The sequence below is a fragment of the Nocardia fodinahabitans genome (assembly GCF_052983615.1).
In genome coordinates this window covers 749,730-859,233 of record NZ_JBRJJC010000001.1, presented here as the reverse complement: position 1 = coordinate 859,233, position 109,504 = coordinate 749,730, and the positions used below count along the sequence as shown (strand labels likewise).

The window sequence follows — 109,504 nt, the reverse complement described above, 5'->3', positions numbered from 1 at the left end:
GCCATCGACATCATCGTCATCGACTCCGTGGCGGCCCTCGTGCCGCGTGCCGAGATCGAGGGCGAGATGGGCGACAGCCACGTCGGCCTGCAGGCCCGCCTGATGAGCCAGGCACTGCGCAAGATGACCGGCGCGCTCAGCAACTCCAACACCACCGCCATCTTCATCAACCAGCTGCGCGAGAAGATCGGCGTCATGTTCGGTTCGCCGGAGACCACCACCGGTGGTAAGGCGCTGAAGTTCTACGCCTCGGTCCGCCTGGACGTGCGCCGCATCGAGACCCTCAAGGACGGCAGTGACGCGGTCGGCAACCGCACCCGCGTGAAGGTCGTCAAGAACAAGGTGAGCCCGCCGTTCAAGCAGGCCGAGTTCGACATCCTCTACGGCCAGGGCATCTCCAAGGAGGGCTCGCTCATCGACATGGGTGTCGAGCACGGCTTCATCCGCAAGTCGGGCTCCTGGTACACCTACGAGGGCGACCAGCTGGGCCAGGGCAAGGAGAACGCCCGCAAGTTCCTGCTGGAGAACACCGACGTGCGCGACGAGATCGAGAAGAAGATCAAGGAGAAGCTGGGCATCGGCGCCGACCTGACCGCCGAGGCCGACGCGCCCGCCGACTTCTAGCCGATGGACTCGCCGATCTCCGGCGGCCGAGCGCCCCGCGATCCGGTGGATCCGGTCGAGGACATGCGCAGGCAGCTGGCCCGCCTCGGCATCGAGGTGGCGCCGGAAGCGCCGCAGCGGCGAGACCGTCACCGCGACAGCGCGGACACCGAACTCGTCCGGTCGGCTCGGGCACACCGAGCCGAGCTGGACGCCAGGGGAATTCGGTCGGGTGCGGGCGATCCGCAGCGCGCGCACCCGACCGGATTCGCCGATGATGATCAACCACACGATTCCGCTGCGCGGACTGGGGATGATCATGAAGAGTGGGGGAGCGGGGCGCGGCCCCGTGGCGCCCGGCGCGGACGTAGGTCCGCCCGGCGCGAGAAAGACTCCCTGTCGACCGGCGTCGGTGGTGACGACGGGCGGCAGGTGGATCCGGTGGCGGCCGGATCCCAGCCGGGAGAGCCCGACAGGCGGGCCGGCACACGCCGGCTCGCCCCGGGCGACCGTCCGAAGGCGACCGTCGACCAGGCCAAGGACGCCTGCCTGAACCTGCTGGCCGTGCGCGCCCGCAGCCGGGCCGAGCTGGAGAAACGCCTCGGGGAGAAGGGTTTCCGGCGCGAGGTGACCGAGGCCGCGATCGACCGGCTCGCCGAGGTCGGCCTCGTCGACGACAGTTCCTTCGCCGAACAGTGGGTACACGAGCGCCACACGTACTCCGGCCGGGGCAAGCGGGCCCTGCAGCGTGAACTGCGCGACAAGGGCGTCGCGCCCGCCGATGCCGAGAACGCGCTGGCGGTCGTCACCGACGACGCCGAACGCGCCCGCGCCACCGACCTGGTCCGCCGCAAACTCACCACTCTGTCCCGGGAGATGGACCGCGACAAGGCGGTCCGCCGACTCGTCGGCATGCTGGCCCGCCGCGGCTACGACCAGTCGACCGCCTTCGCTGTCGTCACCGCGGAACTCGCCGCGGCCGGCTTCACCCAGGCCCCCGCTCAGCCGCGCCGGGCGAGCGGGTCCGAGCCGGACCTGGACGTGCAGTCCCACGATCTCCGGCGACCCGAACGACCGGGCGATCCGATGTCCCACGCCGACAGCGAGATCGAGGCGGGCCCGGACGGCCGAGACGAGAGGATCTCGCACCGAAACCGCTCCCGATGGTCACGCGCGGTCAGCGCGTCGGCCGACAGCGAAGGTCCCGGCGACACCGGCCCGGACCAGGCGCCCGACCGGCGCTCGCCGCGCCGCCCGGTCCCCGGCGACGAGCAGGCCGCCGCCGACCTGGTCCGCCGCAAACTCCGCAGCATGCCCACCGACCTCGACCGCGCCAAGGCCACCCGCCGCCTGGTCGACATGCTCGCCCGCCGCGGCTACAGCCCCGCCATCGCCTATCCGGTGGTGAAAGCCGAACTGGCCGAGGCCGATCGCTGAGCTGGGTGACGAACACCCGGAGCGCTGATCGACTTCGGTGGCGAGGCGTCGCCGCGAGGAGAGCGGTGCGGGGATCGGCGCTGACCGCGAGGCATGGCCGCGAGGCCGGTGGCGCGAACGGCTCCGTGCGCGAGGTGGGGCGCGTAGGATGACTTCGCGCCGGTGAAACATGGTTTCGCGCAGGCGGATTCGAGCGTCGCCTGCTGCGGCGGGGGTGTGGGAACGGGGTGTTTCACCCGAGGTCGGGGTGGGCATTCCGGGGAACAGGGCCTGGTGTGGCCGCCGAACTACGGGGAGGTGGACCCTGGACGCGTTGTGGTCGTTCGTGGTGAACCGGCGTGAGCAGTTGCTGGTCGATTCGTATCTGCATGTGTCGGCGGTGGTGCAGTCGCTGGTGCTGGCGACGATCGTCGCGGTGGTCGTGGGGGTGCTGGTGTACCGGAGCCCGCTCGGCTCGGCGGCGGCGACCGCCACGGCCGGGGCGATCCTCACGGTGCCGTCGTTCGCGCTGCTCGGGTTGCTGATTCCGTTCCTCGGGCTCGGTGTGGGACCGACGATCGTGGCGTTGGTGCTGTACGCGCTGCTGCCGATCCTGCGCAATACGGTGCTCGGCCTGTCATCGGTGGATCCGGCGGTGGTCGATGCCGCGCGCGGAGTCGGCATGAACCGGATGCGATTGCTGACCGCGATCGAACTGCCGCTGGCCTGGCCGTCGATTCTGGCCGGGATGCGGGTCAGCACCCAGATGATCATGGGCATCCTCGCCCTGGCCGCGTATGCGAAAGGCCCCGGCCTGGGCAACCTCATCTTCTCCGGGCTCTCGCGCCTCGGCAGCCCGAACGCGGTGCCGCAGGCGCTCACCGGCACGGTGCTCATCGTCGTGCTGGCACTCGCGCTCGACGGCGTGCTGTTGCTGCTCGGCCGGCTCACCATCTCGAGGGGAATTCGTGACTGACACCGAAACCAGCACCGCCGCCGCATCCGCGGTCTCCGGGGTCGAGATCGTCCTCGACCGGGTCACCAAGCGCTATCCCGACCAGCCCGATCCGGCGGTCGAGGAGGTCAGCATGACCATCCCGGCCGGGGAGATCGTGGTTCTGGTCGGGCCCTCGGGGTGCGGCAAGACCACCACCATGCGGATGATCAACCGGTTGATCGAACCCACCTCGGGCACCGTCACGATCGGCGGCCGCGACGCCGCCGCCATCGATGCCGACGAATTGCGCCGTGGCATCGGCTATTCCATCCAGCAGGCGGGCCTGTTCCCGCACCTGACCGTCGCGAAGAACATCGCCACGGTTCCCGGCCTGCTCGGCTGGGACCGCAAGCGCACCCAGGCCCGCGTCGACGAGATGCTCACCCTCGTCGGTCTCGACCCCGCCGTGTACCGCGGCCGCTACCCGCGCCAGCTCTCCGGCGGTCAGCAGCAGCGCGTCGGGGTGGCCAGGGCACTGGCGGCCGACCCGCCGGTGCTGCTGATGGACGAGCCGTTCGGCGCCGTCGACCCGATCACGCGCGCGCTGCTCCAGGACGAATTGCTGCGCCTGCAGGGCGAACTCGGCAAGACCATCGTCTTCGTCACCCACGATTTCGGCGAGGCCGTCAAACTCGGCGACCGGATCGCGGTCCTGGGTGACCGGTCGCGCATCCTCCAGTACGACACTCCGGCGGCGATCCTGGCCGCTCCCGCCGACGAGACGGTCGCCGGTTTCGTCGGCAACACCGCCACCATCGACCGCCTCGGCCTCGCCGTTCTCGCCGATCTCGACCTGGACCAGGGCATCGCCGTCACCGAGGACACCGCCCCGGCCGACCTCACCGACCGCCTGCACACCGCGCACCAGGACTGGGGCATCGTCCTCGCCGCCGACCGCAGGCCGGTGCGCCGGATCGCGGCAGGCGAACTCGCCCACGCGGATTCGCTGCGTGACCTCGGCGCACCGATCCAGACCACGCTCCCCACCGAAGCGACCCTCCAGGACGCCCTCGCGATCCTGCTGACCGAACGCACCGCCTCGGCGGTGGTCGTCGACAACACCGGCGCGTTCGCCGGAGTGGTCACCGTAGACACGCTGATCAGCCATCTGGCCGCCGCCGGTACCGCCGAGACGGTGCGGGCATGACCGCGGCGCGGATCCGGCCCCCGGTCGCGCCCCGGTGTGCGAGGCGGCCGGTCGACAGCGCGTGCGCTCAGCTGGTCCCTGACCGGCCGTGGTCCGGTGGGGTTGTCGACCACGGTGGCGGCGGGCAACGCCGGATCCCGGTCGGCGACGGGCTTGCTCGTCCGTTGGTCGCGCCCGGCGCGCTGCGGACTGCCGGTCGTGCGGAAAACACGGCCGCCGACGGCCCGGTGCTCGACCGGGTATTCGCGACCCACGGCGCCGGTGCCGCTGCCGACCCCGCACCGCGAGCTCGGAGGGCCGCAGCGTGACGATTTCCGCTTCCGTCCAGCCCGGTTCGATGGTGGACGTGCCTGCCGCACCCGCCGCGCAGCGGCGCGCCGAATTCCTGCGGCTGCTGGTCCAGCCCGTGATCGTGCTGATCCTGACCGTCGGCGTGCTGGTGTGGGCGTTCCGGCGCGACCTGACACTCACCCAGCAGGCGAGTATCAGCGTCGGCAATATCGCCGAGGTGACCTGGCAGCACATCCTGATCACCGCCGCGGTCGTGATCATCGTCGTGGCGGTGGCGGTGCCGCTGGGCACAGTGCTCACCCGGCCCGGATTCCGCAGGCTCGCACCGATCTTCGTCGGCATCGCCAATATCGGTGCCTCGGCGCCCGCCATCGGCCTGATCGTGCTGTGCTACCTGGTCACCCGCACCACCGGATTCTGGGTGGGGGTCGCGCCCATCGCCTTCTGCTCGCTGCTGCCGGTGCTGCGCAACACGATCCTGGGCTACCAGGAGGTCGATCCGACGCTGGTCGACGCTGGTCGCGGGCAGGGGATGTCGGCGGTGCAGGTGTTGCGGCGCATCGAGTTCCCGCTCGCGGTGCCCTACATCCTGGCCGGTCTGCGCACCTCGCTGGTGCTGGCCGTCGGCACCGCGACGCTGTCGTTCCTGGTGAGTGCGGGCGGGCTCGGCATTCTCATCGATACCGGCTACAAGCTGCGCGACACCGTCACCCTGACCGTGGGCGCGGTGCTCGCCGTCGCCCTGGCCTTGTTCGTCGACTGGCTGGGCGCGCTGGCCGAACAGTTCCTCGGACCGAGGGGGTTGCGGTGAGGATCACCCGATGGCTGCGCGGGCTCGCGCCCGTGGCCGGTGTGCTGCTGGTCGCGAGTTGCGGTCTGCAGTCGGGCAGTTCGGTGCCACTGCCGGTGGGACCGGGCAGCATCGTGGCCGTGCCCGCCCTCGACGGGGTCGCGGTCACGGTGGGCTCCAAGGACTTCACCGAGGCCAACATCCTCGGCTACCTGATCGAATTCGCGCTCACGGCGGCGGGCGCGAACGTGCGCGACCTGACCAATATCCAGGGCTCCAACAGCCTGCGGGACGCCCAGCTGCACGGTCAGGTCGACATCGCCTACGACTACACCGGCACCGGCTGGATCAACTACCTGGGCAACGAGACACCCGAGCCGGACGAGGTGCGCCAGTTCGAACTCGTCCGCGACGCCGATCGCGCCGAGCACGACATGGTGTGGGCCGCGATGGCACCGATGAACAACACCTACGCCCTGGTCGCGAGCAGGCGCACCGCCGAGGAGACCGGCGTACGCACGCTGTCGGACTACGCGGCCCTGATCGCGAAGGACCCGGCCGCGGCCGCCACCTGCGTGGGCACCGAGTTCAACGTCCGCCAGGACGGCTACCCGGGCATGGCCCGCAAATACGGCATCGACGTCGGGGCCGTGCAGAAACAGATCGTCCAGGACGCGCTCGTCTATCAGGCCACCGCCGATGCCAAGCAATGCCGGTTCGGTTCGGTCGCCGCCACCGACGGCCGCATCCCCGCACTGGATCTGGTGCTGCTCGACGACGATCGCGGCTTCTTCCCGAAGTACAACGCCGCGCTCGTCATGCACGGCCCGTTCGCCGACGCGCACCCCGAGGTCGCCGCGATCATGGCGCCCATCTCCGCGCGCCTGACCAACGCGGTGATCACCGAGCTCAATCGCCAGGTCGACATCGGCGGTCGCGAACCGGCTGAGGTCGCCCGCGACTGGATGGTCGCCGAGGGACTGATCACCGCCGGCTGACCCACCGCGGCGGTGTGCCGAACTGTTACCAGCATCTCGTCCGAGATGTCCGAAACGCGGGGGTCCTTCACACCACCCGCTCAGCTTTCCGGGCCATGATGGACGGCGGTGGTGACACCGGAAACCGAAACGCGGAGCGGCGTGGGGGTCCGCTTCCCGACTGGGAGGATGACGCATGACGATCGAATTCCGCAAGGTGACCGTCCTGGGGACGGGGGTGCTCGGATCCCAGATCGCGTTCCAGACCGCCTTCCACGGGTTCGACGTGACCGCCTACGACATCGACGACAAGGCGATCACCGCGGCGCGTGGCCGATTCGACGAGCTCGCCACGGTGTATCAGCAGGACGTCGCGGGTGCCGACGCGAGCAACACCGCGGCGACCGCCGCGGGGATCACGTTGACCACCGATCTGGCCGCCGCGGCGGCCGAGGCGGACCTGATCATCGAGGCGGTGCCCGAGGTACTCGAGATCAAGCGCGACCTCTACGGCAAGCTCGGCGCGCTGGCACCCGAACGCACCGTGTTCGCGACGAACTCCTCGACGCTGCTGCCCAGCGACATCGTCGACTACACCGGCCGCCCCGGCCGGTTCCTGGCGCTGCACTTCGCCAATCACGTCTGGAAGTTCAACACCGCCGAGGTCATGGGCACCGAGCAGACCGATCCGGCGGTATTCCAGGCCGTGGTCGCGTTCGCGAGGGCCATCGGCATGGTGCCGATCGAATTGCACAAGGAGAAGGCGGGTTACGTCCTCAACTCGCTGCTGGTGCCGTTCCTGAACTCGGGTATCGAGCTCGCCGCGGGCGGTTACGCCGAACCTGCCGCGGTCGACGAGACCTGGCGCATCGCCACCGGCGCCCCGATGGGCCCGTTCCAGATCCTCGACATCGTCGGCCTCACCACCCCGTACAACATCCTGGTCAACGGCAGCGACGCGCACAAGAAGCTCGCGGCCTGGCTCAAGGAGAACTACATCGACAAGGGCAAGCTCGGCGCCGCCACCGGGGAGGGGTTCTACCGCTACACCACGTAGTCCCGCTCGATCAGGAAAACACATCGCGGGGCCCGATCCGTCCGGACCGGGCCCCGCGATGTGTTCGACCGAGCTAGTTCTTGGTGATGTCCACGCCGGGAGCGGCGTCGGTGACGATCGAATCGGTGGCCAGCACGGCACCGCCGCCCTTCTTGCGCCGCGACCGCAGGCGCTTCTCCAGCGTCGTGGCCAGGAAGGTCAGCGCCAGGTTCAGCGAGATCATGATCAGCGCCACGACCATCAGCGCGGGGATGGTGTTCTGCTGCGAGGCACCCTCCTGCTGACCGGCGCGCACCAGTTCCACGTAGGTGATCTGGTAGCCCAACGCGGTGTCCTTCAGGACGACCACCATCTGCGACACCAGGGCGGGCAGCATCGCCGTGACCGCCTGCGGCAGCAGGATCAGGCGCATCAGCTGGGTCTTGCGCAGGCCCAGCGCCACCGCGGCCTCGGTCTGGCCCTTGGGCAGCGACCGGATACCCGCGCGCACGATCTCGGCGATGACCGAGGCGTTGTAGATGACCAGTGCGATGACGACCGCGGCCAGCGCCAGGTCGTCGGAGCGGAAGACCTTGTACTCGCCGAACACGGCGAACAGGAAGATCATCAGGATCAGCACGGGGATCGCCCTGGCCAGCTCGACGATCGCGCCCGCGGTCCAGCGGATCCACCTGTGATCCGACAACCGCAGGATGCCGAAGATCATGCCGAAGATCAGCGCGAACACGATCGAGATGACCGCCGCGGTCAAGGTGCCCCGCAGACCGGGCAGCAGGTAGGTCTCCCAGACGCCCGCTTCCAGGAACGGCTTCCACTTGGCCGCGGTGAACTGACCTTGTTCGGCGAACGCGTCGTAGAGCAGCCAGCCGAAAACGGCCAGCGCGAGGACGACCAGTACCGAGTAGAGGTGATGCCGGACGCGCGCGCGGGGGCCCGGCGCGTCGAAGAGGACCGAAGCTGCGCTCATCGGGCTACCTCGTATCGCTTGGCCAGCCAGCCGAAGAACAGGCCGGTCGGCAGGGTGAGAATGACGAAGCCGAGGGCGAAGATCGCACCGATCGCGAGCAGCGCGGCCTCGTTCTCGTTCATCTCGCTCATCAGGAACGCGGCCTCGCCGACGCCGATCACCGAGGCGATCGTCGAGTTCTTCGTCAGGGCGATCAGCACACTGCCCAGCGGGGCGATGACCGCGCGGAAGGCCTGCGGCAGCACCACCAGGCGCAGGTTCTGCGCGAAGCCGAAGCCGAGCGAGCGGCCCGCTTCGGACTGGCCCAGCGGCACCGTGTTGATGCCCGAGCGCAGCGACTCGCAGACGAAAGCCGCCGTGTAGACACTCAGGCCGACGATCGCCCAGCGATAGTTGTTGTCCGACAGCGAATCACCGGCCAGCTTCCAGCCCAGGGTGGTGTACAGGCCGAGCGAGCAGAACACGATGATCAGGGTCAGGGGAGTGTTGCGGAAGATCGAGACGTAGACGGAGCCGACCCAGCGCGCGACCGGGATGGGTGACACGCGCATGGCGGCGACGAGGGTGCCGAGGATCAGCGCGCCGATCGCGGAGAAGAATGTCAGCTTGATGGTCACCCAGAAGGCGTCGAGGATTTCGGAGTCGTACCTCGAGATCAGGTCGAACACGGACGCGCGTCCTCCGATCGATGTGTAAGGGCCAGCAGGACTTCAACCGCGATGGCGGCCCGGGAGTCCCGGGCCGCCATCGCGGAGGTGATCAGTAGCGGTCGACGGTCGGCGGCTGCGGGATCGCGAAACCGGTGCCCGCGAAGGACTTCTCCAGCGCGGCCTTCCACGAACCGTCGGCGATCATCGCCTCGATCGCGTCGTTGATCTTGGTGCGCGCCTCGGACTCGCCCTTCTTGATACCGATGCCGTACTTCTCGGTGGTGAAGGGCTTGTTGACCAGCTTGTAGGAGCCCGGCGACTGCGCGGCGTAACCGGCGAGGATGACGTTGTCGGTGGTCACCGCGTCCATCGCGCCGCCACGCAGCGCCTCGATGCACAGCGAGTACGTGTCGTAGGTCTGCAGCTGCGCCTGCGGGTACTTGTCCTTGATGTTCTGGGCCGGGGTGGAGCCCTTCACCGAGCACACCTTCTTGCCCGCCAGCGACTCCGGGCCGGTGATGTCGGTGTTGTCGGCGCGCACCAGCAGGTCCTGACCGGCGATGTAGTACGGGCCGGCGAAGTCGACCTTCTCCTTGCGCTTGTCGGTGATCGAGTAGGTCGCGACGACGTAGTCGACTTGACCGTTCTCGAGCAGCGTCTCGCGCTGCGCCGACGGCGACTCCTTGAAGGTGATGTTCTCCGGCTTCACGCCCAGCTTGTCGCCGACGTACTTGGCCACCTCGACGTCGAAGCCGCTGTAGGTGCCGTCGGTGTTGCGCAGGCCCAGGCCCGGCTGGTCGAACTTGATGCCGACGGTCAGCTTGCCGTCCTTGGCGTGGTCGAGCACCGACCCCTCGTCACCGCCGCCACAGCCCGCGGTGAGCGTGGCAGCCAATGCCAGTGCCGCGGCGCCGATTCCGACCCGCGTCGCACGATTGATCCTCATCGAGTGTCCTTCTCCTGGTGATGGGTGGATGGTCAGTGACTGAGAATTTTGCCGAGGAAGTCCTTGGCCCGGTCCGAGGAGGGCGCGGTGAAGAAGGTCTCGGGCGCGGTGTCCTCGACGATCTCGCCGTCGGCCATGAACAGCACGCGGTCGCCTGCCCGGCGGGCGAAGCCCATCTCGTGGGTCACGACGAGCATCGTCATGCCCTCCTTGGCGAGCGAGACCATCACCTCGAGCACTTCGTTGACCATCTCCGGGTCCAGCGCCGAGGTGGGCTCGTCGAAGAGCATCACCTTCGGGTCCATCGCCAGCGAGCGGGCGATGGCCACGCGCTGCTGCTGACCACCGGACAGCTGGGCGGGGTACTTGTCGGCCTGGTTGCCGATGCCGACCCGGTCGAGCAGGGCGAGCGCGTGCTTGCGCGCGTCGTCCTTCTTGATGCCGCGGACCTTCAGCGGCGCGAGCATGACGTTCTCGAGAATCGTCTTGTGCGCGAACAGATTGAACGACTGGAACACCATGCCGACCTCGGCGCGCAGCGCGGCCAGCGCCTTGCCTTCGGCGGGCAGGGCGACACCGTCGATGGCGATGTCGCCGGAGTCGATCGGTTCGAGGCGGTTGATGGTGCGGCACAGCGTGGACTTCCCCGAGCCCGAGGGGCCGAGGACGATCACGACCTGCCCGCGGGGGACTTCCAGGTTGATGTGGCGCAGAACGTGGAGTTCACCGAAGTGTTTGTCCACGTTGCGCATCGAGATCATCGGCGGCGCGCCAGCAGTGGCGGCGGCGTCGGCTTTCCCGGTCGCGGGTGCGGCGTCGTCGGTCATGGTCAGAAACCTTAGGCGTTCTTCGGAGATTTGCCCGGCTTTCCGTGACTCGCCGCTACGGCACGCCGAAACGACACCGGCCGGTAACCTGCCGGTACCACGGGCGACTCCCGGACGCGACGCAGACCACATCGGGTGCGGCCCGTACCCTGGACGGGTGGATTCGAACGGACAGAACGCGACGGAGCGCGCGCAGACGCAGGCGCGCAGTTACGAGGTCCGCACCTTCGGCTGCCAGATGAACGTACACGACTCCGAACGCTTGTCCGGCCTGCTCGAAGACGCGGGCTATGTGAAGGCCGCACCGTCGGACACCCCCGACCTGGTGGTGTTCAACACCTGCGCGGTGCGCGAGAACGCCGACAACAAGCTCTACGGCACCCTCGGCCACCTGGCGCCGGTGAAGCAGGGCAGGCCCGGCATGCAGATCGCCGTCGGCGGCTGCCTGGCGCAGAAGGACCGCGAGACCGTCGTGCGCAAGGCGCCGTGGGTCGACGTGGTCTTCGGCACGCACAACATCGGCTCGCTGCCGGTGCTGCTCGAGCGGGCCCGGCACAACGAGGAAGCCCAGGTCGAGATCCTCGAATCGCTCGAGGCGTTCCCCTCGACGCTGCCCGCCAAGCGGGAATCGGCCTATGCCGGCTGGGTGTCGATCTCGGTGGGCTGCAACAACACCTGCACCTTCTGCATCGTGCCCGCGCTGCGTGGCAAGGAAGTCGACCGCCGCCCCGGTGACGTGCTCGCCGAAGTGCAGGCGCTGGTCGACCAGGGCGTGCTCGAGGTGACGCTGCTCGGCCAGAACGTCAACTCCTACGGCGTGAACTTCGTCGACCCGGAACAGCCGCGCGATCGCGGGGCCTTCGCCCAGCTGCTGCGCGCGACCGGGCAGATCGAGGGCCTCGAGCGGGTGCGCTTCACCTCCCCACACCCGGCCGAGTTCACCGACGACGTCATCGAGGCGATGGCGCAGACCCCGACCGTCTGCCCGCAGCTGCACATGCCGCTGCAGTCCGGGTCGGACCGGGTGCTCAAGGCGATGCGCCGCTCCTACCGCAAGGAACGCTTCCTCGGCATCATCGACAAGGTGCGCGCCGCGATGCCGCACGCCTCGATCACCACCGACATCATCGTCGGCTTCCCCGGCGAGACCGAGGAGGACTTCCAGGAGACCCTGGACGTGGTCCGCCGGGCGCGGTTCACCAGCGCCTACACCTTCCAGTACTCCAAGCGGCCGGGAACACCCGCCGCCGAACTGCCCGACCAGCTGCCCAAGGCCGTCGTGCAGGAGCGCTACGACCGGCTGATCGCGCTGCAGGAGCAGGTCTCGCTGGAGGAGAACCAGGCGCTGATCGGCGCCGAGGTGGAACTGCTCGTCGCCGACGGCGCGGGCAAGAAGAACGCCGCCACCGCCCGGCTGAGCGGCCGCGCGCGCGACGGCAGGCTGGTGCACTTCCGGCCCGGCACCGACGCGGTGATCCGGCCGGGCGACATCGTCGTCGTCGACATCACCGAGGCCGCGCCGCACCACCTGATCGCCGACGGCGCGGTGAAGTCGCACCGGCGCACCAGGGCGGGCGACGCGCACGAGCGCGGCGTGACGCCGAAGACCGAACCGATCGGCGTCGGCCTCGGGCTGCCGCGGATCGGCGCGCCCGCGGTCGAGCCGGTCGCCGGCGGCTGCTCGACCGGCTGCTCATGATCTCCACGCCGGAGGAACCCGAACCTACTACCGGTCGTAGTGGGTCGGGTGCCGGCGGCGCGGACGGTGATGGCACAGTAGAGCCCGGCACGCACGAGACCAGCAACGATCAGCCTGCGGACAGGAGCGACAACGCGGTGAACCGGGTGGACGACAAGGAATTCGAACAGTTCCGCGGCGAACTCGACGCGGTGGAACGCCGCATCGCCGGTGAGATCGATCCCGGCGCGCGGGCGCTGGTCGTGGCGGGCGCGGTCTTCGCGCTGCTGATCTCGCTGGTCCTGCCGACCGCGGGTACCGCGCGCGGGTTCGACGTGCTGCTCAACACCGATGCCGCCGGCGTCGAGCACATCGGCCTGCCCTCGCGGATCTTCGTCTGGCTGGTCATCGTCTTCGGTGTCGGCTTGTCGCTGCTCGCGCTGACCACCCGCCGCTGGGTGCTGGCCTGGCTGGCCTGTGCCGGTTCGGCGGTCGGCAGCGTGTTCGGCGTGCTGTCGATCTGGCACCGGCAGACTCCCGGCCTGGGCAACTACGAGGGCGCCGGCCCCGGCATCGGCCTGATCCTGGGCACGATCGCGATCATGGTGCTCACCTTCCACTGGATTCGCGTCGTCTGGAGCCGCACCGCCGTGCAGCTCGCCGCCGAGGAGCAGCGCCGCACCGCCGCGCGCGAGGCCGAGGAGCGCGACCGCAAGCGCCTGACCGGCGAATAGACTCAACCGCCTCCCCGCGATTCTTGCCGGTCGTGGGGAGGCGGTTCGGTCGATCTCCGGTGAGTTACCGATGTCCTCGCCGGATCAGGTGGCCACGTCTACCGGTTGCTGACCGCGCCTTCGGCGGCCTCGGCCCACTCGCGCCACTGCTTGGCCTGCTCCAGCGCCTTCTCCGCGTCGCGCTTCTTGCCCGCCGCGGTGGCCTTGGCGGCCTGCTCCTCGAACTGGGCGACCCGCTCGCGGAACTGCGCGGCGCGCGCCACGGCCTCCGGATCGGTGCGGCGCCACTGCTGGTCGGCGGCGTCGCGCACGCGCTTCTCGATGGCGCGCAGCTTGCCTTCCAGCTCCTGCATGCGCTCGCGTGGCACCTTGCCGATGGCGTCCCACTTGTCCTGCAGTTCGCGCAGCGCGTTGCGGGCGGCGTCGAGCCCGGTGGCCGGGTCGATGTGCTCGTAGGCGCGCAGCAGTTCCTGCTTGGCGGTGGCGTTGTGCTCGAACTCGGCGTCGCGCTCGGACACGGCCGCGTTGCGGGCGGCGAAGAACACGTCCTGGGCGCTCTTGAACCGCCGCCACAGCGCCTCGTCTGCCTCGCGCGGGGCGCGGCCCGCCGCCTTCCACTCGGTGAGCAGATCGCGGAACACCGCGGCCGTGCCGGTCCAGTCGGTGGAGCCGGAGAGTTCCTCGGCGCGCACGCACAGCTCTTCCTTGCGCGTCTTGGCTGTGGCGCGTTCGCGGTCGAGCTCGGCGAAGTGCGCGCCGCGCCTGCGGTTGAACGCCTCGCGGGCCTTGGAGTAGCGCTTCCACAGGGCGTCGTCGACCTTGCGGTCGACCCCGCGGATGGACTTCCACTCGTCGAGGATCTCGCGCAGCCGGTCACCGGCGTGCTTCCACTGGGTGGACTCGGCGGCGATCTGCTCGGCCTCGGCGGCGAGGGCTTCCTTGCGCTCGGTGTGCTCGTGCCGGGCGCGCTCCTTCTCCTCCTTGGCGTGCGCGGCGGCTTCCTCGGAGTGCTCGGTGATCGCCTGCAGGCGCACGGCCAGGCCGTCGATATCACCGATGACGGCCGCGGTCGGCAGCGTCTCGGCGATCGCGAGGGCGGCGGCCTTGGTCTTGCGGGCATCGGCGCCCGCGGCCAGCCTGGCCTCGAGCAGCGCGACCTCGGTCGCCAGGTCGTCGAAGCGGCGGCCGAAGTGCTCGAGCCCCTCGGCGGCATCGCCCGCCTGCCAGGACCCGATGACCCGCTCGCCGTCGGCGGTCTTGACCCAGGCGGTGCCGTCCTCGTCGACGCGGCCCCACTTGCTGGGGTCGGTGACCGTCGGCACGACGACCGCGTGCGGATGCGGTTGGTCGGGGCCCGGCGCCGGTTTCACGGCGTGTGGCTTCGGCGGACGCGGAGACTTTCCGCCGGGCTTGGGGGTACCGGACGGTCGCGGGCCCGGACCGGGGGTGGGCTTCGCGGTTCCGTTGCTGTCGGTCATTGCTCTCCGTCCCTGCCGCGCGTCACGGCTGCCTGGTTACGCCCTAGCACATCCCATTGAACCCGGTCGGAGCCGAGGAAACCATCGATCCGAGCGATCGGATGCCGGATTTCCTGGGATTTCGTCCCGGACGACGTGGGTAGTCGCACCTGAAAACACTAGCAATCTCGGTGGGCATCACCGCGCCGGACACTCGCAGACGACTCCCCGGTCGCGGTGCGGCGGGTGCGGCCCCCTCCGCGCGGTACGGCTACGGTTACCGCGTGTTCTCGATAGCGGCCCTGGTCCCGTCGCCGCCGATGCTGGTGCCCGAACTGTGCGGGCGTCTCGTGGCAGCGGGCAGCGATCCCGACGACCCGACCGCGGTGCTGCGCGCCGCCGCCCTCGACGCCGCGGCCGCGCTCGCCGCGTCGGCCGACCGCTGGACGGTCCTCGGCGTCGGCGCGCGCGACCAGAACTTCGCCGCCACGACCAGAGGGACGTTCCGTGGTTTCGGCGCCGACGTCGTCGTCGGGCTCGGCCCGGCGGGCCGGGATCCGGGCCCAGCAGACCCCCAGCTTCCGCTGCCGGTGCTGGTCGCCGGGTGGTTGCGCGAGCAGGTCGCGCCCGGCATCTCGGTGACGGCGCGGCTGCTGGCCGCCGGCACCACGCCGGCGGACTGCGCGCGCGTCGGCGCCAGGCTGCGCGCCGAGCTCGACGCCGACCCCGCCCCGCACGCGGTGCTCGTCGTCGCCGACGGCGCGGCGACACTGACGGTTTCGGCACCCGGGTATCTGGACGAGCGCGCGGCCCCGGTGCAGGACGCGCTCGACGCCGCGCTGCGCGCCGGTTCCCGGGCCGGCCTGGCGGTGCTCGACCCCGCGCTGTGCGCCCAGCTGCTCCTCGACGGTCGCGCCGCCTACCAGGTACTCGGCGGGCTGTTCGCCGCCGATCCGGCCGATCCGCGGGTGCGTACCCTCTATCAGGGCGCACCCTATGGTGTCGGCTACGACGTGAGCGTGTGGGAACCCGGTGGACAGGAAGGTAGCGACGAGTGACGAGCTGGCCCGGGCGCCCCATCGCGGTCGTCGGCCCCACCGCCACCGGCAAGTCCGATCTCGCGCTCGACCTGGCCGAACGACTCGACGGCGAGATCGTCAACATCGACGCGATGCAGCTCTACCGCGGGATGGACGTCGGCACCGCGAAACTGCCGCCCGATCAGCGCCGCGGGATCCCGCACCATCTGCTCGACGTCCTCGACGTCACCGAGACCGCGACGGTCGCCGCCTATCAGCGCGACGCGAGCGCGATCGTCGAGGACATCATGGCGCGCGGGCGCACACCGGTCATCGTCGGCGGCTCGATGATGTACGTGCAGGCGCTGCTGGACCAGTGGGACTTCCCGGCCACCGACCCGGCGGTCCGCGCGCGGTGGGAGGCGCTGCTCGCCGAAGGCGGTGTGGTCGCCGTGCACGCCGCGCTGCGTGCGGCCGATCCGGTCGCGGCCGCCACCATCCTGCCCACCGACGGCAGGCGGATGGTGCGCGCGCTCGAGGTCGTCGAGCTGACCGGGCAGCCGTTCGCGGCCTCGGCGCCGACGATCGGCGTCCCACGCTGGGACACCGCCATCCTCGGCGTCGACCGCGAGACCGCCCTCCTGGACGCCCGGATCGAGACCCGGACCGCGCTCATGTTCGACACCGGTCTGGTCGAGGAGGTGCGCGGTCTGCTCGAGCTCGGCCTGCGCGAGGGCCAGACCGCCCGCCGCGCGATCGGCTACGCCCAGGTGCTGGCCCATCTCGACGGTGAGTACGACCTCGCCCACGCCCGCGAGCGCACCCTGATCGGCACCCGCCGGTATGTGCGCAGACAGCGGTCGTGGTTCCGCCGCGATCCCAGGGTGGCCTGGGTCGACGGCGCCGACCCCGAGCTCGCCGCGACCGCGACGACCCTGCTCTCCACGCACCGAACCGACCCGACAGGACGGACAGCGCAGTGACGCGACGAGTGAGTACCCGCAACGCCTCGGTGCAGGTGTGGCAGGCCTACCTCAACAACCGGACGAAACGTCATCGTGACGGCCGGTTCCTCGTGCAGGGCGTGCGTCCGATCACCCAGGCACTGGCCAACGACTGGCCGCTGGAGACGCTGCTCTACCGGCTGGGCAGCCCCGAGCTGTCCAGCTGGGCGCGCGAGGTGCTCGACACCGCCGACGTGCCGCAGGTCGGGCTGGTGCCCGAGCTGATGGCCGAGCTGGGCGAGAAGGCGGCGAGCGTGCCGGAGATCGTCGCGGTCGCGGTGTCGCGGCAGCCGGACCTGGCCGACTACGCGCCGGGCGAACCGGGGGAGGACGCGCCGGTCGTCGTGGTGTTCGACCGCCCGAACTCGCCGGGCAACCTGGGCACCCTGATCCGCTCGGCGGACGCCTTCGGCGCCTCGGGCGTGATCGTCACCGGCCACGGCGCCGACCAGTTCGACCCGCAGTCGGTGCGCGCGTCCACCGGCTCGCTGTTCGCGGTCCCGGTGCTGCGTGCGGCCGGCCCCGCACAGGTGCTCGAATTCCGCGACCGCCAGGTGGCCCGCGGCATTCCCACCCGCATCGTCGGCACCGACGAGGACGCGCCTAGCACCATCTACGACTACGACTTCACCGAGGCCACGATCCTGGTGGTCGGCAACGAGACCACCGGGATGAGCTCGGCCTGGGCCGAGGCGTGCGACGACCTGGTGACCATCCCGATGGGCGGCACCGCCAGCTCGCTGGGCGCGCCGTCGGCGGGCGCGATCAGCCTCTACGAGATCGCCCGCCAGCGGCGCACCTTCGCCCGGTAACGCGGCACCCGGCGGCGCAGAGGAGAATGACGAACGTGTCCGACATCGAATTCAGCAAAGGCCACGGCACCCAGAACGACTTCGTGGTGCTGCCCGATCCGCAGGTGCGGCTCGACCTGACCGCCGACCGGATCGCCGCGCTGTGCGATCGGCAGCGCGGCCTGGGCGCCGACGGCGTGCTGCGGGTGGCGAAGGCGGGCGCGCTCGTCGAAGCCGGTGTGCTCACCGCGCTGCCCGAGGGTGTCGGTGCCGAGGACTGGTTCATGGACTACCGCAACGCCGACGGCTCGATCGCCGAGATGTGCGGCAACGGTGTGCGGGTGTTCGCGCACTACCTCGCCGCGTCCGGGCTGGAATCGCGCACGGAGTTCGTCGTCGGCAGCCGTGCGGGCGCCCGGCCCGTCGTGGTGCACGCGGCCGGACCGGTCGACGGCGAGGTCACCGTCGACATGGGGGTGGTCCGCGAACTCGGGCCCTCCACCGCGACGCTGGGCGGCTGGGCGCTGCCGGGTATCGGCATCGATGTCGGCAATCCGCACCTGGCCTGCGTCGACCCCGGGCTCACCGCGGACGCGCTGGCCAAGCTGGATCTGGCCGTCTCGCCCGGCTTCGATCCCGATCTGTTCCCGCACGGGGTCAATGTCGAGATCCTCACCGCGCTCGGCCCCGACAACGCCGTCGACATGCGCGTCTACGAACGCGGCGTCGGCGAGACCCGGTCCTGTGGAACGGGCACCGTGGCCGCGGCGGCCGCCGCGCTGACCGCCGCCGGTGTCTCGGTGGGTACCGGATCCGGCGAGGTGACCGTGCGGGTACCCGGCGGTCAGGTGCGGGTCACCGTCGACCACGGCCGAGCTCGGCTGCGCGGACCGTCGGTGCTGGTGGCCACCGGCACGCTGTCGCGGGACTGGTGGGACGCGCAGTAGCGCGATAACCGGATGCGCGCTGTCACCGTGACGTGGCAGCATAGAGGGCGTATGACGAAACCAGAAACCCCCACAGACAACCACTCGGCCCAGCACACCACCGCGGCCGAGCCCGACGTGGCCGCCGATCGCGGTGACGTCGACGACGCGCTGGCCCGCCACGCGGCCCGCATGCGGCAGCCCGGCTGGTCCCCCGAACCCACCGTCGGCGAGATGCAGCTCGACGAGCGCTCCTCGCTGCGCCGGGTGGCCGGACTGTCCACCGAGCTCACCGACATCACCGAGGTCGAATACCGGCAGCTGCGCCTGGAACGGGTCGTGCTGGTCGGTGTGTGGACCACCGGCAGCTCCGCCCAGGCCGAGGCGAGCATGGTCGAGCTGGCCGCGCTCGCCGAGACCGCGGGCTCGGAGGTCCTCGAGGGCCTGATCCAGCGCCGCGACAAGCCCGACCCGGCCACCTACATCGGCTCCGGCAAGGCCGAGGAACTGCGCACCGTGGTCCTCGAGACCGGCGCCGACACCGTGATCTGCGACGGTGAGCTGACCCCGGCGCAGCTGACCGCGCTGGAGAAGGTCGTCAAGGTGAAGGTCATCGACCGCACCGCGCTGATCCTCGACATCTTCGCCCAGCACGCCACCTCCCGCGAGGGCAAGGCCCAGGTCGCGCTGGCGCAGATGGAATACATGCTGCCCCGCCTGCGCGGCTGGGGTGAGTCGATGTCGCGGCAGGCCGGTGGCCGCGCGGGCAGCAACGGCGGTGTGGGTCTGCGTGGTCCCGGTGAGACCAAGATCGAGACCGACCGTCGCCGCATCCGCGAGCGGATGGCCAAGCTGCGCCGCGAGATCCGGGAGATGAAGACCGCCCGCGACACCATGCGCGCGCGCCGCGCAGGCAGCGGCGTGCCCTCGATCGCCATCGTCGGCTACACCAACGCGGGCAAGTCGAGCCTGATGAACGCGCTGACCGGCGCGGGCCTGCTGGTGCAGGACGCGCTGTTCGCCACCCTCGATCCGACCACCCGCCGGGCCGCGCTCGACGACGGCCGCGAGATGGTGTTCACCGACACCGTCGGCTTCGTCCGGCACCTGCCCACCCAGCTGGTCGAGGCGTTCCGTTCGACGCTGGAGGAGGTCACCGGCGCCGACCTGCTGCTGCACGTCGTCGACGGTTCCGATCCGCTGCCGCTCGAGCAGATCAAGGCGGTCCGCGAGGTGATCACCGACGTGATCAAGGAGCAGGGCACCGCCGCCCCGCCGGAACTGCTGGTGGTCAACAAGATCGACGCGGCCGATCCCAACGAGCTCACCCGGCTGCGCGGGATGCTGCCCGACGCGGCGTTCGTCTCGGCGCAGACCGGCGCCGGGGTGGAGGAGCTGCGGGAGCGGCTCTCGGAGGTGCTCGGTGGCCTCGATGTCGACATCAGTGTGCTGCTGCCCTACAGCCGCGGCGATCTGCTGGCGCGCATCCACGCCGACGGCCGGATCGTCACCGCCGAGCACGAGGAAGGCGGCACCAGGGTCCGCGCGCGGGTACCGCACGCGCTGGCCGCCGCGCTGTCGGAATTCGCCCATTCGGGCCCGGCCGAGGCTGTGCCGAACTGATCCGACCAGCCGGGTTTGCCGCGGGATAGCGGCCAACGTCGATGCGACACAGTAATTTTCGGGCGTTATGGTCGATTGTCGACAGCAGGAGGGTGTTATGTCGAATGACCAGCGGGGTCCAGGAATAGTGAACGAGAACAGGGCGGGATCGGTCGAGCAGGGCGACCGGATCCTCTCCGACAACGCGCCGTTGAATCCGACGCCGAGCGAGTGGGAGATCCGCGCGTTCGAGGCGGTGTTCGCGCCGGTGCGCGCGTGGGCCAGTCCGCGGTTCTACGGGCTGGAGAACATCCCGTCCGAGGGGCCGGTGCTGATCGTGGCCAACCACAATCTGCTCGGCGGGATCGACGCGCCGCTGCTGATGCCGGAGATCCTGCGGCAGCGCGGGCGATTGGTGCGCGGCCTGGCCGAGCACGTGCTGATGGTGCCCGGCGTGCGGGAGATCCTGCATCGCTTCGGCGCCGTGCGCGGCACCCGCGGCAACTGCCTGGCGCTGCTGGAGCGGGGGGAGGCCGTGGTCGTGTTCCCCGGCGGCGGCCGGGAGGCGATCCGCCGCAAGGGCGAGAAGTACGCGCTCAAGTGGGAGGGCCGGACCGGCTTCGCGCGGATGGCGATCCAGGCGGGGGTGCCGATCGTGCCGATGGCGATGATCGGTGTCGACGACGCGTTCGACATCGTCTTCGACGGCCAGCACCCGGTGATGCGCCCGCTGCGCTGGACGTGCAGCCTGCTCGGCATCAACCCCGAGCTGAACCCGCCGATGGTCAAGGGCATCGGCCCGACGCCGCTGCCGCGACCGGAGCGGTTCTACTTCTCGGCGGGCGCGCCGATCGACCCGGCGCCCTGGCTCGGGGCCGACGATCTCGACGCCGCGGCCATCGATTTGCGCGATGTCGTGCGCAAGGGGCTCGAGGAAGAACTCCAGTTCCTGTTCAACGAGCGCGATCGCGATTCCGGTCGCACCCTGATCGGCCGCCTGCGCGGCGCCCTGCCCTTCTGAACCTCGCCGGTCGGCGTCGTGGAATGCCCGCGGCGCCGACCGCGTTACCCGCTATACGGACCCTAGTCCGGATGGTGGAAGGTGACGACGATGGCGACAGCGCAGGTTCAGGTGGTTCCGGGTGCGCAGCGCGCGCACTGGTGGAACGCCTGGCTCGACTCCCGGCAGTCCTTCCCGGTGACGGGCAACTTCGTGCTCGAGGACAACGCGCACGGGCTGCTGCTGGTGCACAACGAGGACACCGTCGGCCCTGGTGAAGGCTTCGACACCCATCAGCACCGCGACACCGAGATCCTCACCTGGGTCCTGGCGGGCACCGTCGTGCACCAGGATTCCGCCGGGAATTCGGGCGTGATCCACCCGGGCCTGGCGCAGCGGATGAGCGCGGGCACCGGCATCCGGCATTCCGAACGCAACGGCGCCGGCTACCGGGAACGCGAGCGCCTGCACGTCGTGCAGATGTGGATCCCGCCGGATACCCCTGGCGTCACACCGAGCTACCAGGAACTCGACATCGAGGACGAGCTGCGCCGCAACACCCTGCTGCCCGTCGCCTCCGGTATGCCACGCCACCGCGCCGACGCCGCGATCGGCATCGGCAACCGGCATGCCACCTTCCATGTGGCGCGCCTGGACCCGGGTCACTCGATCACCGTGCCGGACGCGCCCTACGGTCACGTCTTCGTCGCACGCGGCTCGGTCGACTACGAGGACCACGGCGCACTGGACCAGGGCGACGCAGTCCGCCTGACCGCCGCGGGCGGCCACCGCGTCACCGCGCTGACCGCCGCCGAACTGCTGATCTGGGAGATGGACGCCGCCGTGCGCGCCTGAGTGCGAGCCCGGCCGGCGCTCAGATCTTGCGGATGACGGTGACGACCTTGCCGAGAATTTGCGCGTCGTTGCCCGGAATCGGTTCGAAGTGCGGGTTGTGCGGCATCAACCACACGTCCTTGCCGGTGCGCTTGAACGTCTTCACCGTCGCCTCGCCGTCGATCATGGCGGCGACGATGTCGCCACCCTCGGCGACGTTCTGCTGCCGGACCACGACCCAGTCGCCGTCGCAGATGGCCGCGTCGACCATGGACTGGCCGACGACCTTGAGCAGGAACAGGGAGCCGTCACCGACGAGCTCGCGGGGGAGCGGGAAGACGTCCTCCACGGCCTGCTCGGCCAGGATCGGCCCACCGGCGGCGATCCGGCCCAGAACCGGAACGAAGGTCGGCGTCGGTCTGCTCGCGTCGGCCTCGTCGGCGGGCAGCGTCGTCACCGAGCGAACCGCCTCGTCGAGGCCGCGAACGTTCACCGCGCGCGGACGATTCGGGTCGCGGCGCAGATACCCCTTGCGCTCGAGCGCGCGCAGCTGATGCGCCACCGAGGAGGTGGAGGTGAGCCCGACCGCGTCACCGATCTCGCGGATGCTGGGCGGATAGCCGCGCTCGGTCACCGAGGTGCGGATGACGTCGAGGACCGTGCGTTGACGCACGGTGAGATCCGCACCGGATCCCGATGTGACGGTGCCGGTAGCGCTTTCGTCACCCGTGTCGTCTGTGTGGGTCACCGTGTCCCGCCCTTCCGCTGGTCGATTTCGCCTTTTCGAGGCTAGTCGTGCCACGCCGAAGTATCAAACATCTGTTCGAGCATGTCGGGCGTTTCGTGCTGACATCGCCTCCGCGGCGTGGTAGAAATCGAACATCAGTTCGTCGCACAGGTGTTCGAACAATGTGTGACACAGGGGCTTCACCAGCACTTCCTTCAGCAGCGGAGCACACCACCCCGGAGGTTCTTCCGATGAGCACAGCGACCAGCGCCCTGCGTTCCCTCGACCACGCCGCCTATCCCGAGCCGATCGTCCGCCGTCGCCGCGACGCCCGTGCGCGACGGCCGTTCTCGCTCGTGCGCGGCGTCGGTGCCGGCTCACTCGTCCGCCGTCCCGCGCCGGTGCCGCCGCCGGTGGCGGCGCGTCCCGAGGTCTCGCGCGGGCCCGCCTCGGAAGTGTTCGCCGCCTACGGGACCAACGGTCTGGCTGTCGCGCGCTCCGTGCTGGCCGCGGCGTCGGAGCGGCCCGCCGATGCCGAGCTCGACCTGGCTTTCGCCACGGTGCCGCAGACGGATTCGCCGCGTCGTACGCGCGAGCCCGCTCGGTCCGAGCGTGGGCCGCGGCAGGCCGGCCGTCGGACCGAGGCGGCGCTGTATGCCCGGGTTCCCGGCGCCAGGCGCGCCAGGGGAGTGCATCCGGTGCGCCGGGTCGAACAGGCGCAGATCGGTTTCGCCGCGCTGGCGGTGACGGCCTTGGTGACCGCGATCATCGTCGTGGCCTTCCTCGGTCTGGCGCACCTGCGCGCCGGAAGTTTCGGTGATCGGTTCGAGCCCGCGGATCCGGGGATTTCGCAGTCGGTGGACGCGGGGACGGGTGGACTGTCCGGGACAGTTCGCTGAGTCGAAAATGCCTGGCCAGAAATGGTTTTCAGGCAGTTTCGACGGCTCGGGCGATCGGCGGCGTCGTCGAAAGTCGCCCCTGAAGTAGAACGCGTTGCTACGGTGACGAGCATCCTGAACCGAGGCGGGTAGGGGCCTCGGCGTAACCGGATGCGAGGTCATGTGCGCCGCTACTCGATCGTTGTACTGCTCGGTCTGCTCCTCGGCGCGGTGCTGACGCCACCGGCCCACGCGACCCCCACGTACGCCGACTATCTCGATCTCCCCGCGCTCAACGCCGACGGCGAACTCGGCGGCGGTCTGCACCCGGCGCTGCCGCTGACCGAACCACCGCTGCGCGCCGCGCTGGCGGAGGCACGCGCCGACGGGATCGCGCCCGCGCGCTACGCCACTCTGCTGCACCAGTATTGGCTCGTCGTCGCGACCGGCAACGCGGCCATCGATCTGGCCACCTGGGAGCCCTCTCGTGGCGTCGCCGCCAACTCGGTGACCTTCAGCCAGGTCTACGTCAACTACTTCCGTATCGCCGCGGCCCGGCCCGACTTCTACTGGGCGGGCCTGGCCGGCATCGCGGGCGGCTCCTTCGCCTCCGGCTTCTTCGATGTCGGTGACATCGGCGCGGTGCTCTCGGTCGGCGGGATCCACGAACTCGGCACCGCCGTGGCCGAGCTGCTGCGTTCCACCCCGCCCGAACTCGTCGCCGAGGTGCCCGCCGACATCACCGGGCTGGCACTGCACGGTCCGCGCCTGAGCGCCGCCGACCTCGCCTGGTATCAGACCCGGCTGATGATCATGCAGAAGCACATCTTCACCGACCTGGTCCCGCAGCACGAGGTCTACCTGGCCGAGGGGATGGCGGGCATCGACGAGCTGTTCGCGGCGGGCGTGATCGACGACAGCATGCGCACCGCCTGGGCGGGTATCGACGGCGGCACGGCGGCAGGCCGCGCGGACTCGCTGGTCCGGATGACCGACCGTGAACAGAACCACATCGTCGCCGACCAGTGGGACGTCACCGCGGCCGGTCGCGACGGCATGGGCCGGGTCCTCACCTATGTCACCACGGTGGCGGGCAAGCCTGCCGTGCCCGGCGTCCGCGCACCCGGCGTCTATGCCCCGGTGACGGTGCGCGCGGGCGGACTCGGTCTGCGGATGCCGCTGCCCGACTTCAACTGGGCCGACCGCGACACGCGCTGGGCCTACATCACCGCCGACCTGGTGCCACGCCATCTCGACCTCACCGCCGACGCGGCCCGCGCGGTGACGGTGTTCGCCGAACCCTTCCCGGCCAAGCTCACCCGGGGCCGGATGCTTGCCCGGTTACCCGAGTTGATCGCGGACCTGACCACGCAGTGGCAGGTGGTGCAGTAGTGACAGGTATTCTGTCAAGTGCCATGGAGTGCGCCTCGACGAAGGAACCCTCGGATGCATTGCCCGTATTGCCGACACCCTGACTCGCGAGTCGTGGACTCGCGTGAAGTCGAGGAGGGTACGGCGATCCGCCGCCGGCGGTCGTGTCCGTCCTGCGGTCGCCGGTTCACCACCGTCGAGACCGCGATTCTGTCGGTGGTCAAGCGCAGCGGCGTCACCGAGCCGTTCAGTCGCGAGAAGGTGATCGTCGGTGTCCGGCGCGCCTGCCAGGGCCGCGAGGTCGACGACGACGCGCTCAACCTGCTGGCCCAGCAGGTCGAGGACGCGGTGCGCGCCAAGGGCTCTCCCGAGGTGCCCAGCCACGAGGTCGGCCTGGCCATCCTCGGCCCGCTGCGTGATCTGGACGAGGTCGCCTACCTGCGGTTCGCCTCGGTGTACCGATCCTTCACCAGCGCAGCCGATTTCGAGCGCGAGATCACCGAGATGCGCAAGGCGCGCGCGGCGGCCGTCGCCGCGACGACCGACTGACGTCCGATCAGCGCCGGATCGCGCCGATCGCCTTCTCGATCCGCTTGACCGACACCGGGTACGGCGTGCCGAGCTTCTGCGCGAACAGGCTCACCCGCAGTTCCTCGATCATCCACCAGATCTCGGTGACGTCGCGGGCGTGCTTGCGCCCCTCGGACAGGCCGCGTACCAGCTTGTCGTAAGCCGCCAGCATCCGGTCGACCTCGACCATGCCCTGGCGATCGCGCACGGCCGAGCCGGGCAGTGATTCCAGCCGCTGCGCCGCGGCGAGCAGGTAGCGGGGGAGTTCGCGGAGCCTGGCCCGCCCCCATTCGGCGACGAATCCGGGGAAGAGCAGGTCGTCGAGCTGCTGGCGGACATCGTCGGCGATATCGGCCTCGGTGGTGTCGGCCAGTGCCGCACGAGCCTGATGCGCGGCCGAGAGCACCGGCGCCACGGCCCGGATCAGCCCGGTGACCGCGCCCGCCAGTTGCGGCCGAACGGTGGCGACCAGCGCGTCGAACTCCTCGGGCGTCCGCACCGGTCCGCCCGCGGCGGCGATGAGCTCGTCGGCGGCGGCGACCCGGCAGTCCTCGACCAGCTTGTCCAGCGATCCGTCGGGGTTCTGGCTCAGCGCCAGCCGGTCGGCGGCGGGCAGCCCGGCGGTGACGGCCCGGGTGGAGGTCGGGATCGCGGCAAGGAGCAGGGTGCGCACCCCGGCGCGCATGGCGGCGGCCTGCTCGGCCGGGGAGCTGAGCACCCGCACGGCCACGCCCTCGCCCTCGGGGACCAGCGCCGGATATCCGGTGACGGTCTGCCCGGCCACCTCGCGGCGCACCGTCGGCGCCACCGAGCCCAGCGACTCCGAGGTCCACACCGTGGCGGGCGCCCGTTCGGCGCCTGCCGTGGCCCGCGCGACCGACGCCGACACCTGCGCGGCCAGCTGGGTTTTCAGCTGGGCGAGGTTCTTGGACTTGGCGAGCACGGTGCCCCGGCCGTCGACGGCGGCGAAGGTCATCCGGAGATGATCCGGGAGCGCGGTGGGCGAGAGGTCGTCGGCGGTGATGGTGACCGAACCCAGCCGCGAGAGCTCCCTGGCCAGCCCGGTGCGCAACGGCTCGGAGCGGGGGACCAGCTCGCGCAGCGCGGCGGCCGCGAAGTCGGGCGCGGGAACGACCTGGCGGCGCAAGGTCTTCGGCAGGGTCTTGATGAACGCGGCGGCCAGTTCCTCCCGCATACCCGGGACCAGCCAGTCGAAGCCGACCGCACGCACGTGCGCGAGCTGTTCGACCGGGATGCGCACGGTCACGCCGTCGTCGTCCTGGCCGGGCTCGAACTGGTAGGTCAGGGGGAAGCCGAGCTCGCCCTGACGCCAGGCGTCGGGGAAATCGGTCGGATCGAGCGTGGCGGTGCCCGCGTTGACCACGGTCTCGGTCGAGAAGTCGAGCAGGGCGGGATCGGTGCGTTCGGCCTTGCGCCACCAGCTGTCGAAGTGCCGGACCGAGACGATGTCGGCGGGAATGCGCTGGTCGTAGAACTCGAACAGCACCTCGTCGTCGACGAGGATGTCGCGGCGGCGGGCGCGGTGCTCGAGATCGGCGACATCGTCGATCAGGGCGCGGTTGCGCGCGAAGAAGCCGTGCCTGGTCTGCCATTCGCCCTGCACCAGGGCATGCCGGAGGAACAGTTCGCGCGACAGTTCCGGATCGATCCGGCCGTAGTCGACCGGACGGCCGGTGACCAGCGGCACGCCGTAGAGCGTGGCCCGCTCGTAGGCCCGCGCGGCGCCGCGCTTGGACGACCAATGGGGTTCGGAGTAGGTGCGTTTCACCAGATCGCCGGCGAGCCGCTCCGCCCACTCGGGTTCCACCTTGGCCGCGATCCGGCCCCACAGCCGCGAGGTCTCCACCAGCTCGGCCGCCATCACCCAGCGCGGCGGCTTCTTGGCCAGCGAGGACCCGGGGAAGATCATGAACTTCGCGTTGCGCGCGCCGAGGAACTCGCGCGACTCCGCCTCGCGCACACCGATATGCGAGAGCATGCCCGCCAGCAGCGACTGGTGGATCTGCGCGCTCGGCCACGGCATCGCCGCCTCGGCCTCCGCCGCCGCCGAATCCGCCGCTCCGCGACCGCCTTTCGCCGCAGCGGTACCGGCCGCCGAACGCCGCTCCGGCTGCGCCGCGTCCTTACCGCGCCCGCGTCGGGAAGCGCCGCCGTGCTGTCGCGCCGACGACCGCTCGCCCGACCCGGCCTCGGCGGCCGACGGCGGTAACTCGCGGTCGGTGCGTCCTCGACCGCGACGGCCCCGGTTCGGGCCCGCACCGTCCTCGATCGCCGCGTCGGAGGTCTCCCGGAATGCGCCTCCGGCGTTCCAGCCCAGCCCGCGGGTGATGGTGCGCAGCTGGCCGTGCAGGTCCTGCCACTCCCTGATCCGCAGGTAGTGCAGGAACTCCTCGCGGCACATCCGGCGGAACTGGTTGGACGACAGCGACTTGCGCTGCTCGGTCAGGTAGTCCCACAGGCGCAGGTAGGCCAGGAAATCCGAGCCGTCGACGGTGAATCGCGCGTGCTGGGTGTCGGCGGCCTGCTGATGCTCCACCGGCCGCTCGCGCACGTCCTGGATCGACAGCGCCGCCACGATCACCAGTACCTCGTCCAGGCACCCTTTGCGGTGCGCTTCGACGAGCATGCGCGCCATCCGGGGATCGACCGGCAGCTGCGACATCTCCCGGCCGATCGGGGTGAGCGTGAGATGACCGCCCGAATCCGCTGCGCCGTCCACCGCTTTCGCGCTGCCGTGGGCCAGCGCGCCCAGCTCTTCCAGCAGCGCGATGCCGTCGCGGATGGCGCGGCGATCGGGTGCCTCGACGAACGGGAAGCTCTCGATGTCACCCAGGCCCAGCGCCGTCATCTGCAGGATGACCGCGGCGAGGTTGGTGCGCAGGATCTCCGGCTCGGTGAACGCGGGCCGGGACTCGAAATCGTCCTCGGAGTACAGCCGGATACAGATGCCGTCGGCGACCCGGCCACAGCGACCGGAGCGCTGCCGCGCCGAGGCCTGCGAGACCGGTTCGATCGGCAGCCGCTGCACCTTCGTGCGCATCGAATAGCGGGAGATGCGGGCGGTGCCGGGGTCGACCACGTAGCGGATGCCCGGCACGGTCAGCGAGGTCTCGGCGACATTGGTCGCCAGCACCACCCGGCGGCCGGTATGCGGGGCGAACACCTTGTGCTGCTCGGCCGCCGACAGGCGCGCGTAGAGCGGCACGATCTCGGTGCGGGGAAGTTTCAAGTCGCGCAGGGCGTCGGCGGTGTCGCGGATCTCGCGTTCGCCGGACAGGAACACCAGCACGTCGCCGTCGCCCTCGGCGAACAATTCGGTGACCGCGTCGGCGATGGCGTCGGTCGGGTCGCGGTCGACGACCCGGGTGTCCTCGTCGTCGTCCTCGGCGCCGGGCAGCTCCAGCGACAGCGGGCGATAGCGCAGCTCGACCGGATACGACCGGCCCGACACCTCGACGATCGGCGCCGGCGTGCCTTGCGCGTCGGCGAAGTGGCGGGCGAACAGCTCGGGATCGATGGTCGCCGAGGTGATGATCACCTTGAGATCGGGGCGCTGGGGGAGCAGCTGTTTCAGGTATCCGAGCAGGAAGTCGATATTGAGGCTGCGTTCGTGCGCCTCGTCGATGATGATCGTGTCGTAGCGGCGCAGCAGCCGGTCGCGCTGGATCTCGGCGAGCAGGATGCCGTCGGTCATCAGCTTGACCAGCGTGCGGTCGGAGGCCTGGTCGGTGAAGCGGACGGTGTAGCCGATCACGTCACCCAGTTCGGTGCCCAGTTCCTCGGCGATGCGCTCGGCGACCGTGCGCGCGGCGAGCCGGCGCGGCTGGGTGTGGCCGATGGTGCCGCGGACGCCGCGGCCGAGCTCGAGGCAGATCTTCGGGATCTGGGTGGTCTTGCCCGATCCGGTCTCACCGGCCACGATCACGACCTGGTGCGCGGCGATGGCGGCGGCGATGTCGTCGCGGCGCGCGGACACCGGGAGTTGTTCGGGATAGGTGATCCGCGGAACCGCCGCGCGGCGATTCGCCACGCGGGTCTCGGCGGCGGCGATCTCCGCCTCGAGCGCGGGCAGGTTCTCGGGGCGCGACCGGTCGAGCTTGCGCCGGAGCCGGTGTTCGTCGCGCAGCGAGACCTCCGCCAGGCGGGTGCGCAGCGCGCGGGTACCGGTGCTAGCTGTCCTGGTCATTGCGCCTACCAGCCTAGCGAAGGCCGCCACCGGTTTTCCCGTCGCGCCGTCGATGGCCGGTGCGGCGGAGACCAACGACACACCGTCGGCGGGCGTCGTCGGCCCGCGCGTGTCCGGTCCGGTCGCGGTCGATGCGGCGACGCGACACCGTAGACGGGCGTTTTCGCGGTGGGTGCGTGCGATGATCCCGGCATGAGCGCAGCGGTGGGCACGGCGTGGTGGATCAGGGTTCTGCGGATCGGGTTCGGCATCCTCGGTGTGGTCGCGCTGCTGTGGATTCCGCTGCGCAACATCGATTCCGCGACGTTCTCGCTCGCCAACTACCTGAGCTACTTCACCATCGAATCGAACATCCTCGGCGTGATCGTGTTGCTCGTCGGCGGGCTGATCGCGCCGCAGAGTCGCGGTTGGCAGCTGTTCCGCGGCGCGGCCACCCTCTACATGCTCATCACGATGGTCGTGTACGCGGTGTTGCTGTCGCGGATCGACGTGATGCTCAACGACAAGTGGATCAACGACGTCATGCACCGGTATCTACCGTTGGTGCTGTTGCTGGACTGGCTGCTGGTCGCGATGCCGCAGCGGCTTCGGCCCAGCCCGCAGCTGATCGGGCAGTGGCTGATCTTCCCGCTGTTCTACGGCGTGTACAGCCTGATCCGCGGGCCGATCGTCGACTGGTATCCCTACCCGTTCCTCGATCCGCGCCAGCAGGGGTACCTGTCGATGACCATCGGCCTGGTCGTGCTGACGCTGGTCTTCGCGGCGCTGGCGGTTGCCATGGCGTCGCTGGGCGACCTGCCGGCGTGGTGGCGGGAGCGCCGGTCCGAGGACTGAGACATCGGTGAGTCCGGCGCGCGCTACCCGGCCGGGTCGGGTATGTGTGGAGCCATGAATGCGCTCTGGCATGGATTCGCCGATATGGGCGCCGTCACTCGTGACGGTGCGTTCGTCGTCGCCCGAGGCGACGGTGCCTACGTCTACGACACCGCGGGCAAGCGGTACCTCGACGCCACCGCTGGGCTCTGGTTCGCCAATGTCGGGCACGGTCGCGCCGAGATCGCCGACGCGGTCGCCGAGCAGTTGCGCACCATCGCGCACTACTCGAACTTCGGTGACCTCACCGAACCGCCGACCCAGGAGCTGGCCGAGAAGCTGTCGCAGATCGCGCCGGTGCCGGGCAGCAAGATCTTCTTCACCTCCGGCGGCTCGGACTCGGTGGAGACCGCCGCCAAGCTGGCCCGCCGGTACTGGCACGAGCTGGGCCGCGCCGACAAGAAGATCCTGGTCGGCCGCCGCCTCGCCTACCACGGCATGCACTACGCGGGCACCTCGATCGGTGGCCTGGCCGGCAACCGCGAGGGCTACGGCGAACTCGTCGCCGACACCCGCACCGTCGAATGGGACGACGCAAAATCGCTGCTCGCCCTGATCGAGGAGATCGGCGCCGAGCAGATCGCGGCGTTCTTCTGCGAGCCGATCATCGGCGCGGGCGGGGTCTACCTGCCGCCGCCGGGCTACCTGGCCGAGGTGCGGCAGATCTGCCGCGACCACGACATCCTGTTCGTCGCCGACGAGGTGGTCACCGGGTTCGGCCGGATCGGCGGTACCTGGTTCGCCTCCACCAAGTTCGGGCTCGAACCCGACCTGGTGACCACGGCCAAGGGCTTGACCTCGGGCTATCTGCCGATGGGCGCGGTCTTCATCGCACCGCACCTGGCCGAGCCGTTCTTCGCCGGTGGCGTCTGGTGGCGGCACGGCTACACCTACGGCGGGCACGCGGGTGCCGCGGCCGCGGCGCTGGCCAACCTCGCCATCGTCGAACGCGAAGGATTGCTGGCGGAGGCGGCCCGGCTGGAGCGCACGCTGCACACGCTGCTCGCGCCGCTGGCCGAGCACCCGCGCGTGGCCGAGGTGCGCAGTGGGCTGGGCGCGGTGGCCGCCGTGCAGTTGGTGGACCCGTCCGAGGGGCCCGGGCTGGTGAAATCCCTGCGCGAGCACGGCGTCTCGGGCCGCGCCGCCGGTCAGGGCGCGATGCAGATCTCGCCGTCGTTCGTGATGACCGACGCCCAGGTCGCCGAGCTGGTCGAGGGCTTCACCCGCGCCCTGGGCTGATCGTCGCGGCCGGCGCCCCGTCGGCTCAGCGATACCGATCCGGTGCTGTCGACATCGCGTGTCAGCCGAGCGCGAGGGTGAAGAACTGGCTGTGCGGATCGCGGACGTACTCGGCGAACGGCGCGCACTCGGTGAAACCGTGCCGCAGGTAGAGGCGGCGCGCGGGCGCGAAGAACTCGTTGGACCCGGTCTCGAGGCTCAGCCGTGTGTAGCCGCGCTGCCGTGCCTGAGCGACGATGGCGGCGAGCACGCTCGCGGCCACGCCACGGCCGGTGAACCCGTCGGCGGTACGCATGGACTTGATCTCGCCGTGGCGTGCGTCGAGTTCCTTGAGCGCACCGCATCCGGCCAGCTCGTCGCCCGCCCAGGCACTCCACACCGTGACCGCCCGATCGCGCAGGGCGGCCAGGTCGAGGGCGTGCATGCTGTCGGCGGGGGAGTTGGCCGCCATCTCGGTGTGGTGGCCGGTCAGCAGGTCGCGGATCGGGGTGCCGGAGAGGTCGTCGACCGTCACGCGCAATGCCTGCGCCGAGGCCACGGAGTGTGCGTCGGACATCGGTCCATGATCCGTCATCACTCGGCGATGATCTCACCTGGGGGCAAACGCGCCCGCGGGCACCGTGGTCGATGCGAGCATGGGAGCGCGGGTCTCGACTCGAAGGTGGTGGGGTGTGGCCGAATTCGTTGAGCACTATGCACTCGTGCGGTGGCCGGTGGTCGCCGCGTTCGTCCTCGCGACGATCATCGTCGCGCGGCGGCTGATCGGCCGGGTGGCACCCACCCATCGGGTCGACGCGGCGGCCGACAGCGCCCACCTGCTCATGTGCCTGATGATGCTGGCGATGCTGGTGTTCCCCGCCGCGACCCACCCGCTGGCCGTGCGCGGCGTGCTCACCGCGCTCACCGTCGCCTTCGCGATCCTGCTGGCCGAGCGCGTCGTGGGCTGGCGTACCGGCGCCACGGCGGGAGCGGAGGGCGTGCCGGCACTGGGCTACCACACCGTGGCGGCCGCGGCGATGCTCTACGCGATGGCCGGACACGGCAGCGAGCACGCGAGTGGTCCGGCGCGGGGGCCCGCGCTGGCCCTGGCCGCGCTGTTCGCGCTGGACGCTCTGCTCGCGCTCGGCACCGTCGGTCACGGCCCGCGCCCGCACCGGTTCGTCCACCCGGCCGGCGCCCATCCGCTGACCTCGGCGCTGATCCCCCATGTGGTGATGGATATCGGTACCAGCTTCATGCTGATCGCCGCGATCGGGCGGTGAATACCGATCCACAACCGCTCGCGCTGCGAATTGCCGTTGTGTGGACAGGAATTCGACGATGAACCGGCAGCGTAGTCCCGACCCGGCGGCCGGTGGCGTCGAGCGGTCCGTCCCCGACCTCCCCTCCGCGCCCGACGACCGCGACGCGCTGCGCACGCTCTTCCGGGCCACCGGTGCCGCGGCCTTCGGACTCGCGCTGCGGGTGCTGCACCGGCGGGGCGCGGCCGAAGACGTTGTCCGCGAGGGATATCGACGGCTACGCGCGACACCGTGGACGGTCGACGCCGAGACGCCGACGCCGCCGATCGACCTCGCGGACGACCCAACCCCCGGTCCCGATCTCGGGACACCGTGGGGCCGTTCGGCATTCGTCGGCGGGCAGCGGCGCGACACCGGTTTCGGCAGCGGCGCCGTCTACGGCAGCGACGGCTCCCGGGTCGGCGGCGACCGCCCGCCCGTACCCGAACCGGAAATCCTGGCCCCCTACCTGGGGCGCGGCGAACCGGAGTTCAGCGCCGAGCAGACCTGGCTGCTCGCCCAGGTCCACCGGCTCGCGGTCCAGCGGTTGCGGCTGGACCGCCACGACCGCGACGACATGCCCTGGCTCGCTGCCTCGGCCCGGCTCGGCTTCGCCGACCCGCTCGACAGTCACTGCGAGGTCTTCGTGCTCGCCTACTACGGCGGGCGCACCTATCGGGCGATCGGCCGCGAACTGGGCCTGCGGGTGCCCGCCGTCACCCGGCTGCTCGCCGAGAGCGTGGAGCGGCTGGGCGAGCAGCGGACCATCCGCGTCGGCACCGCGCGATCCTGGTGCCCACCGGGCTCGCTGCTCGCCCTCGCCGACGCCTACGCCCTCGACGCGGTCGCCGAACTCGAACACCATCACATCGAGAACAAGCTGGCCACCATGACCCCGGCCGGCCTCGCCCAGTTCGCCGATCGGGTCCGCGGCGTGCACGACGTGCTCGCGCGCCTGGCCGCCGACGACCAGCGCACCCCGCCCCGGCATCTGGAAACCCGGATCCTGGCCGACCTGACCAGCCCCGACACACCCCGGCGCGGGCAGTGGACCAGCCGGCCACCCTGGTTGCGCCGCTTCGGCGGGCCGCTCGGGAACTAGCTCAGAGCACCACGACGTGGTCCTCGGCGACCCGGCCGCCGAGGCGCACCCAGCCATCGGAATCCCATTCGGTATAGAGCTGGGAACCCTGTCCCTGGGTCACCACCAGACCGCGGCGCAGCTGCGCGGTGAGCGCGACCGCCGCCGCGCCGGTCGCCTCGTCCTCGGTGATCCCCATGGCGGGGGCGAACATTCGCGAGCGCAGGGCGCCGCGCGGCTCGTCGGTCCAGGTCCAGAAGTAGTGCTGGCCCGAGATGAAGTCATCGGGCCGCAGCAGCGCCAGCTCCTCGGTCGAGGCCAGCTCGTGGAAGGTGAAATCCGGTGCCCACTCGGCGCGGGCGGTGATCCAGGTCAGGCCGTCGGTCTGGGTGACGGCGACCGGTCCGGCCGGCACCTGCAGGGTATGTACCGGCGTGCGCTGCACGGCCAGCCACCACGCGGTGCCAACGCTCGGGTGCCCGGCGAACGGCAACTCCACGGTGGGCGTGTAGATCCGGACGTCGGCGACCCCGTTCACGGGGTCCTGCACGACGGTGGTCTCGCTGAAGCCCAGCCGTGCGGCCAGCTCCTGCTTGTCGAGCGCGACGACATCGCTTGCCCTGGCGATGCCGAGCGCGTTCCCGAGCTGCCCGGCGGGATCGGTGAACACTCGGACGACCTCGACCTGGATGTCCGGGGCATCGGGCACATCATGTGCGTTCATGATCGCGAGCCTACCGGCCGGTACGCGGGCCCGACGGGATCGTGCGGCCCGGTCGTGTCCTCGGGAAACGACCGCGGCCCCCGACCGGAAACCGGTCGGGGGCCGCGACGGCGCTCGCTCAGACGGCGGCCGGGGCCAGGGCCTCGGTGGACTGCACCGCCTGGCCGACACCGGCGACGATGGCCGCCGCGCGCAGCGACTCGAAGATCACCTCGCGCGACGCACCGGCCTCACGCAGCGTCTTCTCGTGCGCTTCCAGGCAGTGCGCGCAGCCGTTGATCGAGGAGACCGCGAACGACCACAGCTCGAAGTCGGCCTTGTCGACGCCCGGGTTGCCGATGATGTTCATCCGCAGACCGGCGCGCAGGTCGTCGTAGCGACCGTCCAGGAACGCCTTGCCGCGGTAGAACACGTTGTTCATGCCCATGATCGACGCGGCGCCCAGCGCGGCCTCGTAGGCCTCGGCGGACAGCACGTCGGCGGCTTCCTCGGCGATCTCGCGCAGCGTGGTCGCCGAGCGGGTCGCGGCGGCCGAGGCGAGCAGGGTGCCCCACAGCTGCTGCTCGCTGAGCACCGTGGTGCGCGCGATCGAGGACAGGTTGAGCTTGAGGTCCTTGGCGTACTCGGGGAGGGAGTTCTTCAGGTTCTCGATGCTCATGACAGTGGGGCTCCTCTGGGTTTTCGGTGGGAAAGGTGGATCAGACGCTGGCCGAGAGCAGCTCGCCCGCGTTGATGGTCGGATCGCCCTTCTTCCAGTTGCAGGCGCACAGCTCGTCGGACTGCAGGGCGTCGAGCACGCGCAGCACCTCGTCGACATTGCGGCCGACCGAACCCGCGGTCACCGAGACGAACTGCACCTCGTTGTTCGGGTCGACGATGAAGGTGGCGCGGTCGGCGACGCCGTCGGCGTTGAGAACGCCGGTGGCGGTGGCCAGTTCACGCTTGAGGTCCGACAGCATCGGGAAGGGGAGGGTCTTGAGATCCTCGTGCTGGGCCCGCCACTGGAAGTGCACGAACTCGTTGTCGACCGAGGCGCCGAGGACCTGGGTGTCGCGGTCGGCGAACTCGTCGTTCAGCTTGCCGAACGCCGCGATCTCGGTGGGGCACACGAAGGTGAAATCCTTGGGCCAGAAGAACACCACGCGCCACTTGCCCGCGTAGTCGTCACTGGTGATCTGGGTGAAGTAATCGTCGGGCTGCTGCGCGTCGACCTTCGACAGGTCACCTCCGATGACGGCCTTGAGGTTGTATGCCGGGAACTGGTCGCCGATGGTCAGCAGAGCCATTACGCGTCTCCTCATTCGTGGTGTTGGCGCTCATCGTGTGAGCTCGTGGTGATTCTTGCCGAAGCTTACTGAAAGGTAAAGCCGATCGCTCGTCGTACACTGATAGGCGTGACTGATCAGACTTATCAGCCAACCCTGTCGCAGCTGCGTGCGTTCGTCGCCGTGGCCGAATACCGGCATTTCGGTACCGCCGCAGCGCGTTTGACTGTGAGCCAACCCACGTTATCGCAGGCACTGGCATCACTGGAAAACGGACTCGGGCTGCAGCTGATCGAGCGCAGTACTCGCCGCGTACTGGTCACCGCGGCCGGGATGCGGTTGCTGCCGCAGGCGATGGCGACCCTGGAGGCGGCCGACCGCTTCGTCGCCTCGGCGACCGGCGACGGGCTCGGCGGGGTGCTGCGGATGGGCATCATCCCGACCGTCGCGCCCTACGTGCTGCCGGAGCTGCTGCCCGAGCTGCGCCGGAAAATGCCGACCCTGGTGCCCCAGGTGGTGGAGGACCAGACCGCCCGATTGCTCGACGGACTGCGCACGGGCGTGCTCGATGTCGCGCTGCTCGCGCTGCCCACCGAAGCGCCGGGTCTGGTCGAGATCCCGCTGTACTCCGAGGAATTCGTGCTTGTCACCCCGCGCGGGCACGAGCTGGCCGGGCGCGCCGATCTGGCCGTGCCAGCGCTGGCCGACCTGCCCCTGCTGCTGCTGGACGAGGGGCACTGCCTGCGTGACCAGACCCTCGAGCTGTGCCGCACCGCCGAGGTGCACCCCGGCGCGGTCGGCGACACCCGCGCCGCGTCGCTGACGACGGTGGTGCAGTGCGTCGCGGGCGGTCTCGGGGTGACCCTCATCCCGCAGATGGCCGTGGCCACCGAGACCGCGCGCGCCACCCTCGACATCGCGCGCTTCGCCGATCCCGTGCCGGGCCGCACGATCGGGCTCGCCTATCGGGGGTCATCCGCGCGGGCCGAGGATTACGAATACCTCGCAGCTGTGATCCGATCCAAGCGGCCCTTTTAGATCTCATCTGTTCGTACGACGATATTCCGGGCCGTCGGTGCTGTCCTTTAAAGGGTGGCGATTCCGTCATGGAGTCGGCACGACAAATGTGGGAGACAGTCTAAGGAATGGCCATGTACAAGATTCGTTCAACCGTCGCGGTGCTCGCGTGTGCACCGCTGATCGCTCTAGGTGCCGGTGTCGCCGGCGCAGCACCCGCGGCGGACCCCGCCCCCGTCGCACCGGTACCGGTTCAGGTCGAGCCCGTTGTGTTGTCACCGTTCATCACGATCCCCGGTGCCTTCCTCGCGTGCGGCATCGTCTTGATCACAGTTCCCATCTTGTTCCCGGTGTGCGTGGTCTGACACGCAGATGCCGAAAACAAGGAGCCATGAGGGCACTCCCGCACATCAGCGCGGGAGTGTCCCTTCGACATGGGGTCGGTGGTGGACTGCCGCCGCCGCACTGCTGCTGATCTGGGGCACCGGCGCGGTCGGGACGGCGCAGGGAGCTGCCCCGGTGACGCTCGGTGGCGGATCGGGCATCGTCCTCGACGACGGCTCGACCTGCACGCTCACGACGATCGGGTGGGATGGAGCCGGTCGGCTGGTCGGCTTCACCGCGGCGCACTGTGCCGCGGCAGGTGCGGGCATGGGAGTGGCCGCGGAGGCCGATCCCGAGGCGGGAAACGTCGGCACGATCGAGCTGGTGGGCAGCGATCTCGACTACGCGGTCATCGCCTTCGACGCGGGTTCGGTGATCCCGGTGAACCGGGTCGGTTCGACCACGATCACCGACGTCGGAGTGCCCGCGCAGTTCCCGGCTGTCGCGTGCAAGGAGGGACGAACAACAGGGCAGACCTGCGGTCTGGTCTATGGAGATGTCTTCGGTGGCGCCTCGTGGACATTGACGCAGATCTGCGTGATCGTCGGTGATTCCGGTGCGCCCGTCGTCGTCGGTACGACGCTCGTCGCCATCGTCAACGGCTATATCGGGCTGCCGTGTATCGGTCCCCAGGTCGGTGCGAACTTCTCGCTTGTTCTCGCCGACGTCGACGCGCAGGGCGGTATCGGTGCGGGATTTCATCCGATTTGATCCGCGAAATAGTTACTGCGCGGAAATGGCAGTGGTCAACAACAGCCGAACCAATTCGGCCTGCCGATGTGTTTTCGTCTTGGCGAAAATATGCTGCAGGTGTGTGCGGGCGGTGAATACCGAGACCGAGAGCTCATCGGCGACGGCGGGCAAGCCGTCGCCGCGCAGGACCCCCATCGCGACCATGGTCTCGGCATCGGTCAGGCCGTACAGATCGTGCAGTGCCGCCGGCGCCGGTTCCGGGTCGTGGTCCGGATCGGCGACCAGCAGGAGCACCGCGCGGTGCCACAGTCCGTCGCCGGCGATGCCGTCGAGCGGGGACACCCGCAGGACCAGCGGCTTGCGGCCGGAATCGCGCGCGACCGCCACGTTCCCGCTGCGGTAGTCCGGGCCCGCGGCCCGGTCGATGAGCTTGCGCAGCCGATTCTGCGTGGTGGGCGACGCCGCCCGCAGACAGCCGAAGGTATCCACCGACAGCCCGTCCGACTGCCGGGTGATCCGCTCGGCCATCGAGTTCGCGAACACCAGGGCCGCGTCGGTGGTCACGATCATGATTCCGTAGTGCGCCTGCTCCAGGGTCGCGAGCGCGAAGGCCCGCTCCCGCGACAGTTCGACCATTCTGGACTGTGTGCGCAGCGCCCCCCGCAGATGCGGCACGAGCACCCGCAGCAGCGCCAGGCCGGAGGGATGCCCGCTGATCGACTGGTGGTCGGGCATCGTCAGGCAGATCCACGACGACGGGCGGTCGTCGCTGAGCCGGGCCAGGAAGCTGTTCGACAGGCCGTTCGCGCTCATGGGGTCGGCGTGGGAGCTGTCGTGTCCTGGTCCGGCGAACAGGTCGTCGCTGGTGGCGGTGCGGCCGACCGGTAGCTGTTGCACCCGCTCGGCGACGTGCTCGAGCTGAGTCGGCAGGTCGGGCGGGCCGCCTGCCCCCGAGGTCTTGATCTCGAACCGGTCGACGGCCGGATCGGCGATGACGAGAAACCCGTGGACCGCGCCGAAGGTGTCGGTGATCTCCCCGATCACCGAGTCCCATCGGTCCGGGTCGTTGCCGGCGGCGTATATCGCGGCGATCAAGTTCGAAAAACGTTGTAGCGCAATCGACATGATGGCCCTTCCTCGGCTACAGGAGGTCGGCGCGTTGCCGTTGTGCGGCGAGCGCCGCCCGGGAAGTCCCAACCTTCGGATCGTAATCGATCTTCGGGCGGGGCGAAATGCTCGCCGCTCCCTTCCGGCTGCGCTCGCAGACGGCTCACCTGCTATCTTGAACATCGTTCAAGTCCATGGTGAAGGATGTCTGCTGTGCCCGATGTCGAGAAATCCCCTAAGCGGGCGGTCGGTTTTGCCGCGCGGGACCTGGCGCAGATCGCGGTGTTCGCCGCGCTGATCGCCGCCCTGGGGCTGCCGGGCGCGATCACCGTCGGGTTCAGCGGCGTGCCGATCACCCTGCAGACCCTCGGCGTGATCCTGACCGGCGCGATCCTCGGCGCACGCAAGGGCACGGCCGCGGTCGCGGTCTTCATCGCGCTGACCCTGATCGGTCTGCCGCTGCTCTCCGGCGGCCGCACCGGCCTGACCGCCCTGGCCTCGCCGACCGCGGGTTATCTGATCGGCTGGATTCCCGCCACGCTGGTGATCGGGTGGCTCACCGCCCTGATCCTGCCGAAGTATCCGATCGTGCTCGGTCTGGGCGTCAACGCGCTCGGCGGAATCCTGGTCATCTACCTGTTCGGCACCGCGGGCCTGCTGGTGCGCACCGACCTCGGGGTGTGGGCCGCGGTGTCGACCAACTTCGCGTTCGTGCCCGGCGACCTGGCCAAGGTCGTCATCGCCACGGTCGTGGCCAAGGGTGTGCACCGCGCCTACCCCGGACTGATCCGTGGCTGAGCGCGCGGCCGGGCGGCACGCGTGAGCGAGATCGTCCTCGACGCGGTGGGGCACCGGTTCGGTGAGCGGACCGTGCTGCGCGAGATCGACCTGCGGATCACCGAACGGCGGGTCGGTCTGATCGGCGCCAACGGCTCGGGGAAGTCGACGCTGGCGCGGATGCTCAACGGCCTGCTGACCCCGACATCGGGCACCGTCACCGTCGACGGGATCGACGCCGCCCGCAAGGGCGCGCAGGTGCGGCGCAAGGTCGGCTTCGTGTTCACCGATCCGGACACCCAGATCGTGATGCCGACCGTCGCCGAGGATCTGGCGTTCTCGCTGCGCCGCAGTGGTCTGGGCAAGTCCGAGATCGCCGCGAGGGTGACGCGGATGCTCGACCGATTCGGGCTGTCCGCGCACGCCGACCATCCGGCGCACTTGCTCTCCGGCGGGCAGAAGCAACTGCTCGCGATCGGCTCCGCGCTGATCCGCGAGCCCGAGGTGATCGTCGCCGACGAGCCGACCACCCTGCTCGACCTGCGCAATGCCCGCCGGGTGTCGGAGACGCTGAACTCCCTCGAGCAGCAGGTGATCGTGGTGACCCACCAGCTCGCCCTGCTCGACGGCTTCGATCGGGTCGTCGTGCTGGACAACGGGTCCGTCGCCTACGACGGCCCGCCCGCGCGGGCGGTCGACGCCTACCGGCGGCTCGTCGCGTGATCGGCCTCTACAGTCCGGGTGACTCCCTGCTGCACCGGATGCCCGCGTGGGTGAAGCTGGCGCTGCTGGTGGCCTCGATCGTCGCGATGACGCTGTTCGTGCGCGGTCTGCCCGGTGTCGGCGGTCTCGTCCTCGCGATCGCCTGCCTGTTCGCGCTCGCGCGGATCTCCTGGCGGGTGGCGCTGGCCCAGCTCCGCCCGGTGCTGTGGATGACCCTGATCATCGGGGTGTTCCAGCTGCTCACCACCTCGCCCACCCGGGCGGTGGTCGTCTGCGGTGTGCTGCTCGCCTCGGTCGCGCTCGCGGCGCTGGTCACCGTGACGACGCGGGTCACCGACATGCTCGACGCCCTCACCCGGGCCCTCGGCCCGCTGCGCCGGGTCGGGGTGGATCCCGAGCGGGTCGGACTGCTGCTGGCACTGGCCATTCGCTGCGTTCCGCTGCTGGCGCAGATCGTGCACGACGTCGCCGAGGCGCGCCGGGCTCGCGGGGTGTCCTGGTCGGCGACCGCCCTGGTCACGCCCGTGCTGGTGCGCGCCTTGCGGACCGCCGACGCGCTGGGGGAGGCGCTGGCGGCCCGGGGCGTCGACGACGACTGAGCGCCCGCTCTTGCCATTAGTAGACGACCGGTCGTATAGTTTCCCGCATGGCCCGGCCCCGGCGTAGCGACGACACGCGAGCACTCCTGATCGAGGAGGGCGCGGTCGGCCTGCTGTCCCACGGCTATCACGGCACCGGCATCAAGCAGGTGCTCGACAAGGTCGGCGTGCCGAAGGGGTCGTTCTACCACTACTTCGACAGCAAGGAGAGCTTCGCGCACGCGGTGATCGAGCATCATTCGCTTTGTGTGCAGCGCAACCTCGCCGACGCGTTCGTCGGCGCTCCCGACGCGCTGACCGGTCTGCGCCGTTTCTTCGCCGTGCTGACCGAGGATTTCGTCGCTCGCGACTTCACCGGCGGCTGCCTGATCGCCAACCTCGGCGGCGAGCTCGAGGGCAGCGAGATCCTGCGGACCGCCCTGTCGGCGGCCTGGGCAGCCTGGCGCGACGGCGTGGCCGCCGCCCTGCGGACCGCGCAGGCCGAGGGAACGGTGCGTGCCGACCTCGACGCCGTCGACCTGGCCGATCTGCTGCTCGAGTCGTGGGAGGGCGCGGTCATCCGGATGAAGATCGACCGCACCGTCGAACCGCTCGACAAGTGTCTGCGGCGCCTGCTGGACGACTACTTCCGGCCGTAACCACCACCATCCCGACTGTGTCGGTCCGAACCTTTCCGGTCGCCCATGCCGAGACGACCGGTCGTATCCGAACTCGAAAGGAACAGGCGATGCCGACTCCGAAGACGGTCGTGGTGACCGGGGCATCCAGTGGAATCGGGCGCGATGTCGCCCGCGCCTTCGTCGCCCGCGGCGACGCAGTGGTACTGGGCGGGCGCGACGCGGACAAGCTCGCCGACGTCGCCGCGGAACTGGCTGCGCCGGATCGCGTGGCCATCGTGGCCGGCGATATCGGTGCGCCCGCAACGGGTTCGGCGTACGTGCGCGCGGCCCTGGACCGGTTCGGCCGGGTCGACGCGCTGATCAACAGCGCGGGTGTCTTCGGCGCCACCCCGTTCGTCGACGTCACCGAGGCCGAGCTCGACCGCTACCTCGGTGGCAACCTCAAGGGCACCTACTTCACCACCCAGGCCGTGGTGCGCCGGCTGCTCGCCCAGGGCGACGGCGGCAGCATCGTCAATATCGGCACCGTGCTCATCGAGCACGCGATGACCGGGCTGCCCGCGTCGGCCGCGCTGATCAGCAAGGGCGGCGTCCACGCGCTGACCACCAGCCTGGCCGCCGAACTCGCGCCCGCGCGGATCCGGGTGAACGCGGTCGCGCCCGGGATCATCCGCACCCCGCTGTTCGGTGACGGCGACGAGCGCGCCGCCGCGAGCGCGGCCCTGCTCGGCCGGATCGGCGAGGTCGCCGACACCACCGCGGCCGTGCTGTACCTGACCGACGCCGAGTTCGTCACCGGCCACATCCTCCCCGTCGACGGCGGGTTCATCTCGGGTAGAGCGGCGTAGAAAGGAAACCAGCCATGCCGTATGTGAATATCAAAGTTATCTGTCAATAGGGGGTATTATCGCGGGCATGCATCTCGTTGACAACGACGCTGGTCAGAAGCGGTTCGTGCTATACGTGCGGAAGTCTGGCCCCGGCGACAAGAGCGTCGCCGACCAGGAGCGCGTCGGCCGGCGCGACATTGAGAGCATCGGCGGCGTGGTGGTCGACGTCTTCAAAGACAACCTGTCGGCGAGCGAGTATCGCCGGGTTCGGGATCGCCCCGGCTTCATCGCCACCAAACAGGCGATCCGCAACGGCCAGGCGGACGCACTGTGGACCTTCGCGAACAACAGGGCCCATCGCAACCTGGACGACTACACGGAGCTGCGCAGGCTGTGCCGCGAAACCAACACGCTGTGGCGGTACGGCGACCGGACGTACAACCTGTCGAAGGCGTCTGACCGCCGCGCCGCGAACGCTGACGCTGTGCGCGCCGAGGAGCAGTCCGACGACATCAGCGAGGCGGTGACCCGCGGCATCCAGCTGGCGCTCGAAGACGGCAAGGCGCACGGCAAGCTGCCGCACGGCTACACCATCATCCGGGATCCGCGGTCCGGCAAAGCGATCAGGAGAGAGCCGATCAAGGAGCAGGCCGAGGTGATCGCCTGGGCCGCCGAACGCATTGCCGAGAACGTGCCGATGAACTCGGTCTTCAAGGAGTTCAGGCCCCGCTGGCGGGAGGCTGGCGGCACCGGGCTGGACACATACACAGCGCTCCGGCAGCTGCTGCTCAATCCCACATACGCGGGGATCCGCACTTACCGCGGCGAGGCGTACACGCAGGGGACCTGGACGCCGATTATCGACCTCGAAACGCATCAGAAGGTGCGGGATATCCTCACCGATCCGAACCGGAAGACTCACCGTGGCACCGAGACTCGGCACCTGCTGTCCTACCTAGCGGACTGCGAGGTCTGTGGGGAGCCGAATATCAGCGCCCGGATGCCTACCAAGCGGGTGAAGGTGGCGAAATACCGCTGCACCCTGGGCCACGTCTCGCGCACCATCGAAGACGTCAACGACCACGTCGAGGAGTTGCTGATGCAGCTTCTCGAAGAGCCCACCACGGCGACAGCGCTGGCCGAGCGGGACGACGACGGGGAGGTGTCGGTCAGCGCGGATCTGGCCGAGATCGCCAGCCTGCGTGAGCAGGTCAGAAACTTCTCCAGGGATGCGGGCCGGCAGGGGCTGAGCGCCGAGGTGGTGGCGGCCTACTCGGTCGGTATGCAGGAATCGATCGACAAGGTTCAAGCGCGTATCGACGCGGCGACATCGTCTGTGCCCTCGGAGATCTGGCGTCTGATCGAGCACGGCCCGCGCGAGACGTGGCCGCTACTGACGATCGCGCAGCAACGGAACGTCATTCGGCACACGATGAAGGTCGTTATCCAGCCCATCCCCCGCAGCGAACGTAAGTCTCCAGCAAGGCTGTATGTGTCCGTCCATCCAGCGGGGCTGCTGAGTTAGGGCTGCCTGGCCTGCTTGAACCCCGGCGATCGTTGGGCAAACTTCACATCATGCAATATGCCGCATGAGATGTGTTCCCTGACACGCCGAGTCGGTCAAATCGTTGTCGCGGATTGCTGTGGATTATCACGGATTATCAAACGCTGTAAGTCTGAAACATTCGCGTAATAATCGCAGGTGAGAGCTGGGAATTTGCAGCTGGCTATTGGCGGTCGTGACGCTCTACGGTCGTGACATGAGGACCGTTGGCGAGAGCGCCACTCCCAATCGAAACCTTCTATCCAGTAACGATTTGGTAATACCGGACAGTGCTCCTCTGAAACCTGTTCACGGCCAACCATGCCCGCAGTTACGATCCTGTGACCCGTTCGTCCTATGGACCGGCAAACGTCCAGCAGGGGAGATCCACTCGCAAGCTCGTCCTGTTGACGCGGCCGGTAGAGTCGAACACATGTTCGAACGAGAGTGTGTCGGGGCTCTCGCGATGACCGGGTGGCGAACTACTCGCAAGAGGTGCGGCATGGGACAGATGGTTGGAGTTGGTGAGCGGGTCGAAGCGACCGCCGGCGAGTTGGTCGCGGAGGCGATCCATCGCGGGGTCCCGGCGTCGGAACTACTCGCGCTTCTCCGCCTGCCGCTGGGCCAGGTTGAGGAAGTCGCCCGGGTCCATCTCGAACGCTGCGGCGATACGGAGTAGCTGGCTAAGGCTCATGGTGGCCTTGTCCTGCTCGATCTTGCTCAACGTCGTGACGTGGATACCAGTGAGCTCCGCCAACGTGGTCTGGCGCATGTTCCTTCGGGCTCGCTCGGCTCGGAGCTGAGCCGCAACAGCCCGATTCGCCCGTTCCAACAGGTCGTCGGGCTCGCCGCTGTTATCCATGCGGCTAATTCTGACTGCCTAGCGGCCAATTTTGCAAGCGCGTGGGCTTTGTCATGCCCGCGATTGGGGTGAGCAAACACTTGGCGAGATGACCTTGCACTTGGTGAACCAGCGAGGTAGCTTGGCGATATGACCAATTCTCGCGCGGCGCATCTTGCTGCGGAGCTCCGCGCAGCGCGACGGCTTCGCAACCTCACCCAAGCGCAGCTCGCCGATGCGTCCGGCGTGAACGTCTACGCGATCAACAGAATCGAACGCGAGGTCGCCGGTCGCATCGAGGCCGGCCAGATCATCGCGCTGGCCGAGGCGCTCCGGATCGAGGCGAAAGACCTTGTGCCGAGCCTGGCCGAAGACGAGCTGGCATGAGTGTCCGGCGCCGCACTGTCACGCCGGAGATGCAGGCATGGATCGACGAGCAGAAGGCGCACTTCACGCCCGCGGACATGGAGCCTGCTGTGCGGCTGATTCGCCAGTACGCCCGTCAGATTCGCACTGCGAAGAAGGCGGCGGCATGACCACCTTCGCCATGTACGGCGCGATCGGCGTTGCGTGCGTGATCGTCGCCGCAGTGGTCGTCACCTTCACGTTCGCGCTGGTCGCGCACGCCATCACGTCCTCGCATCCAGTGCTCACCCCCGAGTGCGAGGAAGACCCTGCCGCAGGGGACGCGGCAGGGTCCACCAACTTCCCACCCCGATAACGAGTTCGGCCGCCGGGGGTCCATCCCGGCGGCCGTGCATCACATCTACTCAAGGAGCAGTCTACCCATGACGCACCCGCAGTATCCCACGAAGACCCGCCGCGAGATCGCCGCTCGGGTGGCTCAGTACCTGCAGGCCGCTGGCGACAACGCCGTCGAATTGCGCGCGACTCTCGCCTTCGCGTCGACCTCGCTGTTCATGCGGCGGTTCACCGACGACCGGGCATGGCTGCTCATCCACCGCGCACAGATCGACGAACAGGATGTGCAGGCCCTGCGCGCACTCGGGCGGCGGCTCGTCGACCGGCTCACCGTGGAGGGGGACGCGGTACCCGACATCACCGGTCGCACCCTCGACGCGCTGACGGCCGACGCGAAGCGGCACCTCGCTGTCTCCGGAAACCGACGCGACTTCGCTGCGGGGCTGGTCGCACACAACAGCGGGCAGACGATCGAGGAGCACCTCGAACAGCTCGCACTGCTGCTCACCGACGCGCTGCTCCGGCTTTCCGGATACGACGCGGTGATAGACGAGCTGCACCAACTGCGTGCCCAGGTCGAGATCGAGCAGGCCAAGGCTGAGCAGCCGTTCGCGCAGACCTCCTACTGCCCGAAGTGCTTCGGCCAGAACGGCCACCACGGTCTGGTCCATATCCGTAACGAGCAAGGCAGCGGCGGCTCCAACGTGCGCTGCCCGCTCGCGAGCGCCGAGGCGGTGCAGGCATGAGGCTCAACATCTTCGGGCGCCGCGCCCGCCACGACTTCGCCGAGAACCGCGAGACCGTCGAGCAGATGCTCGCCCGGATCGACGCCATGCCAGTCGATCCGGCGTATGCCCACGCCGTCGGGCCGGACGCATACGAGACGGCGAAGCTGCCGGTCTTCGCCCTGAGGCAGATCGAGCGCCAGCCCGACGGGAGCGTCCGGGTGCTCGTCGACGCCGGTCGCCTCGAGGGCGCGGTCGCGGCCATCGAGGCGCCGCAGGTCGACGGCGGCCGACCGATGCATGACCTGGACTACGCGCTGGTCATGGGCGGTGCGCGATGAACGCTGTCGCCCACATCATCCAGTGCGCCATCGTCGGCGGCACCCTGCTCGCCGTCCTCTACTTCTTCTACGCGCTGGTCCGTGCCGACCTGCGCGCCAACCCTCCGATGGCCGTTGTCGCGTGCGACGGGGAGGACGAGGACGGTGACGATCCCGGCGCCGACTGGGACCGCGGCCACGACCAGTGGGTCGACCGCGAGATCGGGGCGGCGTGATGGCGTGCACCTGCCAGGACTGCAAGGCGCACGACCGCCGCGAGGCGAACCTCGATCGTGTTCGCGCCGCCGCCGTCACCGTGATCTGCGGGCGCTGCGGTAACCCGACCGACACCACTGCCGGCCACGTCCTGGCCATGCGCGGCTCGGTCATCTGCTGCAAGAAGAAGCGGAGGTGAACGCCATGATCTGCAAGACGAACCCCGACATGTGGTTCGCACCCCGAGGTGACGCCCCGTACGCGGAGGCGAAGACCGCATGCGGCTGGTGCAAGATCCGCCGTCAGTGCGGAAAGGAAGCGCTGGAGCGGGGCGAGAAGCGGGGCATCTGGGCAGGATTCGACGTTGCCAGCGAGCGATCCGCGCTCGCCAGGTGGGTCGACCCCAACGCCACAGTCGACGGCGGTGAGCGGCAGGCCGTCTGCACCAAGTGCGCCGCGCCGTTCTACTACGCCGCCAGCCGCAAGGGCTCGGCCAACGTCTGCCCGATGTGCGCAAACGGCCTGGTCGATGCGTCGCACTGCTGGCCGATCCTCGACGCGCTGCTCGACTACGGCTTCACCAAGACCGAGCTCGCGGGCGTGATCGGCATCGCCCGCAACATCGTCCTTGAGCTGACCAAGCCGCAGGACCGCCAGCGGTATGCGCGGCCCACCACAGTCGAGGCGATCACCGCGATGCCGCTGCCGACCGCAGTCGCTGAAGTTCTGGGGGTGGCGGCATGACACTGACCGTGACCGATATGTTCTGCGGCGCTGGCGGTTCGACCACCGGGCTGACGATGGCCCGCGGATTCGAGATCATCGTGGCCGCGAATCACTGGCAGCTCGCGCTGGACTCGCACGGCGCCAACCATCCCACTGTCGACCACAAGCGCGCAGACATCCACGCTGTCGACCCACGAACCTTCCCCCGCACAGACGTGCTGTGGGCTTCGCCGGAATGCACGAACCACAGCCAGGCTCGCGGGCGCAAGCGCAACATCGACGCGACGCCGGACCTGTTCGGCGAAGTACTGCCGGATGAAGCGGCCGAGCGTAGCCGGGCGACCATGTGGGACGTGCCGCGGTTCGCCGAGCGGCACATGTACCGCGCGATCATCACCGAGAACGTCGTAGACGCGGCGAAATGGGTGATGTTCCCTGCCTGGATCCAAGCGATGAACTTGCTCGGCTACAAGCACCGCATCGTCTACAGCAATAGCATGCACGCCCAGGCTGGTGGTAACCCCGCGCCGCAGTCGCGTGACCGGATGTACGTGGTGTTCCACCGCGACGGGGACAAGGCGCCAGACCTGGACCGCTGGACTCGGCCGTTGGCGTACTGCCCGACATGCGACGAGACCGTGCAGGCGATCCAGTCGTGGAAGAAGCCGACGCCGTGGGGCCGGTACCGGGCGCAGTACAACTGGCGCTGCCCGCGAGTGTCGTGCCGCAACAGCATCATCGAGCCGGGCTGGTTGCCCGCCTCGGCGGCGATCGACTGGTCCATCGAGGGCGAGCGGATCGGGGACCGAGCGAAGCCGCTGGCGGCGAAGACCATCGCCCGGATCGAGGCAGGCCTGGAGAAGTTCTACGGCCCATTCACTGCGGAGGCTGCGGGAAACACATTCGAGCGGCATCCCGGCGTCCGCACTTGGTCGGTGGACGACGTGTTGCGAACGCTCCACACGACGCCGTCAAAGGCGCTGCTCGTCCCCGCTGGCGGAACCTGGCGCGAGGGCGCGACATCTATCGACGAGCCGATGCCGGCGCGCACCACGCGCGAGACCGACGCGTTGCTGATCCCGGTCGAGGGCCGCGACGGTAAGGAGCCCCGCTCGGCCGCCGAGCCAATGCGCACCATGACGACCCGCAACGAGACCGCGCTGCTCGTGCCGTACTACGGCACGGGAGTGGCTCGGCCCGCAGGCGAGCCGCACCGAACCATGACCGCCACCGATCGGTTCGCGTTCATCGTGCCGCTGCGCAACAACAACACGCCGAAGCCGGTGAGCGAACCGCTCGACACCTTCGCCGCTGCGGGCGTGCACCACTACCTCGCCGAGGCCGACACCCCAGCAATCGACGACTGCCTGTTCCGGATGCTCGAACCGCACGAGATCGCCGCGGGGATGGCCTTTCCGGCGGAGTACATCCTCCTCGGAAGCAAGCGCGCGCAGGTCCGCCAAGCGGGCAACGCCGTCTGTCCTCCGAACGCCCGCGACCTCGGCCACGCCGTGGCGGAGGCGTTGGGGGTGGCCGCATGATGCGCGAGTTCTGGGACGGCCGGTCCCGCACCGTCATCCGCACCGAGCCCGACGGCCGCGTCGCCATCGAGGGCTACGACGGCGAGCTCCTGGTGCACCGCACCACCTACAACACCGCGACCGCCGAGGCTCTCGGCCTGGCCGTCATCGACAGCGTGAAGGAGATCGTCGATGCCCGTCAATGACATCTGCCCGATCTCCGACCTCGACCGCGAGATCTGCCCACACTGCAACGCGACGCCGGTGCGCGCCGCCGCGCCGACCACTCCCGGCCTGTACCCCGACATTCCCGAGACGATCTACCACGGCGACCCGGACAGCCTGTCGAGCACCGGCGTTCGGACTCTCGTCGCCGCGGGCGGACCGGCCAAGTTCATCGGTGCCGAACGCGAGCACAACGACGACTTCGACATCGGCACCGCGGCGCACACGCTGCTGCTCGGCACCGGCGCTGGTCTGCATGTGGTCAATGAGAAGTCCTGGCAGACGACCAAGGCGAAGGCGGAGAAGGCCAAAGCCCGTGAGCTGGGCAAGGTCCCGCTGCTGGCCAAGCAGGCCGAGCGCGTGCGCACGATGGTCGATGTCGCGCTCGCTCATCCCGAGGTCGCCGCCCGCCTGGCCGTCGGCGTCTCGGAGCTGAGTGCCTACGCCCTCGACCCCATCTGGTGGGCAATGCTGCGCGCCCGCTTCGACCACATCTTCATCGACGAAGAAGCGAAGGAAGTCGAGGTCGACGACTACAAGACGACCCAGAACGCGAGCCCTCGCAAGTTCATCAAGTCGGCTTTCGACTTCGGCTACCACGTCCAGGAAGCCCACTACCGCAGGGTGATCGAGCTGCTGGGCTACAAGGTCCGGCGCTTCACCTTCATTGCCCAGGAGAAGGCCCCGCCCTACCTCGTGTGCTTGCACGAGTTCGACGCTGCCGCGGTCGCGGCCGGCGATCGGGTCGTCAGCGCAGGGATCGAGCTGTGGCAGTCCTGCCGACAGGCCAACGACTGGCCGGGTTACGGCGACCAGACCTACCAAATGAGCCTGCCCAGGTGGGCGCGAGGGGAGTGGTGAGCATGCCCGAGAACACTGATCAACTCAACCAGCTGGCGAAGCTGCGCGCGAAGTTCGAGCAGCACCAGATGGGCCTTCTGCCCAAGCCTTACAGCAAGGACTCGCCCAAGGCCGACTGCAAGGTGTGCGGCGGGTGGCATGGGCTGCCCGCGATGCACCTCGACTTCGTCGGGCACGCCGCGGTGACCGATCGACTGCTCGACGTCGACCCCTTCTGGAATTGGGCACCCCTCAGCCTCGATGACGCCGGTCTGCCCAAGGCCGACGGCAACGGCGGACTGTGGATCACGCTCACCATCGCGGGCGTGACGCGCCTGGGCTACGGCGACGCGCAGGGCAAGCGGGGTGGCGACGCCGTGAAGGAAGCCATCGGCGACGCCATCCGCAACGCGGCCATGCGATTCGGTGTGGCGCTGGATCTCTGGCACAAGGGCGACCTGCACATCGAAGAGGCCGACGAGCCCGAGGCCCCGGCCGACGAGGACCCGGTCGTCCGTGCGCGCCGCGACCTGAACGTGGCGATCACCGCCCGCAACATAGGCCCTGCCCGTGCGGCCGAGAAGTTCGCCGCCGATGGGAACGGTGCGCTCGGCGCCTCCACCAACATCACCGCAATCCGCGCGCTCACCGACTACTTCGCTGGCGGTGGCGAGTGACCGAACACAACCCTGTCGCGATCGAGGGCGCGATCCGCGACTGCGCCAACCGGATCGCCAAGGGCGTGGTCGTCTGCGACGAGCGATACGCGCAGTTCCTCACGGCCGACCGCGAGTACGACCAGGCCGTCGCCCGGGCGTACATGAGCCACGACGGCCCGGCCCACGAGAAGAAGTACGCCGCCGAGCTGGCGACCGCGGCAGAGCGCACCGCGCGCGACGTCGCCGACGCCGCCTACCGCCACGCCGACCGGCTGGCGAAGGCACTCACCGAGGAGCTGCGCTCGTGGCAGTCGGTGAGTGCCAGCGTGCGCGCCATGTACCAGGTCGCCGGCCGGGGTGAGGGCGCATGAGGCGGGGCAAGCCGCGGCGCAACACCGGCCCGGACCGCTCCGTCGTCGAGCTGGTGCGCGGCCGCGCCGGGGAGCGCTGCGAGCGGTGCGCCTGGATGCTCCACGGCGCCGGCCAGATCCATCACCGCGTCCCGCGGGGCATGGGCGGCAGCAAGGCGGCGTGGATCAATCGCCCGCCGAACTTGGTCCTGCTGTGCCTGCAGTGCCATTCGTGGGCCGAGAGCTACCGCGAGTCGGCGATGGATGCCGGGTGGCTGGTGCTTCGCCGCCGCGACCCGGCCATCGTGCCGGTGCACTCAGTCCTTCACGGCGTCGTCCTGCTCACCGATGACGGTCTGATCATCCCGGTGTCACATCCCGATTCGCAGTCCGTCACACCGGTCGTCACGCGTGACTCACCGAACCTGTTCCCGAAAGGTGTTGCGCAGTGACTTGGTTCAAGGTCGATGACGGCTTCTGGTCACACCCGAAGACCGTTGGGCTGTCCGATTCGGCTGTCGCCCTGTGGGTCCGCGCTGGCGCCTACGCCTGCCAGCACCTCACCGACGGCGCGATCGCCGCTCCGGTGCTGCGGATGGTGGGGGACAAGGCCGCCGCCGAGGAGCTCGTGGCTGCTGGGCTGTGGGATGAATCCGCAGGTGGATACACCTTTCACGACTGGGCTGAGTACCAAGAGACCAGCGAGTCGGTGAAGGAACGGCGGGCCGCGGCGAAGGAACGGCAGCGCCGATCGAGGGCCGCGAGGGAGGCCAAGAAGGCTGTCGCGGAGCCGGATTCGGGCGAACGTACCGAGCCTGTCACGCCGGATGTCACGCGTGACAACACGCGTGAGTATTCTACCCCCGACCCGACCCGACCCGACCAAGAAGTAACTACTGACGTAGTTACTTCTGAGAGTGCACCGCGCGAGCGCGCTGCCTCGCTCGCGAAGGGGCATCGGCTGCCGGAGGACTGGCAGCCGTCCGGCGCCGCGGTCTCCCAGATGCGCTCGGAGTTCCCGAGCATGGACTTCTGGCAGGAGAACGCGAAGTTCCGCGACTACTGGTCCGCCCAGCCCGGAGCGAAGGGCCGCAAGCTCGACTGGGACGCCACCTGGCGCAACTGGATTCGCCGCGCCTTCGAACAGGCGCACCGTCCTGCCTCCCAGCGGCCTGCCTCGCAGCCGACGACGGCGAGATCGGACCAGAAGGTCAACGACACTCTCGAAGCCGGTGCGCGGCTGCTGGCGCGCAATTCCGGCGGCGACTCCGCGAGGGGGCTCAGCGCATGATCACCGACAAGTACATCCAGATCGCGACCGAGGTGCTGGCCAAGTGCGGGACCAAGGACATCTGGTTTCCCAATGTCGGCGAGGCCGTGATCCTCGGCTGGGCCGAGAGCTTCGCCGAGTCCCGCCTCGAAGGCATCGACCTGCTGGCCGGCGTCGAGCGTGCCTACCGCAAGGAGCCCGACGGCTACCGGCCACTGCCCGCGAGCATCATCCGCCACGCTCAGGCCGCCTACTTCGAAGCGCTCAAGGAGCTGCCGGAGGAGCGGCGCGAGCTGATGGAGGAGGCGAACCACGCCCTGCAGGACATGGGGTACGCCCCGCCGGTGGCGCACCGCTACTCGCGGCAGATCGCCCTCGGCCGCGACCCGGGCATAGACCTCACCGACGAGCAGAAGGCGGCCCTGCGCGCGCGGCTGGAGCAGCGCAAGGCGTTGGCGGATGCGCCGCGTCGCAACGTCATCCCACTTGTCACGCGTTACGGACAGCGTGACGAGGGTGCGTCATGAGTCGTGACCGCACCGGTGACGAGGCCGACGACCACGAGTGCCGCGACGGCTGGCTGTCCGCTCCGGACGCCGACGTCGCCGTGGCCTGTCCCTGCCGGTGGCAGCGCACCGCCGCCGCCAACGTCAACAACGACTTCGCCGTCCGGACGCCGAGTCCGCGCGCGGCAGCAGCAATCCGAGCCGAGGAGAACCGATGACCCCGAAGAAGTTCCGCAAGAAGCCTGTCGAGATCGAGGCCGTGCAGCTCGAAGCCACGGTCGTTTCGGCCAACCGGATTCTGGGCTGGATCGGCGGCGGTGGCGCAGAAGCACGGCGCGCGCACTGCACTCGACCTGAGGAAGGGCTCATCATCTGCACGCTCGAAGGCGACATGTACGCGTTGCCTGGCGACTGGATCATCCGCGGCATCGCTGGCGAGTTCTACCCGTGCAAGGCGGACATCTTCGAGGCGACCTACGAGGCCGTGGAGGTGTCCGCATGACCGCCCCAACCCCCGAAGAGGTCACCGCCGCGCTGGCCATCCTGCGCCGGATTCCCGAGATCAACGAGCACGCCACGCTCGGTGCGATCGAGCGGACGAACACTCCGCTTCGATGGATGGCCCGCGAGCTCAACGAAATCTGGTCCGAGAATGGGCTCCCTGTGTGGCCGGGCAACATCGCGGCCGAGCTGGAGACCGTCGCCGCCCGCCATGGCCTGCGCATCGCCGCCGACCTCGGCGAGCCGATCGGCTACGCCATCGTCGAAAACGACAACACGGAAGTCGCGAGCTACCGCGTCTACAGCCGGGCCGACCTCGAAGAGGCCCGAGCGAACGCGGCCAAACGGCGCGGCGGTGTCGTCGTGGCCCTGCTCCCCGAAGGCGGCCAGGCATGAAACTCGACATCGACCCCGACGTCCTCCTCGACGCCCTCGCCGAGCACATCACCCAGCAGGCCCTCCGCATCACCCACCTCCGCGACGAACGTCGCGACGCCGACCAGCGCGCCATTGACGCCGAGGAGAAGCTCCACCAGTTGGAGCAGCAGCACGCCGCCGCCGTCGACGTGGTCGCCAACCTCCAGCTCGGTGCCCTCGCGACCGTCGGATGCCTCGACCGCCTCCCCGACGGCTCCATCGTGATCGACCAGCACGGCGTGGCCTGGCAGCGCTGGCCGTTCGAGGCCGCCGCCAGCGAGCGCCGGTGGTGGGCACACAGCCCCAACCTCGCCACGGCCGCTGGAGGCGGACGCTCGGAAGGGTCCGGCCGGTGGTCCTCCACCGCGCTGCTCGCCCAGCGTGGTCCGGTCCGCGTCATCTACGTCCCCGAAGGCGGCCAGGTATGAGCCGCGACCTGATCGCCGAAGCCCGCGCCGTCCCGCGCACACCACGCTCGGCACGCGGCGGCTCCTCACCCCTGGCTGAGCGCAGCCGGATGATCCACCTCCTGGCCGACGAGGTCGAAGCCCTGCGCGGCCAGCTCGCCGAGATCCGCACCCTCGCCACCGAGTGGGCGAACCAGCCCAACCCGCACCACATCGACACCCGCTTCCGGCAGATCGAGGACGGCCGCGCCCTGCTCGCGCTGATCGACGGCCACACCCTCCCCGAGGAGCCGTGATGGCCGACATGAAGCCGATGTCCCGCGACGAAGTCCTCCGCCGACGCCACCGCTACGCCGACCAGCCACCCACCTACCACCAGATCGCCGCCGACATCCGCCACGCCATGCTCACCGCCCCCGAGACCGGCGCCTGGCGCGCCCGGGAGCAGGACGGTCTGCTCGCGAACCGTGGACTGGCTGAGTACCACTCGTTCCACGAGCTGTGCGGGCGGCTGGAAATGATCGTCGACCACCTGGAATCCCACGGCGACGCCGACACCCCCGTCCCCGCCCCTTCCGAGGAGCCCCGCTGATGCCCACCTACACCTTCCCGCCGATCAGCGTGACCCGGAAGAAGTCCGGCAAGTGCCCGGTCTGTGGCAAGCGGGTGACCCGGTCCCGGACCTTCATGCAGACCGTCAACCCGTGGAACAAGAACACCGACGGCACCACCCGCACCCACACCGAGGTCGGTACAGCCGTCCGCGACGAAGCGAACGCCTGGGTGCCCGACTTCACCCACGGCGCATGCGCGGAGACGAGCAGCCCCGATGCCTTCGCCCGGTAGCCCCACCGCCTTCGCCCGCCGCGAGTGGATCGACGGCCGCCCGATCACCACCCTCCACCTCCCCGACCCCGAGGACACTCCTGTGAGCCACGCTGACGAGCCTCAGCCCCCGATCCCCGCCGACGATGCCCCGCACGCCTGGGTGGCCGTCCAGCGGTACCACAGCGTCCATGCCGACCGGCCGGAGTGGGCCGCTCAGGCTGTCGTTGTCCCCGAGTGGGATCACGACAGTCTCGCCGCCTTCCGCCGCCAGGGCCGCCATCTCCTGCCGATCGGCCCGAACGGGGACACCGGCACCCGCGCCATCACCACCGAGACGAGCGACCTCGCCGAAGAGGTCAAGGAACTCCGCGCGACCCTCGCCGCGATCAAGGCCGTCGACCCCGACCTGTTCGACCCGACCGGCGGTACCGACCGTGGCGCCGCGTACGAGACCTACGGGTCCGCCGGAGAAGAGCTGCGGGAGAAGTTCCTGGCCGCGATCGGCGTGAACGTGAACGACTACGACGAGGAGACCTGCCCCGCCTGTGACGAGCCTGTCGGGTCCGCTCGCATCGTCGATGAGGACACCGGCGAGAGCTGGCATGCCGAATGCTGGGCGAAGGAGGACGACCGCGATGACCAGTGACCGCGACACCCTGGCCGAGCTGATCACCCAGGAGCTCGACTTCCACTACTCGATCGACTCGGACAACTGCGAGCCGATCGAGGCCGGCATCAAGGCGGGCTGTACGGCCGCGATCGCCAAGGGCTGGCGTCCACCCGCCCGCGAGATCACCGACCCGGCCGTCCGCGAGGAGTTCCGCCACGGCTCCATCGCGATCGACCGTGACGGCGAGGTGTGGATCTCCATCGGCACCTGCACCGGTCCGCGCTGGCGGTGCCGTGGCGCGGGATCGAGCCACACGACCAGCGAAGTGGTAGGCGACTTCGGGCCGCTCACCATCGTGTACGTCCCCACCGAGGAGGCCGACTGCCCGCACGACAGTCGTAGCGGTACTACCGACGGCCGGTGGCGGTGCGATGAGTGCGGCGCCGACTGCGGACCAAACACCTACCACACCGAGGACGGTGCGGAGTGAGAGCGCACACCGGCCGGTCTTGGACCGGTCACGCCATCGAGGACGGATGCCCGTGCCCGCAGGAACCGTGCGGCCTGGTCGACCCCCAGAAAGCGCACCCCGAGTGCGAGCACCACCCGATGGCCCGCTCGAAGTCCATCCGGCAGGGCCACCCCGCCGACCGGTGCCCTGGTGCGCTGCACGTCCACGAGGAAGGACCCGTCCGATGACCACGGAAGACAACGAGCTTGCCTGGGCACTGCGCGGCCTGACCGCCAACACCGACCGCGTGGTAGCCGTCGTCCGCGAGCAAGGCTGGAGGCCACCGGCCCCGCCCCGCATCGGCCACGCCGGTGGCCCGCAGTACTGGTGCCCGAAGAACCTGCGCGAGCACCTGTGCGTCCAACAGCATTTCGCGCCCGACGACCACACCCGGAGCGAAATCCAACGCCTGATCAATCTGCTCGATGTACACCGGCCGCTCGGCTCGAACGGCAAGCACGGCGAGCGCCTGCACACCCCGACCTGTGGATGCGAGGACCGATGACCGACACCTGCACCTGCCCGCCCGACGACTGCCACGGCGGGCACACCATCGACGTCGGCCCGGTCGCCACGCTGCTCTCCCGCACTCAGGCATGGATGCTCGCCCACGACTGGACCGAGACCAGCGAAGGGCCTGCGGGCTGGCAATGGGAGCACACCACCGGCCGGAAGGTCGGGGTGCCCCGCAACATCAGCGATGACCGTGACCTGTGGGACGGGCTGCTCTACCGTCTCGCGCAAACTCATCAGCTCTCGTCGGCTGACATCGAGCGGGAGATTCGCGGCGATGAGCCGCCTGTCCCGCACCTGACCGACGAGCATCTGCGACGGATCGCCCAGTACGTCCACCCCGACGAGGCCACCGATTACGTGCGGCCGTGGCTGCATTCGATGGCCGCCGAGCTGCTGGCCCTGCGCGCCCGCGTCGCCGAGCTGGAGGCCGCCCAGCGGGAGCCGATCACCTCCGAGACCAGCGACGGCTACCACACCTTCGCAGAGCTCTACCACTGCCGGATGCTCTACAACGCCGCCCTGTTCAACGAATGGGCGGCGGCAGGGCTCTACGACGTACACAAGTCGGTCCGGCACTCCGACGGCGGGGTGTGCTTCGACGGCCGATGGTTCGTCGTCTACGCCCAGCTTCCGACCGGGCAGATCAGCAACCACTACGAGATCGCCGCCGACTGGTACAAGTTCCGCGTCCCGATCCGCAATACCGGCGCCGAGTGGGACGGGCACACTCCACAGCAGGCGGCGGAGCGCCTGGCCGCGCTGCTCGATTCGCCCGCCGCACAGCGGGAGCCGATCGGGTACACCGTCGTCCGCCGCCCCATCGCCGACGGAGACGCCGCGATCGTGTGGAGCACCATCGACCAGGCGCGCACCGCGGAAGGCATCGCCAGCAGCTACGCCATCCACCCGACCATCGCCGAGGCGATCTCATCGGTCGGTCGGTCTGATCAGCCCGCGGGTTCGGATCTGGTGCTGGTCGAGCTGCGGGAGGTGACCGAGCCGTGAGCAAGCTGACAGACCTCATCCAGGAGAACCGGCGCCTCCAGCGCCAGGTCGACTATCTGGCCGCTGAGACAAAGCGTGGCGAGGCGGCGATTCTGCGGCGTCGCATCGCCGAGCTGGAGGCCGCCCAGCGAGGCGCGCGTTGCCCGGCGACAACAGTCGACCCGAGCACTCCGGACCGGCCCAGCTGCGCGTGGTGCGTACTCCCGGCCGGCCACCAGGGCATGCACCGCGCCGAGCTGACCCAGGACTACTCCGCGCCCGCCACCCTCGAATGGCCCAGCGAGGTGACCGAGTGAGCGCGTGGATCACCTGCACGGGCTGCCAGGGCGATGAGGGCGAGATCGTCAACGGCGAATGGGTCGACTGCCAGTGCTGCCAGGGCGAGGGCGGCCACCCCGAGGACGAGAAGTGGCATTGCGACTGCGAGCCGCCGAAGGAGGAGGGCTGATGGGCTGGGCAGTCGGATACGACACCAACTGGCAGCGCGACATCGGGTACGGCGTGCCCGCCACCTGCGACCACCCCGATTGCGGCGAGGGGATCGACCGCGGTCTCTACTTCGTCTGCTGCGGCGAGGAGCCGCGCGGCGGTGAGCACGGCTGCGGCCTGTACTTCTGCGGACAGCACCTGCGCTACGGCGACGACGACCTGCCAGCGAGGTGTGAGCGGTGCCAGGCCGGTGCGGACCCCTTCGAGCCGACGCCTGATGTGCCGGAGTGGATCACGCACAAGCTGACCGACCCGTCGTGGCAGGGCTGGCGCGACGAGCACCCCGACGAGGTTGCCGCGCTGTTGGCCGGTCGAGCGGAGGTGCCCTGATGCCCTGGTTCGACACCTACGAGGCCGCCCCCGGCCGCCCGACCGGCCTGCACGTCCTCACGGGCGGCATGACCGTCATCCCCGAGCCCGCCGACGACCCCGAACCGGTCACGCCTGTTGTGCCCGGTCTGCTCGCTCTGCTCGTGTCCCTCATTGCCAGGAGGTAGCCCTGTGGCCGACACCGACATGTTCCTGTCCCGCGCCGACTGCAACGAGCTCGTCGCTGCTCTGCGCGAGATCCCCGACCTCCTCGAGCCCCTCGCCCTGGCAATCGTCCGCGGCGACCGGCAAGGCCTCGACGTCTCCACCTGCCGCCCAGCGCCGCAGTCCAAGCCCCCGATCGACGTCGCCGCCCAGCAGATGGCCGACGACCTGCACAACCTGCTCACCGGCTGGGTGCGGGTGGTGTGCGAGCAGCGCGCCATCGACCCGCCCGCTGTCGAGACGATTCCCGCTGCGGCGAAGTGGCTCGACCGCAACGTCATTGCCCTGGCCATGACCGAAGGCGCCACCGATGCCTTCCGGTCGATCACGCGGGCCATCACTGCGCTGCAGCGGCGCCTGGACCGGCCCGGCGACGGCACGCTCACCGAGGACGAGTTGGCCGGCGCGAACCGGATGGTGCTCACCGCCTACGGCATCGACAAGGTGGTGCATCTGCTCGGCGAGCGCGGGGAAGGGCTGTCCCGGCGGCGGGTCGAGGTGCTGGACAAGGCAGGGGCGCTGCACCCGTGCTCGCGGGACCGGGACACGGGGACCCGGTTCTATCGGTTGGGGGACATTCTGGAAGCGCACGCCGTGCATCCGCGGCGTGGCGCAAGGCCCTAGCCAACTTCGGCGTTCGGGTCCGTCTACGGGCAACCTCTGGCAACATTCCAATGGCTGGAGCGGGCAATCGGGGACAGACGGCCCGGATCGGGAGGGTGATCGGATTGAACCAATACCGCTACAGGTCCCGTATCCATACCCCTTACTGTCCATGGGTGTACTCGACGGACTGCGACGAGCAGTTCTCGAAGCTCCGCGATGAAGACGAAGAGGCGGCCGAGCACCTGGCTGCCCTGGTCAGCAGGGCGTATCGAGAGGGTCTGCTGCCCGCAGAAAACAGCAGCAGCCCGGCAGCGAGGACGTACCCGACGCACCGCTGTCCAGTAGGAGACCAGGTGCAGCACCTGCCGGGCTCAAGGTTCTCCGAAGATGCCGAAGACCAGCTTGATATGCCCTGGACCGGCGAGTTGTATGTCGAGGGCAGTGACCAATCCATGCTGTACCGGCTGTACTTCATCGAGCTCCGCAAGCAGTGGAACCCACCCACTGAGCGCATCGTGGGTAGCGGCATCGGTCGCAAGCCGAAGGCCACCTCGCCGACCTGGACACCGGCGGTTCAGACGCAGGATATCCACGACGCCATGTGCTCAGGTGTGACGTACTGCATAAATGTCGGGCAGCGATGGAGACGCTGGGACGAGAATTGATATCGTTTGCGTTATAGCGCATGCGGGGAGGCGATCGGTAAGGCACCCTGGACTTGCGAGAGGAGATGGCAAGCATGGAGTTCTTTCCTGGGATCGGAGCACCGACAGATCGTGATCGTGTCGGCGCGATAGTTGCTGATGAGCAGCTCAACCTCGTCCTTGGGTTGCGGGCCATCCGTCAGCGGCGAGGTATGTCGCTTGCTGATGTGGCCGATCGGATGGGCGTTGACCAGTCCGCAGTGTCGCGTTTCGAAAGTGGTGGGACCAACCCGACGATGTCCACCATTCGCCGCTACGCAAAGGCTGTGATGGGTGTCTTCCGCGTGCAGACGTACCCCTGGGAGGAAGTCTCGTATCGCGCGAATGCCAGCGTCTCAGGGGAGCTGCTCGCCCCAATCGCAGACATGGATCCGAGCTGGGTCGGCCCGTCCAGCGCCGACTTTCGGGTGACCTACCGGTGACGCTCGCAGACCGGGTAACCGGTATCAATGTCATGTGGCTTCGTCGTTCCGTGGTTCGCGTCGACCCTCGCAAGGTCGAGCCGGACAAGGCGGACAACTTCGAGGCGTCATTCGCGCCCGCAATCACGCGGCAAGCCAAGTTCGACAATGCCCCCGCTGTTGAGCTTCGTGCGCTTATCAGCGTTGAAACCCGACGTTACGAAGCCGTCTTCGAGGCACAGGCGGTGTTCATTCTCGGTGGGGACTCTGCTGCACCGCCCGATCAGGAAGCTTCAGAGTTCCTGCGAGACTACGGCTTTGACTACCTTTTCGGATACCTCCGAACGGCGCTGGCCGATGATCTTCGGACCTTCGGGTTCCCTCCGGGGTTCATGCCAATCGGTGGCCTGGACAAGGTGAAGGCGATTGACTTCCAAATCGAGCATCCCCAGGACGAGGCTGCGCCTGCCTAAGTGCGGCCGCGGCGCGTCCGCTAGTTGACACGTTACGTCTGCTGTAGTCTCTAAAGTGTGCGAGGAGTAGGCCACCGGCCTGCTCCTCGTTCGCGTTTCGGCGCATCCCCCCCTGCGCCAAATCCTCGACCCCGTCAGTCTGCGGCTGGCGGGGTCGAGTTGTACCGGAGTAGAGCAGCTCGGTAGCTCGCTGCGCTCATACCGCAGAGGTCGCGGGTTCGAGTCCCGCCTCCGGCACCACAGCGCGTCAACCCGGAGTCATGCCCGGCAAGCAGCCCAACGCACCACTTCCCGCGCTCACACGCCGGTGCTGCAACCCCGCCTCGGAGACTCACCGCGGGGGGCCACGCTGCGCGCTGCTCAACGTCGCACCGGCCCTAGCGGTCAACCCCCGCGCTCGCGCTACGGGCATGGTGCGGCCACCTCGTGTCTCCAGTAGTCCAGTGGCCTAAGACGCCGCGCGTGCACGGTGCGAGACCGGCCCCGAGGACGACGGTCCCCGGCAAGCGAACAGCCCCTCCGCGGAAACACGGGTTCGAATCCCGTCGGAGACCCATGGAAAACCCCAGGACGGTGCGGCGAAACTGCTGGTCGCACCCAGGGCCAAACGACAGCCAAACTCAACCAAAGTTTGGCTGAGCCACTCGAAGGAGCACGTCATGCTGAACACCGCCTCCGCCATCGCCGCCCTGGTCCCGTGGGAGCTGCTCGGCCGCATCGCCGTCGCCGTCCTGCGCGAGGTCTTCGCGTGACCGTGCGGACCACCGAGAGCGTGAGCGTCGACCCCGCGACGGGCAGCGTCGTGTGGAATCCCGCTACCGACATCGCGCCATCCGCCGACGTGATCCGTGAGGGATTCCTCGACGCGGTGTTCACCGCCTCGGCCACCATCGGCGCTGCACTCGGCATCTCCGGGCGCGCGATGTACGAGATCCTCGCTCCGCTGGCTGACGACGCTGCTGCGGCCTGCGTCGCAGCTGCTACCACCGGCGGTGCCGAATGAACCTCACCGACCTGCTCGCCTGCCTGCTGCATCGGCCGATCCGCACGCTCGAGCAGCCGCTCGTGTACACCGCGCCGATCGGGATGTGGTCGTGGTAGGCATGGCCGCTCCGTGTCAGCACTTCCCGACCCCCGCATCGAGTGAAATCCGGACCGAGCTTGCTGCCGAGCTCTACGCCAGCTCGGCGTACTACTGCTCGGCGTGCACTCCCGGCCACGTCGGCGGTGGTGGCGGCGGAGTGGCCGATGACGTTGTCGTGACGGAGTCGCTGTCATGAGCGACATCGGACCGATCACCATCGGCGCTGGCGGGCACGGTGCGGCCGAGGTGCAGCAGCACGTCTGGTTCCCGGCGACTGAGGTCGGAATCATGACCACACCGCAGCGCCTGGTGCGTGTCTGGGACCGTGACTGGACCTACATGCTCCCGCTTCCGCCCGGCAGCGGCGCGCTCACCGGCGAGACGTACACAGCGACACTGCCTGCCGACCACGAGCTGGCCGTCCAGCTGCGCGCCGACGCACAAACCTTCCTCACCGTCGACGAGGGCGGCCTCCGCTGGGTCGGCCGACTCCACGAGTGGCAGGTGCTCAAGACCGCTCGGACCGGCGGATGCGCGGAGTGCGAGCACTGCCAGGTGCGGGTCATGCAGATCGCGTGGGTCAAGGATTCGACGCCGTTCTCGTTCGCCGAGGCCTTCGCGTGACGGTGATCGCGGCTATCGCTACCGACGACCGCGTCATCCTGGGATGCGACACCCGCACCAGCTACGGCAGCACCGGCATCATGACCGTCGGCGCCAAGATCGACACCCTGTATGCGCCGAACGGCGACCGGGTGCTGATCGCCGCATCGGGTGACGCGGCCCTCCGGACCGTCGCGGTCCGCGGGCTGAGTGTCGGCGGAACGCCTCACCCCAACAACGATGCGGGTGCAGACCGCTGGGCAAACACCATGGCCGAGGCCATCACCGACGGCGCCGCGGCAGTCACCCCGCCGGTGCTGCGTCCGGCCGGCGACCACGGAGCTGGGAGCCTGGACGGCAGCCTGCTGCTGGCCTGGCGCCATCATCTGTGGTGGATCTTCGCCCACACCGCGGTTCGCCCACACCCCGCGATCATGGCGATCGGCAGCGGCACTGAGGTCGCCCTCGGCAGCCTGCACACCTCGACCAAGGTCGGGGTCGATCCTGTCGAAGCCGTCGCCCTGGCCGTGCGGCTCGCCTGCCGTCACGCCGACGGCTGCGGCATCGATGAGCGCGGGCCGATCATCCACAGCACGGTGGACATCTGATGCCCGATTGGCTCGATCGTCTCGTCGATGCGGCCGTCCAGCTGCTCATCCGCATAGCCGGATGGAATCGCTGGCCGTGACCTGGTCGACCGAGCCCGACCGATACCGCGGTGTCCCGACCGCCCTGGCCAATGAGATCCGCAGCCGTGACAACCACACCTGCCAGTTGTGCGGCAACGCTGGCCACCCAGTCGACCACATCACTCCGGTCAGCCTCGGCGGCACCAACGACCCAGCGAACCTGCGAGTGCTGTGCATCCCGTGCCACGACGTCAAGACCCAGACTGAAGCGGCAGAGGCTCGCGCGCGACAGCGAGCGGCCGGCCTGCTGCCCGTCGAGGATCACCCCGGCCTGATCCGCTAGGCCGCGTACCGATCGCCGGTCACCGCGATGAACCTGCCCCACGAGTAGTAGCTCACCCGCTCACCCACCCGAGCGGGCCCCTCCTCGCCCCGCACGAACACGTGCAGGCCGCGGCCGGACAGGCTCCGCTCGACCCACAGCGCCCGCGTCCCGACCTCGCGCAGCACCGCGGCCGCGTCGGGATGCAGGTGCCCGTCCTCGTCGATCACCCCGTCGAGGTCCCAGCACGCCAGTCCCTCGCCCAGCATCACCCCGTGATCGCGCTGCGCCACACGCTCATGCGTGGTCCAGGTGCTCGGGTCGGTGCTCGACGCGGGCTTGCCTGACAGCTGTACGGGTCGCTTGCCGTCGCGCCTGGTCCATCGGGGCAGGGCGGTGAGGGCGGGCGGCACCTGCTCCGGCATCCGCTGCCTGCGCTTGCGGCATCGCTGACCACACACGGCCGGACGAGGGCCGCGGCCCGACCACTCGAAGGGTCGGCCGCACACCTGGCAGGACAGAGTCACCCCACCATCATACCGTCTGACCTGCGGTTTGTCCCAAGTAGGGCGAGGTCGACCAGGGCAGCGACCAGCCGCCGCCGAGGGTCGATCGAGGCCACCCGGGCCAGCAGCGGGCCACAGCGAGCCAGCCAGGCCCCGCGACAGGGTGGGGTGCACCCCGGTCGCCCCGGCCAGATCTGGCGGAGCGCATAGCACCTCCCACCATGCGTGCGGCTCGCCCCTGCTTTTCCGGCGCACGCCGAGCAACCTGCCCAGCCAGCCGTCCAGGCGACGGTCTCGACCCTGGAGGTCACATGGCATCGAAGAAGCCCGCACCCCCGTCCGGCCTCAAGCCCGGCGGCCGCAAGCTGTGGAACGACATCGTCGGACAATGGCAGCTGCGTCCGGACGAGCTGCGCGTCCTGCGCGAGGCTGGCCGCGAGGTCGACCTGATCGACGCGCTCGAGCTCGCACTCGGCAAAGACGCGCTGATGATCCCCGGCTCGATGGGGCAGATGGTCGTGCACCCGATCGTCACCGAGCTGCGCCAGCACCGCGCCACCCTGGCCGCGCTGCTGCGCCAGCTCAAGCTCCCCGACGCCGACGGCGGCGAGGCCGAGAAGGAGAACCGAAGCACCGCGGCCCGCGCGGCGGCCAATGCCCGCTGGGCCACTCGTGGCCGTAGCGCGTAGCGCTGGCCCAGCCCTCATCAAGACTGCTGAGTCCGAGTTCGCGGAGATCATCCGCTGGTACGAGGAGCAGCTCGAGGACGCGGTGCCGCCGCCCGATCTCGAGTACGAGCCGGTCAAGATCGGCCCGGTCTGGCAGTGGGACAACGGGTGGTTGTTGCCGGAGCGGTCGCTCGGGTGGCGAGTCCTGGCGTGGTGCGGGAAGTGGCTGCGCGACAAGAAGGGCAGGCCCTGGCAGTTCACGCCAGAGCAGACCCGCTTTGTCCTGTGGTTCTTCGCTGTCGATGAAGCAGGCGATTTCGTGTACCACTCGGTGGTCTTGCAGCGCTTGAAGGGCTGGGGCAAGGACCCGATCGCGGCGTGCTTTGCGATGGCGGCCTGCTTCGCCGAGGTGGTCTTCGACCATTGGGACGGCGACCGCCCGGTCGGCCGTGAGGAACCGAACGCCTGGGTGCAGATCATCGCGGTCAGCCAGCCGCAGACGAAGAACACGATGAAGCTGTTTCCGTCGTTGGTGCCCGCGGAGACGCGCGCCCGATACGGGATCCAGATCGGCAAGCTCAACGTCTATGGCTGCGGCGATTCCCGCCAGATCGAGGCGGTGACAAGCAACTACCTCTCGGTCGAGGGCGGCCGTCCGACGCTGGTGATCCGGTCCGAGACCCAGAACTGGAATTCGTCGAACGGCGGCCATGAAATGGCCGGCGCCCTGGAGGGCAACGCCGCGAAGTCCGAGGTAGACGCCCCGGCGCGGATGCTCGACATCTGCAACGCCTGCCGACCGGGTGAGGACTCGGTGGGGGAGCGGGTCAGTGACGCTTACGAGGCGACCCTCGGCGAGAACGCCAGGGCAATGGATTTCGGCCTGCTCTACGACTCGCTGGAGGCACCGCCTGAAGCGCCGCTGACGGCCGAGGCTGCGCCTGCCGTGCTGAATGCGATCAGGGGCGACTCGGTCTGGCTGGATACGCGGCCGACTGGCCGCATCGTGAAGTCGATCTTGAACACGGCCAATGCGCCGAGCGAGTCTCGTCGCAAGTGGTACAACCAGAAGCAGGCCGCCGCAGACGCGTGGATGCAGCGCCAAAGCTGGGACATCCTGGCCGACAAGGGTTTCCGACCCGCGAAGGGCGCGCGGGTATTCCTGTTCGGCGATGGATCGAAATCCGACGACGCCACCGTGCTGATCGGCTGCGACCTCGACACCGGCAACGTCTGGCTGGTCGGAATCTGGCAGCGGCCGGTCGGGATGGACTCCAAGGAGCGATGGATCGTCGACCGCGACGCCGTCGACCGCACCGTTCGCGACGCCGTCGAGTACTGGAACGTACTCGGCCTGTGGTGGGACCCGTCCGACGCTCGCGATGACGAGACCGGCGAACGGTTCTGGGAGTCCTACTGCGACGAGTGGCAGAAGCTGCAGGAGTGGCAGCTGCCCGCGGTGACGACCGGCGACTTCCGGCACGCGGTGATCTGGGATATGCGCTGGATCCGGCACCAGAAGCTGTTCGTCGAGGCGACCGGCCGATTCCTGGCCGACGTCAACGATCGGGCATTCCGGCACAGCGGCGACCGCCGCCATGCACAGCACATCTACAACGCTCGGCGCCGGCCGAACAAGTACGGCGTCGGCATCGGCAAGGAACACAGGGAGTCGGCCAAGAAGGTCGACGCCGCGGTCGGCTCCGTCGGCGCACGGCTCATGCGCTGGCAATGGCTACAGGTAGACCGCTACGAGCCGACCGGCGAAGCGGTTTTCTTCTGACATGAGAGGGGTGGCGTGAACAAGAATCAGGCCGTCGATGCCGCCCGCGATATGTTGCAGGGCCCGCGCGCTTTCGAGGCTCCGCGCCTCGACGCGATCGACACTGCGATGCGTCCCTGGACTGAGGCGTTCGCGCTGCAATCGCTCGGCGTGAGCAACGTCAGCGAGGGCGTCAAGGACGCGATCATCAGGATGGCGCGGAAGTCTCAGACGAACTTCCTGCCGCTGATCTTGGACATCTTCGGCCAGGGCCTGAAGGTGGACAACTACCTGGCCTCCGGTGGGCAGACGACCGCGGCGCCGTGGACGTGGTGGCAGCGCAACCGGATGGATGCCCGGCAGACCGGCATTCACCGCACCGCGCTGCAGTACGGCGTCAGCTATGCCACGGTCCTGCCGTCGCTCACAGCGGGCGACGACAGCGCGCCAGCCGCGGTGATCCGCGGTGTGAGCCCCCGGCAGATGACCGCGCTCTACGGCGAACCGCTGGAATGGGACCCGCGCAGCGGCGGCCCGGTCGATGACGACTGGCCGATCATGGCGCTGGAGATGAAGGGGCCGATGATCCGGCTCTACGACGAGCAGGCCGTCCACTTCATCGGCGTGAAGCAGGTCCCGCAGTCCGCGCTCGGCTGGAAAGACCCGAGCTACCTGGCGGTGGGCAACTTCGAGTACATCGAGGGGCGAGCGCACGGCGTCGGTGTGTGCCCGGTGGTGCGCTACCAGGACCGAATGCTGCTCGACGGCGAAGAGACCTTCGGCATCATCGAGCCGCTGCTGACGATCCAGGGCCGCATCGACGAAACCACCTTCGCGATGATGGTCGCCCAGTACTACAGCGCCTTCAAGCTGCGCTACATCGTCGGCTGGACGCCGAAGAGTGAGTCCGATGCGCTGAAGATGGCCGTCAACAACACCTGGACTTTCGGCGACAAGGACGTGAAGGTCGGCGAGCTCAACGCGACCGACCTCAAGAACTACACCGAGTCCAAGGCATCGGCGATCGGCGACCTGTCCGCGATCGCGCAGGCGCCGCCGCAGTCGATGGGCGCCTCGGGAATCGCCAACCTGTCCGAGGCCGCATTGGCCGGCCTGGAGGCGGGTCGAGGTCGCAAGTCCGGCGAGCTCGAGACCTCCCTCGGTGAGTCGCACGAGCAGCTGCTGCGCACCTGTGCACACATCACCGGCGACGCCGCGTCGGCATCGGATTTCGCCAGCGAGGTGAAGTGGGCCGACGCCACCGCGCGCAGCTTCGCGCAGACGATCGACGGCCTCGGCAAGCTCGCGACGATGCTGGAGATCCCGCCGGAGATGCTGTGGTCGGATATACCGGGATGGACCAAGACCAAGGTCGATCGGGCTCTCGATATGCAGCGCGATCGGAACGAGGTCCCCGACGTTCCCGGATTCCCGCCGGAGTAGTCGGTGATCGAGCCGACCGCGCTGACGGTGTGGGCCGCGCAGGTCGCACGGCTGATCGTGCGGTACATGACCACCTACGGGGTGCCGACGACCCGCGATCAGCGGTGGGCACTGGCCCGGCGGCTGCATCCGACCGTCGAGCAGATGCGCCGCGAGGCCTACGCCCGAACCTCGGCGCAGCTGCGCGCCGAAGGCCTGCGGCCAGCACCCATGGCGCCCTATCGTCCCTCGGCGCTGGTGGCCGCGATCGAACGCGCCACCGACGCCGAGCCGTATGTGCGCCCCGGGCGTCGGGACGAGGTCCCGCTCGAGCGAGTGGATCCGCAGACCAGCCCGGCCGCCGATCCCGAGTCGACGACCGAGCCCGCTCCGGAGCGGACGCCGGAGCGTACCGCGGAGCGTCGGGCCCGTGTCCGCGTCACCGCGCCCGCGCAGCAGCCACGGCCGCGAGTGCAGGTGCGGGTCGCGGCCAACGATCTCGACCCGCGTAGCCGGTCCGCTGCCCGATCGCGGGTCGTGGTCACCGACGACAACCGGCGTGACCCCGTTGTCGTGCGCACGGTCACCGAGCGGGTGACCGCGACCGTCGAGCGGCACATCCGGCAGGTCGACCGCGAGACCATCGTCGAGACGGCGAACTCGTCGGCCGACGAGATCGGTTGGGCGCGAGTGCTGTCCGGCGCCGAGAACTGTGCCTTCTGCGCGATGCTCGCGTCGAGGGGGCCGGTGTATCGATCGGACAAATCGGCGCTGTCGGTGGTCGGTGATCGGCGCGGCCGCACCCGCGGCTCGCGTGAGCTCGGCGAGCGGTATCACGACCATTGCGACTGCGACGCCGTGCTGGTGCGCGAAGGCCAGGACTGGGCTGGGCGCGAGGAATTCGAGCGGCTGCGCCGGATGTGGGTCGCCGCGAGCGCCGCGCACGGTGACGACACCACGCGCGCCTTTAACCGGAGTTGGCGCCGCATCCAGCGCCATCCGGAGCTGGAGGACGAATACGACCGGCTGTGGGCCGAGTCGACCGCAGGCCTCACCGACGAGGACGAGCAGCTGCGTGCGTTCGCCGCCGCGGTGAAGGAACACCCACCAGCCGCCCTGGAGGCGGCTCGACGCCCCAGGAGGGCACCAGATGACACAGCCGATTCCTCCGCAGCAGCCTGAGGCGGCACCGGTAATCCAGGAGCCTGCAGCCCCGGCGGCCCCGGCCCAGGCCCCGCCTGTGCCCACTCCGGCGGACGTAGCTGCCGCCGCGCCGGCCGCCGAGCCTCGCCAGGTGAAGACCGACTGGACTCCCGAAGAGGCCACGAAGGTGATCGCCGAGCTGCGCGAGGAGAACAAGTCCTGGCGCAAGAAGTACGGCGAAGCCGAGCCGATCATCAAGGCGCACGAAGCGGCGGAAGAGGCGGCCAAGACCGACCTCGAGCGCGCGACCGAGCGCGCCGCCGAGGTCGAGAAGGCGAACAAGGAACTCATCCGAGAAGTCGTCGCCAAGACGTACGGCGTCCCGGACGAGGACCTGGACTTCCTTGGGACCGGCTCCCGAGAAGAGATGGAAGCGAAGGGCGCGCGCTATCAGGCGCGCTTCGCCACCACCACAGCCGCGACCCCGCCGCCGCCGAGCGATCGGCCGGTCGAGTCGTTGAGGCCTGGCGCCTCGCCCACCCCACCGGCAGCGCCGGACACCTCATACCCCGAGTCGTGGCGACCCAAGCCGCGCCGGGCCCGTACCTAGAAAGGACGGAACATGGCCAACGAATGCACCCCGCTGTTCCAGCCCGGCAAGGACGTCACCGTCCTGCTGACCGGCAACGTGACCGGCAAGACCTTCGTCGGAATCTCCGCAGCTCCCGACACCTACGGCCAGCTCAAGGCCGCGACCGCCACGGCAGCGGCCCGCGCGTTCGGTGTCGCCGCGCGCGATGCGGCATCCGGCGCTCGAGTGCTGGTGCGCAAGAAGGGCATCGTCCCGGTCACCGCAGGCGGAACCATCGCCGTCGGCGCCGAGGTCGAGGTCGGGGCGAGCGGCAAGGCCGTCACCCTCGCGAGCGGCAAGGCCGTAGGTCAGGCCGTGAGCGCAGGAACCAACAACGCCGACGTCCTCGTCGACCTCTACTGAGAAAGGGGATAGGTCATGGTTGGCACACCTGTCGCACCGCAGTACCCCCTCGCCGCGCCCACGCTCAACGGCAACCTGATCACCGTCGATCTGATGCTCAAGGAGCCGGATCGGATCACGCAGTACCTGTCCGACATCACCCTCCAGAACTTCTGGGCCGACCGCGTTTTCGCCGGCGCGGGCGGCGTCTCCGGTGGTGCGCTGCTGTACTCGCAGCTGATGGCGAACGACCTCTACACCGAGCGCGACATCCAGAACGTCGAGCCCGGCGGCGAGTTCCCGATCGTCACCACAGCGCGGCCCGAGCCCAAGCTCGCCGTCGTCGAAAAGTTCGGTGGCAAGTTCGACGTCTCCGACGAGGCGCGCGACCGCAACGACCCGACCCTGCTGCAGCAGCAGTCGACGAAGCTCGGATTCACGATCAACCGTGGTATCCACCGCCGGGCGATCGCGACCCTGGATGCGTCGATCGCCGCAGTCGGTCCGGATGTGCAGATCGTGGGCACCTCCTGGGCTGACGCCGCCGCGCTGACACTCACCACCACGAACAACGCCGCGCTCCCGGCGGCCGACTTCGCCAAGACCCAGCTCAAGGCCGACACCTTCGAGCTCGGCGGCCGCTTCGACCTGTGGTTCGTCAACCCGCAGGAGTACTACAACTTCCACGTCATCTACGGCGACAAGGCCGCGGCCGTGCTGGCGGCCAACGGCGTCGAGCTGGTCTCGACCAACCGAGTCGCCGCCGGTGAGGCGTACGTGGTCGTCGAAGGCCAGGTCGGCCAGATGCGGCTGGAGAAGCCGTTGACCACCGAGACCTGGCGCGAGCAGGGCATCGAGTCGACCTGGGTCCAGTCCTCGGTCCGGCCGTTGTTCGCGGTGACCAACCCGTACAACGTCCTCAAGGTCACGGGGCTCGCGGCATGACCGCGAGCAACAGCCGCACCGTCGTCGTAGGGCTGATGTCCTACATCGACGAGCGCGGCGCCTACCGGACCGCCACGGCGGGTGCGGTCGTGAAGGTTCACGAGGATCAGCTCGAGCGGTTCGATCGGCTCAACGTCCTGGCGACGCCGACGTCGAGCACCGCCCTGCTGGACATCGCGGACTTGATGGACCCGGAAATCCCGCATGTCGACGACATCGAGATCGGGGATCCGGATGTGGTCGTGCAGGACTCGGACGCCGAGCCCTCGGATGCCTGGACCGTCCCGCGCCTGCAGGAATACGCCGCCGCCAAGGAGATCGACCTCGGCGACGCGACGAAGAAGGCCGACATCCTCGCCGCCATCCAGGCTGGCCGGGAGTCCTGATGGCCTTCGCCACCACCGATGACCTCGTCAAACGCTGGCGCGTCCTCAATCAGGCGGAGCTGGATCGCGCCGAGGTGCTGCTCGATGACTCGGCGTGGTGGCTCAGGACATGGTTCAGCGAGTTCGGCAACCTGACAGCCCTGGCGGCCGACGATCCCGAGCTCGCTGAAGGTCTGCTCATCCTGTCGTGCGCGATGGTGAAGCGGGCCATGACTTCCGCCGGCGACGGCGTGGGTCAGGCACAGCAGGTGATGGGGCCGTTCACGGCCCAGATCAGCTACCGCAACCCGGACGGCAACCTGTACGTCTACAGCGCCGAGCGCGACGCCATCCTCACCCTGCTCGGCGTGAACACATCCGGCGCCGTCTCAATGGAAAGTCCCGGCCTGTGATGGAGTCCATCGGCATCGCCTTCGGCCAGACCATCGAGGTACTGCGCGGTCCCGGCGACCGCGTCGGTGACAGAAACCTCACCGTTCACCACACGATCGACGACGCGGTCTTCTGGCCGGAGTCGATCGCGGGTGACGACTACCGCCGTGACACCTCGACGGTGTACGGCTATGTCGCGGTTCCCCGCGGTGAGGATCTGCTCGCCAATGACCGTGTGCGCCTGGCCGACGGCACCGTGTGGGCGCTCGTCGCCGCCCCGCAGTGGGACCACGTTCATCCGATGACCGGATGGGACCCCGGCTACAAGGTCGCCCGCGTGAAAGGGGTGAGCTGATGGAGCACGACATCCCCGCGTACACGAACTACGGGGTGCTGGGCCTGATGAAGTCCCCAGAGATGCGGGCACTCATGCGAGAGAAGGCCGAGCTGGTCGAGGCTCTCTATCGCGAGATCGTCGCGAAGCGTACTGGCCGCCTGGCGCGGTCGACCCGCATCGAGACGCACGTCGGCGGCATCAAGGGCGATCGGTGGGAAGCGACCGTGCTCGTCGGCACCGGCGCACCGTACGCGGCGTCGCACGAGTTCGGCTACGACGACGGCGATACCCGGATCGTCGCTGGCTTCCGAGATCTGAATCAGGCGCTGACCATGTTGGGCGGCCTGTCATGACGGTCGATTTCCCGGACTGGTACGAGGGCGGCTACCCGGACCGCGAGCTGCTCATGCTCGACCTCATCCAGAAGTACCTGGACCTGTGCACCCCGGCTGGCCTGGCGTGCACTTGGCTACCCGACAACTACAGCAGCATGGTCGACGACGGCATCCCAGTGGTGCGCGTCTACCGCGGTGGTCTCGGCGCTGACGGTCTCTGGGACGCGGCCGCAATGCAGGTCGCGGTCATCGCATCCACCCGCGCCGACAGCGGGGCGGTGCTCGAGTACCTGCGCCAGATCCTGCTCTCCTTCGATCACGGCGGGAAGGTGCGCCGCGCGGACGGCGAGGTCAACACGATCACCTCGATCGCCGAGATGGTCGGCCCGCAGCAGATCCCTGAGCTCAACCCCGATTTTCGGATGGTCTGGACGACCTTCCGCGTGGAGTGCCGGCGGGACCGGCATCTGCCGGATTACGCGGCTATCCGCGAATCCCTCCCTCTCTGATCACCTCTCGCCACACCCCGCCTGATCCGGCGGGGCGATCGGCGTGCCCACGAAAGGAGCGGTCATGGCCGCCACCACATTTCGCGCCCTGAAGGACAAGAACGACAGCTTGGTGATGTCGGCGCAGGACTGGCTGGTCCTGCTCCACACCTGGGCCCCTGGCGCCCCGTACATGCCCGCCGACCTCTGCGACTCCAGCGGCGTCCTGCAGACTCTGCCCGCCGGGTGGTGGACCAGTGGCGAGCTGCAGAAGGCGGCCGGTGTCTCTCTGTCTCCGGACACCCAGACCAGCAACATCGACGGCTACGGCTCGTCTTCGCCGCGGCGCACGATGCTGACCGGCGAGGGCATGACCGTCGACTACTTCGCGCAGGAGTGGCGCAAGGGCAACCTCGAGTTGTGGCACAACGTCGATCTGTCGACGACTCCCGCCTTGCCCGGTAAGGGCTTCCGTGCGACGAAGACCAGCTCGCTGCGTGTGCGCTACTACAGCGCCATCCTCATCGCCCAGGACGAGGGCGTCGGCTCGCTGTACCCGTACTTCATGTACCCGAAGGTCAGCGTCAGCAAGCGCGGCGCGATGGCCGGTGAGCAGGGGAAGGAGCTCGGCCTGCCCGCCACGCTGACGATCTTCGACGACGCGGACTGGGGCACCGAGGGCGGCATGTACGACTTCGGCGTCGCCGGCGCGGGCTTCGACGCGATCGCCCAGGACGCGGGCTTCGCGGCCGCGGCGACCTCGATCAACGTCACCCCCGCCACCGCGACCCTGGCAGTCGGTGAGCAGGCGCAGCTGCTGGTCATCGACAACAACGGTTTCGACCGGACCGCGGAGTGCACCTACGGCACCTCCAACGCGGCCCGCGCCACCGTGTCGGCCTCGGGCCGCGTCACCGGCGTGGCCGTCGGTGCGGCGGCGACGATCACCGCCACCCTCGGCGCGCTCACCGACACCGCCGCCATCACCGTCGCCTGATTCGGCGACCCCGATCGCTGTCCCGCGCCGTTCCTGGTGCGGCGCGGGACAGCACCTTCACCAGGACCACCAGGAGCCAGGAGAGATCACCATGCCCCCCACTCAGCGCAAGCCCGCCGCGAAGCGGACCACGCCGCGCAAGACCATCGAGCAGAAGGTCGTCGCCTTCGAGGAGCTGCGCGCCCGCGCAGGCGGCCGACAGCTGACCCAGGTCGAGGTCCCGCCCTACGAGGTGCCCGGCTTCGATCCGCCCCTGATCGTGCGCTGGCCGGACTCGGTGGCTGGGCAGGTCGCCCTCGACATCGCGGCGCGGAGCAGTGACGTCTCCGGCTTCCTCTTCGCCGCACTGGGGTATCAGGATCTGGCCCGGGTGCTCGCCGCCTTCAACCCGCTGCCGGATGCTTCCTCGCTGCTGTACGGGCTGTTCCTGTCGATCCAGGACCACTTCCTCGGCCAGGGCGCCGGTGATGTGCCGGGGGGTACTCCGGCCTCGTCGACCTCGTAGGAGGCTACGGGGCCGCGCTGCGCTGGGACCTGCAGAGCCTCCTGCGCCTGGACCTCAACGAGTGGCTGCGCGGCGATCGCGACTGGCGGGACCTCTTCGAGTACGCCGACCGGATCCGGTCCCGCCCCGGCACCGCCTACGGCGCCGCCCTCCTGCAAGACCCCGACGTCGCCGAGGCACTCGCCGCGGCCGACAACAGCGACGCGGCCGAGCTGCCGATCGAGGGCTTCGGACTTCTCGAGTCCCGGCTCGCGGCGATGGAAGACCGTCTCGCGCAGCTCGTCTGGCTCACGGCCAAGGCCGATCCGGCGGGCGCGCCGCGCGCCGCCCGCCCCGTCTACCCGCACGTGCAGATGCGGGAGGACCGTCGCCGGGCCCGGATGGGCCGACTCGAATCCCAGCTGATCGCCGAAGGAGGTGACTGATCGTGGCCACATACTCCGCGGGCGAAGCCTCGGTGAAGATCACCCCGGACTTCCGCAAGTTCGTCGAGACCTTGCGCGGCGAGCTGGAGAAGGTCGACGCGAAACTCGGCGTCGAGATCGAGCCGGACACCTCCACCTTCGCGACTGACCTCGAGACCGAGCTCGCGAAGATCCAGGCCACGGTAGACGTCGACGTCGAGGTCACCGAGGCCAGCCTGACCGCTGCCGAGGCTCGCATCCGCGAGAAGCTCGACGGCATCACCGTCAGCGTCGACGTCGATGCCGATACGGCCTCGGCGGCAGCCAGGTTCGAGGTGCTGCGTACCGCGTACTCGCGGATGACGATGGACGTCGACGCCAACACCACGGCGGCCGGCCTCCGGATCGAGGCGCTGCGCGCTGCGCACGAGACCCACACGATGGACGTCGACGCCGACACCACCGCGGCCGCCGCGCAGCTGGCCGCGCTGCAGTCGACGCTGGGCCGGGGGAGTGCGGGCGGTGGTAGCGGCCTGCTCGGCGCCGGGATCCTGAACGCCGGTGCGCTCGGCATCGCGGCGCTGCCCGCCGCCGCGTCGCTGATCGCGTCGATCGGCGCCGACGTGCAGACCCTCGGCGCGAACATCGCGCTGCTGCCCGGCCTGTTCGCGGGCGCGGCCGCTGGCGCTTTCACGCTGTCGGTCGGCCTCGACAACATGAAGGACGCCTTCAGCAGCTCGCCGAAGAAGGCGGCCAAGGCCTACGAGCAGCTCTCGGCGGAGGGCAAGCGCGTCGTCGACACCCTCAAGGGCTTCGGTCCGGAGTGGGACCGGATCAAGGACCGGGTCCAGGACACCACGCTGGTCGGACTCTCCGAGCCGATCGCCAACCTGACCCGCGCCCAGCTGCCCATGCTCGACGAGGGCATGAACAAGGTCGCGCGATCGCTGAATGTGATCGCCAAGACCGGCCTCGGCGAGCTGTCCAGCCCGCGATCCACCGCAGCGACGGCGACGATCTTCGGCAACACGGCCGAGGCCGCGGGCAAGCTCAACGGCGCGGTCGTGCCGATCATCAGCTCGATCCGCACGCTCGCGACCACCGGCTCCAGCTTCCTTCCGCGCCTGACGGATTCGCTCACCAAGGCCGCGACAACCTTCGACGGCTTCATCACCCGGTCGGCCAACTCCGGTCAGCTGTGGATCTGGATGGACCGCGGCATCACCTCGGCCGGCCAGCTGATGTCGGTCATCGGCAACCTGGGGTCGTCGCTGTCGAGCATCTTCCGTGCGCGCCGCGGCGAGGGCGAGACCTTCCTGACCACAGTCGACCGGCTGACCGAGCGGATGTCGGTCTGGCTGAAGTCGAACGAGGGCCAGGCCGAAATGCGGACCTTCTTCCAGGAGGGCGCGGACCAGCTCGAGCGGTGGAAGCCGATCCTGTCCTCGGTCGGCTCGCTCATGGGCACGGCATACGAAGCAGCGCAGGCATGGTCCGGGATCCTGCTGCCATTCCTCACCGCGGCGTCGAGCCTGCTGTCCTCGCACGACGGCATCGTCAAGACCCTGCTGATCAGCTACCTCGCATTCCGCACGATCGCTCCGATCTTCGGCCTGCTGCAGGGCGCGATCACCGGTGCGGGCGGCGCGCTGTCCACCTTCCAGGCGGGCATGGCCAACAGCTCGGCGACCTCCACGATGGGCAAGGCGCTCGGCGGACTTGGCGCGATGCTCGGCGCGGGCGGCATCTTCGGCATCGCCTTGATCGGCGCGACGGTCGGCCTCGGCCTCCTGGCGCAGTCGCACCAGAAGGCGGCGCAGGCAGCGGCCGAGCAGAAGCGCAAGCTCGAGGAGCTCAAGGGCACCCTCGACGAGCAGACCGGCGCGATCACCGAGCAGACCCGCCAGACCGTGGTGGAGAACCTGCAAAAGGGTGGATCGGTCGAGAACGGGCGCAACGTGTTCGATCGCGCCAGCACCTTCGGGTACTCGGCCAAGGAGTTCCTCGACGCCGGCCTCACAGATACCGCAGGGCGGGCCCGGATCAACCAGCGCCTGACCCAGGAGATCCTCAGCGACGACGCAGTCGGGGGCAGCTGGTGGAGTCTCGCGCAGTCCCAGACCAAGCTCTCGGATACCGAGATCGCGCAGGCTCTCCAGGGTGTGCCCGAGGCGCTGGAGAAGTACCGCCAGGCCGCGGGCGATTCGGGCGTCACGCTCGCCGAGCTCAAGCGCCAGCTTGGCGACACCGCGGAGTCTGCGGCCACCCTCGGCGGCGAGCTCAACAACACCAACTCCACCCTCGGCCAGGCGCGGAAGAACTGGCAGCAGGGCAACGACGCGATGCGCGACACCTGGGGCCTGACCGAGGAAGGCCGGCGCAGGTTCGAAGAGCTCGGCCTGGCGGTCACCGGCGTGCCGAACGCGAAGATGGTCGAGGTTCAGACGAACTCGCCGGAGCAGATCCAGAAGCTCAAGGAGCTCGGCTATCAGGTCGAGGAGCTGCCGTACGGCGTCGTCAAGATCACCCTCGACGACGCCGCGGCCAGGGCTCAGATCGCCCAGATCACCAAGCCGGAAACCAAGCTGGTCACGGTCAATGTCAACGGCCAGATCGGCACCGCGGGTACTGCGGCCGGTCCCGGTCAGGAGAAGTCGTATCAGTCGCCCGAGTCGTACCCGCGCGACGCCAACGGCAACCGGCTGCCCGGCCGCGCCCTCGGCGGCCCGATCACCGGCGGCATCCCCGGCAAAGACTCGGTGCCGATCCTCGGTATGCCCGGCGAGCACATGCTCACCACCTCCGACGTCGACAAGCTCGGCGGCCAGAGCGGGGTGTACCGATTCCGTGCGGCGCTGCAGGCCGGACTCATCAAGCCGATGGCCAAGGGTGGCGCGGTCGAGTGGACTGAGAAGCAGGAGATCGACCTGCAGCAGGCGCTGACCGCGGTGACCCAGGCCGAGGAGGCGGCGGCCAAGGTCGAGGCCAAGGCCGGTGCGTCCGAAGCTGACAAGCGCCAGGCCCGGCTGAAGGTCGAGGAGGCGCGGTACAAGGCACAGCAACTCGAGAACAAGAAGAACGGCACCGCCTCGGCGACCACGGTGGCGCCCCAGGCTGCGTCGCCGGGCCGGGCGTCGACAGCGGATCTGGAGCGCGCCGACGCCGAAGCCGCAGTCGACCAGGCGAATGCGAAGCGGAACCAGGTCTACAACGACCCGTCCAGCACCGACGCCGACAAGCTCGCCGCTGACCGCGCGTATCAGAAGGCACAGAACTCGCTGGAGTCGACGAACGCGTCCAGCAGCTCGAGCTCGTCGAGCACCGGGATCGAGAGCTACTCGGCGCAGAGCATCGGCGCGAAAGCGGGCGAGATCATCGCCACCGGGATCCTGTCGTTCTTCGGCTTGGAGAACTCGATCCTGTCGTCGTCGAACACCTACAACAAGGCGCTGAACACTGCGGTCGACTACTACAGCGGCAGCAGCTCGAGCTCGTCCAGCTCCACGCCGACCGGTGACTACAGCTACACGCCGAAGGAGGTCGCGGTCGAGGACGGCACGAGCAGCAGCTCGTCGTCCAAGTCGTCCGGATCGGATGTCACCTACAGCGCCGACGGCGGTGTCGAGCAGTGGCGCGGCACCTTCGCCGGAGTGCTCGACGCGCTGGCCAAGCCCGCCTCGGTGTGGCTGGACCTCGGCCTGGCGCAGATGCGCACCGAGTCCGGCGGCAACCCGAACGCGCAGAACAACAGCGACTCCAACGCGGCGAAAGGCACGCCGTCCAAGGGCCTCATGCAGGTCATCGACCCGACGTTCGCTAGCTACCGATCGAGCCTGTACCCGAACGATATCTGGAATCCGGGCGCGAACATCGCGGCCGCGGTGCTCTACACGCAGGCGCGCTACGGCTCGCCGGCCGGGGTATGGGGACAGGGCCGCGGCTACGCCGCCGGCGGATGGGTCACCGGCGGAGTCCCGGGCCGCGACAGCGTCGACGCGCGGCTGATGCCCGACGAGTTCGTCGTCGCCGCCGACCCGGCGCAGCGGTACGCGCCGCTGCTGGAGGCGATCAACGCGGGCCAGGTGCCGAGCCTGCCCACCGGCTTCGGCGCCGCGGCGTCGTCGTCGACCAGCACGCGGTCGGCGACCTACGACCGGTCGGTCAACTACCACGGAGACAACTACGTGATGAATCCCGAAGAGCTGTTCCGGCAGCAGGATCGGCACGTCGAGATGCAGTCCATGGGACCGCTGGCGGCGTTCTCATGACCGACCAGATGATCATCTGGATGATCGGGGTGGATGGGTCCCGCTGGGACCTGTCCGGCCCGGACGCCGGACTCCAGGGTGTGGAGTTGCGGCCCGGCCCGAAGCGTCTTATCGATGCGCCCGCGAAAACCTTCTGGGTCCAGGGCGCCGCGCGGCAGTTCTACCAGGGCAAGCAATTCGAGCGCCGTGACCCGACCTTCGCCGTGAACATCGTCGGCGAGAATCCATCGCACTGGCGCGACATCGACAGCCGCTTCCGGATGGCGCTCGGCATGTACGACAACGAGTTCGCGATCTACAACCAGACCGGCGCAGACGTTCGCCGCCTGGATCTGCGCCTGCTGTCCGAGCCGGTCCCATGGGAGAACGGACCCTGGGAGAGCGGGCGCGACCCGCACCTGTACTCGGCCTCGACGCTGCTGATCAACGCTGCTGCTAGCCAGCAATTCTGGTACGGGCCCGACATCGAGCTCAAGTGGGAGCTGGAGTCCGGGACCTCTGGGGGAGTCAACTTCGATGTCGAGAACCTGGGCGACGTCGTGGTCTGGCCGCGCTGGTTCGTCACCGCGCCGGGCGCCTGGATCCTGCCCGACTACTCATGGGGCCAGGAGCTCGCCTATCAGCGTCCGCTGCTCGCCGACGTGATCCGCAAAGTCCCGGTGCCGGTGCTGCTGCCCGGCGAGGACTGCGATGTGTGGGTCGATCCGGACGAGGAGCCCTACGTCGCCGCCAACGGTGCGCCGGTCTGGGCCCGCACGCAGGGCAACGGGATGTTGTACCCGATCGCGCCGCACACCAAGTCGACCTCGGTGCCGGTGGCCGTCACCGGTGCGAATCCTGGTGCGGCCGTGACGCTCACGATCCCGCGCCGATACAGCCGACCACTGGGGGTGACGCTGTGACGACCACGCTCGCCGACATCCCGCGCCTCCGCGCGCAGTGCGACCAGACCCGCGAGGTCCATCGCGCCATGAAGCGTGCCGATCCGCTGGTCCGGCTGTGGGCCAACAAGCCCAGTGGCGAGGCCGGGCTGGTGCTGCGCGGGACCGCGCGCGACAACATCGCGGGCCGATTCCCGTTCAAGAAGAACGCTTTCGGCACCGCGGGCACGCTCAAGCTGCGCCTCGATCACTACCTCGCCCGGTGGCTCGTCTCGATCCCGAACGACCCCGAAGCGAAAAAGAACGTCGTGATCACCGTCGATTTCATGGGCGGCAAGCTGCGGTGGTCCGGGCTGCTCAAGAATTGGAAAGTGATTCGCGACGGCCGCGGAATCCGCTATCTCGAAGCGACATTCATCGACGACCTACAATTCTTGCAATTCATGCTCGGTCCACCGAATCCGGTACTACCCATATGGCTCTTCCAATTTCCGCGTGTACTGCCCATTTTCGCCCCGGCGAAATGGGCAATTTCCATTTTGATCCTGATCAACCTAATTCGGTTGAACGGCAACCTATATACGATGCCGGACGACCCCTTCGCGATGGACAGCTACGACGACTTGGTCGACTGGTCCGACTGGCAAGTCCTCATCAAGTGCAAGCCGTTCGATCTGGATGACAGCTCGCTGTGGACGATCCTCGCTACGCGTATGAATCGGCTCGACGAGGTCATCGCTGACGCACTCGATGACGCGCAGCTGGTGCTCACCTACCGCCGGTGCCTGACCGTCGATGGCGAGGTCTCGGATGTCCCGGGCGTGCCGGTCGTCGCCAATGGGGCATTGATCCTCGAAGTGCAGGACAAATCGGGGTACTGGGGTCCCGACGGCACCGGCACCGGTGGCGGCGTCGCCGGCGGATTCGCCCGGACTGTGCAGTCCTTCCTGTCGGGCTTCGTCGAGGACACGCAGATCCTCGTCACCGACGACCAGACCGTCCACCCCGAGGAGTACTACCGGCCCGGCTTCCTCGGCACACTGCCCGGCCACCCCTGGCTGGTGGTGAGAGACTCGGAATGGACATCGATCGAATCATCGCAATTGGTGTGGTCACCAGCGACAGCGGTGGGCGTGATCGTCGGCGGCGACAATCCGTTGGCCGACAGCCTCGCCCGGCTCGCGATCGAATCCACGGCCGCATTGATCGGGTATTTCCTGCTCGCCGGATTCTCCGGTCTCGGTGCGATCGCCGCCGATATTGCGATGCCATTCCTGATCGGCACAATTTTCGCCTGGCTCCAGTGGGAGAACCTGTCTCGCGGCCACAACCTCGGATGGGTCCATCTCTACGAGGTTTTCCACCAGGGCGCCGAGAACAACGCCTGGTCGCTGTCTGCGATCGCCGCTCTCCGTGCTGGGTTCCTCGCCACGAAGTCGGAGAGCGCGCACCAATTCTCGATGGGCTTCGGCGGGCCTCACCTGCCCGGCGTGCACTTCGGAATCGGCGACCGGATGGGCTCCGTCGACGGCTACGTCTCCGACGCGATCTGGGTCGACCAGGTCGAGGAGATCGATCCCTCGTGGGACTGGGAGGCGGGCAAGGCGCTCGACATCAAGGTCACCGTCGGCCAGGCGAAGGCCGCCATGTCGCAGGCCGAGCGCAGCTCGCGGCTGCTGTCCAAGGCGCTGACCACCATCTCCAACATCGGCGTCCACCTCGTCTCATGAGCACGGAAGAGGGATTCATGGAGTACCCACCGGCGCCGCCCGGATTCGAGCACCTCGATATGTCCGACCCCAAACAGGCTCTCGCCTGGGCACTGAGCTCGATGCCCTCGCACCAGAGCGGCGGCCAGCCGGTCCCGATCCCGCCGAAGGTCGTGCCGAGCTGGAGCGAGTTCCTCACCGCGCTCGGCCTGGTCTACGACCCGAGCAGGCAAACGCTGTTCCCGGTCGTCGACCAGGAGCGCGCGCCGCTGGGCTGGCTCGCGCCGGTGCAGTGGGTCTCGCGCGAGGAGTACGACAAGCACGAGGCCAAGCGCGCCGGACGCACCGCCGACATGGAGGCCACCCTCCAGCGGCTCAATCCCGGTCTCGCGCAGCAGATTGCCGACATGACCGACCCCGAGAAGCGCGACGCGATGGCGTCACAGGCCGCGGCCATCGGCGACATCCTCGCGCACATCCAGGCCCAGCACGGAGGTGGCAAGAATGGCTGAGAAGGTACTGCCCTACGACCGGCGCTGGGTCACTCAGGAGACCGGCTGGTGGTGCGGACCCGCGTCCGCGCAGACCGTCCTGCAGTCCCTCGGCATCGTCGTCGAGGAGTCCCAGCTCGCCCGCGAAATCGGAACCACCTGGAACGGAACCGATTACGTCGGCTTGATCGTGCCGGTGCTGAACGCGCACCTGGGCCGCGACGTGTACGAGGCGCGCTACCTCGAGATGGACCCGGCCGCGCCCGAGCAGATCGAGCAGCTCTGGCGAGACATCGTCTCCAGCATCGAGGCCGACCACGGCGTCATCGCGAACATCGTGGCGCCGGTGGACAACTACCCGCGCGGCGTCCGCGGCTCGATCTCACCGTCGTACTCCGGCGGGACCGTCTACCACTACATCGCGGTGATGGGCTACTCGGACGAGGGCGGCGAGCGCACAGTCTGGATCGCGGACTCCGGCTTCCGACCGTACGGGTACTGGCTCAGCTTCGCCCAGCTCGGCACGCTCATCCCGCCGAAGGGCTACGCGTCCGCGCCGATCGGCCCGCCCCCTCCGCCCCCGCCCGGACTCACCGCCGAGGTGCTGTCGGATGCGATGGGTGCGGCGCTGCCGCTCGAGCGGTACCGCGAGCTGCTGCCCGCCGTCTCCGAGGCGCTGCGCGCGGCGCGCTGCACGACCGTCGATCGCGCCGCGATGTGGATGGCGCAGGTCGGGCACGAGTCGGTCGGCCTGCGCTACATGGAAGAGCTGCGCGACGGCTCCGACTACGAGTGGCGCGCCGACCTCGGCAACACCGAGCCCGGCGACGGCCGCCGCTTCAAGGGCCGCGGCCCGATCCAGATCACCGGTCGGCACAACTACGGCGCGGTGTCGGCCTGGGCGCACGCCGAGGGGCTGGTGCCGACGCCGACGTACTTCGTCGACAACCCCGCTGAGCTCGGCACCGACCGGTACGCCTTCGCTGGCGTGACCTGGTACTGGACCGTCGCCCGACCCATGAACCGCTACGCCGACGCGGCCGACATCGTCGGCGCGAGCCGCGCGGTGAACGGCGGCGACAACGGCCTCGACGACCGCATCAACCGCTGGAACCACGCCCGCGCACTCGGCGCGGTGCTGCTACCTGAGGAGGACACCTTGGCCGCACTCAGCCCGGAAGAGCAGCGTGAGCTCTTCGACAACGTGAAGTACATCCGAGAGCAGCTCGGCCCGAAGCTGCCCGTGTGGGGCGAGGAGTCCTCGCTCGGCCGCAACGACAAGGGCGAGGAGCTCACGCTCCGCGACGCCTTCGCCAAGCACCTGCGCAACGGCGGTTCGGCATGAGCATCTCCCGCGTCCCCGAGCCCGCGCTGGTCCGCTCGATCCTGGTCACCGTCTCCGGCGTCATCGCCTTCATCGTCGGCAAGAACATCGACGTGTCATGGATCGAACCGGTCATGACCCTATACGGATTCGCCGCGCCGCTCATCGCCGGCCTACTCATCCGCCCGGCGGTGACGCCTGTGACCCCCGCCCGAGATGTGCGGGAGGAGTGATCGATGACGACAGTGCTCGCGCGAACAGGAGGTGATGACGTGCAGGAATGGGCCACAATCCTCGGCTCGATAGTCGGCGGTGGCGTGATCACCGAGCTCATGCGCGCTGTCACCGGGCGGCGCGGCCAGCGGGTCGATAACGTCGTCAAGCTCGAAAGGCTGGCCACGTCGATCGCGGAGAAGGCGACCGCTGCGGCCGACGCACGGGCCGCCTCGGCGGACGCGCGGGTCGCCCAGATGGAGAGCAGGGTAGGCGATCTCGAAGCGCAGGCCGCCCGCCGCCGCGTGGCCGCCGTTGCCCATAGCCAGTGGGATGAGCAGCTGGTGGCCAAGCTGCGCGAGCTGGGCGTGGCAGTGTCCCCGCCGCCGCCGCTCGAGGTCGTATGACCTTCCCTGGCTACTCGGGCGGCGCACAGCCCGGCAACTGGGGACTGTCGGCGAACGGGTCCATTCCCGGAATGGGCGGCCTCACGCAGAGCGCGGTCACGGACAAGATCGCGGGCGAAGCGATGCAGGGATCCAACTGGCCCGGCCTCGGCGGGATGCTCGTCGGGATGATCCTGTCGCTGATCGCGGGCGCGATCGGCGCGGTGCTCGGCGGGTTCGCGACCATTGTCGACGCGATCTTCGGCACGGTGAACGACGACTTCGTCAGTCAGCTGCCCACGATTAACGACCACTCGCAGAGCATCACCGAGCTGCAGGCCGCGTTCAATCAGCTGATCCTGCAGGGCAACGCGATCGTCTTCACCTCCAACAACACTTACACCCCGTCTGACGGCATCGTCTCGATCGACGTCATCATGCTCGGCGCCGGTGCGGGCGGGGCCGCAGGCCGCTGGGACATCATCGCCGGTAACCGGCGAGTCGGCAGCGGCGGCGGGGGCGGGGGCGAGGTGCACACCACCATCCCGGCCAGTCTGCTGCCGATGACCGGCGGCCACTTCGACCCGATCTCGATCGTGATCGGCGCGGGCGGGGCCGGTGGTACGGGCGACGCGCAGGCGGGCACCGGCGGCGGCAACACCAGCTTCGGTTCCTACCTCACGGCCGGGGGCGGCGTCGGCGGCCTGTCCGTCTACACCGCCGGTGCCAACGTCGGCGGCGGCGGAGGCGGCGCGGGCATGATCGTCGGCGGCGCTGGCGGCGGCGCGGGAGGTTCGGGCGCAGGCGAGAACTCGCCGTTCGCCGGAGGTAACAGCATCTCGGGCTTCTCGCTCAACGGCGGCGGCGGTGGCGGTGGCGGTGGCATGGGCTTCGCCGGCGGCGTGCCCGCTGCTGGTGGCATCGGCGGTATCTCGCCCGGCGGTACCCCTGGAAACCCCGGATCGCCGCCATCCGACGTCGTCGCGACCGGCGGCGGTGGCGGCGGTGGGAGCTCGAGCGGCGGATCCAGCGGAGCCGGTGGCGCCATCCCCGCAGGCGGTGGTGGTGGCGGTGGTGGCGACATCAGCGCCCGCGGCAACGGCGGCAACGGTGCGCGCGGCCAGCTGTTTGTCATCGAGCGGATGAGCTGACGTGTACGCGGTCCTCACCGTCTACACATCGAACGCGACCTGGACGAAACCCGCTCACCTCGTGGGCCTGGACGTGATCCTGCGCGCGGCAGGCGGCGCGGGCTCGGCGTCCACCGGCGGCGGGGGCGGCGCGGCCGTCGCCACCCAGAAGCGATTCGCCTCGACACAAGTCCCCGACTCGGTCGCGATCATCGTCGGCGCGGGCGGGAGTTCCGGCGGGCCCGGGGGAGGCTCGGCGTTCGGCGATCTTCTCGCCGCGCCAGGCGGTGCGGGCGGAAGCTCCGGCGGTGCCGGCGGTCTCGTGTCCGGGATGCGCGGCGGCAACGGCGGCGCATCGGGCCAGCCCGGCGAGTCCGTGACGTCCGGCGTCGTGCGCCTGCTGGCTGGCGGCGGCGGGGGAGCGGGCTCCGGATCGACCGGCGGCGGGTCCGGGCTGGTGCCCGCAGGCGGGACCCTGCCGGTCTTCTGGGAGGCCTGCCAGTCCGGCGGCGGCGGAAACGCTGGCAGCGCGGGCGGATTCCCGGCGGGCGGCGGCGGAGCGTCGGCGTCCGGAGCTGGCGGCGCGGTCACCGTCATCGAATACATCACCGACTAGGAGGACCACATGGCCACGGCCACACTGCATCTTGCCGAAGTCGGCGGGTTTCCCGGATCAGCCCGCTGCTGGCAGCTCGACCCGCCCGCCGTGATCGCCGGGCGCCCGACCGAGTTCGTCACCGTCTACGTCCAGGAGGGCTTTGCCCACCAGTTCCCCGAGACGGTCACCGTTCGCGCGCTGCCGGATTCGGGCGCAGTCGACGGACAGTCGGTGATGAGGCTGCCCGGCAGCTTCGTCCTGCCTGGCGACCCCGACAGCCCCGAGTACATCGACGGTTGCCATTTCCTGGCGCTGCAGTTCCTCGGCGGCTACACCGTGCGCGTGCAGGACGAGTCGTGAGCGAGGACGCGGGCCACCGGCCGCGGCATCGGGCGATCATCCTGTCCGCCGCCGCGGGTTTCGTCCACCACATCAAGCCGCGCACGCAGCCTTTTCCGGTCGGCGTGGAGGCGCGGGTCGAGCTGTGGGACTCCACGTACACGACCCTGCTCGATACATGGGACGCGACCTCGATCAGCACCGGCCTGATCGCCTGGGCGATCGTCCCCGCCACCACGGACACGATCCCGGAGAACTCGCGCTACCGGATGTATCTGACCTATCCGACCGCGCCCGCGCTGCCCTATATGTGGGCTCACGGCCAGGTCGTCCGCCAGCAGTAGCTCACCGCTCACCCCCGAATTTCCCCAACCCCCACGCCATTCGGCTGGGGGTTTCGTCGTTTCAGGAGGAGACCATGGCTATCGCAGTCGCCGCCACGCGGCAGGCACTCGCCGATACCTACAAGACCCAGGGCGGTGCGGGCACCGTCTGGGTGTCCCTGCACACCAGCGACCCCGGCACCACCGGCACGGCCGAGGCATCGGGCGGCACCCCTGCCTACGCCCGCAAGCAGTCGACCTGGACGTCCGGATCGGGCGGCGTGCTCACCGGCAGCCAGGTCGTGATCGACGTGCCAGCCGGTACCTACACCTACGCCGGTCTGTGGACCGCGGTGTCGGGCGGCACCTTCATCGACAAGGTCGCCATCACCAGCACCACGCTCGGCAGCCAAGGGCAGATTTTGGTAACGCCCTCTTACACGCAGAGCTGATGCGCGCAGACGCGCCGCTGCCCAGCGTCGAGTACGCCGACGAGCCGGTCACGGTGTGGCTGCTCGACGCGCCGCTGCCCAGCGTGGAGGAGATCCCCGGCGTGCCCGACGGCGTGGTGATCCCCGACGGCGTGGTCGCGAACTTCACCGGCGGCAGCCTGGTCGTGGGCGCGGTGATCGCGAAGCCTGGCCTGTACCCGGAGTTCTCGGGACGTGGCACGCTCACCGCGGTGATCCGGATCAAGGTCGCCGTCACCGCGGCCTTCGGCGGCGAAGGCACGGTCGAGCTCCCCGGCTCGCTGCCCGCGCGGTTCGGCGGCACCGGTGCGCTCGCCGCGCTCGCCTACCCCGGTCGCGTGCTGGGCGCCGGCTTCACCGGTGGCGGATCTTTGTCCGCGTCGGTGATTCCGGTCGGCACCACCGACGCGCCGTTCACCGGGTCGGGCACCGTGGTCGGCGCGATCGCGGTGCCCGTCGCCGCGGCCTTCACCGGCTCCGGCACACTCGCGGCCGCGGCCATGGGTGGCATCCCTGTAGCGGCAGCCCTCAACGGTGCGGGCACGCTCTCGGCGACCACCTCGTTCCGCTACTCCGCCGCGGCGAACTTCACCGGCTCCGGCGCCCTGGCCGTGTCGGTCGAAACCCGTGTCGTCGCGGCCGACTTCACCGGCTCCGGCACGCTGTCGGCGGTTGCCGAAAAGGTCGGCGTGTCCCTCTCCGACGACTTCAACCGCGCCAACGGCGCACTCGGTGCGAACTGGGTGGCGATCGGGACCGCGCCGACGATCATCACCAACCGCGCCGAGGCCGGCACCCCTAGTGTGAACTCGACCGTGGTCTACGCAGCCCGGCACGTCACGCCATTGGGCAGTGATACCCAGGAGGTGATCTGGACTCCGATCACCGCGACCGCTGGTTCGTCAACGTCGCTCGGCGGCGCGGCGTTCCTGCGCTCGACCAGCGGCGGCGACCGCGTCGAGGTCGCGATCACCAATAACCAGGTCATCATCAACACCCGGATCGGCGGCACGTCGACATCACGGGCGACCGCGTCAGCAACGTCGCCCACCCCGGTGCGGATGACCGCGGTCGGCAACGTCTACAGCGTGTATCTCAACGGCAGCGGCACCCCGGCCGTGACGTGGACCGACAGCGGCAACGTGATCACGATCGGCGCGACCACCCGCTACGTCGGCATCGTGACCGTGGCGAATACCAATTTCGCGAGCTCGACCACACGAGGATGGTCCATCGATGCGTGGTCTGCGGCGGATATCTAGCGCCAGGCCTACGCCGTCGCCACCAGGCGAACCTCGAGCGTAAAGACCGCGGCGTCGGTGGGCTCCAGGTCCAGAACCGTCTCGCTCACAACCCATTCGGTGGCGACGACATTCTGCGGGTAGTTCGGTGTGCAGGGCAGCGCCGAGCACCGCATCACGAATCCACCAGCCGTGACCGGCACCGCGCGATACCTGCCTGGCGGGATCGAGGCCAGCAGGCCGCCGCTGGGGGATGACCCGACACTGAACGTTCCGGGCGCCCAGCTCGCCTCGCCGCGCTTGACCGGCGCGCTGCTGGCCGGCGGCGCCGACGTGACAGCGGGCGCGGGCGCTGCGACCGTTATGGTTCGCTGGGTGGTGGCGGCCGCACGTGCCGGTTGCTCGTCGTCGAATGCGTCGAGGACGGTTGGCAGGATCGCGAATGCGCAGAGCCCGACGACGAATAGCACAAGCAGTTTCCAGCGCGTCTGCTTCGTCATCTTCTGGATCGCCACGGTGGCCCCCCGCTGCTGTAGATGTTCATTGCCCGACTGATCGACCGCCATCGCCAATGTGTTAGCGCGGTGACGACAATGTGCCCCGCCGGGCTTCCGTCCTGGCGGGGCGCATTCGTCATGTGCAGGGCTAAGTGTTCATCACGAAGTTGACGGCGAACTTCACTTCGCCGGGCCCCTGGCTGGTACCGAACGCGCAGTGTGCGCGCCAGGTGTAGACGGTGCCGAGGGCGAGATCTTTGACGGTGCTGTGCCATTTGTAGTCGGCGGGCACCGCTTCGTGCCGGTCGTGGTAGCCCGGCATACCGTCGACCGAGGCCACGCATGACATCGTGTTTCCGGCGATGAGTACCTGGACACTCGGGTCGAGGACCAGGGTCCAGAACATCCGATTGGAGAAGCCGGTCTCGGCCGAATACACCACGTCGGCGGTGAACCGGCCGTGATTGTTCTTCTTCTCGTAGGACTGATTAGCGGGGGTGAAGACGGCGTCGGCCGGGACCTGGGCACCAGCGGTGCTGGCGAGTAGAAGGGTCGCGGCTATGGCGCCGAGAGTGGTGAGGATGGACGAACGTGCGCTGCTCGACATGAGTATTTGTCCTGTGGTGTCCAGTCGATCACGACGTCGACCGGCAGCCCCTCATGCACATCGCGGTGCTTGAGTCCGTCGAGATCGGAGACGTGGAACCAGACGTGCAGGCCGTCGTCGGTGAGCAGTACGCCGGTGCCGTTGGTCGGCTTCCAGCGCCACACTGTCGCGGGTACCACGGGCATCTCCTCTCGGTGGGCTGCGCGGTCGGGTACATGATCGCGCGGGCGGATCTGGTTCGCTACTGCGGGTGTCGGCCGGGCGATTCACCCCCTCGGCCACATCCGGCGAGGGCCAGCTCTAGGTCGTCGATCTCGACGGTCTGTGCGCCCCGGTCCCGTGCGATTCGCTCGGCGATCTCGAGGACGTGGCGCAGGCCGGGGGAGTACAGCGGCTCGACGTCGACGATGCCGGGGTCGGCCACCGCGGCGAGCGCCGCGGAGAGATCGGCGGCGAGTTCGTCATCGGCTGTGGGCCGGGTCGCCATGGGTCGCTCGCGTCCGTCGTTGCCGACTGCGGACCACGAGCCGTCGTCGCGCTGGAGCCATCCCGCCGCAGCATCGCGGCTGGCGGCCCGCTGCGATGCGGTGGCGATGCGCATCGCCTCGATCACCCCAGCCGACTTCGCCAGCGCGCGCGGGTCGTCGCTCACCGGTACTCCGCTCGCTCGTCGGGCACGATGCGCTTCGCCTCGACGAGCGACGCGTAGGCCGCGCGCTTGCGGGCACAGGAGGCCATCGAGCACGGCGCGTGGGATTGCCATGCCTGGTGCGCCGCCTCGACACCGAGCGGCTCGTCGGGCTGCTCGTGCGGCCAACCGTCTACGAGCACGGTGCGGTCGAGCAGCGCGTCGTCGGCGGCGATCTCGTCGGGGGTCATCCCGCCACCGCCATACCAGGGACATCCATCGAAGCGCGGCCGATCGAGGTCGCAGCGTACCCGCGGCCGCGCGAGGTGATCTCCCAGGCGGTCCCGTGTCGTGCCTGGCGCAGCATCCCCCAACTGTGCAGCGTCTCGACAGCCCGTCGCACACGGCGCAGCCTCAGCCCGGCGGAGGCGGACAGTACATCGGGGGTGAGCTGGCCACCAGGTAGGAGGGTGCGCAGGACGAGCCCGCGATCCATCGCGGCTCGGGTTTCGCGTGCTACTCGCACAGTCATCGGATTCCCCTTCGCGGCGGGAATGGACTACCTGCTGGTAGTCCGGCGTGTGTAGTCCACTGACGCTAAGGTCGGCCGCAGGGGGGAAGGGGTACGAAATGTACCCCCATCCCCGTACTCTGAAAGCAATCATCTCCACCCGCCGCGAAGGGGTCGAGGACATGGAAGAGACGGCATCCGTAGGGCTGCGCATCAAGATCCGACGCGAGCGAATCGGCATGAGCAGGAAGGTTCTCGGCGGTCTGGTCGACCGGTCCGAAGAGTGGGTGAAGTCGGTCGAGACCGGCAAGCTGCAGACGCCGAAACTCCCGATGCTGCTGAAAATCGCCGACGCGCTTGGCCTGTCGGACCTGGCCGATCTGACCGGTAACGGGCACGCTGTGTCGGTGCAACTCTATGCAGGCAGTGAGCACCCCGCTCTTCGCCAGGTTCAGACCGCCCTCACCGAGTTCCGGTTACCAGCACCTGACGGCGCGCAGCCGGTCGAGCACCTGGCCGAGCGTCTGCGTCTGGCGTGGGAGGTGCGGCACTCCACCCCGGATCACCGGACTGCGCTTGGTGAGCTGCTGCCCGACCTGATCCGTGACGCCCAGCTGGCCGCGCGTACGCCTGGTCCGGACCGGCGTGCTGCTCGTGCGGTGCTCGCCGGCGTCTACCAGCTCGCCGACTTCTACGTCGCCTACCAACGCGACGCCGCGCTTGTGTGGATGGTCGCCGACCGCGCGCTCGAGCAGGCGTACGAGGCCGATGACCCGTACCTGATTGCCTGCTCGACGTGGGGGATGGTGCAGGCGCTGCGCGACTCCGGCCGTTGGGACGAAGCCCTCAGCCTGATCCACTCCGGCACCGAGATTCTGGCCCCGTACGTCGAGCGCGACGAGACGCCGGACGACTGGCGGGGAATCACGGGCGCCCTCGAAGCGGAGGCCGCCCTGGTACAGGGCCGCCGCGGGCGCCATGGCGAAGCGTGGGCGGCGTGGGACCGGGCCGACCGCTGGGCGCAGATGCTGGGCCCAGACTACCGCCACGTGCAGACCAGCTTCTCGCAGGCAATCCAGGGCGCGAACGCTGTCACGCTTGGTGTCGACCTGCGCCGGAGCGGTGAGGCGCTACGCGCGGCGAGGTCCTTCGACGCTGAGGCGATCCCGTCGGTGCCGCGGCGGAGTCGACACCTGATCGAAGTGGCCCGCGCATACGACCAGCGTGACGAGAAGGCGGCTGTGCTCGCCCTGCTCGACCGAGCGCAGCGCACCGCGCCGGAGACGATCAGCTACAACGGGTATGCCCGCGACATGCTGCTGGCGCTGCGGAAGTCCCCGCCAGCCGGGATGGCGCGCGACGTGCGCGAGGTGTGCGAGCGCGTTGGCGTGGCGGCCTAACGGCGCTACCCTGGGCGACGGTCCGCGCCTACCCTTCGCGGGGGTGGTGCGGACCTTTCGCGTTCCCTGCGGCCACTGTCCTAGCCATCAAGCCCGGCCAGGACTTGCACCCAGGTGTGCGAACGCAGCCACGCGAGGCCAGCGGTGTGGACGTGGCCCAAGTCGAGCAGTTTCTGCGCCCGGAGAATCCACGCCTCCGGCGCCCGCTCTGGGTATCGAGTCGATCCGAATGCCTCTCGGGTGCTCCAGTAGCTCGACAGATCGGACAGATGAGTCGGGTCGGCATCGATCCACATCAGCAGCGACACCGCTTCGGACAGATCGGTGTGGCCCCGGTAGAGCCGCAGCGAAGTGACGGCGGGCAGGCCAGCGGACAGGCGGGAGAGAGCGCCGCGGATCTCATCCTCGGTGGGACCGTTGCACCACGACATCGTCCACCCGCGGGCCGACTCGTAGGTCGCCTCGAAGGGCACCTCATACCGATCGGTGAGAGCGCGGGCGAGGATGTGCATCTGGCGCGGGCGACTCTTACTCGTGGTCAAGACGTGCTGGACAGTGACGGTCATGCGACGGCCTTTCAAGTTGGGCGCCCGACTCGATTGCAGGGCCACGTCTGGGCAGGTCAGGCTATTACTCCCCCTATATGAACGTATCTAAGGTCACCGATGAAGGGGTCACCCCGGAGCAGAAGGGACAGCTGATCAAGGGCGTCACCGATCTGCTGTTCGAGGTGCTCGGCAAGTCGCCCGACAGCACCTATGTGGTGATCGACGAAGTAGCGCTGACGGATTGGGGCGTCGGCGGGGTGAACGTCGCCGAGTACCGCGCACAACGCGCGGCGCGAGGCTGACACTGCCACGGTGCGCCGGGTGCGGGTCTCCGCGCCCGGCGCACCGCCGTGTCAGGCCGGGCCGTCGAAGGGTACCGAGGCGTCGAGGGCGAACCAGCCCATCGGGATTCGCTTCGAGCTCGTCATGAAGTAGCTCGGGCCCAGCCACAGATCCGGTTCGACCTCGCGCAGTTCGTCGTAGATCCGCCGGGCGGGCCGCCGTGAACCGACCCGTGCGTCGTCGTAGTCGAACAGCACCGCCGGACGTCCGTCGAGCACGGAATCACCTACCGTCGCCACGAAATTCAGCGCCCGCATCCCGCCGAGCAGGCGGAAGACGTTGTGGCCGACCGCTGTCCCGCCGTCCACGTGACGAAACGATTTCGCCACCCAGAAGTACGACGGCCGCGCCATCACCGGCCCGAGTACCCGCTCGGCGGACCCGGGGAACGACCGCATCGTCACATCGCCGTCCAGCCGCGCGAAGTCGCTCGCCGTCACATCGGGCGCCTTGCCGAACAGCGCGCGGAACTCGGACAGACCGGCCCGCGACAGTGCGTCGAGTCGGGGTCGGTGGCCCGACGGTGCGCGGACCGGCATCTGACCGTCGGCGGACAACGGTGTCGGCGTCATGGCGGACTCGATTCTGTCGAAGCGTGCCTTCGCATAGTGCCAACATTCGGTGCCCCACGGCACCGGAATCGAGACGAAGGCGGTGACCCGGGAATCCGGATCACCGCCTTCGGTGTCTGTCGCGAGCGAGCTCAGGCGCGCAGGGCGTAGGGCTCGATCGCGCCGCGCTCGAGGGCGCGGGCGTCGATGGTCTCGGCGCGGTAGGGGAGCAGGGCCAGGCGGTCGGTCATGCCGCGCACCGGGTCCTCGATTTTCTCGTTCAGGCCGAACAGGAAGGTCCACTCGTGCTCGTCGCTGCCGTAGGGGACCACGGTGGCGAACTGCTCGTGGAAACGACCCCAGGAGCGCTTGAGGGTCTCGTTGCGCCACATGGTCGCGCAGCCGGCCTGGGCCGACAGCACGCCGCCGGGCGCCAGCAGGGCCTTACATCGGGACAGGAACTCCGACTCGTAGAGGCGGTTGTGCTGGGCGTCCTCGACCCGCTCGTCGGGCAGATCGATGACGATCACGTCGTAGCGGGTGCCCGCCGCCTGCGCGTTGGCCAGGAAGTCCCAGCCGTCGGCGTAGTGCACGTGCACCGGACCCTCGCCGGCGACCGCGGCCGCCAGCTCCTCGGGGGTGTAGCCGTAGGGCAGGTGCCGGGCGCACAGCTCGACCTCGCGCTGGTCGATGTCGACGTGATCGACCAGGGTCGCCCCCGCCGCCACCGACATCTGCGAGGCCACACCCTCACCGGAACCGATGATCAGCACCCGGTCCAGCTTCTCGGCCAGCACGAACGCCGGGACCATCATGGCCTCGTGGTAGGTGACCTGGGAGAACTCGGTGGACTGGCGATCGTCGTCGGAGAACAGGGAGATGCCCTGATCGGTCCGCGCGATCACCATGTGCTGGAACGGGGTGTTCGTGTCCACGATCACCTCGTGCAGATCCCAGATCCGGGTCAGGCCGTCGCCCACCGGTTCGTAGATCTTCTCGGCACCGTGGCCACGCTGGACAACCTTCATCCGAACATCCTTGGGAGACAACTTGTCTCGCAGGAGTTCCACCGCCTTCGTCGCGCCCGCGCCGATGCTGCCGCAGGTGAAGACGTCGACGAAGATGTCGCCGGACTCCGGATAGGTGTGAATCGAGGCGTGGGACTCCGACAACAGGGCGAGGACGGTCACCCCCTGCGGATCGAACTTTTTGTGAACGACATCGCAGATGGTGACGCCCGCCGCGATCAGAGACTCACGCAACGCCGATTCGAGTCGTTCGAGATCGTCACACAGGTCTGTGTCGACACCACCGAACTCGGCCAGCACGTGCCAGCCGGTGAATTCCGCCGTCATGGGCAAACTCACTCTCGCTCAGCGCCCGAGACATGAACGGTCAAGGGCGGAAAACCATTGAAGGACACCGACGAATAACTCGCGGTATAGGCGCCGGTGTCGAGGATCTGGATCTGATCACCGGCTCGCAACGTGGTCGGCAGAAGGACCTTCGTGCGTTGATACAGTACATCGTCGCCGTCGCAGGTCGGACCCGCGACCACCGCTTCGCCGACCGGATCGCCGTCGCGATCGGTGACGAACCGGTAGGCGATGTACTCGTTCTCCGTCTCGGCCATACCGTTGTACCGGCCGATGTCGAGATACACCCAGCGCCGGCCATCCGGCGCGAATCGCACGCCGACGACCTCGGCGTGAATGGTGCCCGCGTTACCCACCAGTGCGCGGCCGGGTTCGACGACCAGACCGGTGGATTCGGGCAGGAACTCGGCCGCGGCCGCGGTCATGGCGGCCGCGATCACGTCGAGTTCGGGGGCGGTGTCGGCGTAGGAGATCGGCAGACCGCCACCCACGTTGACCGCGGTGACGTGAATGTCCTTGTCCGCCAACGCGGTCACGATCTCACCGGCTTGGCGGATACCGATCCGCCAGGCGGCCGGATCGAGCTGCTGGGAGCCGACGTGGAAGTACGGGCCGCCCACCACCAGGCCGAGATCGCGGGCGCGCACCAGCAGTCGCAGCGCCTCGGCGGGCGCGCAGCCGAACTTGGTGCCGAAGGGGGTGCGCGACTGCGGCGCCGAGGACAGGAACCGGCACTCGACCTCGGTGCCGGGGGCGTGCTCGGCGATACGCAGCAGGTCGTCCTCGGTGTCGAAGGCGTAGCGGCGCACCCCCAGGGCGAAGGCGCGCGCGATGTGGGCGCTCTTCTTGATGGGGTTGCCGTAGCAGAGCTTGCCCGCGTCGATGCCCAGGCGCAGCGCCTGGTCGATCTCGCCGATGCTGGCGACGTCGAACTCCGCGCCCTCGGCGTCGAGCATCGTCAGCAACTCGTCGACCGGTGCCGCTTTCACCGCGTACCTGATCCGGGTGCCCCGCGCCGACACGGCGGCTGCGAGAGCTCGGTAATTGGCACGTACCCGTTCGGGGTAGATGACAAGGTACGGGGATTCGGGCATAGTTGAACTTTCGGTCGGCGGCCGGGAGAGAGTATCAGCGGCGCCTACCCAACAACGAATCCGTCAAACATTCGTCATTTTCGACGATAGGGAACGGGTATCGGTCAGCCCGCCGACACCGTGACCTCGTCGAACACCACCTCGCCCGCGGCGTCGGACTCCTCCAGATCGACGATGGCCGTCAGCGCCCAGCCGTGATCGCCCGCGGGGTCGTCGAGGACCTGGCGCACGTGCCAGAAACCGGGCCGCTGCTCCACCTGGAACAGCTGCGGGCCGCGGGCGTCGGGGCCGGTGCCGAGCGTGGCGTACTCGTCGAAGTAGGGGGCGAAATCCTCGGCCCAGTCGGGGCCGGGGCTCAGCGCGTCGAGGTCGTACCAGCGCTGCCGCGAGGCCAGCTCGACCCGGCGGAACATGGCGTTGCGGACCATCACCCGGAAGGCACGCTCGTTGGCCGAGATCGGGCGCACCGACTCCGCGCCGAACGCGACCTGCTCGGCGTCGTTCTCCGCGCCGGGGTTGGTGAGCTGCTCCCACTCGTCGAGCAGGCTCGAATCCACCTGGCGGATCAGTTCGCCCAGCCATTCGACGAGGTCGTCGAGCTCCTCGGTGCGCGCCGCGTCGGGCACCGTGCGGCGCAGCGCGCGGTAGGCGTCGGCGAGGTAGCGCAGCACGACGCCCTCGGAGCGGGCCAGCTCGTAGAACGAGATCAGCTCGGCGAAGGTCATCGCGCGCTCGATCATGTCGCGCACCACCGACTTCGGCGACGGCGCGAATTCCGAGACCCAGGGATGCCCGGCCCGGTAGGTCTCGAAGGCGGGCTCGATCAGCTCGGCCAGTGGTTTGGGCCAGGTGACCTCTTCCAGGAGCTCCATGCGCTCCTCGTATTCGATGCCGTCGGCCTTCATCTCGGCCACGGCGGCGCCCCGCGCCTTGTGCTGCTGGGCCATCAGCAACTGCCGGGGATCTTCCAGGGTCGCCTCGATCAGTGAGACGACATCGAGTGTGTAGGTGGGGCTTTCGCGATCGAGCAGGTCGAAGGCGGCGAGCGCGAACGGCGACAACGGCTGATCGAGCGCGAAGTCACGCTGCAGGTCGACGGTCAGCCGGGCCATCCGGCCCTTGGCGTCGGGCTCGGAGAGCTGTTGCACCACACCGGCATCGCGCAGTGCGCGGTAGAGCCGGATCGCGCGCAGGATGTGCTTGCGCTGGGCGGGGCGCGGCTCGTGATTGTCCTCGAGCAGGTGGCGCATGGCGTCGAAGCAGTTGCCGGGCCGGGCGATCACGTTGAGCAGCAGGGCGTTGGTCACCGCGAAGCGCGACACCATCGGCTCGGGCTGCGCGGCGACGAGCCGGTCGAAGGTCTCCTCGCTCCACGACACGAACCCCTCGGGCGGCTTGCGGCGCTGCACCTTTCGCTGCTTCTTCGGATCGTCGCCCGCCTTGGCGATCAGGCGCGCGTTCTCCACCTCGTGCTCGGGTGCCTGCACCACGACGGTGCCCATGGTGTCGAATCCGGCACGACCGGCGCGGCCGGCGATCTGATGGAACTCGCGGGCCTTGAGCCTGCGGGTCCGGACACCGTCGAACTTGGTGAGCCCGGTCAACAGCACCGTGCGGATCGGCACGTTGATGCCGACGCCGAGGGTGTCGGTGCCGCACACCACCTTCAGCAGGCCGTCCTGGGCCAGCTTCTCCACCAGCCTGCGGTACTTGGGCAGCATGCCCGCGTGGTGCACACCGATGCCGTGCCGGATCAGCCGTGAGAGGGTCTTGCCGAAGCCCGCCGCGAAGCGGAACTCGCCGATGGCGGCGGCGATCGCGTCCTTCTCGGCGCGGGTGGCGAAGTTCACGCTGGTCAGTGCCTGCGCGCGTTCCAGCGCGGCGGCCTGGGTGAAGTGCACGACATACACCGGCGCCTGATGCGTGGTGACCAGCTCTTCGAGCGTCTCGGTGACGGGGGTGCGCACGTACGAGAACGTCAGGGGGACAGGGCGTTCGGTGCCCGCGACGACCGCCGTCGAGCGGCCGGTGCGACGCTCGAGATCCTCGGCGAAGAAGTCGACCTCGCCCAGTGTCGCCGACATCAGCAGGAACTGCGCGCGCGGCAGTTCGATGATCGGGACCTGCCAGGCCCAGCCACGATCGGGGTCGGCGTAGAAGTGGAACTCGTCCATCACTACCTGGCCGACCTCGGCGGCCGCGCCCTCGCGCAGCGCCAGGTTCGCCAGGATCTCCGCCGTCGCGCAGATGATCGGGGCGTCGGCGTTGACCGCGGCGTCGCCGGTGACCATGCCGACATTCGCCGCGCCGAACACCTCACACAGCGCGAAGAACTTCTCGCTGACCAGCGCCTTGATCGGCGCGGTGTAGTAGCTGCGCTGCCCGTTCGCCATCGCGAACAGGTGTGCGCCGACCGCGACCAGGGACTTGCCCGACCCGGTCGGCGTCGCCAGGATCACATTGGAGCCCGAGGCGAGCTCCATCAACGCCTCGTCCTGCGCCGGATACAGGGGTGTGCCCTGCTCGGCGGCCCACGCCGCGAACGACTCGTAGAGCGCGTCGGCGTCGGTCCCGGGGATTTCGAGCAGGTCGGTCAGATCCACTCCGACCACCCTAGTGGGCGTGGTGGGCGTAGCCCCCGCCAGACCTGCGCACGGCCCGGCGGGTCAGTCCTCGCTGTCGCGGGAGTTGTCGCCGTAGCCGCCCTGCTCGGCGAGGAAGCGCTCGAACTCCGCGCCGAGCTCCTCGCCACTGGGCAGCTCGCCGTCGCCCGCCAGCAGGCTGGACTGGCTCTCCTGAGCGGTGACGAAACTGTCGTACTGGCGTTCCAGCGCCGTCACGACCGTCTCGACCTCTTCGTTGCCGGCGATGTGCTCGGCGACCTGCTCGCGCACCCGCGCGGCCGCCTCGCCCAGCGCGGTGAGCGGCAGCTCGAGGCCCGCGCTGTCGGCGACGTTCTCCAGCAGGGTCTGGGCGGCCTCCGGGTAGTCGGTCTGGGCCAGGTAGTGCGGCACGTGCACGGAGAACCCGAGCGATTCGTGCCCGTGCTGGGCCATCCGGAACTCGAGCAGCGAGGACGCGCTGCCGGGCACCTGCAGCTCACCGGGCCAGCGCTGGTGATCGCCGATCAGCGAACGGTCCGAGGAATGCGCGGTGACGCCCAGCGGACGGGTGTGCGGGATCGCCATCGGGATCGCGGACAGGCCGATCGTGCGGCGCACGCCGAGCTGCTCGGCCAGCAGCCGCACCGCGGTGGTGAACTTCTCCCAGCGCAGATCCGGCTCCAAGCCTGCCAGCAGCAGGAACGGGGTGCCCGCGGTGTCGCGCAGCGCCCACAGGTTCAGTTCGGGCTCGGCGTACTCGGCGAAGTGATCGGTCTTGAACGTCATCAGCGGACGGCGTGAGCGGTAGTCGAGCAGCTCGTCCACGTCGAAGGACGCGACGAGTTCGGATTCCAGACTGTCGCGCAGATGGGTGGTCGCCAGGCGCACGGCGTGGCCGGGCGTCGGTGAAACCTTCCAGCCCGTGCACCAGCACGGGGCCCGCGCCGTCGTCCGACGACAGCTGCGGTGCCGGGAACTCCAGCTCGTACATGTGCGACTGGTCATCCATCGCGTACTCCTTCCTGCGCGGTCCACCAACGCTCGCGGCGGGGGAGGCGTTCTCCATTGTCCCCCACGCGAGCAGACGCATCGCACACGGCCGGAGGACGGCTCGTCCTGCTACACAACAGCCACCGCTGCCTCGACATTCCCGCGCGGCGTGGCGATCACGCCCCGACCGGCCCTGTGCGGCACAGTGGGAGGGGTGAACGTGGCGGAGACGACACCGGCCCATCGCGGCGATCCGGTCCGGCGCCCCGGGCAGCGGCGCTGGACCCTCGCCTGTGCGGTGGCGGTCGCCGGGCTGGCGCTGACCGGGTGCGGACAGAGCATCAGCGGCACGCCGGTCGCCCAGAGCGCGATGGCGGTCCGGCACGTCGACGGCGCGCTCGCCGATCTGCTGCCCACCGCGCAGCAGTTCCCGGCCCGGTATCCGGCCGTCGTGCTGCCACCGCAGGCCGCGGCCGCGGCGGCGGGCGATCTGGACGGGGTCGGGGCGGGCGCCACCGTCAGCCCGTCGAAGTGCGCGCCGCCGGACCCCGAGCCGGGCGCCGAACCGGCCGCGGTCGCGGTCGGCAACGACGACGCGAGCCGGGCCACTCTCACCGTCGAACTGTCGCGCACCACCGAAGCGGCCGCGCTCCTGCGGGACCGGCTCGCCGGGTGCGAGCAGATCCGGGTCAGCCGGGCGGGTGCGGAATCGACCGTCACGACCGTGCTCGACACCGCGATCCCGGCGGGCGCCGACGACGCGGTGTCGTTGCGGCGCACCGTTGTTCCCGATGTCGGCGGGGCCGGGCTGACCCAGACCATGCAGACCTCGATCGGGCAGGTCGGCGATGTGCGGATCACGGTCACCTCGATGACCTTCGGTGCGGGACAGCCGGACGCGCAAGCCGTCGCGGAGATGTTCGCGACCGCCGTGCGCCGGGTGCGCGGGGCCTGACGCGCGGCCCTAGCACGCGGGGGTGACAGGTTCGGTGCGGACGCGACGCCGGGACCGGGATCGCTCCACAGCCGCGACGCCGTCAACAGGGCAACAGAACGCCCAGGTCGGCCGCCCGGCGCCGGCGACGGCCGCGGGCACGGTGGAGCCATGACACCACCTTCGACGAACTCCACCCGCCGGGCCACCCGCACCGGACCCTTTCCCCGGGCGCTCACCTGCGCCGAATCCACGCCGGGCTATCCCGCGAGACCGCCGCAGCCCTCGTTGCGGGTGGACGATCCCGGCGAGCTCATCGCCGCCCTGCCCGCCATGCTCGGCTTCGTCCCCGAACGCTCGCTGGTCGTCGCCGTCCTGCACGGCGCGGCCGGGGGCGCTGCCACGGCGATCGAGGCGGTCGTGCGCTTCGATCTGGACGCGCTCGCCGATCCGCACCGGATCGGCCAGTTCACCGCCTGTGTCGGGTCGATCTGCCTCCGCGAGCAGGCCGGCGGGGTGCTCGCGGTGTTCGTCGACGAGGCCGGGGCCGGGGTGATGCAGGCGCTGCGGGCCGCGTCGCTGCTCGAGGCGCTCGGTGACGAGGGCATCGCCGTGTGCGGGGCCTGGTCGGTGCCCTCGATCGAGGCGGGGGCGCGCTTCCGGGACCTGTTCCAGCGTGGCGCGGGCGGCGTCGTCGGTGATCCGGCGTCGTCGATGGTGGCGCTGTCGCACGTCCTCGACGGCAGGCAGATCCGCCGTTCCCGCGGGGAACTGACCGCCCTGGTTCGGCCCGACCGGCCGCTGCGGGCCCAGGTGCAGACCCGGCTCGGACCGGCGGTCGCGCGCTACCGCGGTGGCCTGTCCGCGGCGACCCGGGCGGGGCACGCGGTGGCCTACCAGCGCCGGGCACTGGAATGGGTGCTGTGGCAGATCGCCGACGCCGCCTCCGGGGCGCCGCGCGCCGATCGCGAACTCGCGCAGCTGGCCGCCACGCTGCGCGACCGGCCGATCCGCGACGCGATGTACGGGCTGGCGCTGGGCGATCACGCCGAGGCCGCCGAACAGCTGTGGGCTCAGCTCGCCAGGGCAACGCCCGGCGCCGATCGCGCCGAAGCCGCGGCGCTGCTCGGATTCAGCGCCTACCTGCGCGGGGACGGGCCGTTCGCCGGCGTCGCCCTCGCCGCCGCGGTGGACGCCGATGCCACCCACCCGATGGCCGTGTTGCTGGAGACCTCGCTGCAGAGCGGGCTGCGGCCGGAACGGCTACGCAAACTCGCGCACTGCGGTCACCAGATCGCGGCCGATCTGGGGGTCGACATCGGCCCACTGCACCCGTGACACGGGTGATCGGCGGGGCTCAGCGCGCGCTGTGTGCCTTGTCGCCGAGCGAACGCAGGAATTCCCAGGCGTCGGAGACGATCTCGTCGAGATCGTTGTGCTCGGGCTGCCAGCCCAGCTCGGCGATCGCGCGGTCGCTGGAGGCGATGAGTACTGCCGGATCGCCCGCGCGGCGCGGCGCGTCGATCGCCTCGATCGGCAGGCCGGTCACCCGCTCGCAGGCCGAGATCACCTCGCGCACCGAGAATCCGGTGCCCGAGCCGAGGTTGAGGATCCGGTGGCTGCCCGGCTGCGACGAGGACAGCGCCAGCAGATGCGCCTGCGCCAGATCGCGGATGTGGATGTAGTCGCGCACGCACGTACCGTCCGGCGTCGGCCAGTCGGTGCCGTAGACGGAGATGGCCTTGCGGTGGCCCAGCGCCACCTGCAACACGAGGGGGATCAGATGCGTTTCCACGACCCGGTTCTCGCCGAGACCGGCGTAGGCGCCCGCCACGTTGAAGTAGCGCAGGCTCGTCGCGGCCAGCCCGTGCGCCACCGCGTAGGAGGTGATGGCGTGGTCGATGGCCAGCTTGCTCGCCCCGTAGGGGTTGGTGGGGCGGGTCGGCGCGGTCTCGGTGATCGGCACCTGCTCCGGTTCGCCGTAGGTCGCGGCGGTGGAGGAGAACACCAGTCGCGGGGTGCCGGTCTCGCGGATCGCCTCGAGCAGGGTCAGCGTCTTGACGACATTGCCCTGCCAGTACTTCTCCGGCTGCTCCACCGACTCGCCGACCAACGACTGCGCCGCGAAATGCAGGACACCGTCGAAGGATTCGGCGCGCAACAGCTCCGGCGCCGCGACGGCGATGTCACCGTCGACGAATCGGGCACCGGCGGGGACGCCGTCGGCGTTACCGGTCGAGAGGTCGTCGACGACGACCACGTCGTTGCCCGCCTCGAGCAGGACGGCGGCGCAGACGCCACCCACGTAGCCGGCGCCGCCGGTGACCAGAAGTTTCACGTATCAGACCAGCCTCACCTGGACGGCGTGCGCCATCTCTTCGGACAGTTCGAAACCGCTGTGCCCCGGCACCGTGATCAGCACCGCACCCGGCTTGGTTTCCACGGTGACACGCGCGTCGGGCACCACACCCGCCTCGCGCAGCCTGCCGATGACCTCCGGGTCGGTCTGGATGTGCTCGGCCAGCCGGCGCACCACCACGGCGTGCAGCGCGCCGTTGGGCAGGTCGGACAGCCGCACGAGCTTCTCCTCGGCAGCGGGGGTATCGCCGAGGCCGAGCTCGTCCAGGCCGGGAATGGGGTTGCCGTAGGGCGAGGTGGTCGGATGGTTGAGCACCTCGATCAGGCGCCGCTCCACCTCCTCGCTCATCACGTGCTCCCAGCGGCACGCCTCGGCGTGCACGTTCTGCCAGTCGAGGCCGATGATGTCGACCAGCAACCGCTCGGCGAGCCGGTGCTTGCGCATCACCGCGACCGCCATGGCGCGGCCCTTGTCGGTCAGCTCGAGGTGGCGGTCACCCGCGACCAGCAGGAGGCCGTCGCGTTCCATCCGCGCGACCGTCTGGCTCACCGTCGGACCACTCTGCTCGAGCCGCTCGGCGATCCGTGCCCGCAGCGGCACCACACCCTCTTCCTCGAGGTCGTAGATGGTACGGAGATACATCTCCGTGGTGTCGACCAGATCCTTCACCTGTTACCCCTTCGTCGGCACGAATTCTACCCACGCGCGAACGCCCGTCCGCCCGCCGGACCGGCGGCCCTATTTCTACTGCATGTCAACGCGTCACGGGGGGCGCTGCTTCCGACTAGCGTGGCGAGCATGGTCACGCCGCCGCACAGCGAAGAGCCCGGGACCGTCGTGTGGACCGAGCGATTCCTCGGCTACACCTGGAGTCCGGAACACCCGATGAAACCGGCGCGTCTGAAGTTCACCATGTCGCTGGCCGAAAGTCTGGGCGTCCTCGACGGTGTCGAGCCGTTGGCGCCGGCCGCGGCCACCCAGGCCGACCTCCTGCGGGTGCACAGCAGCGCCTACATCGAGGCCGTTCGGCGCGCCGGTGACGGACCGCCGACGCCCGAGGACACGGTGTACGGCTTGGGAACCGCCGACAATCCCCTCTTCCCACGCATGCACGAGGCGGCGTCGGTCATCGTGGGCGGCACGCTCGCCGCGGCCAGGGAGATCGCGGCCGGGCGGACCCGGCGGGCGGTGAGCATCGGTGGTGGGATGCATCACGCCATGCCCGACGCCGCCGCGGGCTTCTGCATCTACAACGACGCCGCGATCGCGATCTCGTGGCTGCTCGATCACGGCTACGACCGCATCGCCTACCTCGATGTCGACGTCCACCACGGCGACGGCGTGCAGCGCGCGTTCTACGCCGATCCCCGGGTGCTGACGATCTCGTTGCACCAGCATCCGGCGACGTTGTGGCCCAACACCGGCTGGCCCACCGAGACCGGACTCGGCGCGGCGGAGGGCACCTCGATCAACCTGCCGCTGCTGCCCGGCACCCGGGATGCCCAGTGGCTGCGCGGGTTCCACGCGGTGGTGCCCGGCGCGGTGGCCGCGTTCCGGCCGCAGATCATCGTCAGCCAGTGCGGGGTGGACACCCATCGCGAGGACCCGCTGGCCGACCTGGAACTCACCGTGGACGGTCAGCGCGCGGCCTTCCTGGCGATGCGTGATCTGGCCGACCGTCATGCCGAGGGCCGCTGGCTGGCCATCGGCGGCGGGGGGTACGGCGTGGTGCGGGTGGTGCCGCGCGCCTGGACGCATCTGCTCGCTGCGGCCCTGGACCGGCCGCTGGCGCCGGAGACGCCGGTCCCGGCCGACTGGATCGAGGAGGTGCGCGCCGCCTCACCCCGGGTGCAGCCGCCGACCAGCATGGGGGACGGCGGTGATACCGCCTATCGTCGCTGGGACGGTCCCGGCGGTACCCCCGAGTTCGGTGACGCGGGCCAGATCCGGGCTCAGCGGGCGATCGACACCGCCATCACGGCCACCCGGCGGGCGAGTTTCGCCCTGCTCGGGCTCGACCCGGAGGACCCTCGTGACTGAGCCGCTGCTGCCCGACACCCCCGATACGCCCGCGAATCCGCCTGCGCCACCCCAACACTGGTACGGCGATGTGCTCGCCTCCGACGGCGGCGTGGTCCGGGTGCGCCCGATCGTGCCCGGCGACGCGCCCGCCCTGGCGACGTTCCACGCCGCGCTGTCGGACCGCACCCGGTACCTGCGCTATTTCGGTCCGTACCCGCGGATCTCGCCCAAGGACATGTACCGCACCACCCACGTGGACTACCGCGACCGGGTCGGGCTGGTCGCCCTGCTCGGGGACGCGATCATCGGTGTCGCCCGGTACGAACTGCTCGACCGGCAGGGTCCGCGCGCCGCCGAGGTTGCCTTCGTCGTCGCCGACGAGCATCAGGGCCGCGGTCTGGGCTCGGTACTGCTCGAGCACCTCGCCGGCGCGGCGGCCGAGAACGAGGTGGTCGCCTTCGTCGCCGAAGTGCTCGCCGAGAACGAGGCGATGATCACCGTGTTCCGCGACGCCGGCTACCAGCTGCAGCGCAGCCGCGACGGCGCCGAGGTACACCTGGAATTCGCGATCGATCCCACCGAAGCGCTACGCACCGTGCGGGATTCGCGGGAGGCGGCCTCGGAGGCCCGCAGCGTCGGCAATCTGCTCGCGCCCGGCTCGGTGGCGGTGATCGGCGCGTCGCCCGAGCACACCAGGGTGGGTGGCGCCGTGCTGGCGAACCTGCTCGCCGGCGGCTTCCGCGGGCCGGTGTTCCCGGTGAACCCGAACCGGCGGTCGGTAGGTGGGGTGCGCGCCTACGCCACGGTGCGCGAGATTCCCGACGAAGTGGACCTGGCGGTCGTCGCGGTGCCACCGGCCGCGATCGGTTCGGTGCTCGACGACTGCATGGCCAAGGGAGTCAAGGGCCTGGTGGTGCTCACGGCGGGCTTCGGCGAGACCGGACCCGAGGGCCTGGCCGCCGAACACGACCTGGTCGCTGCGGCCCGCGGCCACGGCATGCGGGTGGTCGGGCCCAGCGCGCTCGGCATCGCCAACACCGACCCGGCGGTCGGCCTCAACGCCACCCTGGCCCCGGTGCTGCCCGGGCGCGGGCGGATCGGGTTCTTCTGCCAGTCCGGGCCGCTCGGCGCGGCGATCCTCGGCGAGGCCGCGGCCCGCAATCTCGGTCTGTCGACGTTCGTGTCGGCGGGTAACCGCGCCGATGTCTCCGGCAACGATCTGCTGCAGTTCTGGGACACCGCCGCAGACACCGAGGTGATCCTGCTGTACCTGGAGAGCTTCGGTAATCCGCGCAAGTTCTCCCGGCTGGCCCGGCGGGTCGCGCGAGGTAAGCCGATCGTGGCGGTGAGCAGCGGCAGGCTGGCCGCGGGCGCCGATATGGACCGCACGGTGGTGCGCGACCTGTTCGCCCAGGCCGGGATCATCCAGGTCGATTCCATCTCGGAACTGTTCGACTGCGCCGCGCTGCTGGCGTGTCAGCCGTTGCCGCGCGGGCCGCGGGTGGCGGTGGTCGGCAACAGCGCCGCGCTGAACTGGCTGGCCATCGACGCCGCGCACGGCGAGGGCCTGCGCGTGCACCGGCCGACAACGGCCGTGGACCGTGGTCCCGGCGTGCGGCCGACCCAGCGCACCGCCCACAGCGCACCGATCGACGGGCCGGTGGATCTGGGGCCGGAGGCCACTCCCGCCGACTATCGGGAGGCGGTGCAGGCCGCACTGCGCAGCGACGAGGTCGACGCCGTGATCGTCGTGGTCGCCCCGCCGGTTCCGGTGCCGATGACCGGCTTCGCCGACGCGCTGCGGGCCGCGGCCGCGTCGGCGCCGGGCAAGGACAAGCCGGTGCTGACCACCTTCGTCGCCGAGTCGGGCGTTCCGAAGCTGCTCGCGGTCCGCACGACCGGTGGCGCGCCGGGCCGGGGCTCCATCCCGTCCTATCCGGACCCGGAACGCGCGGCCAGGGCACTGGCCAGGGTCGAGCGGTACGCGCGCTGGCGGGACCGGCCGGTCTCCCCGGTGGTGCGGCCGCCCGGTATCGACACAGCGGCCGCCTCGGCCCTGGTGGAGGGGTGGCTGGCGGACTCGGGCGGGCGCTGGCTCACCGACGAGGAAACGGCGCGGCTGCTGGGCTGCTACGGCGTCGAGGTGGTCGAGTTCCGGGCGGTGCGCGATGCCGAGCAGGCGGTCGCGGCCGCCGAGGAACTGGGCTATCCGGTCGCGGCGAAAGCCACCGGGGAACTGTGGCGGCGCAGGCCGGACCTGCTCGGAGTCCGCCTGGACCTGTGGACGCCCGACGCGGTCCGCCAGGCCTACACCGACCTGGTCGAGATCTGCGGCGATCCGCTGCTGCACGTGCAGAAGATGGCGACCAAGGGCATGGGTTGCGTCCTGCGCGTCACCGACGACCCTTCGTTCGGTTCGGTCATCGAATTCGGGCTCTCGGGTCTGATCATCGAGTTGCTCGGGGATCGTGCCTTCCGCGCGCTGCCGCTCACCGCCGAGGAATCCGCGGCCCTGATCGAGGCGCCGCGCGCGGCGCCGCTGCTGTCCGGTGGTCAGGCCGGACCGGCGGTCGACAAGGCGGCCCTGGCCGAACTGGCGCAACGCATCTCGGCCCTGTTCGACGACATCCCGCAGATGCGTGAGCTGTCCTGCGATCCGGTGCTTGCGGCGCCGTCCTCGGCCGAGATCATCTACGCGCGCGCCCGGATCGGCCCGGAACCGAGCCGATTCGACGCCGGGCCGCGGCGGCTGGGCTGAGCGGGTCCCCGACGAACAACGCCGACCGGCTCGCGGCCCCGGAGGGGAGAGGTCGCGGACACCGGTCGGCGTTTCGGCAGACGACCCCGCGGGGCCGTCGGGTTCTCGGGATCAGCTGGCGTAGGCGCGCAGCCGGTCGGCGCGCTCACCCTTGCGCAGCTTGGACATGACCTCGCGCTCGATCTGACGGACCCGCTCGCGGGACAGACCGAACAGCTTGCCGATCTGGTCCAGGGTGCGGGGCTGACCGTCGTCGAGGCCGAAGCGCAGGCGGATGACCTGCTGTTCGCGCTCGTCGAGGGTGGCCAGGACGCTGCGCACGTCGTGGTGCAGCAGGCCGGCGATGACCGCGCTCTCGGCGGACGTGGCCTCGGAGTCCTCGATGAAGTCGCCCAGCGGGGCTTCCTCGTCGTTGCCGACCGGCATGTCGAGGCTGACCGGGTCGCGGCTGTGGTCGAGCAGGTCGGCGATCTTCTCCACCGGGATGCCCGACTCGTTGGCGAGTTCGGCGTCGGTGGCCTCGCGGCCGAGCTGCTGATGCAGTTCACGCTTGATCCTGGCGAGCTTGTTGACCTGCTCGACCAGGTGCACGGGGAGCCGGATCGTGCGGCTCTGATCGGCCATACCGCGGGTGATGGCCTGGCGGATCCACCAGGTGGCGTAGGTGGAGAACTTGAAGCCCTTGGCGTAGTCGAACTTCTCCATCGCGCGGATCAGTCCGAGGTTGCCCTCCTGGATCAGGTCGAGCAGCGGCATGCCGCGGCCGGTGTAGCGCTTGGCCAGCGAGACGACCAGGCGCAGGTTGGCCTCGAGCAGATGCGAGCGGGCGGCCTGCCCCTCGCGGACCAGAATCGCCAGATCACGCTTGCGGGTGGCCGATAACCGCTTCCCGGTCTCGAGCAGGTGCTGGGCATACAGGCCCGCCTCGATACGCTTGGCCAACTCGACCTCGTCGGCCGCCGTGAGCAGTGCCGTGCGGCCGATTCCGTTCAGGTACACGCGTACCAAGTCGGCGGCCGGGCTCTGGGCGTCGATATCGGACTCGCTGGGGCGCACACGAGTAGTGGCGGGGCTTGTCATGACTTGCCTCCTGTCGGTGGTGTCTCACTCCGATCAACGGACCCGACTGAAGGAAAGTTCCCGATCGCGTCGGTGATAAACCGCTCTGAGCTGCGGGTTCCCACCTCTACGGCTGAGAAGTTCCTGAGAAGAGCACCGTGGCCGGAACTCGGCCCCCACCACCGGTCGGATCAGACCGGTCGCACCAATCCGTGGCGCACCAAACCGGCAACGACACCGAGTGCTTGGGCGGCGAACTCCGGGGTCACCTCGTCGGCGCCCTCGGCGAGGGCCAGCAGTTCGAGCAGTTCGTACAACGGCAGACCGTCCGGTCGCATTCCCGCGACCAGGGCCACCGTCGACTCGTCGACCTCGTGCTGCCAGCGCGGACCGTCCCCTCGGTGCAACCGCGCGACCTGCTCGGCCCAGCCGTGCTCCCCGGGCAGATACACCCGTTCCAGGGCGGTGGCCGGGCTCGGTGCGAACCGGGACGTCCAGGCGAGGGTGTTGTCGGCGGCCACGGCGCGCAGCCACGCCGAGCGCGCGAAGTAGGCGGGCGCCTCGCTGCCGAGTGGATCGTCGAAGCCGTGGGTGAGGTCCTCGGCCATCAGCTCGGTCGGTCCGTCGATGGCGTGCAGGTAGACGAACCCGAAACCGATGCCCTCGACATCGGCGGCTTCGAACGCCGCCAGCCACGCCTCGGCGCGTTCCTGAGCGGCCGGGTCGCGCGGGTCCAAGCCCGCGTCGCGCAGCCAGGTCCCCACGTAGAGCGCCGGATCGGCGACGTCGCGCTGCACGACCCAGGCGTCGACGCCGTGGGCGGGCAGCCACGACGACACCCGCTGCCG

The 109,504-nt window shown here is 69.4% G+C and carries 133 protein-coding genes, 2 tRNA genes and 2 pseudogenes (2 of these 137 only partly in view); 108 read left to right on the top strand and 29 right to left on the bottom strand.

The window, feature by feature from the left end; all coding sequences use genetic code 11:
• From recA to NV348_RS04185, 8 genes and pseudogenes are all read left to right on the top strand, one after another.
• Positions 1-624, top strand: the 3' portion of a protein-coding gene (recA, locus tag NV348_RS04220; RefSeq protein WP_378854896.1) for a recombinase RecA. It extends 414 nt beyond the left edge of the window; 624 of the gene's 1,038 nt are visible here — the last part of the coding sequence; its start codon lies beyond the left edge, outside the window; it ends in the stop codon at positions 622-624.
• A gap of 420 nt (positions 625-1,044) precedes the next feature.
• A pseudogene (locus tag NV348_RS04215) lies at positions 1,045-1,581 on the top strand (regulatory protein RecX); the annotation flags it as partial.
• 108 nt (positions 1,582-1,689) lie between these two features.
• A complete protein-coding gene (locus NV348_RS04210; protein WP_447150930.1) occupies positions 1,690-2,040 on the top strand; it encodes a hypothetical protein in 351 nt (116 codons plus the stop codon).
• A 304-nt stretch (positions 2,041-2,344) separates the two neighbouring features.
• Positions 2,345-2,995, top strand: a complete 651-nt coding sequence (locus NV348_RS04205) for an ABC transporter permease (protein ID WP_447150929.1) — start codon at positions 2,345-2,347, stop codon at positions 2,993-2,995.
• Positions 2,988-4,163, top strand: a complete 1,176-nt coding sequence (locus tag NV348_RS04200; protein ID WP_447145792.1) for an ABC transporter ATP-binding protein — start codon at positions 2,988-2,990, stop codon at positions 4,161-4,163. Before NV348_RS04205 ends, NV348_RS04200 begins: the two co-directional genes overlap by 8 nt.
• 337 nt (positions 4,164-4,500) lie before the next feature.
• Entirely contained in the window at positions 4,501-5,265 is a 765-nt protein-coding gene (locus NV348_RS04195) for an ABC transporter permease (protein WP_447150928.1), read from the top strand.
• Complete coding sequence (locus NV348_RS04190) at positions 5,262-6,242, top strand: glycine betaine ABC transporter substrate-binding protein (protein ID WP_447145791.1); 981 nt, start codon at positions 5,262-5,264, stop codon at positions 6,240-6,242. Before NV348_RS04195 ends, NV348_RS04190 begins: the two co-directional genes overlap by 4 nt.
• Before the next feature lie 175 nt (positions 6,243-6,417).
• Positions 6,418-7,278, top strand: a complete 861-nt coding sequence (locus NV348_RS04185; RefSeq protein ID WP_447145790.1) for a 3-hydroxyacyl-CoA dehydrogenase — start codon at positions 6,418-6,420, stop codon at positions 7,276-7,278.
• 73 nt (positions 7,279-7,351) lie between these two features.
• On the opposite strand, the gene NV348_RS04180 is transcribed toward NV348_RS04185, so the two are convergent.
• The 4 genes from NV348_RS04180 to NV348_RS04165 all read right to left on the bottom strand — a co-directional run bounded on the left by NV348_RS04180 (position 7,352) and on the right by NV348_RS04165 (position 10,602).
• Complete coding sequence (locus tag NV348_RS04180; RefSeq protein WP_447145789.1) at positions 7,352-8,245, bottom strand: amino acid ABC transporter permease; 894 nt, start codon at positions 8,243-8,245, stop codon at positions 7,352-7,354.
• Entirely contained in the window at positions 8,242-8,913 is a 672-nt protein-coding gene (locus NV348_RS04175) for an amino acid ABC transporter permease (protein ID WP_447145788.1), read from the bottom strand. The genes NV348_RS04180 and NV348_RS04175 overlap by 4 nt, the downstream gene beginning before the upstream one ends.
• A 91-nt stretch (positions 8,914-9,004) precedes the next feature.
• Positions 9,005-9,841: a glutamate ABC transporter substrate-binding protein gene (locus NV348_RS04170; protein WP_447145787.1), complete on the bottom strand. Its 837-nt coding sequence runs from the start codon at positions 9,839-9,841 to the stop codon at positions 9,005-9,007.
• Between the two features lie 32 nt (positions 9,842-9,873).
• On the bottom strand, positions 9,874-10,602 hold the full coding sequence (locus NV348_RS04165) for an amino acid ABC transporter ATP-binding protein (RefSeq protein ID WP_447150927.1): 729 nt from the start codon (positions 10,600-10,602) through the stop codon (positions 9,874-9,876).
• Positions 10,603-10,825: 223 nt separating this feature from the next.
• On the opposite strand from NV348_RS04165, the gene miaB reads away from it, so the two are divergent.
• Both miaB and NV348_RS04155 read left to right on the top strand, forming a co-directional pair.
• Positions 10,826-12,367 (top strand): tRNA (N6-isopentenyl adenosine(37)-C2)-methylthiotransferase MiaB, encoded by a 1,542-nt coding sequence (miaB, locus tag NV348_RS04160; protein ID WP_447145786.1) that lies wholly within the window; start codon positions 10,826-10,828, stop codon positions 12,365-12,367.
• 137 nt (positions 12,368-12,504) lie between these two features.
• On the top strand, positions 12,505-13,080 hold the full coding sequence (locus NV348_RS04155) for an Rv2732c family membrane protein (RefSeq protein ID WP_447145785.1): 576 nt from the start codon (positions 12,505-12,507) through the stop codon (positions 13,078-13,080).
• 98 nt (positions 13,081-13,178) lie between these two features.
• On the opposite strand, the gene NV348_RS04150 is transcribed toward NV348_RS04155, so the two are convergent.
• Positions 13,179-14,558 carry a DUF349 domain-containing protein gene (locus NV348_RS04150; protein ID WP_447145784.1) on the bottom strand — a complete coding sequence of 460 codons (1,380 nt, stop codon included), beginning with the start codon at positions 14,556-14,558 and terminating at the stop codon, positions 13,179-13,181.
• 263 nt (positions 14,559-14,821) lie between these two features.
• Between NV348_RS04150 and NV348_RS04145 the strand changes: the two genes are divergently transcribed.
• The 7 genes from NV348_RS04145 to NV348_RS04115 all read left to right on the top strand — a co-directional run bounded on the left by NV348_RS04145 (position 14,822) and on the right by NV348_RS04115 (position 21,734).
• Positions 14,822-15,595, top strand: a complete 774-nt coding sequence (locus NV348_RS04145) for a class III extradiol ring-cleavage dioxygenase family protein (protein WP_447145783.1) — start codon at positions 14,822-14,824, stop codon at positions 15,593-15,595.
• Complete coding sequence (gene miaA, locus NV348_RS04140) at positions 15,592-16,539, top strand: tRNA (adenosine(37)-N6)-dimethylallyltransferase MiaA (RefSeq protein ID WP_447145782.1); 948 nt, start codon at positions 15,592-15,594, stop codon at positions 16,537-16,539. The genes NV348_RS04145 and miaA overlap by 4 nt, the downstream gene beginning before the upstream one ends.
• Positions 16,536-17,372: a TrmH family RNA methyltransferase gene (locus NV348_RS04135; protein ID WP_447145781.1), complete on the top strand. Its 837-nt coding sequence runs from the start codon at positions 16,536-16,538 to the stop codon at positions 17,370-17,372. The genes miaA and NV348_RS04135 overlap by 4 nt, the downstream gene beginning before the upstream one ends.
• Before the next feature lie 44 nt (positions 17,373-17,416).
• A complete protein-coding gene (gene dapF / locus NV348_RS04130) occupies positions 17,417-18,298 on the top strand; it encodes a diaminopimelate epimerase (RefSeq protein WP_447150926.1) in 882 nt (293 codons plus the stop codon).
• 171 nt (positions 18,299-18,469) lie between these two features.
• Positions 18,470-19,900, top strand: coding sequence for a GTPase HflX (hflX, locus tag NV348_RS04125; protein ID WP_447150925.1), 1,431 nt, complete (start codon positions 18,470-18,472; stop codon positions 19,898-19,900).
• A gap of 127 nt (positions 19,901-20,027) precedes the next feature.
• Positions 20,028-20,900: a lysophospholipid acyltransferase family protein gene (locus tag NV348_RS04120; protein WP_447145780.1), complete on the top strand. Its 873-nt coding sequence runs from the start codon at positions 20,028-20,030 to the stop codon at positions 20,898-20,900.
• Between the two features lie 90 nt (positions 20,901-20,990).
• Positions 20,991-21,734 (top strand): pirin family protein, encoded by a 744-nt coding sequence (locus NV348_RS04115; protein WP_447145779.1) that lies wholly within the window; start codon positions 20,991-20,993, stop codon positions 21,732-21,734.
• A gap of 19 nt (positions 21,735-21,753) precedes the next feature.
• Here NV348_RS04115 and lexA read toward each other — a convergent pair whose 3' ends face one another.
• On the bottom strand, positions 21,754-22,386 hold the full coding sequence (gene lexA / locus NV348_RS04110; protein ID WP_447145778.1) for a transcriptional repressor LexA: 633 nt from the start codon (positions 22,384-22,386) through the stop codon (positions 21,754-21,756).
• Between the two features lie 305 nt (positions 22,387-22,691).
• Here lexA and NV348_RS04105 point away from each other — a divergent pair, with 305 nt between their 5' ends.
• The 3 genes from NV348_RS04105 (at position 22,692) to nrdR (ending at position 25,238) form a co-directional block, all read left to right on the top strand.
• The gene (locus NV348_RS04105; RefSeq protein ID WP_447145777.1) at positions 22,692-23,339 is read left to right on the top strand and encodes a hypothetical protein; all 648 of its coding nucleotides are present in this window, start codon (positions 22,692-22,694) and stop codon (positions 23,337-23,339) included.
• A gap of 150 nt (positions 23,340-23,489) precedes the next feature.
• Entirely contained in the window at positions 23,490-24,710 is a 1,221-nt protein-coding gene (locus tag NV348_RS04100) for a hypothetical protein (RefSeq protein ID WP_447145776.1), read from the top strand.
• A gap of 54 nt (positions 24,711-24,764) precedes the next feature.
• Positions 24,765-25,238, top strand: coding sequence for a transcriptional regulator NrdR (gene nrdR, locus NV348_RS04095; RefSeq protein ID WP_447145775.1), 474 nt, complete (start codon positions 24,765-24,767; stop codon positions 25,236-25,238).
• A gap of 7 nt (positions 25,239-25,245) precedes the next feature.
• Here nrdR and hrpA read toward each other — a convergent pair whose 3' ends face one another.
• Positions 25,246-29,466 carry an ATP-dependent RNA helicase HrpA gene (gene hrpA, locus NV348_RS04090; protein ID WP_447145774.1) on the bottom strand — a complete coding sequence of 1,407 codons (4,221 nt, stop codon included), beginning with the start codon at positions 29,464-29,466 and terminating at the stop codon, positions 25,246-25,248.
• Positions 29,467-29,658: 192 nt separating this feature from the next.
• On the opposite strand from hrpA, the gene NV348_RS04085 reads away from it, so the two are divergent.
• Positions 29,659-30,300: a Pr6Pr family membrane protein gene (locus tag NV348_RS04085; protein WP_447145773.1), complete on the top strand. Its 642-nt coding sequence runs from the start codon at positions 29,659-29,661 to the stop codon at positions 30,298-30,300.
• A gap of 54 nt (positions 30,301-30,354) precedes the next feature.
• Positions 30,355-31,578, top strand: coding sequence for an aminotransferase family protein (locus tag NV348_RS04080; RefSeq protein ID WP_447145772.1), 1,224 nt, complete (start codon positions 30,355-30,357; stop codon positions 31,576-31,578).
• A gap of 61 nt (positions 31,579-31,639) precedes the next feature.
• On the opposite strand, the gene NV348_RS04075 is transcribed toward NV348_RS04080, so the two are convergent.
• Positions 31,640-32,134 (bottom strand): GNAT family N-acetyltransferase, encoded by a 495-nt coding sequence (locus NV348_RS04075; RefSeq protein ID WP_447145771.1) that lies wholly within the window; start codon positions 32,132-32,134, stop codon positions 31,640-31,642.
• Positions 32,135-32,249: 115 nt separating this feature from the next.
• On the opposite strand from NV348_RS04075, the gene NV348_RS04070 reads away from it, so the two are divergent.
• Both NV348_RS04070 and NV348_RS04065 read left to right on the top strand, forming a co-directional pair.
• Positions 32,250-32,840, top strand: coding sequence for a DUF5134 domain-containing protein (locus tag NV348_RS04070; protein ID WP_447145770.1), 591 nt, complete (start codon positions 32,250-32,252; stop codon positions 32,838-32,840).
• Between the two features lie 58 nt (positions 32,841-32,898).
• Positions 32,899-33,960 carry an RskA family anti-sigma factor gene (locus tag NV348_RS04065; protein WP_447145769.1) on the top strand — a complete coding sequence of 354 codons (1,062 nt, stop codon included), beginning with the start codon at positions 32,899-32,901 and terminating at the stop codon, positions 33,958-33,960.
• Position 33,961: 1 nt separating this feature from the next.
• Here the strand turns inward: NV348_RS04065 and NV348_RS04060 are convergent, their stop codons facing one another.
• The 3 genes from NV348_RS04060 to NV348_RS04050 form a co-directional block, all read right to left on the bottom strand.
• Entirely contained in the window at positions 33,962-34,663 is a 702-nt protein-coding gene (locus NV348_RS04060) for a PhzF family phenazine biosynthesis protein (RefSeq protein ID WP_447145768.1), read from the bottom strand.
• A gap of 118 nt (positions 34,664-34,781) precedes the next feature.
• Positions 34,782-35,321, bottom strand: coding sequence for an alkylhydroperoxidase, AhpD family (gene ahpD / locus NV348_RS04055; protein WP_447145767.1), 540 nt, complete (start codon positions 35,319-35,321; stop codon positions 34,782-34,784).
• 40 nt (positions 35,322-35,361) lie between these two features.
• On the bottom strand, positions 35,362-35,949 hold the full coding sequence (locus tag NV348_RS04050) for a peroxiredoxin (protein WP_189024058.1): 588 nt from the start codon (positions 35,947-35,949) through the stop codon (positions 35,362-35,364).
• 108 nt (positions 35,950-36,057) lie between these two features.
• On the opposite strand from NV348_RS04050, the gene NV348_RS04045 reads away from it, so the two are divergent.
• From NV348_RS04045 to NV348_RS04035, 3 genes are all read left to right on the top strand, one after another.
• Complete coding sequence (locus NV348_RS04045) at positions 36,058-36,966, top strand: hydrogen peroxide-inducible genes activator (protein WP_447145766.1); 909 nt, start codon at positions 36,058-36,060, stop codon at positions 36,964-36,966.
• 107 nt (positions 36,967-37,073) lie between these two features.
• Complete coding sequence (locus tag NV348_RS04040) at positions 37,074-37,310, top strand: hypothetical protein (RefSeq protein WP_447145765.1); 237 nt, start codon at positions 37,074-37,076, stop codon at positions 37,308-37,310.
• A gap of 100 nt (positions 37,311-37,410) precedes the next feature.
• Positions 37,411-38,040 carry a chymotrypsin family serine protease gene (locus tag NV348_RS04035; RefSeq protein WP_447150924.1) on the top strand — a complete coding sequence of 210 codons (630 nt, stop codon included), beginning with the start codon at positions 37,411-37,413 and terminating at the stop codon, positions 38,038-38,040.
• A gap of 12 nt (positions 38,041-38,052) precedes the next feature.
• Here NV348_RS04035 and NV348_RS04030 read toward each other — a convergent pair whose 3' ends face one another.
• Positions 38,053-39,117 (bottom strand): helix-turn-helix transcriptional regulator, encoded by a 1,065-nt coding sequence (locus NV348_RS04030; protein ID WP_447145764.1) that lies wholly within the window; start codon positions 39,115-39,117, stop codon positions 38,053-38,055.
• Positions 39,118-39,333: 216 nt separating this feature from the next.
• On the opposite strand from NV348_RS04030, the gene NV348_RS04025 reads away from it, so the two are divergent.
• From NV348_RS04025 to NV348_RS04000, 6 genes are all read left to right on the top strand, one after another.
• On the top strand, positions 39,334-39,927 hold the full coding sequence (locus NV348_RS04025) for a biotin transporter BioY (RefSeq protein ID WP_447145763.1): 594 nt from the start codon (positions 39,334-39,336) through the stop codon (positions 39,925-39,927).
• 21 nt (positions 39,928-39,948) lie between these two features.
• Positions 39,949-40,629, top strand: a complete 681-nt coding sequence (locus tag NV348_RS04020) for an energy-coupling factor ABC transporter ATP-binding protein (RefSeq protein WP_447145762.1) — start codon at positions 39,949-39,951, stop codon at positions 40,627-40,629.
• On the top strand, positions 40,626-41,228 hold the full coding sequence (locus NV348_RS04015; RefSeq protein WP_447145761.1) for an energy-coupling factor transporter transmembrane component T family protein: 603 nt from the start codon (positions 40,626-40,628) through the stop codon (positions 41,226-41,228). The genes NV348_RS04020 and NV348_RS04015 overlap by 4 nt, the downstream gene beginning before the upstream one ends.
• A gap of 47 nt (positions 41,229-41,275) precedes the next feature.
• Positions 41,276-41,866 carry a TetR/AcrR family transcriptional regulator gene (locus tag NV348_RS04010; protein ID WP_447145760.1) on the top strand — a complete coding sequence of 197 codons (591 nt, stop codon included), beginning with the start codon at positions 41,276-41,278 and terminating at the stop codon, positions 41,864-41,866.
• An 89-nt stretch (positions 41,867-41,955) separates the two neighbouring features.
• Complete coding sequence (locus NV348_RS04005; protein ID WP_447145759.1) at positions 41,956-42,696, top strand: SDR family NAD(P)-dependent oxidoreductase; 741 nt, start codon at positions 41,956-41,958, stop codon at positions 42,694-42,696.
• Positions 42,697-42,763: 67 nt separating this feature from the next.
• Positions 42,764-44,203 (top strand): recombinase family protein, encoded by a 1,440-nt coding sequence (locus NV348_RS04000; RefSeq protein ID WP_447145758.1) that lies wholly within the window; start codon positions 42,764-42,766, stop codon positions 44,201-44,203.
• 613 nt (positions 44,204-44,816) lie between these two features.
• Here NV348_RS04000 and NV348_RS03995 read toward each other — a convergent pair.
• The gene (locus tag NV348_RS03995) at positions 44,817-45,083 is read right to left on the bottom strand and encodes a helix-turn-helix domain-containing protein (protein WP_447145757.1); all 267 of its coding nucleotides are present in this window, start codon (positions 45,081-45,083) and stop codon (positions 44,817-44,819) included.
• Between the two features lie 129 nt (positions 45,084-45,212).
• Here NV348_RS03995 and NV348_RS03990 point away from each other — a divergent pair, with 129 nt between their 5' ends.
• The 41 genes from NV348_RS03990 to NV348_RS03790 all read left to right on the top strand — a co-directional run bounded on the left by NV348_RS03990 (position 45,213) and on the right by NV348_RS03790 (position 63,782).
• Positions 45,213-45,449, top strand: a complete 237-nt coding sequence (locus NV348_RS03990) for a helix-turn-helix domain-containing protein (protein WP_447145756.1) — start codon at positions 45,213-45,215, stop codon at positions 45,447-45,449.
• Positions 45,446-45,598, top strand: a complete 153-nt coding sequence (locus tag NV348_RS03985; protein WP_447145755.1) for a hypothetical protein — start codon at positions 45,446-45,448, stop codon at positions 45,596-45,598. The genes NV348_RS03990 and NV348_RS03985 overlap by 4 nt, the downstream gene beginning before the upstream one ends.
• Positions 45,595-45,783 carry a hypothetical protein gene (locus NV348_RS03980; RefSeq protein WP_447145754.1) on the top strand — a complete coding sequence of 63 codons (189 nt, stop codon included), beginning with the start codon at positions 45,595-45,597 and terminating at the stop codon, positions 45,781-45,783. Before NV348_RS03985 ends, NV348_RS03980 begins: the two co-directional genes overlap by 4 nt.
• 67 nt (positions 45,784-45,850) lie before the next feature.
• Positions 45,851-46,510: a hypothetical protein gene (locus tag NV348_RS03975; RefSeq protein WP_447145753.1), complete on the top strand. Its 660-nt coding sequence runs from the start codon at positions 45,851-45,853 to the stop codon at positions 46,508-46,510.
• A complete protein-coding gene (locus NV348_RS03970) occupies positions 46,507-46,830 on the top strand; it encodes a hypothetical protein (RefSeq protein ID WP_447145752.1) in 324 nt (107 codons plus the stop codon). Before NV348_RS03975 ends, NV348_RS03970 begins: the two co-directional genes overlap by 4 nt.
• Positions 46,827-47,045, top strand: a complete 219-nt coding sequence (locus tag NV348_RS03965) for a hypothetical protein (RefSeq protein ID WP_447145751.1) — start codon at positions 46,827-46,829, stop codon at positions 47,043-47,045. The genes NV348_RS03970 and NV348_RS03965 overlap by 4 nt, the downstream gene beginning before the upstream one ends.
• Entirely contained in the window at positions 47,045-47,224 is a 180-nt protein-coding gene (locus tag NV348_RS03960) for a hypothetical protein (protein ID WP_447145750.1), read from the top strand. The genes NV348_RS03965 and NV348_RS03960 overlap by 1 nt, the downstream gene beginning before the upstream one ends.
• A gap of 5 nt (positions 47,225-47,229) precedes the next feature.
• A complete protein-coding gene (locus NV348_RS03955) occupies positions 47,230-47,769 on the top strand; it encodes a WhiB family transcriptional regulator (protein ID WP_447150923.1) in 540 nt (179 codons plus the stop codon).
• Positions 47,766-49,292: a DNA cytosine methyltransferase gene (locus tag NV348_RS03950; protein WP_447145749.1), complete on the top strand. Its 1,527-nt coding sequence runs from the start codon at positions 47,766-47,768 to the stop codon at positions 49,290-49,292. Before NV348_RS03955 ends, NV348_RS03950 begins: the two co-directional genes overlap by 4 nt.
• Entirely contained in the window at positions 49,289-49,477 is a 189-nt protein-coding gene (locus NV348_RS03945; protein WP_447145748.1) for a hypothetical protein, read from the top strand. The genes NV348_RS03950 and NV348_RS03945 overlap by 4 nt, the downstream gene beginning before the upstream one ends.
• Complete coding sequence (locus NV348_RS03940) at positions 49,464-50,357, top strand: PD-(D/E)XK nuclease-like domain-containing protein (RefSeq protein WP_447145747.1); 894 nt, start codon at positions 49,464-49,466, stop codon at positions 50,355-50,357. Before NV348_RS03945 ends, NV348_RS03940 begins: the two co-directional genes overlap by 14 nt.
• 2 nt (positions 50,358-50,359) lie before the next feature.
• Entirely contained in the window at positions 50,360-51,013 is a 654-nt protein-coding gene (locus NV348_RS03935) for a hypothetical protein (RefSeq protein ID WP_447145746.1), read from the top strand.
• Positions 51,010-51,366, top strand: coding sequence for a hypothetical protein (locus tag NV348_RS03930; RefSeq protein WP_447145745.1), 357 nt, complete (start codon positions 51,010-51,012; stop codon positions 51,364-51,366). The genes NV348_RS03935 and NV348_RS03930 overlap by 4 nt, the downstream gene beginning before the upstream one ends.
• Complete coding sequence (locus NV348_RS03925) at positions 51,363-51,797, top strand: HNH endonuclease (protein WP_447145744.1); 435 nt, start codon at positions 51,363-51,365, stop codon at positions 51,795-51,797. Before NV348_RS03930 ends, NV348_RS03925 begins: the two co-directional genes overlap by 4 nt.
• Positions 51,794-52,636: a hypothetical protein gene (locus NV348_RS03920; RefSeq protein ID WP_447145743.1), complete on the top strand. Its 843-nt coding sequence runs from the start codon at positions 51,794-51,796 to the stop codon at positions 52,634-52,636. The genes NV348_RS03925 and NV348_RS03920 overlap by 4 nt, the downstream gene beginning before the upstream one ends.
• Entirely contained in the window at positions 52,633-53,142 is a 510-nt protein-coding gene (locus NV348_RS03915) for a hypothetical protein (protein ID WP_447145742.1), read from the top strand. Before NV348_RS03920 ends, NV348_RS03915 begins: the two co-directional genes overlap by 4 nt.
• Complete coding sequence (locus NV348_RS03910; protein WP_447145741.1) at positions 53,139-53,339, top strand: hypothetical protein; 201 nt, start codon at positions 53,139-53,141, stop codon at positions 53,337-53,339. The genes NV348_RS03915 and NV348_RS03910 overlap by 4 nt, the downstream gene beginning before the upstream one ends.
• Positions 53,336-53,623: a hypothetical protein gene (locus NV348_RS03905; RefSeq protein WP_447145740.1), complete on the top strand. Its 288-nt coding sequence runs from the start codon at positions 53,336-53,338 to the stop codon at positions 53,621-53,623. The genes NV348_RS03910 and NV348_RS03905 overlap by 4 nt, the downstream gene beginning before the upstream one ends.
• Positions 53,620-54,018: a hypothetical protein gene (locus NV348_RS03900; protein ID WP_447145739.1), complete on the top strand. Its 399-nt coding sequence runs from the start codon at positions 53,620-53,622 to the stop codon at positions 54,016-54,018. Before NV348_RS03905 ends, NV348_RS03900 begins: the two co-directional genes overlap by 4 nt.
• Positions 54,015-54,467 carry a hypothetical protein gene (locus tag NV348_RS03895; protein WP_447145738.1) on the top strand — a complete coding sequence of 151 codons (453 nt, stop codon included), beginning with the start codon at positions 54,015-54,017 and terminating at the stop codon, positions 54,465-54,467. Before NV348_RS03900 ends, NV348_RS03895 begins: the two co-directional genes overlap by 4 nt.
• Positions 54,464-54,742 carry a hypothetical protein gene (locus NV348_RS03890; protein ID WP_447145737.1) on the top strand — a complete coding sequence of 93 codons (279 nt, stop codon included), beginning with the start codon at positions 54,464-54,466 and terminating at the stop codon, positions 54,740-54,742. Before NV348_RS03895 ends, NV348_RS03890 begins: the two co-directional genes overlap by 4 nt.
• The gene (locus NV348_RS03885) at positions 54,742-55,038 is read left to right on the top strand and encodes a hypothetical protein (RefSeq protein ID WP_447145736.1); all 297 of its coding nucleotides are present in this window, start codon (positions 54,742-54,744) and stop codon (positions 55,036-55,038) included. Before NV348_RS03890 ends, NV348_RS03885 begins: the two co-directional genes overlap by 1 nt.
• The gene (locus tag NV348_RS03880) at positions 55,038-55,292 is read left to right on the top strand and encodes a hypothetical protein (RefSeq protein ID WP_447145735.1); all 255 of its coding nucleotides are present in this window, start codon (positions 55,038-55,040) and stop codon (positions 55,290-55,292) included. The genes NV348_RS03885 and NV348_RS03880 overlap by 1 nt, the downstream gene beginning before the upstream one ends.
• Complete coding sequence (locus NV348_RS03875; protein WP_447145734.1) at positions 55,276-55,920, top strand: hypothetical protein; 645 nt, start codon at positions 55,276-55,278, stop codon at positions 55,918-55,920. The genes NV348_RS03880 and NV348_RS03875 overlap by 17 nt, the downstream gene beginning before the upstream one ends.
• Complete coding sequence (locus NV348_RS03870) at positions 55,910-56,374, top strand: hypothetical protein (RefSeq protein ID WP_447145733.1); 465 nt, start codon at positions 55,910-55,912, stop codon at positions 56,372-56,374. The genes NV348_RS03875 and NV348_RS03870 overlap by 11 nt, the downstream gene beginning before the upstream one ends.
• Before the next feature lie 205 nt (positions 56,375-56,579).
• Positions 56,580-56,900 (top strand): hypothetical protein, encoded by a 321-nt coding sequence (locus tag NV348_RS03865; protein WP_447145732.1) that lies wholly within the window; start codon positions 56,580-56,582, stop codon positions 56,898-56,900.
• Complete coding sequence (locus NV348_RS03860; protein ID WP_447145731.1) at positions 56,897-57,916, top strand: WDGH domain-containing protein; 1,020 nt, start codon at positions 56,897-56,899, stop codon at positions 57,914-57,916. The genes NV348_RS03865 and NV348_RS03860 overlap by 4 nt, the downstream gene beginning before the upstream one ends.
• On the top strand, positions 57,913-58,212 hold the full coding sequence (locus tag NV348_RS03855; protein WP_447145730.1) for a hypothetical protein: 300 nt from the start codon (positions 57,913-57,915) through the stop codon (positions 58,210-58,212). Before NV348_RS03860 ends, NV348_RS03855 begins: the two co-directional genes overlap by 4 nt.
• Entirely contained in the window at positions 58,209-58,364 is a 156-nt protein-coding gene (locus tag NV348_RS03850; protein WP_447145729.1) for a hypothetical protein, read from the top strand. The genes NV348_RS03855 and NV348_RS03850 overlap by 4 nt, the downstream gene beginning before the upstream one ends.
• Complete coding sequence (locus tag NV348_RS03845) at positions 58,364-58,735, top strand: hypothetical protein (protein WP_447145728.1); 372 nt, start codon at positions 58,364-58,366, stop codon at positions 58,733-58,735. The genes NV348_RS03850 and NV348_RS03845 overlap by 1 nt, the downstream gene beginning before the upstream one ends.
• Positions 58,735-58,902 carry a hypothetical protein gene (locus NV348_RS03840; RefSeq protein WP_447145727.1) on the top strand — a complete coding sequence of 56 codons (168 nt, stop codon included), beginning with the start codon at positions 58,735-58,737 and terminating at the stop codon, positions 58,900-58,902. Before NV348_RS03845 ends, NV348_RS03840 begins: the two co-directional genes overlap by 1 nt.
• Positions 58,903-58,906: 4 nt before the next feature.
• Positions 58,907-59,563 carry a hypothetical protein gene (locus tag NV348_RS03835; RefSeq protein WP_447145726.1) on the top strand — a complete coding sequence of 219 codons (657 nt, stop codon included), beginning with the start codon at positions 58,907-58,909 and terminating at the stop codon, positions 59,561-59,563.
• A gap of 155 nt (positions 59,564-59,718) precedes the next feature.
• Positions 59,719-60,210, top strand: coding sequence for a hypothetical protein (locus tag NV348_RS03830; protein WP_447145725.1), 492 nt, complete (start codon positions 59,719-59,721; stop codon positions 60,208-60,210).
• A 74-nt stretch (positions 60,211-60,284) separates the two neighbouring features.
• Positions 60,285-60,671 carry a helix-turn-helix domain-containing protein gene (locus NV348_RS03825; protein ID WP_447145724.1) on the top strand — a complete coding sequence of 129 codons (387 nt, stop codon included), beginning with the start codon at positions 60,285-60,287 and terminating at the stop codon, positions 60,669-60,671.
• The gene (locus NV348_RS03820) at positions 60,668-61,123 is read left to right on the top strand and encodes a hypothetical protein (RefSeq protein WP_447145723.1); all 456 of its coding nucleotides are present in this window, start codon (positions 60,668-60,670) and stop codon (positions 61,121-61,123) included. The genes NV348_RS03825 and NV348_RS03820 overlap by 4 nt, the downstream gene beginning before the upstream one ends.
• Positions 61,124-61,286: 163 nt before the next feature.
• Positions 61,287-61,363 (top strand) — tRNA-Met (locus NV348_RS03815).
• Positions 61,364-61,551: 188 nt separating this feature from the next.
• A tRNA-OTHER gene (locus tag NV348_RS03810) sits at positions 61,552-61,677 on the top strand.
• 194 nt (positions 61,678-61,871) lie between these two features.
• Complete coding sequence (locus NV348_RS03805) at positions 61,872-62,126, top strand: hypothetical protein (protein ID WP_447145722.1); 255 nt, start codon at positions 61,872-61,874, stop codon at positions 62,124-62,126.
• Positions 62,127-62,399: 273 nt separating this feature from the next.
• Complete coding sequence (locus NV348_RS03800) at positions 62,400-62,831, top strand: hypothetical protein (protein WP_447145721.1); 432 nt, start codon at positions 62,400-62,402, stop codon at positions 62,829-62,831.
• Entirely contained in the window at positions 62,828-63,418 is a 591-nt protein-coding gene (locus tag NV348_RS03795; RefSeq protein WP_447145720.1) for an Ntn hydrolase family protein, read from the top strand. The genes NV348_RS03800 and NV348_RS03795 overlap by 4 nt, the downstream gene beginning before the upstream one ends.
• 76 nt (positions 63,419-63,494) lie before the next feature.
• Positions 63,495-63,782, top strand: coding sequence for an HNH endonuclease (locus tag NV348_RS03790; protein WP_447145719.1), 288 nt, complete (start codon positions 63,495-63,497; stop codon positions 63,780-63,782).
• Here NV348_RS03790 and NV348_RS03785 read toward each other — a convergent pair.
• The gene (locus NV348_RS03785; protein WP_447145718.1) at positions 63,779-64,288 is read right to left on the bottom strand and encodes a hypothetical protein; all 510 of its coding nucleotides are present in this window, start codon (positions 64,286-64,288) and stop codon (positions 63,779-63,781) included. The two genes, NV348_RS03790 and NV348_RS03785, sit on opposite strands and share 4 nt — an antisense overlap.
• A gap of 290 nt (positions 64,289-64,578) precedes the next feature.
• Between NV348_RS03785 and NV348_RS03780 the strand changes: the two genes are divergently transcribed.
• The 28 genes from NV348_RS03780 to NV348_RS03645 all read left to right on the top strand — a co-directional run bounded on the left by NV348_RS03780 (position 64,579) and on the right by NV348_RS03645 (position 88,398).
• Positions 64,579-64,956, top strand: coding sequence for a hypothetical protein (locus tag NV348_RS03780; RefSeq protein WP_447145717.1), 378 nt, complete (start codon positions 64,579-64,581; stop codon positions 64,954-64,956).
• On the top strand, positions 64,940-66,718 hold the full coding sequence (locus tag NV348_RS03775) for a hypothetical protein (protein WP_447145716.1): 1,779 nt from the start codon (positions 64,940-64,942) through the stop codon (positions 66,716-66,718). Before NV348_RS03780 ends, NV348_RS03775 begins: the two co-directional genes overlap by 17 nt.
• A gap of 15 nt (positions 66,719-66,733) precedes the next feature.
• Positions 66,734-68,140: a phage portal protein gene (locus NV348_RS03770; RefSeq protein WP_447145715.1), complete on the top strand. Its 1,407-nt coding sequence runs from the start codon at positions 66,734-66,736 to the stop codon at positions 68,138-68,140.
• A gap of 3 nt (positions 68,141-68,143) precedes the next feature.
• Positions 68,144-69,301, top strand: a complete 1,158-nt coding sequence (locus NV348_RS03765; RefSeq protein ID WP_447145714.1) for a VG15 protein — start codon at positions 68,144-68,146, stop codon at positions 69,299-69,301.
• A gap of 112 nt (positions 69,302-69,413) precedes the next feature.
• A complete protein-coding gene (locus tag NV348_RS03760) occupies positions 69,414-69,872 on the top strand; it encodes a hypothetical protein (protein ID WP_447145713.1) in 459 nt (152 codons plus the stop codon).
• 12 nt (positions 69,873-69,884) lie between these two features.
• Positions 69,885-70,256 carry a capsid cement protein gene (locus tag NV348_RS03755; RefSeq protein ID WP_447145712.1) on the top strand — a complete coding sequence of 124 codons (372 nt, stop codon included), beginning with the start codon at positions 69,885-69,887 and terminating at the stop codon, positions 70,254-70,256.
• A gap of 15 nt (positions 70,257-70,271) precedes the next feature.
• Positions 70,272-71,180, top strand: coding sequence for a major capsid protein (locus NV348_RS03750; RefSeq protein ID WP_447145711.1), 909 nt, complete (start codon positions 70,272-70,274; stop codon positions 71,178-71,180).
• Positions 71,177-71,566, top strand: a complete 390-nt coding sequence (locus NV348_RS03745; RefSeq protein WP_447145710.1) for a hypothetical protein — start codon at positions 71,177-71,179, stop codon at positions 71,564-71,566. Before NV348_RS03750 ends, NV348_RS03745 begins: the two co-directional genes overlap by 4 nt.
• On the top strand, positions 71,566-71,958 hold the full coding sequence (locus tag NV348_RS03740) for a Gp19/Gp15/Gp42 family protein (protein WP_447145709.1): 393 nt from the start codon (positions 71,566-71,568) through the stop codon (positions 71,956-71,958). The genes NV348_RS03745 and NV348_RS03740 overlap by 1 nt, the downstream gene beginning before the upstream one ends.
• Positions 71,955-72,293: a hypothetical protein gene (locus NV348_RS03735; RefSeq protein ID WP_447145708.1), complete on the top strand. Its 339-nt coding sequence runs from the start codon at positions 71,955-71,957 to the stop codon at positions 72,291-72,293. Before NV348_RS03740 ends, NV348_RS03735 begins: the two co-directional genes overlap by 4 nt.
• Positions 72,293-72,628: a phage virion morphogenesis protein gene (locus NV348_RS03730; protein WP_447145707.1), complete on the top strand. Its 336-nt coding sequence runs from the start codon at positions 72,293-72,295 to the stop codon at positions 72,626-72,628. The genes NV348_RS03735 and NV348_RS03730 overlap by 1 nt, the downstream gene beginning before the upstream one ends.
• Complete coding sequence (locus tag NV348_RS03725; RefSeq protein ID WP_447145706.1) at positions 72,625-73,119, top strand: phage tail termination protein; 495 nt, start codon at positions 72,625-72,627, stop codon at positions 73,117-73,119. The genes NV348_RS03730 and NV348_RS03725 overlap by 4 nt, the downstream gene beginning before the upstream one ends.
• A 64-nt stretch (positions 73,120-73,183) precedes the next feature.
• Positions 73,184-74,095 (top strand): Ig-like domain-containing protein, encoded by a 912-nt coding sequence (locus NV348_RS03720; protein ID WP_447145705.1) that lies wholly within the window; start codon positions 73,184-73,186, stop codon positions 74,093-74,095.
• A gap of 91 nt (positions 74,096-74,186) precedes the next feature.
• On the top strand, positions 74,187-74,600 hold the full coding sequence (locus NV348_RS03715) for a hypothetical protein (RefSeq protein ID WP_447145704.1): 414 nt from the start codon (positions 74,187-74,189) through the stop codon (positions 74,598-74,600).
• 257 nt (positions 74,601-74,857) lie between these two features.
• Positions 74,858-75,025 carry a hypothetical protein gene (locus NV348_RS03710; protein WP_447145703.1) on the top strand — a complete coding sequence of 56 codons (168 nt, stop codon included), beginning with the start codon at positions 74,858-74,860 and terminating at the stop codon, positions 75,023-75,025.
• A gap of 2 nt (positions 75,026-75,027) precedes the next feature.
• Positions 75,028-79,272: a lytic transglycosylase domain-containing protein gene (locus NV348_RS03705; RefSeq protein WP_447145702.1), complete on the top strand. Its 4,245-nt coding sequence runs from the start codon at positions 75,028-75,030 to the stop codon at positions 79,270-79,272.
• A complete protein-coding gene (locus NV348_RS03700) occupies positions 79,269-80,174 on the top strand; it encodes a hypothetical protein (protein ID WP_447145701.1) in 906 nt (301 codons plus the stop codon). The genes NV348_RS03705 and NV348_RS03700 overlap by 4 nt, the downstream gene beginning before the upstream one ends.
• A complete protein-coding gene (locus NV348_RS03695) occupies positions 80,171-81,883 on the top strand; it encodes a Gp37-like protein (protein ID WP_447145700.1) in 1,713 nt (570 codons plus the stop codon). Before NV348_RS03700 ends, NV348_RS03695 begins: the two co-directional genes overlap by 4 nt.
• Entirely contained in the window at positions 81,880-82,374 is a 495-nt protein-coding gene (locus NV348_RS03690) for a phage gene 29 protein family protein (protein ID WP_218721380.1), read from the top strand. Before NV348_RS03695 ends, NV348_RS03690 begins: the two co-directional genes overlap by 4 nt.
• Positions 82,367-83,698 (top strand): C39 family peptidase, encoded by a 1,332-nt coding sequence (locus tag NV348_RS03685; protein WP_447145699.1) that lies wholly within the window; start codon positions 82,367-82,369, stop codon positions 83,696-83,698. Before NV348_RS03690 ends, NV348_RS03685 begins: the two co-directional genes overlap by 8 nt.
• Positions 83,695-83,910 carry a hypothetical protein gene (locus NV348_RS03680; protein ID WP_447145698.1) on the top strand — a complete coding sequence of 72 codons (216 nt, stop codon included), beginning with the start codon at positions 83,695-83,697 and terminating at the stop codon, positions 83,908-83,910. Before NV348_RS03685 ends, NV348_RS03680 begins: the two co-directional genes overlap by 4 nt.
• A 3-nt stretch (positions 83,911-83,913) precedes the next feature.
• A complete protein-coding gene (locus NV348_RS03675; RefSeq protein WP_447145697.1) occupies positions 83,914-84,297 on the top strand; it encodes a hypothetical protein in 384 nt (127 codons plus the stop codon).
• Positions 84,294-85,427 (top strand): hypothetical protein, encoded by a 1,134-nt coding sequence (locus tag NV348_RS03670; protein WP_447145696.1) that lies wholly within the window; start codon positions 84,294-84,296, stop codon positions 85,425-85,427. Before NV348_RS03675 ends, NV348_RS03670 begins: the two co-directional genes overlap by 4 nt.
• 1 nt (position 85,428) lies before the next feature.
• On the top strand, positions 85,429-86,022 hold the full coding sequence (locus NV348_RS03665) for a hypothetical protein (RefSeq protein WP_447145695.1): 594 nt from the start codon (positions 85,429-85,431) through the stop codon (positions 86,020-86,022).
• A gap of 9 nt (positions 86,023-86,031) precedes the next feature.
• Positions 86,032-86,364: a hypothetical protein gene (locus tag NV348_RS03660; RefSeq protein WP_447145694.1), complete on the top strand. Its 333-nt coding sequence runs from the start codon at positions 86,032-86,034 to the stop codon at positions 86,362-86,364.
• Positions 86,361-86,687, top strand: coding sequence for an LtfC-like domain-containing protein (locus NV348_RS03655; protein WP_447145693.1), 327 nt, complete (start codon positions 86,361-86,363; stop codon positions 86,685-86,687). Before NV348_RS03660 ends, NV348_RS03655 begins: the two co-directional genes overlap by 4 nt.
• 74 nt (positions 86,688-86,761) lie before the next feature.
• On the top strand, positions 86,762-87,118 hold the full coding sequence (locus NV348_RS03650) for a phage tail fiber protein (protein ID WP_447145692.1): 357 nt from the start codon (positions 86,762-86,764) through the stop codon (positions 87,116-87,118).
• Positions 87,118-88,398, top strand: a complete 1,281-nt coding sequence (locus NV348_RS03645) for a hypothetical protein (protein WP_447145691.1) — start codon at positions 87,118-87,120, stop codon at positions 88,396-88,398. Before NV348_RS03650 ends, NV348_RS03645 begins: the two co-directional genes overlap by 1 nt.
• A gap of 8 nt (positions 88,399-88,406) precedes the next feature.
• Here NV348_RS03645 and NV348_RS03640 read toward each other — a convergent pair whose 3' ends face one another.
• The 5 genes from NV348_RS03640 to NV348_RS03620 form a co-directional block, all read right to left on the bottom strand.
• Positions 88,407-88,943, bottom strand: a complete 537-nt coding sequence (locus tag NV348_RS03640; RefSeq protein WP_447145690.1) for a P-loop NTPase family protein — start codon at positions 88,941-88,943, stop codon at positions 88,407-88,409.
• Positions 88,944-89,022: 79 nt separating this feature from the next.
• Positions 89,023-89,481: a hypothetical protein gene (locus NV348_RS03635; protein WP_447145689.1), complete on the bottom strand. Its 459-nt coding sequence runs from the start codon at positions 89,479-89,481 to the stop codon at positions 89,023-89,025.
• On the bottom strand, positions 89,433-89,660 hold the full coding sequence (locus NV348_RS03630) for a hypothetical protein (protein WP_447145688.1): 228 nt from the start codon (positions 89,658-89,660) through the stop codon (positions 89,433-89,435). Before NV348_RS03630 ends, NV348_RS03635 begins: the two co-directional genes overlap by 49 nt.
• 62 nt (positions 89,661-89,722) lie before the next feature.
• The gene (locus tag NV348_RS03625) at positions 89,723-90,133 is read right to left on the bottom strand and encodes a hypothetical protein (RefSeq protein WP_447145687.1); all 411 of its coding nucleotides are present in this window, start codon (positions 90,131-90,133) and stop codon (positions 89,723-89,725) included.
• Positions 90,130-90,360, bottom strand: coding sequence for a hypothetical protein (locus NV348_RS03620; protein ID WP_447145686.1), 231 nt, complete (start codon positions 90,358-90,360; stop codon positions 90,130-90,132). The genes NV348_RS03625 and NV348_RS03620 overlap by 4 nt, the downstream gene beginning before the upstream one ends.
• A gap of 379 nt (positions 90,361-90,739) precedes the next feature.
• On the opposite strand from NV348_RS03620, the gene NV348_RS03615 reads away from it, so the two are divergent.
• Positions 90,740-92,020 carry a helix-turn-helix domain-containing protein gene (locus NV348_RS03615; protein WP_447145685.1) on the top strand — a complete coding sequence of 427 codons (1,281 nt, stop codon included), beginning with the start codon at positions 90,740-90,742 and terminating at the stop codon, positions 92,018-92,020.
• 80 nt (positions 92,021-92,100) lie between these two features.
• On the opposite strand, the gene NV348_RS03610 is transcribed toward NV348_RS03615, so the two are convergent.
• Positions 92,101-92,586, bottom strand: coding sequence for a hypothetical protein (locus tag NV348_RS03610; protein WP_447145684.1), 486 nt, complete (start codon positions 92,584-92,586; stop codon positions 92,101-92,103).
• Between the two features lie 77 nt (positions 92,587-92,663).
• Between NV348_RS03610 and NV348_RS03605 the strand changes: the two genes are divergently transcribed.
• Entirely contained in the window at positions 92,664-92,870 is a 207-nt protein-coding gene (locus NV348_RS03605; protein WP_447145683.1) for a tautomerase family protein, read from the top strand.
• A 51-nt stretch (positions 92,871-92,921) separates the two neighbouring features.
• Here NV348_RS03605 and NV348_RS03600 read toward each other — a convergent pair whose 3' ends face one another.
• The 5 genes and pseudogenes from NV348_RS03600 to NV348_RS03580 form a co-directional block, all read right to left on the bottom strand.
• The gene (locus tag NV348_RS03600; protein WP_447145682.1) at positions 92,922-93,482 is read right to left on the bottom strand and encodes a hypothetical protein; all 561 of its coding nucleotides are present in this window, start codon (positions 93,480-93,482) and stop codon (positions 92,922-92,924) included.
• 131 nt (positions 93,483-93,613) lie between these two features.
• Positions 93,614-94,816, bottom strand: coding sequence for an adenosylmethionine decarboxylase (speD, locus tag NV348_RS03595; RefSeq protein WP_447145681.1), 1,203 nt, complete (start codon positions 94,814-94,816; stop codon positions 93,614-93,616).
• A gap of 8 nt (positions 94,817-94,824) precedes the next feature.
• Positions 94,825-95,931, bottom strand: coding sequence for a type III PLP-dependent enzyme (locus NV348_RS03590; protein WP_447145680.1), 1,107 nt, complete (start codon positions 95,929-95,931; stop codon positions 94,825-94,827).
• 104 nt (positions 95,932-96,035) lie between these two features.
• Positions 96,036-98,534 carry a DEAD/DEAH box helicase gene (locus NV348_RS03585; RefSeq protein WP_447145679.1) on the bottom strand — a complete coding sequence of 833 codons (2,499 nt, stop codon included), beginning with the start codon at positions 98,532-98,534 and terminating at the stop codon, positions 96,036-96,038.
• Between the two features lie 63 nt (positions 98,535-98,597).
• Positions 98,598-99,543 (bottom strand): annotated as a pseudogene (locus NV348_RS03580) (PAC2 family protein).
• A 195-nt stretch (positions 99,544-99,738) separates the two neighbouring features.
• On the opposite strand from NV348_RS03580, the gene NV348_RS03575 reads away from it, so the two are divergent.
• Entirely contained in the window at positions 99,739-100,479 is a 741-nt protein-coding gene (locus NV348_RS03575; protein WP_447145678.1) for a sensor domain-containing protein, read from the top strand.
• Positions 100,480-100,629: 150 nt separating this feature from the next.
• Positions 100,630-101,796 carry a DUF4192 domain-containing protein gene (locus NV348_RS03570; RefSeq protein ID WP_447145677.1) on the top strand — a complete coding sequence of 389 codons (1,167 nt, stop codon included), beginning with the start codon at positions 100,630-100,632 and terminating at the stop codon, positions 101,794-101,796.
• A gap of 19 nt (positions 101,797-101,815) precedes the next feature.
• Here the strand turns inward: NV348_RS03570 and galE are convergent, their stop codons facing one another.
• Both galE and NV348_RS03560 read right to left on the bottom strand, forming a co-directional pair.
• A complete protein-coding gene (galE, locus tag NV348_RS03565; protein WP_447145676.1) occupies positions 101,816-102,796 on the bottom strand; it encodes a UDP-glucose 4-epimerase GalE in 981 nt (326 codons plus the stop codon).
• 3 nt (positions 102,797-102,799) lie between these two features.
• The gene (locus NV348_RS03560; RefSeq protein WP_447145675.1) at positions 102,800-103,486 is read right to left on the bottom strand and encodes an iron-dependent transcriptional repressor DtxR; all 687 of its coding nucleotides are present in this window, start codon (positions 103,484-103,486) and stop codon (positions 102,800-102,802) included.
• Between the two features lie 129 nt (positions 103,487-103,615).
• Here NV348_RS03560 and NV348_RS03555 point away from each other — a divergent pair, with 129 nt between their 5' ends.
• Together NV348_RS03555 and NV348_RS03550 are read left to right on the top strand one after the other, a co-directional pair.
• Positions 103,616-104,857, top strand: coding sequence for an acetoin utilization protein AcuC (locus NV348_RS03555; RefSeq protein ID WP_447145674.1), 1,242 nt, complete (start codon positions 103,616-103,618; stop codon positions 104,855-104,857).
• Complete coding sequence (locus tag NV348_RS03550) at positions 104,850-107,597, top strand: bifunctional acetate--CoA ligase family protein/GNAT family N-acetyltransferase (RefSeq protein WP_447145673.1); 2,748 nt, start codon at positions 104,850-104,852, stop codon at positions 107,595-107,597. The genes NV348_RS03555 and NV348_RS03550 overlap by 8 nt, the downstream gene beginning before the upstream one ends.
• A 111-nt stretch (positions 107,598-107,708) precedes the next feature.
• Here the strand turns inward: NV348_RS03550 and NV348_RS03545 are convergent, their stop codons facing one another.
• Entirely contained in the window at positions 107,709-108,677 is a 969-nt protein-coding gene (locus NV348_RS03545; RefSeq protein ID WP_022566390.1) for a sigma-70 family RNA polymerase sigma factor, read from the bottom strand.
• A gap of 170 nt (positions 108,678-108,847) precedes the next feature.
• On the bottom strand, positions 108,848-109,504 hold the final stretch of the coding sequence (locus tag NV348_RS03540) for a DUF7782 domain-containing protein (RefSeq protein ID WP_447145672.1). The gene runs 861 nt beyond the window's last position; the window shows 657 of its 1,518 coding nt (coding positions 862-1,518); the start codon falls outside the window, past its right edge; the stop codon is at positions 108,848-108,850.

Coding starts and splice junctions, on each gene's coding strand:
- NV348_RS03615 (WP_447145685.1), top strand. CDS start 90,740: ATGTACCCCCATCCCCGTACTCTGAAAGCAATCATCTCCACCCGCCGC.
- NV348_RS03870 (WP_447145733.1), top strand. CDS start 55,910: ATGACCAGTGACCGCGACACCCTGGCCGAGCTGATCACCCAGGAGCTC.
- NV348_RS04100 (WP_447145776.1), top strand. CDS start 23,490: ATGCGAGGTCATGTGCGCCGCTACTCGATCGTTGTACTGCTCGGTCTG.
- NV348_RS03860 (WP_447145731.1), top strand. CDS start 56,897: ATGACCGACACCTGCACCTGCCCGCCCGACGACTGCCACGGCGGGCAC.
- NV348_RS03675 (WP_447145697.1), top strand. CDS start 83,914: ATGACGACAGTGCTCGCGCGAACAGGAGGTGATGACGTGCAGGAATGG.
- NV348_RS03610 (WP_447145684.1), bottom strand. CDS start 92,586: ATGACCGTCACTGTCCAGCACGTCTTGACCACGAGTAAGAGTCGCCCG.
- NV348_RS03685 (WP_447145699.1), top strand. CDS start 82,367: ATGGCTGAGAAGGTACTGCCCTACGACCGGCGCTGGGTCACTCAGGAG.
- hflX (WP_447150925.1), top strand. CDS start 18,470: ATGCGGCAGCCCGGCTGGTCCCCCGAACCCACCGTCGGCGAGATGCAG.
- NV348_RS04195 (WP_447150928.1), top strand. CDS start 4,501: ATGGTGGACGTGCCTGCCGCACCCGCCGCGCAGCGGCGCGCCGAATTC.
- NV348_RS03905 (WP_447145740.1), top strand. CDS start 53,336: ATGACCCCGAAGAAGTTCCGCAAGAAGCCTGTCGAGATCGAGGCCGTG.
- NV348_RS03935 (WP_447145746.1), top strand. CDS start 50,360: ATGCCCGAGAACACTGATCAACTCAACCAGCTGGCGAAGCTGCGCGCG.
- NV348_RS04000 (WP_447145758.1), top strand. CDS start 42,764: ATGCATCTCGTTGACAACGACGCTGGTCAGAAGCGGTTCGTGCTATAC.
- NV348_RS03995 (WP_447145757.1), bottom strand. CDS start 45,083: ATGGATAACAGCGGCGAGCCCGACGACCTGTTGGAACGGGCGAATCGG.
- NV348_RS03865 (WP_447145732.1), top strand. CDS start 56,580: ATGACCACGGAAGACAACGAGCTTGCCTGGGCACTGCGCGGCCTGACC.
- NV348_RS03755 (WP_447145712.1), top strand. CDS start 69,885: ATGGCCAACGAATGCACCCCGCTGTTCCAGCCCGGCAAGGACGTCACC.
- NV348_RS03620 (WP_447145686.1), bottom strand. CDS start 90,360: ATGACCCCCGACGAGATCGCCGCCGACGACGCGCTGCTCGACCGCACC.
- NV348_RS03670 (WP_447145696.1), top strand. CDS start 84,294: ATGACCTTCCCTGGCTACTCGGGCGGCGCACAGCCCGGCAACTGGGGA.
- NV348_RS03645 (WP_447145691.1), top strand. CDS start 87,118: ATGCGCGCAGACGCGCCGCTGCCCAGCGTCGAGTACGCCGACGAGCCG.
- NV348_RS03605 (WP_447145683.1), top strand. CDS start 92,664: ATGAACGTATCTAAGGTCACCGATGAAGGGGTCACCCCGGAGCAGAAG.
- NV348_RS03710 (WP_447145703.1), top strand. CDS start 74,858: ATGGAAGACCGTCTCGCGCAGCTCGTCTGGCTCACGGCCAAGGCCGAT.
- NV348_RS03985 (WP_447145755.1), top strand. CDS start 45,446: ATGAGTGTCCGGCGCCGCACTGTCACGCCGGAGATGCAGGCATGGATC.
- NV348_RS03960 (WP_447145750.1), top strand. CDS start 47,045: ATGGCGTGCACCTGCCAGGACTGCAAGGCGCACGACCGCCGCGAGGCG.
- NV348_RS03955 (WP_447150923.1), top strand. CDS start 47,230: ATGATCTGCAAGACGAACCCCGACATGTGGTTCGCACCCCGAGGTGAC.
- NV348_RS03725 (WP_447145706.1), top strand. CDS start 72,625: ATGACGGTCGATTTCCCGGACTGGTACGAGGGCGGCTACCCGGACCGC.
- nrdR (WP_447145775.1), top strand. CDS start 24,765: ATGCATTGCCCGTATTGCCGACACCCTGACTCGCGAGTCGTGGACTCG.
- NV348_RS03690 (WP_218721380.1), top strand. CDS start 81,880: ATGAGCACGGAAGAGGGATTCATGGAGTACCCACCGGCGCCGCCCGGA.
- hrpA (WP_447145774.1), bottom strand. CDS start 29,466: ATGACCAGGACAGCTAGCACCGGTACCCGCGCGCTGCGCACCCGCCTG.
- NV348_RS04065 (WP_447145769.1), top strand. CDS start 32,899: ATGAACCGGCAGCGTAGTCCCGACCCGGCGGCCGGTGGCGTCGAGCGG.
- NV348_RS03570 (WP_447145677.1), top strand. CDS start 100,630: ATGACACCACCTTCGACGAACTCCACCCGCCGGGCCACCCGCACCGGA.
- NV348_RS03900 (WP_447145739.1), top strand. CDS start 53,620: ATGACCGCCCCAACCCCCGAAGAGGTCACCGCCGCGCTGGCCATCCTG.
- NV348_RS03945 (WP_447145748.1), top strand. CDS start 49,289: ATGATGCGCGAGTTCTGGGACGGCCGGTCCCGCACCGTCATCCGCACC.
- NV348_RS03780 (WP_447145717.1), top strand. CDS start 64,579: ATGGCATCGAAGAAGCCCGCACCCCCGTCCGGCCTCAAGCCCGGCGGC.
- NV348_RS03660 (WP_447145694.1), top strand. CDS start 86,032: ATGGCCACGGCCACACTGCATCTTGCCGAAGTCGGCGGGTTTCCCGGA.
- NV348_RS03940 (WP_447145747.1), top strand. CDS start 49,464: ATGCCCGTCAATGACATCTGCCCGATCTCCGACCTCGACCGCGAGATC.
- NV348_RS04150 (WP_447145784.1), bottom strand. CDS start 14,558: ATGACCGACAGCAACGGAACCGCGAAGCCCACCCCCGGTCCGGGCCCG.
- NV348_RS04040 (WP_447145765.1), top strand. CDS start 37,074: ATGGCCATGTACAAGATTCGTTCAACCGTCGCGGTGCTCGCGTGTGCA.
- NV348_RS03680 (WP_447145698.1), top strand. CDS start 83,695: ATGAGCATCTCCCGCGTCCCCGAGCCCGCGCTGGTCCGCTCGATCCTG.
- NV348_RS03635 (WP_447145689.1), bottom strand. CDS start 89,481: ATGTCGAGCAGCGCACGTTCGTCCATCCTCACCACTCTCGGCGCCATA.
- NV348_RS03640 (WP_447145690.1), bottom strand. CDS start 88,943: ATGGCGGTCGATCAGTCGGGCAATGAACATCTACAGCAGCGGGGGGCC.
- NV348_RS04060 (WP_447145768.1), bottom strand. CDS start 34,663: ATGAACGCACATGATGTGCCCGATGCCCCGGACATCCAGGTCGAGGTC.
- NV348_RS03720 (WP_447145705.1), top strand. CDS start 73,184: ATGGCCGCCACCACATTTCGCGCCCTGAAGGACAAGAACGACAGCTTG.
- NV348_RS03740 (WP_447145709.1), top strand. CDS start 71,566: ATGGCCTTCGCCACCACCGATGACCTCGTCAAACGCTGGCGCGTCCTC.
- NV348_RS03875 (WP_447145734.1), top strand. CDS start 55,276: ATGCCTTCGCCCGGTAGCCCCACCGCCTTCGCCCGCCGCGAGTGGATC.
- NV348_RS03555 (WP_447145674.1), top strand. CDS start 103,616: ATGGTCACGCCGCCGCACAGCGAAGAGCCCGGGACCGTCGTGTGGACC.
- NV348_RS03650 (WP_447145692.1), top strand. CDS start 86,762: ATGGCTATCGCAGTCGCCGCCACGCGGCAGGCACTCGCCGATACCTAC.
- NV348_RS04210 (WP_447150930.1), top strand. CDS start 1,690: ATGTCCCACGCCGACAGCGAGATCGAGGCGGGCCCGGACGGCCGAGAC.
- NV348_RS03840 (WP_447145727.1), top strand. CDS start 58,735: ATGCCCTGGTTCGACACCTACGAGGCCGCCCCCGGCCGCCCGACCGGC.
- NV348_RS04010 (WP_447145760.1), top strand. CDS start 41,276: ATGGCCCGGCCCCGGCGTAGCGACGACACGCGAGCACTCCTGATCGAG.
- NV348_RS03910 (WP_447145741.1), top strand. CDS start 53,139: ATGAGTCGTGACCGCACCGGTGACGAGGCCGACGACCACGAGTGCCGC.
- NV348_RS03970 (WP_447145752.1), top strand. CDS start 46,507: ATGAGGCTCAACATCTTCGGGCGCCGCGCCCGCCACGACTTCGCCGAG.
- NV348_RS03885 (WP_447145736.1), top strand. CDS start 54,742: ATGGCCGACATGAAGCCGATGTCCCGCGACGAAGTCCTCCGCCGACGC.
- NV348_RS04085 (WP_447145773.1), top strand. CDS start 29,659: ATGAGCGCAGCGGTGGGCACGGCGTGGTGGATCAGGGTTCTGCGGATC.
- NV348_RS04005 (WP_447145759.1), top strand. CDS start 41,956: ATGCCGACTCCGAAGACGGTCGTGGTGACCGGGGCATCCAGTGGAATC.
- NV348_RS04075 (WP_447145771.1), bottom strand. CDS start 32,134: ATGTCCGACGCACACTCCGTGGCCTCGGCGCAGGCATTGCGCGTGACG.
- NV348_RS03750 (WP_447145711.1), top strand. CDS start 70,272: ATGGTTGGCACACCTGTCGCACCGCAGTACCCCCTCGCCGCGCCCACG.
- NV348_RS03600 (WP_447145682.1), bottom strand. CDS start 93,482: ATGACGCCGACACCGTTGTCCGCCGACGGTCAGATGCCGGTCCGCGCA.
- NV348_RS03715 (WP_447145704.1), top strand. CDS start 74,187: ATGCCCCCCACTCAGCGCAAGCCCGCCGCGAAGCGGACCACGCCGCGC.
- NV348_RS03965 (WP_447145751.1), top strand. CDS start 46,827: ATGAACGCTGTCGCCCACATCATCCAGTGCGCCATCGTCGGCGGCACC.
- NV348_RS03880 (WP_447145735.1), top strand. CDS start 55,038: ATGCCCACCTACACCTTCCCGCCGATCAGCGTGACCCGGAAGAAGTCC.
- NV348_RS04025 (WP_447145763.1), top strand. CDS start 39,334: ATGTCTGCTGTGCCCGATGTCGAGAAATCCCCTAAGCGGGCGGTCGGT.
- NV348_RS03925 (WP_447145744.1), top strand. CDS start 51,363: ATGAGGCGGGGCAAGCCGCGGCGCAACACCGGCCCGGACCGCTCCGTC.
- NV348_RS03545 (WP_022566390.1), bottom strand. CDS start 108,677: ATGACAAGCCCCGCCACTACTCGTGTGCGCCCCAGCGAGTCCGATATC.
- NV348_RS03915 (WP_447145742.1), top strand. CDS start 52,633: ATGATCACCGACAAGTACATCCAGATCGCGACCGAGGTGCTGGCCAAG.
- NV348_RS03890 (WP_447145737.1), top strand. CDS start 54,464: ATGAGCCGCGACCTGATCGCCGAAGCCCGCGCCGTCCCGCGCACACCA.
- NV348_RS03745 (WP_447145710.1), top strand. CDS start 71,177: ATGACCGCGAGCAACAGCCGCACCGTCGTCGTAGGGCTGATGTCCTAC.
- NV348_RS03975 (WP_447145753.1), top strand. CDS start 45,851: ATGACGCACCCGCAGTATCCCACGAAGACCCGCCGCGAGATCGCCGCT.
- NV348_RS04115 (WP_447145779.1), top strand. CDS start 20,991: ATGGCGACAGCGCAGGTTCAGGTGGTTCCGGGTGCGCAGCGCGCGCAC.
- NV348_RS03700 (WP_447145701.1), top strand. CDS start 79,269: ATGACCGACCAGATGATCATCTGGATGATCGGGGTGGATGGGTCCCGC.
- NV348_RS03825 (WP_447145724.1), top strand. CDS start 60,285: ATGGAGTTCTTTCCTGGGATCGGAGCACCGACAGATCGTGATCGTGTC.
- NV348_RS03800 (WP_447145721.1), top strand. CDS start 62,400: ATGAGCGACATCGGACCGATCACCATCGGCGCTGGCGGGCACGGTGCG.
- NV348_RS03590 (WP_447145680.1), bottom strand. CDS start 95,931: ATGCCCGAATCCCCGTACCTTGTCATCTACCCCGAACGGGTACGTGCC.
- NV348_RS03980 (WP_447145754.1), top strand. CDS start 45,595: ATGACCACCTTCGCCATGTACGGCGCGATCGGCGTTGCGTGCGTGATC.
- NV348_RS03990 (WP_447145756.1), top strand. CDS start 45,213: ATGACCAATTCTCGCGCGGCGCATCTTGCTGCGGAGCTCCGCGCAGCG.
- speD (WP_447145681.1), bottom strand. CDS start 94,816: ATGACGGCGGAATTCACCGGCTGGCACGTGCTGGCCGAGTTCGGTGGT.
- NV348_RS04105 (WP_447145777.1), top strand. CDS start 22,692: ATGAGCACAGCGACCAGCGCCCTGCGTTCCCTCGACCACGCCGCCTAT.
- NV348_RS04180 (WP_447145789.1), bottom strand. CDS start 8,245: ATGAGCGCAGCTTCGGTCCTCTTCGACGCGCCGGGCCCCCGCGCGCGC.
- NV348_RS04080 (WP_447145772.1), top strand. CDS start 30,355: ATGAATGCGCTCTGGCATGGATTCGCCGATATGGGCGCCGTCACTCGT.
- NV348_RS04170 (WP_447145787.1), bottom strand. CDS start 9,841: ATGAGGATCAATCGTGCGACGCGGGTCGGAATCGGCGCCGCGGCACTG.
- NV348_RS03895 (WP_447145738.1), top strand. CDS start 54,015: ATGAAACTCGACATCGACCCCGACGTCCTCCTCGACGCCCTCGCCGAG.
- NV348_RS03845 (WP_447145728.1), top strand. CDS start 58,364: ATGGGCTGGGCAGTCGGATACGACACCAACTGGCAGCGCGACATCGGG.
- NV348_RS03950 (WP_447145749.1), top strand. CDS start 47,766: ATGACACTGACCGTGACCGATATGTTCTGCGGCGCTGGCGGTTCGACC.
- ahpD (WP_447145767.1), bottom strand. CDS start 35,321: ATGAGCATCGAGAACCTGAAGAACTCCCTCCCCGAGTACGCCAAGGAC.
- NV348_RS04165 (WP_447150927.1), bottom strand. CDS start 10,602: ATGATCTCGATGCGCAACGTGGACAAACACTTCGGTGAACTCCACGTT.
- NV348_RS04050 (WP_189024058.1), bottom strand. CDS start 35,949: ATGGCTCTGCTGACCATCGGCGACCAGTTCCCGGCATACAACCTCAAG.
- NV348_RS03730 (WP_447145707.1), top strand. CDS start 72,293: ATGGAGCACGACATCCCCGCGTACACGAACTACGGGGTGCTGGGCCTG.
- NV348_RS04185 (WP_447145790.1), top strand. CDS start 6,418: ATGACGATCGAATTCCGCAAGGTGACCGTCCTGGGGACGGGGGTGCTC.